This is a genomic window from Rhizobium sp. C4, from assembly GCF_021026315.1.
In the GTDB taxonomy this organism is placed as follows: Bacteria; Pseudomonadota; Alphaproteobacteria; order Rhizobiales; family Rhizobiaceae; genus Ensifer_A.
Genome location: NZ_JAJNCX010000015.1, coordinates 1 through 115343 on the forward strand (window position 1 = coordinate 1; position 115343 = coordinate 115343).

Annotated in this window: 104 protein-coding genes (1 of these 104 running past the window's edge); 34 read left to right on the forward strand and 70 right to left on the reverse strand. The window is 61.6% G+C overall.

Features of this window, described 5'->3' with window-relative positions:
- Positions 1–112: 112 nt before the first annotated feature.
- The gene (locus tag LQK84_RS20940; protein WP_230830675.1) at positions 113–715 is read left to right on the forward strand and encodes a hypothetical protein; all 603 of its coding nucleotides are present in this window, start codon (positions 113–115) and stop codon (positions 713–715) included.
- Between the two features lie 89 nt (positions 716–804).
- On the opposite strand, the gene dxr is transcribed toward LQK84_RS20940, so the two are convergent.
- The 4 genes from dxr to LQK84_RS20960 all read right to left on the reverse strand — a co-directional run bounded on the left by dxr (position 805) and on the right by LQK84_RS20960 (position 5278).
- A complete protein-coding gene (gene dxr, locus LQK84_RS20945) occupies positions 805–1974 on the reverse strand; it encodes a 1-deoxy-D-xylulose-5-phosphate reductoisomerase (protein ID WP_230830676.1) in 1170 nt (389 codons plus the stop codon).
- Positions 1975–2130: 156 nt separating this feature from the next.
- Positions 2131–2544: a Cu(I)-responsive transcriptional regulator gene (cueR, locus tag LQK84_RS20950; RefSeq protein WP_230830677.1), complete on the reverse strand. Its 414-nt coding sequence runs from the start codon at positions 2542–2544 to the stop codon at positions 2131–2133.
- Positions 2545–2557: 13 nt separating this feature from the next.
- Positions 2558–4894 carry a heavy metal translocating P-type ATPase gene (locus LQK84_RS20955; RefSeq protein WP_230830678.1) on the reverse strand — a complete coding sequence of 779 codons (2337 nt, stop codon included), beginning with the start codon at positions 4892–4894 and terminating at the stop codon, positions 2558–2560.
- Positions 4895–5014: 120 nt separating this feature from the next.
- Entirely contained in the window at positions 5015–5278 is a 264-nt protein-coding gene (locus LQK84_RS20960; protein WP_112696762.1) for a glycine zipper domain-containing protein, read from the reverse strand.
- A gap of 291 nt (positions 5279–5569) precedes the next feature.
- On the opposite strand from LQK84_RS20960, the gene LQK84_RS20965 reads away from it, so the two are divergent.
- From LQK84_RS20965 to LQK84_RS21005, 9 genes are all read left to right on the forward strand, one after another.
- Positions 5570–6058: a (2Fe-2S)-binding protein gene (locus LQK84_RS20965; protein ID WP_230830679.1), complete on the forward strand. Its 489-nt coding sequence runs from the start codon at positions 5570–5572 to the stop codon at positions 6056–6058.
- A gap of 136 nt (positions 6059–6194) precedes the next feature.
- A complete protein-coding gene (locus tag LQK84_RS20970) occupies positions 6195–8540 on the forward strand; it encodes a xanthine dehydrogenase family protein molybdopterin-binding subunit (RefSeq protein WP_230830680.1) in 2346 nt (781 codons plus the stop codon).
- 12 nt (positions 8541–8552) lie between these two features.
- Positions 8553–9350 (forward strand): FAD binding domain-containing protein, encoded by a 798-nt coding sequence (locus LQK84_RS20975; RefSeq protein WP_230830681.1) that lies wholly within the window; start codon positions 8553–8555, stop codon positions 9348–9350.
- 262 nt (positions 9351–9612) lie between these two features.
- Positions 9613–10515, forward strand: a complete 903-nt coding sequence (locus LQK84_RS20980) for a LysR family transcriptional regulator (protein ID WP_230830682.1) — start codon at positions 9613–9615, stop codon at positions 10513–10515.
- Between the two features lie 108 nt (positions 10516–10623).
- Positions 10624–11115, forward strand: coding sequence for a formate dehydrogenase subunit gamma (locus tag LQK84_RS20985; RefSeq protein WP_230830683.1), 492 nt, complete (start codon positions 10624–10626; stop codon positions 11113–11115).
- Positions 11112–12671 (forward strand): formate dehydrogenase beta subunit, encoded by a 1560-nt coding sequence (locus tag LQK84_RS20990; protein ID WP_230830684.1) that lies wholly within the window; start codon positions 11112–11114, stop codon positions 12669–12671. The genes LQK84_RS20985 and LQK84_RS20990 overlap by 4 nt, the downstream gene beginning before the upstream one ends.
- Positions 12672–12747: 76 nt before the next feature.
- Positions 12748–15630 carry a formate dehydrogenase subunit alpha gene (fdhF, locus tag LQK84_RS20995; protein ID WP_230830685.1) on the forward strand — a complete coding sequence of 961 codons (2883 nt, stop codon included), beginning with the start codon at positions 12748–12750 and terminating at the stop codon, positions 15628–15630.
- A gap of 390 nt (positions 15631–16020) precedes the next feature.
- On the forward strand, positions 16021–16848 hold the full coding sequence (fdhD, locus tag LQK84_RS21000; protein WP_230830686.1) for a formate dehydrogenase accessory sulfurtransferase FdhD: 828 nt from the start codon (positions 16021–16023) through the stop codon (positions 16846–16848).
- Positions 16838–17056, forward strand: a complete 219-nt coding sequence (locus tag LQK84_RS21005; RefSeq protein WP_230830687.1) for a formate dehydrogenase subunit delta — start codon at positions 16838–16840, stop codon at positions 17054–17056. Before fdhD ends, LQK84_RS21005 begins: the two co-directional genes overlap by 11 nt.
- A gap of 30 nt (positions 17057–17086) precedes the next feature.
- Here the strand turns inward: LQK84_RS21005 and LQK84_RS21010 are convergent, their stop codons facing one another.
- Positions 17087–17971, reverse strand: a complete 885-nt coding sequence (locus LQK84_RS21010; protein ID WP_230830688.1) for a LysR family transcriptional regulator — start codon at positions 17969–17971, stop codon at positions 17087–17089.
- 93 nt (positions 17972–18064) lie between these two features.
- Here LQK84_RS21010 and LQK84_RS21015 point away from each other — a divergent pair, with 93 nt between their 5' ends.
- Positions 18065–19102, forward strand: coding sequence for a YeiH family protein (locus tag LQK84_RS21015; RefSeq protein ID WP_230830689.1), 1038 nt, complete (start codon positions 18065–18067; stop codon positions 19100–19102).
- 61 nt (positions 19103–19163) lie between these two features.
- On the opposite strand, the gene LQK84_RS21020 is transcribed toward LQK84_RS21015, so the two are convergent.
- From LQK84_RS21020 to LQK84_RS21075, 12 genes are all read right to left on the reverse strand, one after another.
- Complete coding sequence (locus LQK84_RS21020; protein ID WP_112697001.1) at positions 19164–19643, reverse strand: chemotaxis protein CheW; 480 nt, start codon at positions 19641–19643, stop codon at positions 19164–19166.
- Between the two features lie 154 nt (positions 19644–19797).
- A complete protein-coding gene (locus LQK84_RS21025; RefSeq protein ID WP_230830690.1) occupies positions 19798–23955 on the reverse strand; it encodes a translocation/assembly module TamB domain-containing protein in 4158 nt (1385 codons plus the stop codon).
- Positions 23956–24098: 143 nt separating this feature from the next.
- Complete coding sequence (locus LQK84_RS21030; protein WP_442966998.1) at positions 24099–26000, reverse strand: autotransporter assembly complex protein TamA; 1902 nt, start codon at positions 25998–26000, stop codon at positions 24099–24101.
- Between the two features lie 262 nt (positions 26001–26262).
- The gene (locus LQK84_RS21035; protein WP_230830692.1) at positions 26263–26616 is read right to left on the reverse strand and encodes an ArsR/SmtB family transcription factor; all 354 of its coding nucleotides are present in this window, start codon (positions 26614–26616) and stop codon (positions 26263–26265) included.
- A gap of 284 nt (positions 26617–26900) precedes the next feature.
- On the reverse strand, positions 26901–27305 hold the full coding sequence (locus LQK84_RS21040) for a F0F1 ATP synthase subunit epsilon (protein WP_230830693.1): 405 nt from the start codon (positions 27303–27305) through the stop codon (positions 26901–26903).
- A 77-nt stretch (positions 27306–27382) separates the two neighbouring features.
- Entirely contained in the window at positions 27383–28807 is a 1425-nt protein-coding gene (gene atpD / locus LQK84_RS21045; protein WP_230830694.1) for a F0F1 ATP synthase subunit beta, read from the reverse strand.
- A 24-nt stretch (positions 28808–28831) separates the two neighbouring features.
- Complete coding sequence (locus LQK84_RS21050) at positions 28832–29707, reverse strand: F0F1 ATP synthase subunit gamma (protein WP_230830695.1); 876 nt, start codon at positions 29705–29707, stop codon at positions 28832–28834.
- 32 nt (positions 29708–29739) lie between these two features.
- The gene (atpA, locus tag LQK84_RS21055) at positions 29740–31269 is read right to left on the reverse strand and encodes a F0F1 ATP synthase subunit alpha (RefSeq protein ID WP_230830696.1); all 1530 of its coding nucleotides are present in this window, start codon (positions 31267–31269) and stop codon (positions 29740–29742) included.
- Positions 31269–31835, reverse strand: a complete 567-nt coding sequence (locus tag LQK84_RS21060) for a F0F1 ATP synthase subunit delta (protein ID WP_230830831.1) — start codon at positions 31833–31835, stop codon at positions 31269–31271. The genes atpA and LQK84_RS21060 overlap by 1 nt, the downstream gene beginning before the upstream one ends.
- Positions 31836–32069: 234 nt before the next feature.
- A complete protein-coding gene (locus LQK84_RS21065) occupies positions 32070–32858 on the reverse strand; it encodes a hypothetical protein (RefSeq protein ID WP_230830697.1) in 789 nt (262 codons plus the stop codon).
- Between the two features lie 175 nt (positions 32859–33033).
- On the reverse strand, positions 33034–33426 hold the full coding sequence (locus tag LQK84_RS21070) for a pentapeptide repeat-containing protein (RefSeq protein ID WP_230830698.1): 393 nt from the start codon (positions 33424–33426) through the stop codon (positions 33034–33036).
- A gap of 81 nt (positions 33427–33507) precedes the next feature.
- Complete coding sequence (locus LQK84_RS21075; protein ID WP_230830832.1) at positions 33508–35724, reverse strand: primosomal protein N'; 2217 nt, start codon at positions 35722–35724, stop codon at positions 33508–33510.
- 140 nt (positions 35725–35864) lie between these two features.
- Between LQK84_RS21075 and LQK84_RS21080 the strand changes: the two genes are divergently transcribed.
- The 3 genes from LQK84_RS21080 (at position 35865) to LQK84_RS21090 (ending at position 38883) form a co-directional block, all read left to right on the forward strand.
- Entirely contained in the window at positions 35865–36731 is an 867-nt protein-coding gene (locus LQK84_RS21080; protein WP_230830699.1) for a DMT family transporter, read from the forward strand.
- Between the two features lie 40 nt (positions 36732–36771).
- A complete protein-coding gene (locus LQK84_RS21085) occupies positions 36772–37707 on the forward strand; it encodes a tyrosine recombinase XerC (protein WP_230830700.1) in 936 nt (311 codons plus the stop codon).
- 87 nt (positions 37708–37794) lie between these two features.
- On the forward strand, positions 37795–38883 hold the full coding sequence (locus LQK84_RS21090) for a TraB/GumN family protein (protein WP_230830701.1): 1089 nt from the start codon (positions 37795–37797) through the stop codon (positions 38881–38883).
- On the opposite strand, the gene LQK84_RS21095 is transcribed toward LQK84_RS21090, so the two are convergent.
- The 18 genes from LQK84_RS21095 to sdhC all read right to left on the reverse strand — a co-directional run bounded on the left by LQK84_RS21095 (position 38876) and on the right by sdhC (position 56940).
- Positions 38876–39334 carry a DUF2867 domain-containing protein gene (locus LQK84_RS21095; RefSeq protein WP_230830702.1) on the reverse strand — a complete coding sequence of 153 codons (459 nt, stop codon included), beginning with the start codon at positions 39332–39334 and terminating at the stop codon, positions 38876–38878. The two genes, LQK84_RS21090 and LQK84_RS21095, sit on opposite strands and share 8 nt — an antisense overlap.
- Before the next feature lie 20 nt (positions 39335–39354).
- Complete coding sequence (locus LQK84_RS21100; RefSeq protein ID WP_230830703.1) at positions 39355–39855, reverse strand: cytochrome b; 501 nt, start codon at positions 39853–39855, stop codon at positions 39355–39357.
- Positions 39856–40090: 235 nt separating this feature from the next.
- A complete protein-coding gene (lpdA, locus tag LQK84_RS21105; protein ID WP_230830704.1) occupies positions 40091–41497 on the reverse strand; it encodes a dihydrolipoyl dehydrogenase in 1407 nt (468 codons plus the stop codon).
- A 29-nt stretch (positions 41498–41526) separates the two neighbouring features.
- On the reverse strand, positions 41527–42279 hold the full coding sequence (locus LQK84_RS21110) for a glucose 1-dehydrogenase (protein WP_230830711.1): 753 nt from the start codon (positions 42277–42279) through the stop codon (positions 41527–41529).
- Positions 42276–42788, reverse strand: a complete 513-nt coding sequence (locus tag LQK84_RS21115; RefSeq protein ID WP_230830713.1) for a hypothetical protein — start codon at positions 42786–42788, stop codon at positions 42276–42278. Before LQK84_RS21115 ends, LQK84_RS21110 begins: the two co-directional genes overlap by 4 nt.
- A 4-nt stretch (positions 42789–42792) precedes the next feature.
- Positions 42793–43437 (reverse strand): LysE family transporter, encoded by a 645-nt coding sequence (locus tag LQK84_RS21120; RefSeq protein WP_230830715.1) that lies wholly within the window; start codon positions 43435–43437, stop codon positions 42793–42795.
- Positions 43438–43452: 15 nt separating this feature from the next.
- Positions 43453–43839 (reverse strand): MAPEG family protein, encoded by a 387-nt coding sequence (locus LQK84_RS21125; RefSeq protein ID WP_230830720.1) that lies wholly within the window; start codon positions 43837–43839, stop codon positions 43453–43455.
- 66 nt (positions 43840–43905) lie between these two features.
- Positions 43906–45111: a 2-oxoglutarate dehydrogenase complex dihydrolipoyllysine-residue succinyltransferase gene (gene odhB / locus LQK84_RS21130; RefSeq protein ID WP_230830722.1), complete on the reverse strand. Its 1206-nt coding sequence runs from the start codon at positions 45109–45111 to the stop codon at positions 43906–43908.
- 57 nt (positions 45112–45168) lie between these two features.
- Positions 45169–48153: a 2-oxoglutarate dehydrogenase E1 component gene (locus tag LQK84_RS21135; RefSeq protein WP_230830723.1), complete on the reverse strand. Its 2985-nt coding sequence runs from the start codon at positions 48151–48153 to the stop codon at positions 45169–45171.
- A gap of 150 nt (positions 48154–48303) precedes the next feature.
- Positions 48304–49206, reverse strand: a complete 903-nt coding sequence (sucD, locus tag LQK84_RS21140; protein ID WP_230830724.1) for a succinate--CoA ligase subunit alpha — start codon at positions 49204–49206, stop codon at positions 48304–48306.
- A gap of 15 nt (positions 49207–49221) precedes the next feature.
- Positions 49222–50415: an ADP-forming succinate--CoA ligase subunit beta gene (gene sucC / locus LQK84_RS21145; protein WP_230830726.1), complete on the reverse strand. Its 1194-nt coding sequence runs from the start codon at positions 50413–50415 to the stop codon at positions 49222–49224.
- Positions 50416–50448: 33 nt separating this feature from the next.
- The gene (gene mdh, locus LQK84_RS21150) at positions 50449–51411 is read right to left on the reverse strand and encodes a malate dehydrogenase (protein ID WP_230830728.1); all 963 of its coding nucleotides are present in this window, start codon (positions 51409–51411) and stop codon (positions 50449–50451) included.
- A 187-nt stretch (positions 51412–51598) separates the two neighbouring features.
- Positions 51599–52756 (reverse strand): cell division protein ZapE, encoded by a 1158-nt coding sequence (zapE, locus tag LQK84_RS21155; protein WP_230830729.1) that lies wholly within the window; start codon positions 52754–52756, stop codon positions 51599–51601.
- A 45-nt stretch (positions 52757–52801) separates the two neighbouring features.
- Positions 52802–53356: a protease inhibitor Inh/omp19 family protein gene (locus tag LQK84_RS21160; RefSeq protein WP_230830730.1), complete on the reverse strand. Its 555-nt coding sequence runs from the start codon at positions 53354–53356 to the stop codon at positions 52802–52804.
- A 155-nt stretch (positions 53357–53511) separates the two neighbouring features.
- The gene (locus tag LQK84_RS21165; RefSeq protein ID WP_230830731.1) at positions 53512–54291 is read right to left on the reverse strand and encodes a succinate dehydrogenase iron-sulfur subunit; all 780 of its coding nucleotides are present in this window, start codon (positions 54289–54291) and stop codon (positions 53512–53514) included.
- 12 nt (positions 54292–54303) lie between these two features.
- Positions 54304–56148 carry a succinate dehydrogenase flavoprotein subunit gene (gene sdhA, locus LQK84_RS21170; protein WP_230830732.1) on the reverse strand — a complete coding sequence of 615 codons (1845 nt, stop codon included), beginning with the start codon at positions 56146–56148 and terminating at the stop codon, positions 54304–54306.
- A gap of 6 nt (positions 56149–56154) precedes the next feature.
- Positions 56155–56535, reverse strand: coding sequence for a succinate dehydrogenase, hydrophobic membrane anchor protein (gene sdhD / locus LQK84_RS21175; protein WP_230830733.1), 381 nt, complete (start codon positions 56533–56535; stop codon positions 56155–56157).
- Positions 56536–56547: 12 nt separating this feature from the next.
- Positions 56548–56940: a succinate dehydrogenase, cytochrome b556 subunit gene (sdhC, locus tag LQK84_RS21180; protein ID WP_230830736.1), complete on the reverse strand. Its 393-nt coding sequence runs from the start codon at positions 56938–56940 to the stop codon at positions 56548–56550.
- A gap of 303 nt (positions 56941–57243) precedes the next feature.
- Between sdhC and LQK84_RS21185 the strand changes: the two genes are divergently transcribed.
- Entirely contained in the window at positions 57244–57597 is a 354-nt protein-coding gene (locus LQK84_RS21185) for a hypothetical protein (protein ID WP_230830738.1), read from the forward strand.
- Between the two features lie 15 nt (positions 57598–57612).
- On the opposite strand, the gene LQK84_RS21190 is transcribed toward LQK84_RS21185, so the two are convergent.
- The 5 genes from LQK84_RS21190 to tsaD are packed head-to-tail and all read right to left on the reverse strand — an operon-like array spanning position 57613 to position 61090.
- Positions 57613–58257, reverse strand: a complete 645-nt coding sequence (locus LQK84_RS21190; RefSeq protein WP_230830742.1) for a class I SAM-dependent methyltransferase — start codon at positions 58255–58257, stop codon at positions 57613–57615.
- 4 nt (positions 58258–58261) lie between these two features.
- Positions 58262–58690 (reverse strand): EVE domain-containing protein, encoded by a 429-nt coding sequence (locus LQK84_RS21195; protein WP_230830743.1) that lies wholly within the window; start codon positions 58688–58690, stop codon positions 58262–58264.
- A gap of 5 nt (positions 58691–58695) precedes the next feature.
- Entirely contained in the window at positions 58696–58989 is a 294-nt protein-coding gene (locus tag LQK84_RS21200) for a YciI-like protein (protein WP_230830744.1), read from the reverse strand.
- 11 nt (positions 58990–59000) lie between these two features.
- Positions 59001–59984, reverse strand: a complete 984-nt coding sequence (locus LQK84_RS21205; RefSeq protein ID WP_230830745.1) for an NAD(P)H-dependent glycerol-3-phosphate dehydrogenase — start codon at positions 59982–59984, stop codon at positions 59001–59003.
- On the reverse strand, positions 59981–61090 hold the full coding sequence (tsaD, locus tag LQK84_RS21210) for a tRNA (adenosine(37)-N6)-threonylcarbamoyltransferase complex transferase subunit TsaD (RefSeq protein WP_442966999.1): 1110 nt from the start codon (positions 61088–61090) through the stop codon (positions 59981–59983). The genes LQK84_RS21205 and tsaD overlap by 4 nt, the downstream gene beginning before the upstream one ends.
- Before the next feature lie 56 nt (positions 61091–61146).
- On the opposite strand from tsaD, the gene hemC reads away from it, so the two are divergent.
- The 5 genes from hemC to LQK84_RS21235 all read left to right on the forward strand — a co-directional run bounded on the left by hemC (position 61147) and on the right by LQK84_RS21235 (position 66191).
- Positions 61147–62076, forward strand: a complete 930-nt coding sequence (gene hemC, locus LQK84_RS21215) for a hydroxymethylbilane synthase (RefSeq protein ID WP_230830746.1) — start codon at positions 61147–61149, stop codon at positions 62074–62076.
- A gap of 1 nt (position 62077) precedes the next feature.
- Entirely contained in the window at positions 62078–62779 is a 702-nt protein-coding gene (locus tag LQK84_RS21220) for a uroporphyrinogen-III synthase (protein WP_230830748.1), read from the forward strand.
- Between the two features lie 88 nt (positions 62780–62867).
- Positions 62868–64046, forward strand: a complete 1179-nt coding sequence (locus LQK84_RS21225; RefSeq protein ID WP_230830750.1) for a COG4223 family protein — start codon at positions 62868–62870, stop codon at positions 64044–64046.
- Positions 64047–64055: 9 nt separating this feature from the next.
- Positions 64056–65699, forward strand: coding sequence for a heme biosynthesis protein HemY (locus tag LQK84_RS21230; protein WP_230830752.1), 1644 nt, complete (start codon positions 64056–64058; stop codon positions 65697–65699).
- A 15-nt stretch (positions 65700–65714) separates the two neighbouring features.
- Positions 65715–66191, forward strand: a complete 477-nt coding sequence (locus LQK84_RS21235; protein WP_230830755.1) for a tellurite resistance TerB family protein — start codon at positions 65715–65717, stop codon at positions 66189–66191.
- 5 nt (positions 66192–66196) lie between these two features.
- Here LQK84_RS21235 and LQK84_RS21240 read toward each other — a convergent pair whose 3' ends face one another.
- Complete coding sequence (locus tag LQK84_RS21240) at positions 66197–67441, reverse strand: MFS transporter (RefSeq protein ID WP_230830760.1); 1245 nt, start codon at positions 67439–67441, stop codon at positions 66197–66199.
- Between the two features lie 121 nt (positions 67442–67562).
- Between LQK84_RS21240 and LQK84_RS21245 the strand changes: the two genes are divergently transcribed.
- Both LQK84_RS21245 and LQK84_RS21250 read left to right on the forward strand, forming a co-directional pair.
- Positions 67563–67859 (forward strand): YggT family protein, encoded by a 297-nt coding sequence (locus LQK84_RS21245; RefSeq protein ID WP_230830761.1) that lies wholly within the window; start codon positions 67563–67565, stop codon positions 67857–67859.
- Entirely contained in the window at positions 67859–68179 is a 321-nt protein-coding gene (locus LQK84_RS21250; protein WP_230830763.1) for a DUF167 domain-containing protein, read from the forward strand. Before LQK84_RS21245 ends, LQK84_RS21250 begins: the two co-directional genes overlap by 1 nt.
- Positions 68180–68184: 5 nt before the next feature.
- On the opposite strand, the gene ppa is transcribed toward LQK84_RS21250, so the two are convergent.
- Positions 68185–68718: an inorganic diphosphatase gene (gene ppa, locus LQK84_RS21255; protein ID WP_230830764.1), complete on the reverse strand. Its 534-nt coding sequence runs from the start codon at positions 68716–68718 to the stop codon at positions 68185–68187.
- Between the two features lie 166 nt (positions 68719–68884).
- Here ppa and LQK84_RS21260 point away from each other — a divergent pair, with 166 nt between their 5' ends.
- Positions 68885–69499, forward strand: a complete 615-nt coding sequence (locus LQK84_RS21260; RefSeq protein ID WP_230830765.1) for a hypothetical protein — start codon at positions 68885–68887, stop codon at positions 69497–69499.
- On the opposite strand, the gene LQK84_RS21265 is transcribed toward LQK84_RS21260, so the two are convergent.
- Positions 69500–70006, reverse strand: coding sequence for a GNAT family N-acetyltransferase (locus tag LQK84_RS21265; protein WP_230830770.1), 507 nt, complete (start codon positions 70004–70006; stop codon positions 69500–69502).
- A gap of 346 nt (positions 70007–70352) precedes the next feature.
- Between LQK84_RS21265 and LQK84_RS21270 the strand changes: the two genes are divergently transcribed.
- From LQK84_RS21270 to LQK84_RS21280, 3 genes are all read left to right on the forward strand, one after another.
- Complete coding sequence (locus LQK84_RS21270) at positions 70353–70682, forward strand: hypothetical protein (RefSeq protein WP_230830772.1); 330 nt, start codon at positions 70353–70355, stop codon at positions 70680–70682.
- A gap of 176 nt (positions 70683–70858) precedes the next feature.
- The gene (locus LQK84_RS21275; protein WP_230830773.1) at positions 70859–71542 is read left to right on the forward strand and encodes a winged helix-turn-helix domain-containing protein; all 684 of its coding nucleotides are present in this window, start codon (positions 70859–70861) and stop codon (positions 71540–71542) included.
- A complete protein-coding gene (locus LQK84_RS21280) occupies positions 71529–72896 on the forward strand; it encodes a sensor histidine kinase (protein ID WP_230830774.1) in 1368 nt (455 codons plus the stop codon). The genes LQK84_RS21275 and LQK84_RS21280 overlap by 14 nt, the downstream gene beginning before the upstream one ends.
- Positions 72897–72909: 13 nt before the next feature.
- On the opposite strand, the gene LQK84_RS21285 is transcribed toward LQK84_RS21280, so the two are convergent.
- From LQK84_RS21285 to LQK84_RS21310, 6 genes are all read right to left on the reverse strand, one after another.
- Positions 72910–75252: a heavy metal translocating P-type ATPase gene (locus LQK84_RS21285; protein ID WP_230830776.1), complete on the reverse strand. Its 2343-nt coding sequence runs from the start codon at positions 75250–75252 to the stop codon at positions 72910–72912.
- 417 nt (positions 75253–75669) lie between these two features.
- Positions 75670–77340, reverse strand: coding sequence for an amidohydrolase (locus LQK84_RS21290; RefSeq protein WP_230830778.1), 1671 nt, complete (start codon positions 77338–77340; stop codon positions 75670–75672).
- A gap of 90 nt (positions 77341–77430) precedes the next feature.
- Positions 77431–78453 carry an extracellular solute-binding protein gene (locus tag LQK84_RS21295; RefSeq protein ID WP_230830781.1) on the reverse strand — a complete coding sequence of 341 codons (1023 nt, stop codon included), beginning with the start codon at positions 78451–78453 and terminating at the stop codon, positions 77431–77433.
- Between the two features lie 27 nt (positions 78454–78480).
- A complete protein-coding gene (locus tag LQK84_RS21300) occupies positions 78481–79305 on the reverse strand; it encodes an ABC transporter permease (RefSeq protein WP_230830783.1) in 825 nt (274 codons plus the stop codon).
- On the reverse strand, positions 79298–80212 hold the full coding sequence (locus tag LQK84_RS21305) for an ABC transporter permease (RefSeq protein WP_442967001.1): 915 nt from the start codon (positions 80210–80212) through the stop codon (positions 79298–79300). The genes LQK84_RS21300 and LQK84_RS21305 overlap by 8 nt, the downstream gene beginning before the upstream one ends.
- On the reverse strand, positions 80208–81311 hold the full coding sequence (locus LQK84_RS21310; RefSeq protein ID WP_230830786.1) for an ABC transporter ATP-binding protein: 1104 nt from the start codon (positions 81309–81311) through the stop codon (positions 80208–80210). Before LQK84_RS21310 ends, LQK84_RS21305 begins: the two co-directional genes overlap by 5 nt.
- Positions 81312–81691: 380 nt before the next feature.
- Here LQK84_RS21310 and LQK84_RS21315 point away from each other — a divergent pair, with 380 nt between their 5' ends.
- Positions 81692–82333 (forward strand): TetR/AcrR family transcriptional regulator, encoded by a 642-nt coding sequence (locus LQK84_RS21315; protein WP_230830788.1) that lies wholly within the window; start codon positions 81692–81694, stop codon positions 82331–82333.
- 20 nt (positions 82334–82353) lie between these two features.
- Here the strand turns inward: LQK84_RS21315 and LQK84_RS21320 are convergent, their stop codons facing one another.
- Positions 82354–83790, reverse strand: a complete 1437-nt coding sequence (locus tag LQK84_RS21320; protein ID WP_230830790.1) for an aldehyde dehydrogenase family protein — start codon at positions 83788–83790, stop codon at positions 82354–82356.
- A 381-nt stretch (positions 83791–84171) separates the two neighbouring features.
- Between LQK84_RS21320 and LQK84_RS21325 the strand changes: the two genes are divergently transcribed.
- Positions 84172–84525, forward strand: a complete 354-nt coding sequence (locus LQK84_RS21325; protein ID WP_230830791.1) for a hypothetical protein — start codon at positions 84172–84174, stop codon at positions 84523–84525.
- A 275-nt stretch (positions 84526–84800) separates the two neighbouring features.
- Here the strand turns inward: LQK84_RS21325 and LQK84_RS21330 are convergent, their stop codons facing one another.
- On the reverse strand, positions 84801–85532 hold the full coding sequence (locus LQK84_RS21330; protein ID WP_230830792.1) for a TetR/AcrR family transcriptional regulator: 732 nt from the start codon (positions 85530–85532) through the stop codon (positions 84801–84803).
- A gap of 298 nt (positions 85533–85830) precedes the next feature.
- Between LQK84_RS21330 and LQK84_RS21335 the strand changes: the two genes are divergently transcribed.
- The 4 genes from LQK84_RS21335 to LQK84_RS21350 are packed head-to-tail and all read left to right on the forward strand — an operon-like array spanning position 85831 to position 91454.
- Positions 85831–87474 carry a bifunctional 3-(3-hydroxy-phenyl)propionate/3-hydroxycinnamic acid hydroxylase gene (locus LQK84_RS21335; protein ID WP_230830794.1) on the forward strand — a complete coding sequence of 548 codons (1644 nt, stop codon included), beginning with the start codon at positions 85831–85833 and terminating at the stop codon, positions 87472–87474.
- Positions 87475–87504: 30 nt separating this feature from the next.
- Positions 87505–88578 carry a VOC family protein gene (locus LQK84_RS21340; RefSeq protein WP_230830796.1) on the forward strand — a complete coding sequence of 358 codons (1074 nt, stop codon included), beginning with the start codon at positions 87505–87507 and terminating at the stop codon, positions 88576–88578.
- 36 nt (positions 88579–88614) lie between these two features.
- On the forward strand, positions 88615–89568 hold the full coding sequence (locus LQK84_RS21345; RefSeq protein ID WP_230830799.1) for a fumarylacetoacetate hydrolase family protein: 954 nt from the start codon (positions 88615–88617) through the stop codon (positions 89566–89568).
- Positions 89568–91454: an acyl-CoA synthetase gene (locus LQK84_RS21350; RefSeq protein WP_230830800.1), complete on the forward strand. Its 1887-nt coding sequence runs from the start codon at positions 89568–89570 to the stop codon at positions 91452–91454. Before LQK84_RS21345 ends, LQK84_RS21350 begins: the two co-directional genes overlap by 1 nt.
- Before the next feature lie 339 nt (positions 91455–91793).
- Here the strand turns inward: LQK84_RS21350 and LQK84_RS21355 are convergent, their stop codons facing one another.
- Genes LQK84_RS21355 through LQK84_RS21365 form a run of 3 tightly spaced genes read right to left on the reverse strand, consistent with a single transcriptional unit; the run spans position 91794 to position 95293 of the window.
- Positions 91794–92486 (reverse strand): FadR/GntR family transcriptional regulator, encoded by a 693-nt coding sequence (locus LQK84_RS21355; RefSeq protein ID WP_230830802.1) that lies wholly within the window; start codon positions 92484–92486, stop codon positions 91794–91796.
- Positions 92483–94822, reverse strand: a complete 2340-nt coding sequence (locus LQK84_RS21360; protein ID WP_230830804.1) for a molybdopterin-dependent oxidoreductase — start codon at positions 94820–94822, stop codon at positions 92483–92485. Before LQK84_RS21360 ends, LQK84_RS21355 begins: the two co-directional genes overlap by 4 nt.
- Positions 94823–94846: 24 nt before the next feature.
- Positions 94847–95293, reverse strand: a complete 447-nt coding sequence (locus LQK84_RS21365) for a cupin domain-containing protein (protein ID WP_230830805.1) — start codon at positions 95291–95293, stop codon at positions 94847–94849.
- 174 nt (positions 95294–95467) lie between these two features.
- Between LQK84_RS21365 and LQK84_RS21370 the strand changes: the two genes are divergently transcribed.
- Entirely contained in the window at positions 95468–96586 is a 1119-nt protein-coding gene (locus tag LQK84_RS21370) for a mandelate racemase/muconate lactonizing enzyme family protein (RefSeq protein WP_230830806.1), read from the forward strand.
- A 24-nt stretch (positions 96587–96610) separates the two neighbouring features.
- Entirely contained in the window at positions 96611–98320 is a 1710-nt protein-coding gene (locus LQK84_RS21375) for a GMC family oxidoreductase (protein ID WP_230830807.1), read from the forward strand.
- Positions 98321–98402: 82 nt separating this feature from the next.
- Here the strand turns inward: LQK84_RS21375 and LQK84_RS21380 are convergent, their stop codons facing one another.
- The 16 genes from LQK84_RS21380 to LQK84_RS21455 all read right to left on the reverse strand — a co-directional run.
- Positions 98403–99824 carry an aldehyde dehydrogenase family protein gene (locus LQK84_RS21380; RefSeq protein WP_230830808.1) on the reverse strand — a complete coding sequence of 474 codons (1422 nt, stop codon included), beginning with the start codon at positions 99822–99824 and terminating at the stop codon, positions 98403–98405.
- 23 nt (positions 99825–99847) lie between these two features.
- Entirely contained in the window at positions 99848–101287 is a 1440-nt protein-coding gene (locus LQK84_RS21385; RefSeq protein ID WP_230830810.1) for a flavin-containing monooxygenase, read from the reverse strand.
- A 74-nt stretch (positions 101288–101361) separates the two neighbouring features.
- Positions 101362–102120, reverse strand: a complete 759-nt coding sequence (locus tag LQK84_RS21390; RefSeq protein WP_230830812.1) for an SDR family NAD(P)-dependent oxidoreductase — start codon at positions 102118–102120, stop codon at positions 101362–101364.
- A 10-nt stretch (positions 102121–102130) separates the two neighbouring features.
- Complete coding sequence (locus LQK84_RS21395; RefSeq protein WP_230830813.1) at positions 102131–103078, reverse strand: carbohydrate kinase family protein; 948 nt, start codon at positions 103076–103078, stop codon at positions 102131–102133.
- Between the two features lie 9 nt (positions 103079–103087).
- Positions 103088–104059, reverse strand: a complete 972-nt coding sequence (locus tag LQK84_RS21400; protein ID WP_230830814.1) for an ABC transporter permease — start codon at positions 104057–104059, stop codon at positions 103088–103090.
- An 8-nt stretch (positions 104060–104067) separates the two neighbouring features.
- A complete protein-coding gene (locus LQK84_RS21405) occupies positions 104068–105069 on the reverse strand; it encodes an ABC transporter permease (protein ID WP_230830815.1) in 1002 nt (333 codons plus the stop codon).
- A complete protein-coding gene (locus LQK84_RS21410) occupies positions 105066–106580 on the reverse strand; it encodes a sugar ABC transporter ATP-binding protein (RefSeq protein ID WP_230830816.1) in 1515 nt (504 codons plus the stop codon). Before LQK84_RS21410 ends, LQK84_RS21405 begins: the two co-directional genes overlap by 4 nt.
- Positions 106581–106655: 75 nt before the next feature.
- Complete coding sequence (locus LQK84_RS21415) at positions 106656–107651, reverse strand: sugar ABC transporter substrate-binding protein (RefSeq protein WP_109855220.1); 996 nt, start codon at positions 107649–107651, stop codon at positions 106656–106658.
- A gap of 72 nt (positions 107652–107723) precedes the next feature.
- Complete coding sequence (locus tag LQK84_RS21420; protein ID WP_230830817.1) at positions 107724–108380, reverse strand: class II aldolase/adducin family protein; 657 nt, start codon at positions 108378–108380, stop codon at positions 107724–107726.
- An 11-nt stretch (positions 108381–108391) separates the two neighbouring features.
- The gene (locus LQK84_RS21425; RefSeq protein WP_230830818.1) at positions 108392–109165 is read right to left on the reverse strand and encodes an SDR family NAD(P)-dependent oxidoreductase; all 774 of its coding nucleotides are present in this window, start codon (positions 109163–109165) and stop codon (positions 108392–108394) included.
- Positions 109166–109348: 183 nt separating this feature from the next.
- Positions 109349–110188, reverse strand: a complete 840-nt coding sequence (locus LQK84_RS21430) for a GntR family transcriptional regulator (protein WP_230830819.1) — start codon at positions 110186–110188, stop codon at positions 109349–109351.
- A gap of 107 nt (positions 110189–110295) precedes the next feature.
- Entirely contained in the window at positions 110296–111519 is a 1224-nt protein-coding gene (locus tag LQK84_RS21435) for an MFS transporter (RefSeq protein ID WP_230830820.1), read from the reverse strand.
- A gap of 1 nt (position 111520) precedes the next feature.
- A complete protein-coding gene (locus LQK84_RS21440) occupies positions 111521–111970 on the reverse strand; it encodes a MaoC family dehydratase (RefSeq protein ID WP_230830821.1) in 450 nt (149 codons plus the stop codon).
- On the reverse strand, positions 111967–112404 hold the full coding sequence (locus LQK84_RS21445; protein ID WP_230830822.1) for a Zn-ribbon domain-containing OB-fold protein: 438 nt from the start codon (positions 112402–112404) through the stop codon (positions 111967–111969). Before LQK84_RS21445 ends, LQK84_RS21440 begins: the two co-directional genes overlap by 4 nt.
- Positions 112401–113507 (reverse strand): thiolase family protein, encoded by a 1107-nt coding sequence (locus tag LQK84_RS21450; protein ID WP_230830823.1) that lies wholly within the window; start codon positions 113505–113507, stop codon positions 112401–112403. Before LQK84_RS21450 ends, LQK84_RS21445 begins: the two co-directional genes overlap by 4 nt.
- 44 nt (positions 113508–113551) lie before the next feature.
- On the reverse strand, positions 113552–115343 hold the 3' portion of the coding sequence (locus LQK84_RS21455) for an acetoacetate--CoA ligase (RefSeq protein WP_230830824.1). The gene runs 152 nt beyond the window's last position; the window shows 1792 of its 1944 coding nt (coding positions 153–1944); the start codon falls outside the window, past its right edge; it ends in the stop codon at positions 113552–113554.

Genomic DNA, 115343 nt, shown 5'->3' on the forward strand with positions numbered 1-115343 from the left:
AGCTCCAACGCTGCGCAATGTGAAAGCTACGCGTTTCCGCCGGTTGCTCAAGCCGCGCCATTTGGCGTATCAAAAACCGCCGAGGCTCTAATCGCAGCCGGATGAAAGTTCAGTGGCAGGTCAAGAGCACATCACCACCAAGCGTGGCCGTGTTCAAAGATTTACCCGACAACACGCCGATGAGTTTTCGGCAAAGCTCCGTAGCTCGATTCGGCAGGCCGAAATATCCAGGGATCCTCTTTGCTACTCTGATCAAAGTGGCACGTTCAGCACGAGAACGACACTGATGCGCCATTTGGGCGGGAAAGAGCGAATACAACCAATTTCCCATGTTGAAGTGAGAGCATTCGATGCGCGAGAAGCCACACGATATCGCCCGCCGGGGAATTGGTATGCACCTCTACTTGTTCTGCGTGAAGAGGAATCGCTGGCGTTGATCAGGTTGAACAACGTGGTTCCAGCTATGAGCGATCCGCTATCTTTAGGTATATATCTGGAAAATTGGCGGAATTCCGGATTCGAATTACCTTCATATCACATTGAATTGCTGCTGACCGATTTTAAAGTGGATCAATTCATAGCATGTGTCACAGATGCCGGGTTGGACGTAGTGATTGACCCTATTTTATCTGAAAGCGACGACTTAGAGGTGGTTAGAGGTTACCCTATATACTCTCTGCCAATGCTTGAAGCGATGCGAACGACTGCCCAATGAACGTTTACGAATAGGACCAAAGTTCCTTGGTGGACGCTATAGCTCCGTGCTAGAGAAGCATTGGAGTTCTGGCGATATCTTGAGCCCCCTCAAGCCGCCCGCCTCCCCCGCACCCACTCTCCAGCCCTCAACCTCGCCTCCGCATCACACGCGAACACATCCTCAACAGTCACGGCCGCCCCCCAGCCGGTCATCTCTTCCATGACCGCCTCGGCCACGTCGGCCATCTCCAGAAATCCGATCTTCTCCTCCACAAAGGCCTCGAACGCGGTTTCTTCCGCCGCGTTCATGATGGCGCTTTGCTGGCCGCCGCGGGTCATGGCGAGGCGGGCGAGGCGGAGTGCGGGGAAGCGGGTTTCGTCGGGGGCCTCGAAATCGAGGCGGGCGAGCTTGGCGAAGTCGAGGCGTTCGACGTTGAGCTTGGGGCGCGCGGGGTGGGCGAGCGCATAGCCGATGGCCGTGCGCATGTCAGGGCAGCCGAGCTGGGCGAGCACCGAGCCATCCGTGTAGCCGACCATGGAATGGATAACGCTTTGCGGGTGGACGATGACTTCGATCTGTTCGGGCGCGACGCGGAAAAGATGCTTCGCCTCGATCATCTCCAGCGCCTTGTTGAACATCGAGGCACTGCCGACGGAAATCTTCAGGCCCATTGACCAGTTGGGATGCACGCGGGCGACGGCTGCGGTGACGCCCGCCATCTGCTCGCGCGTCCATGTGCGGAACGGCCCGCCGGATGCGGTGAGCACGATGCGCTCCAGCGCGTGGCGCTGGTTTTCCTCCAGCACCTGGAAGATGGCATTGTGTTCGCTATCGACCGGTAGCAGCTTGCCGCCGGCCTTCTCGACCGCCTCGACGAAGAGCGCGCCGGCGGAGACGAGGCATTCCTTGTTGGCGAGCGCGATATCGGCGCCGCGCCGCGCGGCGACTAGCGTGGGCGCCAGACCCGCCGTGCCGACGATGGCCGCCATGACAAGGCTCGCCTCCATCTCGGCGGCCTCGATGAGGCCCGACTTGCCGGCGGCGACCTGAATGCCGGTTCCCGCAAGTGCCGATTTCAGCTCGGAATAGAGCTCTTCACTGGCCGTGACGGCGAGCTTGGCGCCTGAGGCCATCGCCTGTTCGGCGAGCAGTGGAATGTTGCCATTGCCGGTCAGCGCCAGAACCTCGAAGGCCTCGCGCCCGCCCAACTGCCCGATCACATCCAGCGTCGAGACGCCGATCGAGCCCGTCGATCCGAGAACCGTTATCTTGCGCATGCCATACCCGCCCTGTCCTAGAGCAGGTCTGGTGAAAAACGGATCACCGGAAATGCTCTATCTCTTTGTTTTAGCGCATTTCCGGACGGAAAACCGGTTCCCACTTTTCCTGGAAATGCGCTAGAGAGCCGGCTATAGCACCGCGAAGAGGCCTCGTCACGCCTGCGCTTGGCTGCGTTTTGCGTGAAATCCGGCAAGATCATCCAGAATGGGACAATCCGGCCGCTCGTCACCGTGGCAGCAATCGACCAGCGGCTGGAGCGCTGCTTTCAGCGATTGCAGCGCCTGGATCTTGGCGTCGATTTCCGTGAGCCGCTGCTCGGCCATTGCCTTCACATCCGCACTTGCCCGGTTGCGATCCGTGTAAAGCGAGAGCAGCAGCCGGCATTCATCGATGGAAAAACCGAGATTGCGGGCGCGATGGAGAAAGCGCAGGCGATGCACATCGCTGAGGCTGTAGTCGCGATAGCCGTTCTCCGCCCGGTCGGGCGCGACGAGGTCGATGTCCTCATAATAGCGGATCGTCTTCGCCGGCAGGCCGGAGCGTTCCGAGGCTTCACCGATATTCATGATCCGCTCCCTTTCACAGTTTCAGCTGCCGCAGCCGCAGCGCATTGGAGATCACCGAGACGGATGACAGGCTCATCGCCGCCGCCGCCAGCATGGGCGAGAGCATGGAACCGGTGATCGGATAAAGCACGCCGGCGGCAATCGGCACGCCGACGACATTATAGATGAAGGCGAAGAACAGGTTCTGCTTGATATTGCGGATGGTCGCAACCGCCAGATGCCTGGCCTTGACCACGCCTTGCAGATCGCCCTTCACCAGCGCGATGCCGGCGCTTTCAATCGCCACATCCGCGCCCGTGCCCATGGCAATGCCGGTATCGGCGGCGGCCAGCGCCGGCGCATCATTGACGCCATCGCCCGCCATGGCAACCGAGCGGCCCTCGGCCTGCAACCCGTCGACCAGCGCCTTCTTGCCCTCCGGCAACAGGCCGGCGCGGACATCGTCAATACCCACGCGCGCGGCCACCACGCGGGCCGCCGCGTCCTGATCGCCGGTCGCCATGATGACCCGCAGACCCGCAGCCTTGAGCGCGGCAACCGCCTCCTTCGCGGATGCCTTCACCGGATCGGCCGCCGCAATCAGCCCGGCCGGACGGCCATCGACGGCCAGATACATCACCGTCGCGCCATCTGCGGAAAGCCGTTCCATGGCGGACGTCAGGTCGGAAACGCCGAGATCGATCTGGCCCATCATGGCCGAATTGCCGAGCGCAACGCCGCGCCCGTCAATCTCGCCCGTCACGCCCTTGCCGGAGACGGAAGCAAAATTGGCGACATCGCGAAGGGAGAGCCCCTTTTCTTCCGCCCCGTTGAGGATTGCAGAGGCCAGCGGATGGCCGGAGCCCTTTTCCAGCGAGGCGGCAAGCGCCAGAACCTCGTCTTCCGAAAAACCGTCAAACGCCGTGACGCCCGCAAGACGCGGCTTGCCCTCGGTGATTGTCCCGGTCTTGTCGATGACCAGCGTATCGGCCGCCGCCAGCCGTTCGAGTGCCGCCGCATTGCGGATCAACACGCCCGCCTGCGCGCCGCGCCCCGTTGCCGCAATCACGGAGACGGGCGTCGCCAGCCCCAGCGCACAGGGGCAGGCAATCATCAGCACGGAAACCGCCGCAACGATCGCATAGATAAAAGACTGTTCCGGCGCGAAGACGAGCCACGCGATGAAGGAGACGAGCGCCACGCCCACCACCGCCGGCACGAACCATCCGGCAACGCGATCGGCCAGGCTCTGGATCGGCGCACGCGACCGCTGGGCGCTCGCGACCATTTTCACGATCTGCGACAGCATTGTGTCGTCGCCAACCTTGGTGGCCTGCATGACGAAACTGCCATTGCCGTTGATCGTCCCGCCGGTGACAACATCGCCGGCATTCTTCTCGACCGGCATGGATTCGCCGGTGATCATGCTCTCGTCTACCGAGGAGCGCCCCTCGACCAAGGCGCCATCCACCGCCACGCTTTCGCCCGGCCGCACGCGGATGCGATCGCCGACCAGAATATTTTCCAGCGGCACGTCATATTCAGACCCATCGGCATTGAGCCGCAGCGCCTTTTTCGGCGCGAGATTGACGAGCGCCTTCAGCGCATCGCCCGTCTTCTCGCGCGCCTTGAGTTCCAGGATCTGGCCTAAGAAGACCAGCGCAATGATGACGACGGAGGCCTCGAAATAGACCGGTACGCCGCCGCCATGCCCCGTCATGTGATGCGGGAAAATGCCAGGGAAGAAGGCCGCGACCACGCTATAGCCAAAGGCCGCCGACACGCCGAGCATGATCAGCGTCCACATGTTGAGATGCCAGGTCTTCACCGACACCCAACCGCGATGGAAGAACGGCTGCGCCGCCCAGAGCACGACGGGAGCGGCAAGGATCATCTCGATAAACACCGATATCCGCTCGCCGATCCACTCCCGGATCGGCAGGCCCAACATCGGCCCCATGGAGAGAATGAGCAGCGGAACGGCAGCCGCCACACTCACCCAGAAGCGGCGGCCAAAATCGACAAGCTCCGGGTTCGGCCCATCGGCCTGTCCGTCCATCGGCTCCAGCGCCATGCCGCAGATCGGGCAGGTTCCGGGACCGTCCTGAATGATTTCCGGATCCATCGGGCAGGTGTAGCGCGCCACCTTGGGCGCAGCCTTCTTGCGCCGCTTGGAATTGCCGGAGAGATAGAAGTAGGGGTCGGCGTCGAACCGCGTCAGGCATTTCGGATTGCAGAAGTGATATTCCGTGCCCTTGTAGACAAGCTTCGGCTTGCCGGCATTCAGCTTCACCGTCATGCCGCAGACGGGATCGATCGCGGTCGGAACAGGCGCGCCGTCAACCGGCAGCGCTTCAGAATTCATGCTCATGTCGAGCCCTCCAGGATATTTTCCCGAAGGCTAATCCTTCCAGTCGCTGGAAGGTCAAGACAAAAAACACCGATGCGCCAAATGACGCACCGGTGCTCTCAAACGATCGGTCAGATCGACTTAGTAGCCGCGCGGGCAGCTGTCGATGTAGCGGCGGCCGTAGCGGTCGCGGTAGTAGCACTGGCCCGGCTGTTCGGAGACGTGGCCGAGAACGGCGCCCGTTACGCCACCGATGGCAGCGCCGACAGCTGCACCACGAACGTCACCCGTGATCGCGCCGCCGAGGATCGCGCCGCCGACGGCGCCAATGCCCGCACCCTTTTCGGTCTGCGTGCAGCTGGTGACGGCGAGCGCCACCAGAATCAATGCAATAGCTTTCTTCATGATTGTCTCCCTGTGAAACGGGCGGAGCCAGATATACCCCCCCATCCGTACTAATTACCATGGATCACGCGGTTTCCGCGAGAGCCAAATGTTTGAACTAAATACCAATCTGGCTCAAATTGTGGAAACGTACCCGCACCACCCTCGCGTCCGATCAGCCATTTGCCGGCGGATAACGTTTGGCAAGGCAAAATGTTTCAATTCTTTTACACATTCCGATGTTTCGGTTGATTGCCGCGTGAAATCAGCAAATACTCTCCCCACTGCGTCTGCTAATCTAGGGAGGAATGCATGACGAAAGTGACGTTGACCGTAAATGGTCGAAAGGTGAGCGGAGAATGCGAAGATCGCACCTTGCTCGTGAACTTCATCCGCGAAAATCTGGGCCTGACGGGAACGCATGTCGGTTGTGACACCACGCAATGCGGTGCCTGCGTCGTCCACATGGACGGCAGGTCGGTCAAAAGCTGCACGATTCTCGCAGTTCAGGCCTCCGGCTCCGAGATCACCACGATCGAAGGACTGTCCTCGGGCGATACGCTGCACCCCGTGCAGGCCGCCTTCAAGGAAAACCATGGCCTTCAGTGCGGCTTCTGCACGCCCGGCATGGTCATGACCGCCGTCGACATGATCCGCCGTCATGGTGGACAGCTCGACGAACAGACGGTGCGCCAGGAACTGGAAGGCAACATCTGTCGTTGCACCGGCTACCACAACATCGTGAAGTCGATCCTGTCTGCCGCCGATGAAATGGGCGGCGCGAAACAGGCTGCTGAATAAGGCAGGCGAGGAAGGTTCGGCGAATTCCGCCTTCGGCGCTGCAGTCCTGCAGCATCCGGATGCGGAAAGCTTTCCGAACACGATCCGCACCTGCTGAAATCACTTTTCGTTATTCGCTCTTCTGGGAGGATGAGACATGGGTGTTGAAGGTATTGGCGCACGCGTTGCGCGCAAGGAAGACAAGCGCTTCCTGACCGGCAAGGGCCGGTATGTGGACGACATGAAAGTGCCGGGGATGAAATATGCGTTCTTCGTACGCAGCCCCCATGCACATGCGAAGATCACGAACATCGACCTTTCCGCTGCCAAGGCCATGCCCGGCGTCATCGACGTGCTGGAAGGCCGCTCGATGAAGGAAGACGGCATCGGCAGCCTCATCTGCGGCTGGATGATCCACTCCAAGGACGGCTCGCCGATGAACATGGGCGACTGGCGCCCGCTGGCTTTCGACACGGTTCGCTATGTCGGCGATGCCGTGGCCATCGTCGTGGCCGACAGCCTTGGCGAGGCGCGCGATGCGGCCGAAGCCGTGGTGGTCGACTATGATGTCCTGCCCGCCGTCACCGAAGCGATCGACGCGATGAAGCCCGGCGCGCCGCAGGTTCACGCCAACGCCCCCGGCAACCAGATCTACGACTGGACCATCGGCGACGAAAGCGCTGTCGATGCGGCACTTGCCTCTGCCGCCCACGTCACCGAGATCGATATCCACAACAACCGCCTGTCGCCGAACCCGATGGAGCCGCGCGCGGCGCTTGGCATCTATGACGGCGCTGAAGATCACTACACCTGCTACACCACGAGCCAGAACCCGCATGCGGCCCGCCTCGTGATGAGCGCCTTCTATAATGTCGCGCCGGAAAACAAGCTGCGCGTGATTGCCCCCGATGTCGGCGGCGGTTTCGGTTCGAAGATCTATATCTATCCGGAAGAAATCACCTGTCTCTGGGCCTCCAAGAAGACCGGCGTTCCGGTCAAGTGGACCTCGGACCGCACCGAAGCCTTCCTCACCGACGCCCATGGTCGCGACCATGTGTCCAAGGTGAAGATGGCCTTCGACGCCAACCATCGCGTCACCGCGCTGAAGGTCGACACGGTCGCCAATTTCGGCGCCTACATGTCGCTCTTCTCGGCTGCGGTGCCGACCTATCTCTATGCGACGCTGCTCTCGGGCCAGTATAATCTGCCGGCCATCTTCGCCAATGTGCATGCGGTCTACACCAACACTGCGCCTGTCGACGCCTATCGCGGTGCCGGCCGTCCGGAAGCGACCTATCTGCTCGAACGCACGATGGAAACGGCAGCCCGCGAGCTTGGCATGTCGCCGGCAGAGCTGCGCTCGATCAACTTCGTGCGCCAGTTCCCGCACCAGACGCCGGTCATCATGAATTACGACACCGGCGACTTCCAGGCCTCGCTGGACGCCGCCATGGCGGAATCCGACTGGGCCGGATTCCCGGCCCGCAAGGCCGAAGCCGAACGGCGCGGCAAGAAGCGCGGCATCGGCATGAGCTGCTATATCGAAGCCTGCGGCATTGCGCCGTCGGCTGCGGTCGGTTCGCTCGGCGCCGGCGTCGGCCTCTGGGAATCGGCGGAAGTGCGCGTCAACGCGGTCGGCACGATCGAAGTGCTCACCGGCTCGCACAGCCACGGCCAGGGCCATGAGACGACCTTCGCACAGCTCGTCGCCTCCCGCCTCGGTCTGCCGATGGACAGCATCTCGATTGTCCATGGTGATACCGACAAGGTCCAGATGGGCATGGGCACCTACGGCTCGCGCTCCGGCGCTGTCGGCATGTCGGCCATCGTCAAGGCGCTCGACAAGGTCGAAGCCAAGGCGAAGAAGATCGCCGCTCACCTTCTGGAAGCCTCCGAAAACGACATCGTCATCGAGAACGGCGAACTCAAGGTCGCCGGCACCGACAAGACGCTGCCGTGGTTCCAGATGGCGCTCGCCGCCTACACCGCCCACAACCTGCCCGCCGGCATGGAGCCGGGCCTGAAGGAAGGCGCGTTCTACGACCCGTCAAACTTCACCTTCCCGGCCGGCTGCTACATCTGCGAAGTCGAGGTCGATCCGGATACCGGCAAGACCCAGATCATCCAGTTCGTCGCAGCCGACGACTTCGGCAACATCATCAACCCGATGATCGTCGAAGGCCAGGTTCATGGCGGCATCGCGCAAGGGATCGGCCAGGCGCTGCTCGAAGGCGTACAATATGACGCCTCGACGGGACAGTTGCTCACGGCCAGCTACATGGACTATGCCATGCCGCGCGCCGACGACCTGCCGTCCTACAAGCTGTCGCACCAGACCACGCCCTGCCCCGGCAACCCGCTTGGGCTCAAGGGCTGCGGCGAGGCCGGCGCAATCGGCTCGCCGCCGGCTGTGATCAATGCCATCACGGATGCCATCGGCAACAACAACCTGACCATGCCCGCCACGCCTGCAAAGGTCTGGGCGGCACTGCACGGCCACTGAGGAGAAGCAACCATGTATGAGACGAATTACCACCGCGCCTCTTCCGTGGACGAGGCAGCCCAGCTGATGGGCAATGCTGGCGAGGGCAAATACCTCGCCGGCGGCATGACGCTGATCGCAACGATGAAACAGCGTCTGGCGTCCCCGTCCGACCTGATCGACCTGCGCCACATCGCGTCCATGAAGGGCATCACGGTCAATGGCCGCCATGTCACCATCGGCGCCGGCACGTCGCATTATGACGTTGCAAGCTCGGAGGCACTCCGCGCCGTCTGTCCGGCGCTCTGCCATCTGGCGAGCCATATCGGCGACCCCCATGTGCGCCACATGGGCACGATCGGCGGCTCCGTCGCCAATGACGACCCGGCAGCGGACTATCCGTCCGCCGTTCTGGCGCTCAACATGACGGTCAAGACCAACAAGCGCGAGATCGCCGCAGACGACTTCTTTGTCGGCATGTTCGAAACCGCGCTGGAAGACGGCGAAATCATCGTCTCCTTCTCCTTCGAGGCACCGGACAAGGCCGCCTACCAGAAGTTCCCGAACCCGGCGTCCCGCTACGCCATGGCGGGCGTCTTCGTGGCGAAGAAGGGGTCTGACGTGCGCGTTGCCGTCACCGGCGCAGGCTCCAACGGCGTCTTCCGCCACACCGGCATGGAAGCAGCGCTCAAGGCCGCCTGGGCACCGGATGCGCTCGCCGCCGTTTCCGTCGATGCAGGCCTGATGATGGCCGACATCCACGGCAACTCGGACTATCGCGCCAACCTGGTGAAGGTCATGGCGAAACGCGCAGTCGCCGCTGCCGGCTGATGTCCAGCAGCACGCGTCGAATATGACAATGAAGTCCGCGGCTCAGCAACTGGCCGCGGATTTTTTATATGAACCAGCAAAGTTTTTTCGCTTTCCGAAATCCAGACCGGCCTGGTTTACGTTTTCAATAGGCAATGCCGATGCAAAAATCCGTTATCAGAGACAACAGCCCTGCAATCTTAACAAATCTGCCGAGAAGGCCAGACAGGGGCGATAAACGGGCAAGGCGAGGGGCGGCTTAAGGAAAGCGGAATAGCAGCGCATGATCTCAAAGCTCGAATTCTTCATCGCTCTGGCAAGGGCCCGGCATTTCGGGCGCGCGGCGGAGGAATGCGGCGTCACCCAGCCCACCCTCTCGGCCGGCATTCGCCAGCTTGAGGATCAGCTGGGCGTGCTTCTCGTCCAGCGCGGCTCGCGGTTTCAGGGCCTGACGCCGGAGGGAGAGCGTGTGCTGATATGGGCGCGCAAGATCGTCGCCGACACCCGCGCCTTGCGAGACGAGATGCGGGAAGTGCGCTCCGGCCTCTCCGGGCACCTGCGCCTTGCCGTCATCCCCACCGCGCTGGCCTTTACGCCGAAGATCACCGAAATCTTCAAGAAGCGACACCCCGAGGTGACCTTCTCGATCCGGTCTGCGACCTCGGACCAGATTCTGGACCTGATCGAAAACTTCGAAATCGACGCCGGCGTGACCTATCTCGAGGGCGAACCTGTCGGTCGCGTGCAGACTGTGCCGCTCTACCGCGAACGCTATTACATGCTCGTCGCGCGGCAACATCCGCTGGCAAGCCGCGCCCGTGTGACCTGGGCAGAAGCTGCCGCCGCCGATCTCTGCCTTCTCACCACCGACATGCAGAACCGGCGCATCATCGATCGCCATTTCGAGGACGTGGGAACGCGGCCCCGCGCGCGGATGGAATCGAACTCCATCGTCGTGCTCTTCTCCCATGTGCTCTCAGGCGAGTGGGCAACCATCCTGCCCGCCGGCATGATCGAGGCCTTCGGCTTCCAGAACAGGGTTCGTGCCATCGAGCTGGATCATCTGGAATCCGGCCATATGGTTGGCATTGTCACCGCACCCCGCGACCCCGCCACGCCGCTGGTGCGCGCCCTTCTCGCTGCCGCAAGAACGATAGCCGACCAGGAGCAATCGGCGATATCTTGATAGAAATTCTCTATCAATTGACGAATAACGAATATTGACCGACGTCCATCCGATAGCCATGGTCGCTTCATAGAATGCGGCCTGCAGATTGGACCGGGAGGTCTTCCTTTGAATATTCACAATCCCCTTGGCGGTCCTCTCGGCGGCGTAGAACTGCGCGCGCTCGAGATCGTCGGCTCCCTCAAATCGCTGGAAGGGCCTCTCCTGCCCATCCTGCATGCGCTTCAGGAAGAGTTCGGCCACATCCCGCAGACCGTCCTGCCGCTGATTGCCAGGGAACTGAACCTGTCGCGCGCCGAAGTCTATGGCGTGGTGACCTTCTATCACGATTTCCGCCAGGACCCCGCCGGCCGCCATGTGCTGAAGCTCTGTCGCGCCGAGGCCTGTCAGTCGATCGGCGGCGAGGCCTTCTGCAATTCGGTTCGCGAGGCGCTCGGCATCGACTGGCACGAAACGACACCGGATGGCCGCGTCACGCTGGAACCTGTCTACTGTCTCGGCCTCTGTTCCTGCGCGCCAGCCGCGATGCTGGACAATGAACTGATCGGCCGCGCCGACCTTGCCGCCGTCAAGGCCGCCCTTGCGGAGGCCGGACAATGAGCATCAGGATCTACGTCCCCCGCGATTCCGCCGCCGTTGCGCTTGGCGCAAACCATGTGGCAAAGGCCCTGCAATATGCCATCGCCTCCGAAGGCCATGACGCCGTCATCATCCGCAACGGCTCACGCGGCATGCATTGGCTGGAACCCCTGGTCGAAGTCGAAACGCCGGAAGGCCGCATCGCCTATGGCCCGGTGAAGCCCGCCGATGTCGAGCCGCTGATTGAAGCCGGCCTTCTCCAAGGCAAGGCCGGCCACAAGCTCTGTCTTGGGCCCACCGAAGACATTCCCTTCCTGAAAAGCCAGACCCGCCTCACCTTCGCCCGCTGCGGTGTCATCGATCCGCTGTCGCTCGCCGACTATGAGGCGCATGGCGGACTGAAGGGCCTGCGCTCAGCCCTGTCCATGCATGCCGCCGAGATCGTCAAGGAAGTCACCGATAGCGGCCTGCGCGGTCGCGGCGGCGCCGGCTTCCCGACCGGCGTCAAGTGGAACACGGTTCTTCATGCCAAGGCCGACCAGAAATACATCGTCTGCAATGCCGACGAAGGCGACAGCGCTACCTTTGCCGACCGCATGATCATGGAAGGCGACCCCTTCGTGCTGATCGAAGGCATGGCAATTGCCGGCCTCGCGACCGGCGCGACGAAGGGCTATATCTTCACCCGTTCGGAATATCCCCTGGCAATCGAGGTGTTCAACGCCGCGATCGAGATCGCCCGCGCCGCCGGCATTCTCGGGCACTCTGTCCTTGGCTCGCACCACGCCTTCGACATGGAAATGCGCGTCGGCGCCGGCGCCTATGTCTGTGGCGAGGAAACCTCGCTCTTGAACGCGCTGGAAGGCAAGCGCGGCATCGTCCGCGCCAAGCCGCCGCTTCCCGCCCTCGAAGGCCTGTTCGGCAAGCCGACCGTGGTCAACAATGTCATTTCGCTTGCCTCCGTGCCGATCATTCTGGACGAGGGTGCGGAGTACTATCGCGACTTCGGCATGGGCCGTTCGCGCGGCACGATCCCGATCCAGATCGCCGGCAATGCGAAATATACCGGCCTCTACGAGACCGCCTTCGGACTGACGCTGGGCGAGATCGTCGAGACGATTGCCGGCGGCACGGCCACCGGCCGGCCGGTCAAGGCGGCGCAGGTCGGCGGCCCGCTGGGCGCCTATTTCCCGCCCGCCCTCTTCGACACACCCTTCGACTACGAAGCCTTCGCCGCAAAAGGCGGCCTCATCGGCCATGCCGGCATCACGGTCTTCGACGACAGCGCCGAGATGCTGAAACTCGCCCGCTTCGCCTTCGAATTCTGCGCGATCGAGAGCTGCGGCAAATGCACCCCCTGTCGCATCGGCTCTACACGCGGCGTCGAGGTCATCGACAAGATCGCCGCCGGCATCGAGCCTAAGAAGAGCCTCGATCTCGTCACCGACCTCTGCAACACGATGAAATTCGGCTCGCTCTGCGCGCTGGGTGGCTTCACGCCCTATCCGGTGATGAGCGCGATCATGCATTTCCCGGAGGATTTCGTCGGTGGGACCAAGCTGGAGGCGGCGGAATGATGCCCGCGTCGGGAAGCACCCCCCTCTCCGCCCCCGCCGTTCGCGCCCTTCCCCTGTCCGCATAGGAGACAGCCCCATGTCCCTCATCCACGAAATCGACTACGGCACCCCGGCCTCGAAATCCGAAAAGACCGTCACGCTGACCATTGACGGCCGCGAGATCACCGTGCCGGAAGGCACGTCGCTGATGCGCGCCTCGATGGAAGCCGGCATTCAGGTGCCGAAGCTTTGCGCCACCGACATGGTGGATGCCTTCGGCTCCTGCCGCCTCTGTCTTGTCGAGATCGAAGGCCGCAACGGCACGCCCGCCTCCTGCACGACGCCGGTCGCGCAAGGCCTCGTCGTTCACACGCAGACGGAGCGCCTGAAATCGATCCGCAAGGGCGTGATGGAACTCTACATTTCCGACCACCCGCTCGACTGTCTCACTTGCGCGGCCAATGGCGATTGCGAGCTTCAGGACATGGCCGGCGCCGTGGGCCTGCGCGACGTGCGCTACGGCTACGAGGGCGACAACCATGTGAAAGCGCGTGACACGTCCGGCGAGGCCAATCCGCAATGGATGCCGAAGGACGAGTCGAACCCTTACTTCACCTATGACCCGGCCAAATGCATCGTCTGCTCGCGCTGTGTGCGCGCCTGCGAAGAGGTGCAGGGCACTTTCGCGCTGACCATCGAAGGCCGTGGCTTCGACAGCCGCGTATCGCCCGGCATGCACGAGGATTTCCTCTCCTCCGAATGCGTCTCCTGCGGCGCCTGCGTGCAGGCCTGCCCGACCGCGACGCTGACGGAAAAGTCGGTGATCGAGATCGGCCAGCCGGAACATTCGGCCGTCACCACCTGCGCCTATTGCGGCGTCGGCTGCTCCTTCAAGGCTGAAATGCGCGGCGAAGAGCTGGTGCGCATGGTGCCGTGGAAGGATGGCAAAGCCAATCGCGGCCATTCATGCGTCAAGGGCCGGTTTGCCTGGGGCTATGCCACGCATCGCGACCGCATCCTCAACCCGATGATCCGCGAAAGCATCGACCAGCCCTGGCGCGAAGTGTCCTGGGAAGAGGCCCTGAAACATACGGCTTCGGAATTTAGCCGGATTCAGGCGAAATACGGCCGCGATTCCGTTGGCGGCATCACCTCCTCCCGCTGCACGAATGAGGAGACCTATCTGGTCCAGAAGCTCATCCGCGCCGGCTTCGGCAACAACAATGTCGACACCTGCGCCCGCGTCTGCCATTCGCCGACAGGCTATGGCCTCGGCCAGACCTTCGGCACCTCCGCCGGTACGCAGGATTTCGACAGCGTCGAACATACCGATGTCGTGATCGTCATCGGTGCGAACCCGACGGACGGCCATCCGGTCTTCGGCTCGCGGCTGAAGAAGCGCCTGCGTCAGGGTGCGAAGCTCATCGTCATCGACCCACGCCGCATCGACCTTGTCGATGGCCCGCATGTGAAGGCGGACTATCACCTGCCGCTGCGCCCCGGCACCAATGTCGCCGTCGTCACCGCGCTTGCCCATGTCATCGTCACGGAAGGCCTCTACAACGAAGCCTTCATCCGCGAACGCTGCGACTGGTCGGAGTTCCAGGACTGGGCGGAGTTCGTTGCCGAAGCCCGTCACAGCCCGGAAGAGATCGAAAAGCTTTCGGGCGTTCCCGCCGAGCTCATTCGCGGCGCCGCCCGCCTCTACGCCACCGGCGGCAATGGCGCGATCTATTACGGCCTCGGCGTCACCGAACACAGCCAGGGCTCGACCACCGTCATGTCGATCGCCAACCTCGCCATGGCGACCGGCAATATCGGCCGCAAGGGCGTCGGCGTGAACCCGCTGCGCGGGCAGAACAATGTGCAGGGCTCCTGCGACATGGGCTCCTTCCCGCATGAACTGCCGGGCTATCGCCACATCTCCGACGATGCGACGCGCGATGTCTTTGAAAAGCTCTGGGGCGTGAAGCTCAACAACGAGCCGGGCCTGCGCATTCCCAACATGCTGGACGCCGCTGTCGAGGGCACGTTCAAGGGCATCTATATTCAGGGCGAGGACATCCTCCAGTCCGACCCGGATACGCACCACGTCTCCGCCGGCCTTGCTGCCATGGAATGCGTCGTCGTGCAGGACCTGTTCCTGAACGAAACCGCCAACTACGCCCATGTCTTCCTGCCGGGCTCGACCTTCCTTGAAAAGGACGGCACGTTCACCAATGCCGAGCGCCGCATCAACCGCGTCCGCAAGGTCATGAGCCCGAAGAACGGCTATGGCGACTGGGAAGTGACGCAGGAACTGGCGAAGGCCATGGGCCTTAACTGGCACTACAGCCACCCGTCCGAAATCATGGCCGAAATCGCCGCCACCACGCCGAGCTTCGCCAATGTGACCTATGAGCTGCTGGAGGAAAAAGGATCGGTGCAGTGGCCCTGCAACGAGAAGCATCCCGAAGGCTCGCCGATCATGCATGTTGATGGCTTCGTGCGCGGCAAGGGCAAGTTCATCCGCACGGAATATGTCGCAACGGATGAGAAGACCGGCCCGCGTTTCCCGCTCCTGCTGACGACGGGGCGCATCCTCAGCCAGTACAATGTCGGCGCGCAGACCCGCCGCACGGAAAACACCGCATGGCATGCCGAGGACCGGCTGGAAATCCACCCGCATGACGCCGAAAATCGCGGCCTCCGCGATGGTGACTGGGTGCGGCTCACCTCGCGGGCCGGCGACACATCGCTGCGCGCGCTGATCACCGATCGCGTGGCACCGGGCGTCGTCTACACGACCTTCCACCACCCGGACACGCAGGCCAACGTCATCACCACCGACTTCTCCGACTGGGCCACCAATTGCCCGGAATACAAGGTGACAGCCGTGCAGGTCTCGCCCTCCAACGGTCCGTCGGAATGGCAGGAAGACTATACCGAGCTCTCCCGCCGCTCCCGCCGCATCGCCGGCAAAATGGAAGCTGCGGAGTGATGAGTGTGTTTTGGCACTCCGGCGCTTGTCCTCTCCCCTTGTGGGAGAGGAAGGAAAATCAGCACCTTAGCCAAGGGCTAAGTGCTAGATTTTCCAGGTGAGGGGTCCGCCCATGTTCGCAGCACCCAATCACCCCTCACCAAGCTCGCCACACCAATCGGCTTCGCCTCTCGGGGCGAGCTATCCTCTCCCACAAGGGGAGAGGACAAGGCGGCACCGTTTCCGGGCTTGGCGCCCCTCCCCAACCCTCCCCACAAGGGGGAGGGAGAGTTACCGTTGTGCCTCAGCAACGGCAAGATTGAACCTCGGCGGCACCTCCATCCGTCTCCCCCCTTGGGGGGGAGATGGCGGCAGCCAGAGGGGGCCTTTGCCCCAAACTGGACGCCCCGCATGACCCCCTCCCGCCCCCTGCCCCGCCAAGCTTACGCTGCCGGCCGCCTCACGCAGTCCACCCGCGAGATCGCCGAGGAAGTCCCCGTCGCCTTCACCTATCGCGGCTCGACGCAGGCCGTGATGATGGCAAGCCCGTCGGATCTGGAAGACTTCGCCTATGGCTTCACGCTGAACGAGGGCATCGTTGCTCGCCCGCAGGACATTCTTTCCGTCACGGCGGAAGAGACAGGCGGCGGCATAGACCTGCAGATCGAGCTCGCCGGCGACCATCAGGCCGCCCTCACCGCCCGCCGCCGGGCCATAGCCGGTCCGGTCGGCTGCGGCCTCTGTGGCATCGAATCCATCGAACAGGCGCTGCTGCCCGCCCGCCATGTCGAGGCCGCGATCACGCTTTCGCCGGAAGAGATCGCAGAAGCCACCGCCGCGCTCAGCGCACATCAGCCGCTTTTCGCCGCCACCCGCGCGGTCCATGCGGCCGGCTTCTATTGCCCCGGCGACGGCTTGGCTCTTGCCCGCGAGGATGTCGGACGGCACAATGCGCTCGACAAGCTCTGCGGCGCGATGGCGCTGGGCGGCATTGACGGCGCCAGCGGCGCGATCGTGCTGACCAGCCGCGTCTCCGTCGAAATGGTGCAGAAGACGGCGATGGCGGGTGCCAGCCTGCTCATCGCCATTTCAGCACCCACAGCGCTCGCCATCCGCATGGCGGAGGCCGCCGGCATTACGCTGGTGGGGTTGGCGCGGGACAAGGATTTCGAAGTTTTCACGCATGCCGGCCGCATCGCCGGCCAGACGACGATAAAGAGAGATGCCGATGTCGCATGACAAGATCGTTCGCATGGCGAACCAGATCGCCACCTTCTTCCACTCGCAGCCGCAGGCCGAGCGCGCGGCGGGCGTGGCAAACCACATCAACAAGTTCTGGGAGCCGCGCATGCGCCGGCAATTCTTCGAACATCTGGAAAGCGGCGCGCCCTTCGACCCGCTGGTCAAGGAAGCCGCCTCGCTCGTGAAAAAGCCGGAAACGGTCTGAACCGTCAGGCGCGGCGGTTTCAGAAGCCCGTCACGCCTGAAGACAGATTGCCTCCAGCGCCTTCGCCGCCTCGCCGAAATGCCGCTCCTTGTGGCGGATCATGCGGAACTGCCGCTCCGGCCTCGGGAAATTGACCGCAACAAGCTCGCCTTGCGCCAGAAGCGGTTCAACCGCCCGGCGCGACACGGCACAGGCCGCCAGCGATGTCCGCACCGCCGACAGCATCGCCTCGTTGGAGGGCAGCGTCAGCGCGATCTTCCGCCGGTTCGGATCGAAACCCATGGCGCGCAGCATCGCCTCGAATTCCGACCGCGTGCCGGACCCCTCCTCGCGGATCACCCAGACCGTTTCGTCCACCAGCGTATCGGCGCTTGCACCCTCCGCGCGCGCCAGCGGATGACCCGGGGCAACGACAACGACCAACTCATCCTCGCCCACAACACGCGCCGCCAAAGCCGGCTCATCGAACCGGCCCTCGACAAAGCCGAGATCGGCCGTGCCCTCGATCACCGCGCGGGTCACGCCTTGCGTATTGCTCACCGACAAATCGAGCGCGATGCCCGGATAGGCGGCGCGAAACTGCATCAGCCGCTGCGGCAACCAATAGGTCGCGACCGTCTGGCTGGCATGGATGGCAAGCCGCCCGCGCCGCATGTCGCCAAGTTCGGACAGCACCAGCGCCGCCGATTGCGCCCGCGACAGCACCGCCTTCGCCTCATCGAGAAAGACGCGTCCCGTCTCCGTCAGCTCGATCCCGCGACCGACCCGATGGAAAAGCTGCACATTGTAGAAGCCTTCCAGCGTCTTGATCGCCGCACTGACTGCAGAGGGCGTCAGCCGCAAGGCCTCAGCGGCCTTGGTCAGATGCTGCCGCTCGGCGACGGCCACGAAGATGGACAGCTGCTCAAAGGTCATTCGTTCGATTTTACCGAATGGAACATGCTATATTATTCGATTTTTCTACATGAATGTCCATGTCAATCCTGTGTCATCGCGGGAGTTGGCACGATGCACGGCGCAGACACATGGCAAAACACGGCAAAGGAGGCGCTTCCCGGCATCGCCCTTTGCAGTGCTGTTGCGGCACTGGGCTATGGCGCGCAATGGGCCGAGACCGCCCTTTTCGGCCGCGCTTGGCTGGAAAGTCTCGTGCTGGCGATCCTGCTCGGCGCGCTCATCCGCACGTTTCTCGGCCTGCATCCGCACTTTGAAGCCGGCGTGCGGGTCTCGGCCAAGCTGCTGCTGGAAATCGCCATCGTGCTGCTGGGCGCGTCAATCAGCGTCTCGGCCATTACCGGCGCCGGACCTGAATTGGTGGCCGGCGTTGCGGGCTCCGTCTTCATCGCCGTGCTGTCGAGCTACACGATCGGCCGCATGCTCAAGCTGGAGCATCGTCTGGCACTGCTGGTCGCCTGCGGCAATTCCATCTGCGGCAATTCGGCCATTGTCGCCGTCGCCCCGGTCATCAAGGCACGCGCCGAGGATGTCGCTGCCTCGATTGCCTTCACGGCCGCGCTGGGCATCTTCGTTGTCCTGCTGCTGCCGCTCGGCCAGCACGCAACCGGCATGAGCGCGGAAAGCTATGGCATCCTCTCCGGCATGACGGTCTATGCCGTGCCGCAGGTCCTTGCCGCCACCGCCCCGGTCGGGCTGCTCAGCATGCAGACCGGCACGCTGGTCAAGCTGATCCGTGTCATGATGCTCGCCCCGGTCATCTTCTGCATTGGCCTTCTCGGCGATCGCAGCGCAGAGCGGACGGAAACAGCGCGGCGGATCGAATGGGCGAAGATCATACCCTGGTTCATCATCGGCTTCGTCGCCATGATGGCGCTGCGCTCCGCCGGCATGATCCCCGATCAGACCCTCGACCCGCTCGAAACACTGGCAACCGCGCTCACCATCGTCTCCATGGCGGCCCTTGGGCTTTCGGTCGACATGCGCACCATCCTCTCGTCAGGCGGCCGGGTACTGGCCGCAGGCACGCTCTCGCTCGGCCTTCTGGTCGGCATCAGCCTCATACTGCTCCATCTTCTGGGCATTCGCTGAAACAAAAAGGCCGCTCCGGCAATCCGGAGCGGCCTTTTTTCAAAGTCTGGGAGGCGACCTATCAGGCGGCGACGTCGTCCATGTCCTTTTCGCGGAACATCTTGGCGAGGTTCAGGAAGCAGATCATGCCGTTCTCGTTGGCAATAATGCCTTCCGAATAGCTGCGGTCGAAAGACGCGGTGACTTCCGGAACCGGCTGGATCTGGCTACCGGCAACCGTCAGAATGTCGGAGACGCGGTCGACCAGCATGCCGATGACCATGTTGTGGACTTCGGCAACGACGATGGCCGAACGTTCATTGGCCTGCGTGCTTTCCATGCCGAGCTTGTAGGCCAGGTCGATGATCGGGATGACCGAGCCGCGCAGGTTCATCACGCCGATGACTTCCGGCGGCGAATGCGGGATCGGGGTGGACGGCGCCCAACCGCGAATTTCGCGGATCGTCGTCGTCTTCACGCAGAATTCCTGATCGTGAAGACGGAAGGCGATGATTTCCAGGGTTTCGCCTGCATAATTGGTGGTGTTGATTGCGCTTGCCATCTTAAGAACTCTTCCCCAGGTCTCGCTCGCCCCCGCAAGCATCGTGTTGCCGCCGGACTGTTCGTTAGAAGATTGCACAATACCTGTTACCTTCCTCTTAACACTCTCCCGGCAAATCAGGGATGGCCCGCCAGTTCTCGTCAGCTGGCGGAGGTCAGTATTCCTTCTCGTAGAAAATGCCCGCTGCACTTCCGCCGCCGCTATCGGCCTCGCCGCGCAGCTTGACGCCCTTGCCGACATCGAGGTTGATGATGGCCTTGCTGGAGCCGGACCCCGCGCCCTGCTGCAGCTGCAGATAGGTGCGGCTGTTGATGTATTTGCCGGCCGTCACCTGCGCCTGCCCGGCACTGTCGGTGGAGACGTCCAGATCGTCGATGCCTGCCCCCTTGCGGAGCTTCTCGAAGATGGACGTGCTGCGCCCGCCGGCAAGCTGCAGGGCTGCATCCGCCAGCTGGGCGATCTGGAATGGTGTGAGGCTGGAAAGGGACCTGTTGAAGATCAGCTGCGCCAGCACCTCGTCCTGCGGCAGGGCCGGCGACGAGGAGAAGGCGATTTCCGGATCGTTCGCCGGACCGTTGACGCTCACAGTAATGGTCCCCGCCGAAGCGTTGGACGTCGCATTCAGAGCGAGCGTCGGAACAAGTCCGCCGCCGAAGCCGATCGTGCCCGAGGCAAAGTCGAGACGCTTTCCGAGGATTTCGAGCCGCCCGCGGATCATCTTGAAGGCGCCCGAGATGGAAGGAGCAGCCGATGTCCCGCTCACCTTCAGCGTCCCGCCGAGCTCGGCGTCAACCCCGCGCCCGCGGACGAAAATCTGGTTTTGTGCCTGAACATCGAGGGCGAGCCGGATCGCCGACGATCCGCTGGCATCATTCGGAGCCTCCGGTTCCAGTTCTTTCGTCTGCACGATGACGCGCTTCGGCGCATTCTTGTGCTTGACGTCAATCTCCGCCAGCGAGGCCGGTATTTTCTCGGGGATCGTGATGGCGGCTTCGGCGACACGAATCGTGCCGCCAAGCTCCGCTCCGCCGGTGAGCGGCCCCTTCAGGGAGAGATCACCCGTCAGCTTGGCATTGACCAGATCGCCATTCGCATAGACGGCATTGGTGAGCTTGACGGTCAGGTCGGCCGGGAAACCGGAACCGGCGGCAGTCCCGATCGTGCCCGTAACGGAAAGATTGCCGCCATTGGCGATCTTGGCGGAGAGACCGGCGATCCGCGCGGTGTTGCCATCCAGCGTGATCGTGCCGTCGATACCGGTCAGGTTGAGGTTCTGTCGCGGCAGCGCCGCACCGGCGGATGCCAGCCGGATCGTGCCGCCCAGCTTCGGAGCCGTCAGCGCGCCGCTCGCAGAAATGTCGAAATTGGCATTTCCGGAGAGCGCAATCCCCTGATCGGCGACAAATGGCTGCGCGAGCGCCAGCGGTGCCAAACCCTGCACTTTGATATTGAGGCTCTGGCTCCCCTGCAGCTGCACGCGCCCGGAGGCTTTGGCATTGAGCCCCCCGCCGGCCCCGGATGCATCGATGGTCAGGGCACCCGCTCCGTAACCGCCTTTTGCCTGTAGCGACAATGCCGGCAGGCCGGCGCTGCGCGTCGCGGCCAGCGAGGCGGAAGGCCAGGTGAGTGCGAATTGTGCAAATGGATCGGTCGCCTTGCCGGTCACGGTCGCCGTTCCGGAAATGGCCCCATCGGCGCCGAGGCCCGGAGAGAACGTGTTGGCAAGGGCAGCCGGCAGATTGGCAATCGTCACCTTGAGGTCCAGCATTGTTCCGGCACGCCCGCTGACTGCGACAGACCCGCTGCCAAGCGCCAGCTTCAGCGCGTCCAGGCGAACGCCTCCGTCAACCAGCGTGAGGTCCGTCGGGCCGGCTAGCTTCACCGCGATCTTCTCGGCCGTCGCGTTGAAGCCGCCTAAATGGACGAGCGTGCTGCCGTTGCTCGGTGCGGCATAACCGTTCACGGCAAGCGGTGCGCCCTGATAGCGGGCCACCAGCGAGAAATCCGTCTTCTCGCCCTGGCGCGAGAAGGTGAGGACCGGCTTCTCGACCATGTTCGTGCCGCTGCGGACCGCGTCTGCGGCAAGTTCGCCGGAGATGGTCGCCGCGCGGTAGTCGATGCCGGCACGAATGCCCGTAAGCGAAACGGTGTCGTAGGCAAGCGTCTTGCCCGTCAGATCCAGCCGCGCAGCCAGCTGGCCAGCGGGGGCGGATAGAACAAGATTGCCCTTCAGGCTGCCATTCAGCGGTTGCCCGGCCATCGCGCCAACCAGCGAAAGATCCGGCAGGTCGAAGGCAAGTTTGCCGTCCGGCAGGAAGGCGGCGTCAAGCGTCAGCCCGCCGGAGATCACGTTCGGGCCGATCTTGACCTGCAGGTTCGGAACCGTCGTCCGGCCCTTGTCCTGCTTCATGATCGCGTCGATATCGATGACCTGCCCGGCGATCGAGCCCGTCGCCTTCACGTTCCCGCCGATTGCGCCCTGATTGAGCGCGGCATTCACGTCGGCCGAAAAGCTGTCGAGTTGCTTGCCCGAAAGAACCGCTTTCGGCACCGAGAGCGAGATCCTGGCAGAAGGGGCATCGACCGTGCCACTCGCGGCAAGGCGGAAACTGCCGCTTCCCCTGGCACTGTCGGAAAGCCTGGCGAGGTCGGGCAACGTCCCGTCGAAGGCGGCATCAATGGTACCGCTCTTCAGGCTGGCGCTTCCCTTTGCCTCCACCAGTTCGGAGGTGAGGACCACATCCTTGGCTTCGACGGCGCCATTCACGATCCGCACATGACCGCCAAGGCCGACGGTCTTCGTCAACTTCTGAGCCAGCGCTTCCGGCAACGCGGAGGGTGCGGCAAAAAGCTGGAGATTGGTCTCCGTCGTTCCCGAAGCCATGTCATAGGAAACATCGCCCTTGCCGCCGAGGCTGGCACCCTCAAGCTGATAGCTCGCCTGGATTGCCTGCTGCGAAACGGTGACGGGCGCGGTGAGTTTCACGGGCGCCTGCACCAGCCGGTTCAGCGCATCGGACTTGAAGTCGCGGCCGCCGACGGTGAGCTGCGTATCGAGCACTCCGTTCTGTGCCTGCAGATTGAAGGCCCCAGACCGCGCGGTAAACGCGACGTCGGTGAGGTTGACGGCATTCGTCGTCAGCCTCTTCAGATCAAGTGCGGCGTCAATCTTCGCCTTGTCGGGCGAACCGCTGACCGAAACATTGAACGCCTTGAGATCGAGCCCGAGCACATCCGCACCGATAGGCAGCGAAAAGACGGCGCTGTCGCCGACCGGGGTGATCTCGGCGCGGAAATCATTGGCGCCCTTTGCCGAAAGCGTTCCTCCGAGATTGGCGGACAGCGTGCCCGTCGCGATCCTGCCGCGGCTCACCGCAAGCGTCCCGCCGGCGTCATAGGCAACCGCAAGGTCGATATCCGTCCGCCCCTTGAACAGCGGCTCGAGCACGGGCGGAAGCACGGCATCGAAGGCGCCGCCCCCCTTGAGCGTGACATCAATGGGGCCGTTTGCAGACTGGCGCACGCCGGCATCGAGATTGACGACAGGCACACCTTCCACCGAGGCCGTGGCCTTGCCCTGCCAGTTGGACAGCGCGCCGGCGCCCTTGATGGAAAAACCGAGTGCCGGCTGGTCGGGAAGGCGCAGAAGACCGGCGATGACGCCGCCCCGCGGCTCTTCAGCCCTGGCGTCGAGCGCCAGTGTCCGGGCATTCGCATCATACTCGACCGCCAGCGTAGCACTTGCCGCCGTCTTGCCAAGGTCGCGGATCGTCGCCTTGCCCGAAAGGCCGGCGCGCGTGAGCGCGGCATTCGCATCCGCCGACAGCGCCTCTTCCTTTCCGGAAAGGGCCGCGCCGAGCGAAATCTGCGGCAACGTCAGCTGCCTGAGGTCGACCTCGACGGGCAGCGAGAAGGAACTGTTGCTGGAAGAGGTTTGGGATGAGCTTTGCGGCAGGCGCTCGATGCGCACGCGCTTTGCGGTCAGCAGGTCGATCCGCGCCTTCAGCGCAAGAAGATCAAATGGCGACCAGTCGGCGGCGATCCCGTCGATTTCGGCGTAGACGCCTTTGGCATCGGCAATCGTCACGCGATCGACGCGCAGATGTCCCGTCAGAAGCGGGCCGGCACCCGAAATCACGATCTTGCTGTCAGCGCTGTTCAGGACAGGCGCGGCGAGGTTCAGGATGATGGACGTGCCGGCGCTGGTGAAGCCGAGGACGCCGAAGGCAGCGACCAGCAGGCCAACCAGGACAGCGAAGGCTATGCCCAGTCTCCGTGGCCAAAATGCCGCTCTTCTTGCCGTGCCCGCCATGCCGATCGTCTTCCCGTCATCCTGAATTAAGACGTGCCGCGCACGGCCCCGATCCGTAACGCGCAACTCTTATATAGGTTGCCTTTATTGAACCTTTAGCCTGCGATTGTCGCCGCAATCGGGCGGTGCCACGCGCCCGCCCATCAGAACGCCTGCCCGATGCCGGCATAGATGCCGAACGTGCTGCCACCCGGATAGCGCCGAAGCGGCACGGCCACGTCAAGGCGGATGGGCCCGAACGGCGTCGCGTAGCGCAGCCCGACGCCCGCACCGGCCCGGATATCCGAAAAACTCGGTGCGCTGCTTGCCGAAACCGTGCCGACATCAAGGAACGGCACGACACCGATCGTGTCGGTGACCTTGATGCGGGCCTCGACCGAAGCCGTAATATAGGACCGCCCGCCGAGCGGATTGTTGGCCGCATCACGCGGCGAAATGCCCTGATAGGCATAGCCGCGCACCGAACCGCCGCCACCGGCATAGAAACGCCGCGTCGCCGGGATATCGGCAAGGCTGCGGCCGCCGACCAGTGTGCCGACCGCAATCTTGCCCGCGAGCACCGGTCCCTCGTCGCCGACCTGCCGATAGGCAGAAATTGCCCCTTCCGCACTGACGAAGGAGCTCTTGTTGTAGACCCCGAAGCTCGGCCGCAGCGTCAGCGAGGCGCGGAAACCCGTCGTCGGATCGAACTTGTCATCCGTCGTGTCGCGGGTCCAGCCAAGCGGCACCGAGGCCGTCAGGTAACGGTTGTCGCCATAGACGTCCTTGGCCTGGGTCCAATCGAGAGCAAGACCGGCAGACAGCTTGTCCTGATCGGTCAGGTCATAGGTCACGCCAACGGAACTCGACAGCACCTTCGCATCGTAGCCCGTCGTATGGCTGAGCCCTGCGGAGAAATTGGCGGTGAAGGTCGTGGCCGGCCCGAAGGCCCCGGGCTTGGCAAAGGCAATCGCGGTCGAATAATCGAGCTTCTTGAAGTCGCGCGTCTGGCCGAGGCGGTTGATCGAGCCCGAAATCTTCAGGGATTCGGCATTGCCGAACAGGTTGCGGTGGCCCCAGTAACCCTGAAGCCCGACGCCATCGATCGTCGAATACTGGATGCCGGCGCCGAAATAGCGCTGCTTGCCTTCCGTCACATCGATCTTGATCGGGATCGTTCCGTCAGGCGCAAGCTCCTTGCCCTCCGACACGTTGACAGTCGAAAAGGTGCCAAGCTCCCGCAGCCGCTTGGCGGCGCGCTTCAGCCTGTCGGGCGCATAGGGTTCGCCGGGGCGAAGATCGGACCATTCGGACACAAATTCCGGATTGACCTCCGAGGCACCATTGACAGAAACCTGACCGAGCGGCGCAATCGGGCCGGACTGAACAGCCAGCGTCACGTCCACCCGCTTCGTCGCATGGTCGGCGATCACGGTGCGCTCGCTGACCCGCGCCAGCGGCCGGCCTTCCGCCTTCAGATCGCGCACAATCTTTGCAGAGGCGTCAAGGATCGCCTGCGAGCCGGCATTGCCGCCCGCGGTGAGCCCATAAGCCGCCGGATCCAGCTTGCCGGCGTCATCCTTCAGGACGACCTTGCCAAGCTTAAACAACGGCCCAACAGTAACAGAAATCGTAACGGGTACAGCTGTAGAGCGCGGAAAGCTGGGCAGAGACGGAAGCTTGTCCACCTCCACGCCGTTGACCTTGACGGTCACCACAGCCCCGTACCGGGCCTTTTCGTAAAGGAGGGCCACCAGCCGGTCGCGATCGTCCTTTGCCTTGACGACCAGACCGAAATCGCCATCCACGGGCTTCGACTGATCCTGCATCAACGCCGACTGATCGTTGAGAACCTTCTGGAGCTCGGGATCATCAACCGTCAGGGTGGCTGCGTAGCGCACCGGATCTGTGATCTGCGCGTCCTTCTCGGCCGTTCCGAAAAGATGAATGCCAAAAAGCTCGAATGCACCCGCCCTCTGCGGCTGGACCGCGAAGGTGAACGCTGCAACAGTTGCTGCCGCGAAGGCTCCCCATTGCCGGTACACTGAACTCATTTCCGGCTCCATCGCTTCAACGGCGAGTGAAGATACAAGTAACCGGCCGCGTTTCCGGGCCGGGACGGCAACATGCCATCCAGACCATAGGCCCCGTCCGTTACAAATCTGTTAGCCATAATCGACATGACAAAACTATATACGAAGCGGGTTCTTTGAGAACCCTTTCCGTCACGCTTGCCATCGCCTGCGCTGTTCGCGCCACAGGGGCAACCAGCCAGCCGGCGATCTCTATTCAGGAAAATGGAGGGATGTTGCAGCTCTCTTCGCGCAGTCACGCCTTCAACGCCGTTGCACCCGGCTTGCAGAACATCGAGTAGAGCGCATCGATGATGCCTCCGACATCGGGATTGGCGATGCTGTAGAAAATCTGGCGGCCCTCGCGACGCGTCTCCACCACATTTTCGTGGCGCAGGCGTGCAAGTTGCTGCGAAACAACGGCCTGCTGGAGCCCGAGAATCGTTTCGATCTCGGTCACGGACTTCTCCCCTTCCGACAGGATGCAGAGAATCATCAGGCGCGCTTCATGCGAAATCGCCTTCAGAAAATCGCTCGCCTGGGAGGCCTTTTCCGCGAATGTCAGCAGTTCATCGCTCGACGAACCGGGTTTCAACTGAAGCACTGGCATCGCATTCCCTTTCACCAATCAGCCGATCGGCTGTGCGAAACTATGATATCAGGCTATTATATAGAATATGCACTATTTATTTTTACTCAACTCAAGTGGCCGAAATTTGGTAGGCCAATAGTTAACCATTTGAAAATTAGTTCATCAACATATAGGCAACTTCCTACATGTTGACGTGCCTATACGCAGGCCAAACGCCTGAGGCGGGGTTCTGTTCCTGAAAAAAATAACGCCCCGCTCACGGAGGAGCGAGGCGTTTTGCGTCTCTGAACGAATTTCAGAAATCAGCCGGAAACTGCACCGCGCAGTTCAGTCAGCTGGAAGATGAAATCTTCGATCGCGCTGCGATGCTCATGATGCTCGGCATTGGCCAGATCACTGCGGGCAGCCTCGATACGAGCCTCAAGCGTAGCAGTGTTGAGTTCGTCCATGTGAATGGCCGATTCAGCAAGCAGCGTGCAGCCCGTCGGCAGAATGTCAGCAAATCCGCCGAAAACGACGAACTTGTCTTCAGCACCGTCAGCCTTGGACAGCTTGACGACACCGGCCTTCACCGTCGTCATCACCGGCGCATGCTGCGCCATGACGGTCATCTCGCCATCGGTGCCCGGAATGACAACCGCCGTGACATCGGCGGAAACCAGAAGCCGCTCAGGCGAAACGAGTTCGAAATTGAAGCTTTCAGCCATGGCTTTTCACTTTTCCATTACGAAAGAAAATGCGCGGCGCGTGGCTCTTCTGAACCCGCGCCGCCGCAGATGGTGGATTAAGCAGCCAGCTTCTTGGCCTTCTCGATGGCTTCTTCGATCGAGCCGACCATGTAGAAGGCAGCTTCCGGCAGGTGGTCATACTCGCCGTTGACGAGGCCCTTGAAGCCCTTGATCGTGTCTTCGAGGGAAACCAGCTTGCCCGGCGAACCGGTGAAGACTTCGGCCACGAAGAACGGCTGCGACAGGAAGCGCTCGATCTTGCGGGCGCGGGCAACCGTCATCTTGTCCTCTTCGGACAGTTCGTCCATGCCGAGGATGGCGATGATGTCCTGGAGCGACTTGTAGCGCTGCAGCGTACCCTGAACCTTACGGGCAACGTCGTAGTGCTCTTCGCCGACAACCAGCGGGTCAAGCATGCGCGACGTGGAGTCGAGCGGGTCAACGGCCGGGTAGATACCCTTTTCAGCGATCGAGCGCGACAGAACCGTCGTTGCGTCCAGGTGGGCGAACGAGGTTGCCGGTGCCGGGTCGGTCAAGTCGTCGGCGGGAACGTAGATGGCCTGAACCGAGGTGATCGAGCCCTTGGTCGTCGTGGTGATGCGTTCCTGCATCTGGCCCATGTCGGTAGCCAGCGTCGGCTGATAGCCCACGGCCGAAGGAATACGGCCGAGCAGAGCGGACACTTCCGAGCCTGCCTGCGTGAAGCGGAAGATGTTGTCGACGAAGAACAGAACGTCCTGGCCCTTGTCGCGGAAGTCTTCAGCGATCGTCAGACCGGTCAGAGCAACGCGAGCGCGGGCGCCCGGCGGCTCGTTCATCTGGCCGTATACGAGGGCTGCCTTGGAGCCTTCGCCACCGCCATGCTTGTTCACGCCGGATTCGATCATTTCGTGGTAAAGGTCGTTGCCTTCGCGAGTACGTTCACCCACGCCGGCGAAGACCGAGTAACCACCGTGCGCCTTGGCGACGTTGTTGATCAGTTCCATGATGAGAACGGTCTTGCCAACGCCAGCGCCGCCGAACAGGCCGATCTTGCCGCCCTTTGCGTAAGGAGCCAGAAGGTCGACGACCTTGATGCCCGTGACCAGGATCTGGGCTTCCGTCGACTGTTCGACATAGGCCGGAGCTTCCTGGTGGATCGAGCGCAGGTGCGTGCGGTCGAGCGGACCGGCTTCGTCAACCGGCTCACCGATAACGTTCATGATGCGGCCGAGCGTGTGCTCGCCAACCGGAACCGAGATCGGCGAACCCGTGTCTGCAACGGCCTGGCCGCGGACGAGACCTTCGGTCGAGTCCATGGCGATCGTGCGAACTTCGTTTTCACCGAGGTGCTGTGCGACTTCAAGAACCAGACGCGAGCCGTTGTTGGTGGTTTCGAGTGCGTTCAGGATCGGCGGAAGGTTGCCGCCTGCAAACGAAACGTCGACAACAGCGCCGATGACCTGCGTCACCTTGCCGGTAGAGCCCGAGGTAGCTGCCATAATGATACCCTCTTTCCTTAACCCTTAGAGCGCTTCGGCGCCCGAAATGATTTCAATCAGTTCCTTGGTGATCTGAGCCTGGCGCTGACGGTTGTACTTCAGCGTCAGCTTGTTGATCATGTCACCTGCGTTGCGCGTCGCGTTGTCCATCGCGCTCATCTTGGCGCCCATTTCGCCGGCGACATTCTCGAGCAGAGCCCGGAACACCTGAACCGAAATGTTGCGCGGGATGAGGTCCGCGAGGATCGCGCCGGCATCCGGCTCGTATTCGTAGGAAGCGTCACCAGAACCGGCTGCCGCTTCGCCAGCCGGAACCGCCGCCGGAATAAGCTGCAGCGCGGTCGGGATCTGGCTGATCACCGACTTGAACTCGGAGTAGAACAGCGTGCAAACGTCGAACTCGTCCTTGTTGAAGAGCGAGATCACCTTCTTGCCGATCTGGTCCGCGTTTTCGAAGCCGATCTTCTTCACGTCGCGCAGTTCCGTCCGCTCGATGATGAGCGAAGCGAAATCGCGGCGAAGGATGTCGTAACCCTTCTTGCCGACGCAATAGATCTTGACCGTCTTGCCTTCCGACAGAAGCTTGCGCGTATGTTCGCGGGCCAGACGGGCGATCTGCGAGTTGAAACCGCCGCAAAGGCCGCGTTCCGCCGTGCAGACGACCAGGAGATGAACCTGGTCGTTACCCGTGCCGGTCATCAGACGCGGCGCGTCATTCGTACCGGCCTGCGCGATGTTTGCAAGCACCGCGCTCATCCGCTGCGAATAGGGACGAGCAGCCTCGGCCGCCTCCTGCGCACGCCGAAGCTTCGCCGCGGCGACCATTTTCATCGCCTTGGTGATCTTCTGCGTCGCCTTGACGGTGGCGATCCGGTTTTTCAGATCCTTAAGTGAAGGCATCCGTTTTCCGTCCTAACTTCTGGAACCCCTGATCAGGCGAAAGACTTCGAGAACGAGTCGAGCGCCGACTTCAGCTTGGCCTTCGTATCGTCGCTGATCGCCTTTTCGGTGCGGATCGCGTCGAGGATCGCCTTGCCTTCAGAACGGAGGTACGACAGGAAGCCCTGTTCGAACTTGCCGACCTGTGCCAGAGCGAGCTTGTCGAGATAGCCGTTCACACCGGCGAAGATTACCGCAACCTGCTCTTCCGTCTTCAGCGGCGAGAACTGCGGCTGCTTCAGGAGTTCGGTCAGGCGAGCACCGCGGTTCAGCAGGCGCTGCGTGGCAGCGTCAAGGTCCGAACCGAACTGTGCGAAGGCGGCCATTTCGCGATACTGGGCGAGTTCACCCTTGATCGAGCCGGCAACCTGCTTCATCGCCTTGATCTGAGCGGACGAACCCACGCGGGAAACCGACAGACCGACGTTAACGGCCGGGCGGATACCCTGGAAGAACAGGTCCGTTTCAAGGAAGATCTGACCGTCGGTGATCGAGATCACGTTGGTCGGAATGAAGGCCGAAACGTCGTTACCCTGGGTTTCGATGACCGGCAGAGCCGTCAGCGAACCGGCACCACGCTCGTCGGAGAGCTTTGCGGCGCGCTCGAGGAGACGCGAGTGGAGATAGAAAACGTCGCCCGGATAGGCTTCGCGGCCCGGCGGGCGGCGCAGCAGCAGCGACATCTGGCGGTAGGAAACGGCCTGCTTGGACAGGTCGTCATAACCGATGAGCGCGTGCTGACCGTTGTCGCGGAAGTATTCGCCCATGGCGCAACCAGCGAACGGTGCCAGGAACTGCATCGGAGCCGGGTCCGAAGCGGTTGCAGCAACGATGATCGAGTACTGCAGAGCGCCACGCTCTTCGAGAACCTTCACGAACTGGGCAACCGTCGAACGCTTCTGGCCAACTGCGACGTAGACGCAGAACAGCTTGTCGCCGTCCGGACCATTGTCGTGAATGGCCTTCTGGTTGAGGATCGTGTCGAGAATGATGGCGGTCTTGCCGGTCTGGCGGTCGCCGATGACGAGCTCGCGCTGGCCGCGGCCAACCGGGATGAGGGCGTCGATGGCCTTGAGGCCGGTCGACATCGGCTCATGAACCGACTTGCGCGGAATGATGCCCGGAGCCTTCACGTCAACGCGTGCACGACGCGTTGCATTGATCGGGCCCTTGCCGTCGATCGGGTTACCGAGCGCGTCAACGACGCGGCCGAGCAGTTCCGGACCAACCGGAACGTCCACGATGGCGCCCGTACGCTTGACGGTGTCGCCTTCCTTGATGTCGCGGTCGGCACCGAAGATAACCACACCGACGTTGTCGGCTTCGAGGTTGAGCGCCATGCCGCGAATGCCGCCGGGAAACTCGACCATTTCGCCGGCCTGAACATTGTCGAGGCCGTAAACGCGGGCGATACCGTCACCGACGGAGAGAACCTGACCAACTTCGGAAACTTCAGCTTCCTTGCCGAAATTTTTGATTTGATCTTTCAGAATTGCGGAAATTTCCGCGGCGCGGATGTCCATCAGCCAACCTCTTTCAGTGCAAGCTTAAGAGTAGAAAGTTTGGTGCGAAGGGAAGTGTCGATCTGACGCGATCCGACCTTAACAATCAGTCCACCAAGGATAGAAGGATCGACGGTGACATTGATTGCCACGTCTTTGCCGGTGACGCCCTTCAGCGTCGCCTTCAATTCATTTTCCTGCGCCGAGGTCAGCGCATGCGCGCTGGTGACGTCCGCAGAGATCTCGCCGCGATTGCGTGCGACGATCTGGAAGTAAGACTTGATCATGCCAGGAATGGCAAACAGCCGGCGATTGGCCGCAGCGACCTTGATGAAGTTCGCCGTCAGGCCGGCAATGCCAGCCTTTTCGAGAACTGCAGCAACCGCGCGCAGCTGATCTTCAGCCGAGAACACCGGGCTCTCGATGAATCGCTTCAGATCGGCGCTTTCGTTGATCATGGTCTGGAAACCGGCAAGCTCGGCACCGATCTGATCGACGGAACCCGCCTCCGAGGCGAGCTCGTAAAGCGAAGAGGCGTATCTTTCCGCTACACCGGAAACAGTTTGGGATGTGTCTGCCACGGGCACAAACTTCTCTTCATTGATCCCCGAGGTCACGCCCAAGCAAATGCTTCGGCTAACCCCGTGAAACTATTGCCAATTGACTCAGATTTCGCGGGTCGTGGACCCAATTCCCCCTGAATTTCGCGGTGGCTTTAGCATAGGATGTCGGGACTCGCAACACGCGTTGGGGAGGGAAAGGACAGATAAAGACACGATTCGGCAAATTTCTGCGCCACTCGTTCAAGCAGCGCCGAAATATCAGAAATAACCGAAAACGTGACCGAGAAAGATCGCCGCCCCCGCAATCGTCACCAGAAGCGCGATGACCTGGAAAACGTACCTGCCGGTTTCGAAGATCAGCGAAAGTATACGTCCGAAGATTGAGAGCGCGAGCGCCGAACCGAGCGCCAGTTCGCACATCGGATTGGCGGCAAGAAGCGTCACGCCGCCTGCCCCGATCAGCATGCCGCCAAGCGCCCGCACCGAGGCAATGACGCGGCTGCGCCCCTCGCCGATCGAAAGCCCGGCCATCATCATCATGAGGCCCGGTCCGAACATGCAAACCGCGCCAATACCGGCAGTTACGGCAGCCGCCACGAAGACGATGAAGCCCGTGCGGTCCTCCGGCATCTGGAAACCGATATCTCCGGTCCAGACATCGAAAAGCCAGTAGAGCCCACCTGCGGCCAGCGCCGCCTGCAGCAGCAGAAAGATGAAATTGAAGAGCCCGTTGGACCGGTCGGACGCGGACATCATCGACAGGAGACGACCGAAGGCCGCCAGCGCCCAGGCAGACCCGATCATCACATAGATGACAGGCTGGTCGAAGAGGAAACCGGCAAGGCCGAGACCGGCCAGAAATGCGCCGATCGGACGCAACTCGCCGACGGCGCCTTCGCGCCCTTCGCGGGCAGCAAACCCCCACCATGCGCCAATCTGTCGCGCCAGCACCATGAGCGCGAGGCCGAGCAGAAGCGTCAGCACGGCCGAGGCCATGGCTGCCTGCGCACCCGGCGCGCTCGGAATTGGTGGGATTGTCAGTTCCATAGTCCGTCCCTCGATCATTCCGCCCGTCGGCGGAAGGCATTCGTAAAATGCGAGCGGCCCTTATGGCACAAGCTTTTCAGCGCTGAAATCACCGCAGGCGTGTTTGCGCACAGGAAATTGTGGCTCGATATCTTGCGCGGCATCGAAACTTCTGTCGTGAGCCGTCCCGTCTTGCTCATGCTTGCCCAGCGGGCTCCACGTCCTCACCGCTACCATACGTTTCCTTCCACAAGGCCAGCAGGTCCTCCACCGCGATACCATCGATGGTCAGGCCCATCATGCTCGAACCGGTAATCGAGGCGCCGGCGAGATTGACCATGTGAAGCCGTGCACCCGCCATATTGATGTCCGTGATGACGGCTCCGGAGAAATTCGCATCCGTCAGCGTCCAGCCGGACATGTTGGCGTTGGAGACCTTCCAGCCGGAGAGATTGACATCATCCAGCGCAGCGCCCGACAGGTTGATGTCGTGGAAGCGGCAGCCCGACAGGGTGCTGTGGTCGAAGACCGATCCCGACAGGACTGAATTCTGGACGTCGAGACGATGTTTCTGATCCTTGATCTGCATCCCATGCTCCTCATGGCTTGAACGGACCGCATGACCATAGGGCGCGGAAGCCCCCGGCGGCAACGCGGAAAAGTTGCAGCGTCAGAGAAAACTCTGTGGATCGATATCGACCTGAACATGGATCGAGCCCCGCTCCTTCGGCCCGGCCGCGAGCATGGCTTTGAGAAAACCCTGCATGTCCGAGGTCCGTTGCCCGTGAACGAGCAGACGGAAGCGATAGCGCCCGCGCACCAGCGCCAGCGGCGCCTCCGCCGGCCCGAGAACCGTGATGCCGGGCGCCTGTGGCGCGGCGTTGCGCAGCGCCCGCCCATGCCCTTCAGCCGAATGCCTGTCGTCAGCGGAGATGATGACCGAGGCGAGACGACCGAACGGCGGCAGGTTCGCCCGCTCGCGCTCACCGATCTCCCGGTCATAAAAGGCTTCCGCATCTCCCGAGACAATCGCCTGCATCACAGGGTGTCCCGGCTGATAGGTCTGGATGAGACCGTGGCTCTTGAGACCCGTTCGCCCGGCGCGGCCCGTCACCTGATGCAGAAGCTGGAACGTCCGCTCCGCCGCCCGCGGGTCACCATTGGCAAGCCCGAGATCCGCATCGACAATGCCGACCAGCGTCATCAGCGGGAAGTTATGCCCCTTGGCCACGAGCTGCGTGCCGATGACGATATCCGCCTCGCCCTTGGCAATCGCATCCAGTTCCAGCCTGAGCCGCTTCACGCCGCCGGCAATGTCGGAGGAGAGCACGATCGTTCGCGCGTCGGGGAAATGGCTGACCACCTCTTCAGCAATGCGCTCCACCCCCGGCCCGCAGGCGACGAGGTGATCGAGCGTGCCGCATTCGGGGCAGGCTTCCGGCGTTTTCTCCTGATAGCCGCATTGATGGCACTGGATGACGCCACGGAAGCGATGCTCCACCAGCCAGCTTGAGCATTGCGGACACTGGAAGCGATGGCCGCAGACGCGGCAGAGCGTCAGCGGCGCATAGCCGCGCCGATTGAGGAAGAGCAGCGACTGCTGGCCCTTCTTCAGCGTGGCATCAATGCCGCGCAACATGAGGGGCGAGAGAAACCCGCCTTTCGCCGGCGCATGCCTGCGCATGTCCACAAGACGCAGATCCGGCATGGCTGCATCGCCAAAGCGCGTCGGCAGATGGATCGCCTGATAGCGCCCCTGCATCGCATTGACCTGGCTTTCGACAGACGGCGTCGCGGACACCAGCACCGCCGGGAAATCGCCGATCCGCGCCCGCACCACTGCCATGTCGCGGGCATTGTAAAAGACGCGATCCTCCTGCTTGTAGGCCGGATCATGCTCTTCATCGACAATGATCAGGCCAAGCTCGGCAAAGGGCAGGAAGAGCGCCGAACGCGCACCGGCCACGACGCGGACCTCGCCCGTGACCACCTGTCGCCACACCTTTTCGCGGGTGCGCGGCGCAAGCTCGGAATGCCACTCGGCCGGCTTGGATCCGAACCGATCCTGAAATCGTTCGAGAAAACTGGCCGTCAGCGCGATTTCCGGCAGCAGGATCAGCACCTGCTTGCCGCGCCGCAGCGCCTCGGCCACGGCCTCGAAATAGACCTCTGTCTTGCCAGAGCCGGTGACGCCATCAATGAGCGAGACGGAGAAATTGCCCTTGTCGACGCTTTTGACCAGAACGCGGGCGGCATCCTTCTGAACGCCCTCCAGCCGGTCGGCGACATAATCCGGGTCGGGCGGGGCGACGACCGGCGGCGGCGGCAGGAAGACGGTCTCGAACGCTCCTTGAGCGATCATCCCGTCCACGACGCTCGCCGAGACGCCTGCCGCATGAACAAGCCCCATCCGCGTCCAGGCAAAGCCATCGGAGGCAAGCTCGATGACGCGGGCGCGGGCCGGCGTCATCCGCTCCAGCTCGCTGCGCTGAAGCCGCAAGCCCTCCACCATCGGTTCCGGATCGAACGCCGTGGGTGCCCGCAGCGCCATGCGCGCCACCAGCCCCGGCGGCGCAATCGTATAGGTCGCCACCCAGTCGAGAAAGGCGCGCATATAGTCAGAAAGCGGCGGGCAATCAAAGACATGATCGATGGGGCGAAGCTTCTTCGGATCGACCGAACCGCCCTCGCCGCGCTCGTCCCAGACGACGCCGATCACCTTGCGCGGGCCGAGCGGCACAACAACGATGGAGCCCGGCACGACATGCGCATCGGCCGGCACGGTGTAGGAATAGGGCCCCGGCGCCGGCATCGGCACGAGCACCGGCACGGCGCGCGGACGGGCGGGCTCCGGCAGATCGAACAATGCGGGCGAATCCTTCTTCATGGCGCGGAACATGCATCAAGCTCTGCCCAAAGAAAACCGGAAAGACACAGGAGGAGAGTGACTGCACGTCGTGATTCTCAGCGCACGGCCATTGCCGCGCCGTCTCATCCGCGATAGGCGGACGGGCAGAGGGAGACAGCATGTCGAGTCAGATCAAGGGTATCATGTTGATGGCGTCGGCATCGGCCATCATTCCGATTGCCGATGGCATTGCCAAGGTTCTCTCCGAAAACCACTCGGCCCTGCTGGTGAGCTCCGGGCGCTATTTCGCCGCATCCTTCCTGCTGCTGCCGCTTGCCTTCATGAAGCACGGGAGAAATGCCCTGCCGCCACGCCATCGGCTGAAGCCGCATATCGTCCGCACCCTGCTGATGGTCACGGCGATGACGCTCTTCTACGTCTCCATCGTCACCATCGATCTCGCCACCGCCGTGAGCGCCTTCTTCATCGGGCCGGTCGTCGGCAGCGTGGCCGCGGTGTTCCTGCTGGGCGAAAAGCTGACCAAAACCAAGGTCGCAGCCCTCGCCCTCGGCTTTGCGGGCGCCATCATCATTGCGCGGCCCGGAGCCAGCATCTCGCCCGGCGTTCTTCTGGCGCTGACATCCGGCGTCTGCTACGGCTTCTATCTCGTCTCCACCCGCCTTGCCTCCGGCGAAACCACGCCGCTGCAGGCACTGGTGTTTCAAAACGTCTTCGGCACGCTCCTTCTCTTGCCACAAGCGGTCCTGACATGGACGACGCCCTCGGGCTTCGAAATCCTGCTGCTGCTCGGCATGGGCCTGATCTCGCTCCTCTGCCACACGCTGACCATCAACGCCTTCCGCCATGCGGATGCGACCACACTCGCCCCCTTGTCCTATGTCGAGCTGGTGACGGCCGCCACGGTCGGCTATGTTTGGTTCAAACAGGCACCCGAACCCAATGTCTGGATCGGCGCGGCCTTCGTGGCCACGGCCGGGCTGGTGCTGATCTTCGCGCGAAAAGCCGCTCCGTTAGCGGAAAGCTAACCATGCAGGCCGACAATGCGCGGCGGAAAGGTCCGCCCGCATGAACGAACTTCTCATCATCTCCGACGACAAATTGACCCGGCTGAGGCAGGATTGGCTTGCCTCCATTGCCGGCGAGCGGCGACTGTCGCCCAAGACCGTCGAGGCCTATGAGCGCGATACGCGCCAGTTCCTCACCTTCCTGACCGGCCATGCCGGGGGACCGGCCAAGCTTTCCGATGTCGCAAGCCTCCGCCCTGCTGACCTGCGCGGTTTTCTCGCCTCCCGCCGCAATGACGGCGCGGGCGCAAGGACACTCGGGCGCGGCCTTGCCGGCATCCGCTCCTTCCTGCGCTATCTGGAAAAGCAGGGGCTGGCCAACGCCACCGGCGCACGCGCCGTGCGCTCGCCCAAACAGCCGAAATCGCTGCCGAAGCCGCTCGCTGCCAGCCAGGCGCTCAACGTCATTGGGGCGGATGCGCAGCTTGCCGAAGAACCGTGGATCGCCGCCCGCAATGCCGCCGTGCTGACATTGCTTTACGGATCGGGCCTCCGCATTTCCGAAGGCCTGTCGCTGACGCCGAACGATCTTCTGCCCGGCACGAAAACGCTGCGCATCACCGGCAAGGGCGGCAAGACGCGCATGGTGCCGCTTCTGCCCGCCGCCATGCAGGCCGTCGACCTCTATCGCAAGCTCTGCCCCTATCACGTCAAACCCGACGAGCCGATCTTTCGCGGCGCCAAGGGCGGGCCGCTGCAACAGGCGATCATCCAGCGCGAGATGGTGAAGATGCGCTCGGCACTCGGCCTGCCGGAAACGGCGACGCCGCATGCACTGCGCCACTCCTTCGCCACGCATTTGCTCGCCGGCGGCGGCGACCTCCGCTCGATCCAGGAACTGCTCGGCCATTCCAGCCTGTCGACCACACAGGTCTACACCGCCGTCGACACCAACCGCCTGCTCGACATCTACGACCGCGCCCATCCGCGCGCCTGAGCCGCATCGCATTAACCAATCGCGTTAAGGGTTCCTGAGCGGTCGCTCCGCTAAGGTGCCGGGATATTCGTTTCAGGACCAGTTCGCATGAAAAACCGCCCCCGCCTCTCGCAAGCCCGGACATTCTCGCTCGGCAATGCCGGCCTCTGGCTGATTGCCGGCCTGCATACTCTGGCGGCACTTTCGCTGGTCTTCGTTCTCGGCTGGATTTCGCCGGCAAAGGCCGCTGAAGACCTGAGCTGCGGCGGCAAGAACATCCTCGCGGATCTCCGCAAGGAGGATCCGAAGGGTTTCGCGGAAATCGAGAAGGACACGGCGAACCTGAAGAACGGCGAGTCGATCTTCTGGAAGATCGAGAAGCCCGGCACCGCCCCGTCCTATCTCCTGGGCACGATCCACCTATCCGACCCGCGCGTCATCAACCTGCCGGAAGAAGCCGCAAAGGATTTCAAGGCGGCCAATGCCGTGATCGTCGAGTCCGACGAGATCGCCGACAAGAACGCCGCCAGCATGAAGCTTCTGGCGCGGCCGGATCTGTCGATGTTCACCGACAACCACACGATCAACGATTTCCTCAATGCCGACCAGAAGGCCATGCTGGAGAAGCAGCTTGCCGAACGTGGCATTCCGCTCGCCGCCGTCATCAAGATGAAGCCCTGGGTGCTGTCTACCTTCGTGGCGCTGCCAACCTGCGAACTCACGCGCAAGAGCGCCGGCGCGGATTTCCTCGACGAAAAGCTGACCAAGGATGCGATTGCCGCCGGCAAGAAGGTCGTGGGGCTGGAAACGCTGATCGAACAGCTTGAGATCATGGCCTCCGTCTCCTTGAAGACGCATGTCTCCGGCCTCATCGGCGTGCTGAAGGACCCGCAGCGCACCAAGGACCTGATGGAAACCATGATCGAGCTCTACGCCTCGGGCAAGCCAGCGATGATCGGCCCGTTGAGCGAATATGTCGGCAAGCTCGACGCCGACAGCGCCGACATGGCGGAGTTTGAAAAGAAGATGATCACCGTGCGCAACCACCACATGGCCGACCGCGCCGAGGCAACGCTCGACAAGGGCAATGCCTTCATGGCCGTCGGCGCGCTGCACCTGCCGGGTGACGAGGGCCTAGTCGCCCTGCTGCGTCAGAAGGGTTTCACCGTGACGCCGGTCAACGTGACAATCAACTGACCGGCGTTCCAAGCCGCTTCATCGACTGCTTCACGATCAGCATGTGAAACGGCGTGATCAGGAAGATATAGGCCTTGCCGAACCAGTGCTTGCGTTTGACCAGCGTCGACACGGAAACCTCCGTGCCCGCAGGCTGCGGTGTCGCCTCGACGACGATACGGAAATCCAGATGCCAGTCATCAAAGCCGAGAACGACCTTCCGAGGCGTCTCGCTGACGATGGGAAACCCGCCGATGCTGTGCGACGGGTCGAGCCCGACACCCGGTCCGGCCCCTTTTAGCCCGACAAAACCGACGATGAAATTCCGCAACCGCATCAGGGACGAAACCCATCCGGGCATTTCGGCGCCCAGCATCGAACGCGCCGCGTCGGGCGCCGCCACATCACGCCCTGAAACCAGAACGTGATGGCGATCCACCCAGTCCGCACCCGGAAGCTCGATGGGCGGCACCAAGGCCGCTCCAACGCTCTTCAAGCCTTGACGCCCTTGGTCATGCGATCGAGCACATCGGTCTTGAAGTAGAACTTCTGCACCAGCGCGCCGGCAACATGCAGTACGATCAGCGCCCAGAGGATGACCTTCAGCACATCGGCATGCAGATCGCCCGCAAAGCCCTGGCCGAAATAGTATTTGCCCATGCCGGTCAGCGGCATGGCGATCATCAGCAGATAGAGCAGGCCATGCGTTGCGGTGGCAACCAGCTTGAGCACCGGCGGCTCCTCGGACGGCAAGTCCGGCACGCCTTGGATGAAGCGAAGAGCCAGGCGGATGACGACGAGCACGAGGATCGCAATGCCGACATAGGCATGGATATTGGCGGAAGAGATCATCTCCGGCGTGATCGCCTCACCCTTGCGTACCGCGCGGTTCCAGATTTCCATTCCATCGGTGAAAATCAGGTTGAAGAAGATGAGAAGGGCCATGCCCCAATGCAGCGCACGCTGCGGGATGGAATAGTTCAAGGGTTTCATTGTCCTGCCTTTTCCTGGGTTAATTCAGGCCTCCCGAAAAGACAGAAACAGAAAGCGCCCTGCTTCGCAAGGCGCTCTTTGGAATGATTATAAAATGTTACCGGCGGGATTTGACGAAGGGCAAGTCCGGTCAAAATATTCAGTGTTCATAGGAAACACTGAATATTCTGTCTTTGCTAATCGGCAATTCCGGACACGAAAGCGGGCTGCGCTTTCGCTGGAATTGCTGTGCCAATCACATATGGATCGGCTTGAAGAAGGTCGCGAGTGCGGCTTCCTTCACCGCTTCCGACATGGTCGGATGCGCGTGGCAGGTGCGGCCGAGATCTTCCGACGAGCCGCCGAATTCCATCAGCACGGCGGCCTCGTGGATCATCTCGCCGGCTCCGAGGCCGATGATGTGAACGCCGAGAACGCGGTCGGTCTCCTTGTCCGCCAGAACCTTGACGAAACCATCCGTCGCCAGCATCGCGCGGGCGCGGCCATTGGCGGTGAAGGGGAACTTGCCGACCTTGTAGGCAACGCCCGCGGCCTTCAGTTCTTCTTCGGTCTTGCCGACCGAGGCGACTTCCGGCTGCGTATAGACGACGCCCGGAATGACGTCATAGTTCACGTGACCGGCCTGACCTGCGAGGATTTCGGCCAGCGCCACGCCTTCGTCTTCTGCCTTGTGGGCGAGCATCGGGCCCTTGACCACGTCGCCGATCGCATAGATGCCGGCGACATTGGTGCGGTAGTGATGGTCGATTTCAACGCGGCCGCGATTGTCGAGAACAACGCCGGCTTCCGTGAGGCCCAAGCCTTCCGTGTAGGGCTTGCGGCCCGTGGCAACCAGCACGACATCGGCATCGAGAACGGTCTTGTCGCCGCCCTTGACGGGCTCGAACGTCACCTTCGCGCCCTTGTCGGCCTTCTCCACGCCCGTCACCTTCGCGCCGAGATGGAATTCCATGCCCTGCTTGGCGAGCATCCGCTGGAACTGCTTGGACACTTCGCCGTCCATGCCGCCGAGGATGTTGTCGAGATATTCAACGACCGTGACCTTGGCGCCGAGACGCGACCAGACCGAGCCGAGTTCGAGGCCGATCACGCCGCCGCCGACCACGACCATCTTTTCCGGAACCTTGGTCAGCGCAATGCCGCCGGTCGAAGATACGATGACCGTCTCGTCGATATCGACCTTGACGCCCGGAATGCCGGCAACGTCCGAACCCGTGGCAATAACGATGTTCTTCGTCTCGAGCGTGGTCACTTCACCCTTGTCGTTGGTGACGGATACCTTGCCCGCGCCCTCAACCTTGCCGGTGCCGTGGAACGTGTCGATCTTGTTCTTCTTGAACAGGAACTGCACGCCATCCACGTTGGACTTCACGGTGGCGTCCTTGTGGGCCATCATCTTTTCAAGGTTCAGCTTGGGAGCAGACACCTCGACGCCGAGCTCGGCAATGCCATGCGCCGTATGTGCAAAGACTTCCGATGCATGCAGCAGCGCCTTGGACGGAATGCAGCCGATGTTCAGGCAGGTGCCGCCATAGGTGGCGCGCTTTTCGATGACAGCGGTCTTGAGGCCAAGCTGGGCGGCCTTGATTGCGCAGACATAGCCGCCGGGGCCGGTGCCGATCACGATCACATCATAGGACATTTCGATTTCCTTCCTTCCGTCCGACGGACTTACCTGCCGCCGGAGACATTGAGTATCGCCCCCGTCACGTAGGACGCTTCGGGAGACAGGAGATAGAGAATGGCATCCGCCACTTCGTCGGGCTCGCCCGCGCGCTTCATCGGCAGAGAGCTTGCAATGTCGCGCACGCGATCCGGCGTGCCGCCGGATGCGTGAATATCGGTGTCGATGATGCCCGGCCGCACGGCATTGACACGAATGCCCTCGCCGGCAACCTCACGTGAGAGACCGAGGGTGAGCGTGTCGATCGCGCCCTTGGAGGCAGCGTAGTCGACATATTGATTGGGCGATCCAAGCACGGCCGCCATCGAGGAAATATTGACGATCGCTCCGCCGTGCCCGCCATGAAGGGTCGACATGCGCCTGACAGCCTCGCCGGCAACCCGAAGAGCGCCGATCACATTGACGTTGAACATCCGTTCCAGTCGCTCGCGGCTCATCTCGTCGAGCCGCGCCACCACGTCGACAATGCCGGCATTGTTGACGAGACCGTCAAGCCGGCCGAATGTCGTGTCGATGACCGAAAAGATCGCCGCAATATCCTCTTCGCGCGACACATCGCCCTGAACGGGGAGCGCCGAACCGCCGGTCTCGTTGATGACACCGGCAATGGCTTCTGCCGCATCGCGGTCGCGCGCATAGTTGATGACGACGGCCCAGCCTTTTTCAGCGGCCTTCAGCGCAACGCTTGCGCCTATGCCGCGGCTGCCGCCAGTGACCAGAAGAACAGGCTGCTCCGTCATTTCGCGCACTCCTTGAAGTCCAGGACATCCCAGGGCGCAAGCTTCGGCTTGTCCTTGCCGAGGCCTTCGAATTGATCGATCGCGAGGCCGAGACCGGCGATCAGGATCTTGTCGGCAGCGTCCTTGTCTTGCTGGGGCAGGATATCGATGCGACCAGCAGACTGACCATAAAGGAAGCCCTGCCAGACCGTGCACTTCATGATATCGCTGTCAGTGACGTCGCCATCGGGGCAATTGAAGAAGATGATGCCGTTGGAACGATCGACCGGCGTCGATCCGGTGACATAGCCTTCCATCGAAACCTTTGAACCCAGCGCGGTCAGCTTGAAGCGATGCGTGTTGGATTCGGTATCGAGATTGACCGGCGTGAAGGCGAGTTCATAGGCATTGTCGCGGTCGCGATAGATCGCCTTTTCCTGGGCGCAGGCCGCGGCATAAGCGGAAACGGGCGCCAAAGCAGGCGAAAGCGCCGTCACGATCCCCAATGCTGCAAGACCCAGGCGCCGCATGGCATCAGCCCGCCTTTTCGGTCGCAAGCTTGAGCCCGAAGGCGATGAAGACCGCGCCGCTGGCACGGTTGATCCACTTGGACGCCTTCTCGAAAGCCGACCGCATGGCCGGCGTCGTCAGGAAGAAGGAGACCGCCACGAACCAGGCAATCAGGCAGCTTGCCATGACGAGGCCATAGCCGAACTTCACCGCAGCCGGCGTGTCATGCGAGACGACGGTGGAGAAGATCGACAGGAAGAAGAAGACCGGCTTGGGGTTCAGCGCATTGGCCATGAAGCCGAGCGCGAAGCCCTTGAAGGCCGACTGCGGCGTGCCCTTCTCTGCAGCAGACGCCGTGCCCGTGTCGAGATCGGCGGAACCGGCGCGCAGCGACTGGATGCCGATGTAGATCAGATAGGCGACGCCCGCCCACTTGATCACGTTGAAGAGCATGATCGACTTGGAAATGACGAGGCCAAGGCCGAGGATCGTGTAGGTGACGTGGAACATCAGCGACGTGCCGATGCCGAAGCTCGTCAGGATCGCAGCCTTGCGCCCATGCACGATCGCCTGCCGCATCACCATGGCGGTATCAGCACCCGGGACGACAATGGCGAAGGAAAAGATCGCCATCAGAGAGGCAAGTTCGATGAGATATTGGTGCGTCATGGCCTCAGGCGCCTTTCAGAGAAGAATGCCGATAAACATCAGGACGAGGCCGAGAAGCGCCACGCTCCAGACCGCCGAGCGAATGATGCCGCCACCGACGAGATAGAGCGGCAGATAGACGACGCGGACGACCAGATAAAGAATAGCGCCCCAATGCGTCAGCGCGCCATGGCGGTTGGCGATTTCGGCAACCACGACAAGCGCGATGAAGAGCGGATAGGTCTCGAGGAAATTCCGGAGTGCGCGGCCGGCACGCTGTGCGCGGAGGCCGAATTGCGGCTCGCGATCGCGGTTCGGCTCGATGCCACCGACATTGTCGGTATTGGCAAGCGCTGCCTGCGTCATCAGGTAGACGAAGCCGAGGGCGGCACTCCAAAGCAGGCAGGTGAGTTCGATGCTCATGCGACGCTCCTCAGAAGATAAGTTGGCCGCCGGACGAGCCGGCGGCCATGGCTTGATCAGACTTGATCAGAGATCGAGAACCAGACGCTCCGGATCCTCAAGGCTTTCCTTGACGCGGACGAGGAAGGTCACGGCTTCCTTGCCGTCAACGATCCGGTGGTCATAAGAGAGCGCCAGATACATCATCGGACGGATGACGACCTGACCGCCGATGGCGACCGGGCGCTCCTGGATCTTGTGCATACCGAGAATGCCCGACTGCGGCGCATTGAGGATCGGCGAGGACATCAGCGAGCCGTAGACGCCACCGTTGGAGATGGTGAACGTGCCGCCCTGCATGTCAGCCATGGAAAGCTGGCCATCGCGGGCAGCCTTGCCGAGGCGGCCGATTTCCTTTTCGATTTCGGCAATCGACATCTCGTCGGCATCGCGAACGATCGGAACGACGAGACCCTTGTCGGTGCCGACGGCAACGCCAATATGCGCGTAGTTCTTGTAGATGATGTCCGTGCCGTCGATCTCGGCATTGACGGCCGGGATTTCCTTGAGCGCATGCGTGACGGCCTTGGTGAAGAAGCCCATGAAGCCGAGCTTCACGCCATGCTTCTTTTCAAAGATGTCCTTGTACTTGTTGCGCAGGTCCATGACCGCCTTCATGTCGACCTCGTTATAGGTCGTCAGCATGGCAGCCGTGTTCTGTGCGTCCTTCAGGCGGCGGGCGATCGTCTGGCGCAGGCGCGTCATCTTCACGCGCTCTTCACGCACACCGTCAGCCTCGTTGGAAGCCGGACGGGCAGCAACCGGGGCAGCAGCAGCTGCCGGAGCGGAAACGCCCTTGGCGATGGCGGCGAGAACGTCACCCTTGAGAACCTGACCACGCTTGCCGGAACCATCGACCTGCTCGGCAGACACGTTGTTTTCAGCCATCAGCTTGGCAGCAGCCGGAGCGGCCGGCATGGGCGCAGCAGGTGCTGCAACCGGGGCAGCAGCAGCGGCCGGAGCGGCAGCGGGCTTGGCAGCGGCAGCACCAGCGGCACCTTCCGCGATCTGGCCGAGCAGACCGCCCGGCTCGACCGTGTCGCCAGCCTTGGCCACGATTTCGGAAAGCACGCCGGCAGCCGGCGAAGGAACTTCCACCGTCACCTTGTCGGTTTCAAGCTCACAGAGGATTTCGTCGGCGGCGACCGTGTCACCGGCCTTCTTGAACCAGGTGCCGACGGTGGCTTCGGCAACGGATTCGCCGAGAGTGGGAACGCGGATTTCAGTGGCCATTGTTTTAAGTTCCGTTTGTCTTCAATCGTGTTCGATGAGGGCGATGTATTGGGCGGATCAACCGCCCAACGCGTCTTCCAGGAAAGCTTCGAGCTGGGCGAGGTGCTTCGACATCAGGCCCGTTGCCGGCGATGCAGCGGCCGGACGACCGGTGTAACGCACGCGCTGGTACTTGGCGTCGATATGAGCGAGCACCCATTCCAGATACGGGTCTATGAACGACCACGAACCCATGTTCTTCGGCTCTTCCTGGCACCAGACCATTTCGGCGTTGCGGAAGCGCGAAAGCTCGTTGATCAGCGCCTTGGCCGGGAACGGATAGAGCTGTTCCAGACGCAGCAGATAGATGTCGTCGATGCCGCGCTTTTCGCGCTCTTCGAGCAGATCGTAATAGACCTTGCCCGAGCACATGACGACACGACGGATCTTGGCATCCTTCTGGAGCTTGATCGGACCGTCCTTGATGACTTCCGCATCGTCCCACAGCAGACGGTGGAACGAGCTGTCGCCCGCCATTTCCGAAAGCTGGGAAATCGCGCGCTTGTGGCGCAGCAGCGACTTCGGCGTCATCAGGATCAGCGGCTTGCGGAAGTCACGCTTCATCTGGCGGCGCAGGATGTGGAAATAGTTTGCCGGCGTCGTGCAGTTGGCAACCTGCATGTTGTCTTCGGCGCACATCTGCAGCCAACGCTCCAGACGGGCAGACGAGTGTTCCGGACCCTGACCTTCAAAGCCATGCGGCAGAAGGCAGACGAGACCCGACATGCGCAGCCATTTGCGTTCGCCCGACGAGATGAACTGGTCGAACACGACCTGCGCACCGTTGGCGAAGTCGCCGAACTGGGCTTCCCAGAGCGTCAACGCATTAGGACGGGCCAGCGAATAGCCATATTCGAAACCAAGTACGGCCTCTTCGGAGAGCATCGAGTTGATGACCTCGTAGCGGGCCTGCGTCGGCGACAGGTTGGCGAGCGGAACGTAACGCTCTTCGGTCTCCTGATCGTAGAGAACCGAATGACGCTGCGAGAAGGTGCCGCGTTCGCAATCCTGACCGGACAGGCGGATCTTGTGACCGTCGATGCAGAGCGAGCCGAAGGCCAGCGCTTCCGCCATCGCCCAGTCGATCCCCTCGCCCGTGTCGATCATCTTGGCGCGGTTTTCCATGAAGCGCTGGATGGTCTTGTGGGCGTTGAAGCCAGCCGGGATTTCGGAAATCTTCTTGCCGATGTCCTTCAGCTGCTTCATCGGAACGCCGGTCTTGCCGCGACGCTGTTCGTCGGCATTGTCGGCAGCGCGCAGGCCGGACCATACGCCGTCCAGCCAGTCGGCCTTGTTCGGCTTATAAGCCTGGCCGGCCTCGAATTCCTGCTCGAGATGAGCGCGCCAGTCGGCCTTCATCTTCTCGAGGTCGCCCTCGGTGATGAGGCCTTCGGCGATCAGGCGGTCGGCATAGACCTGCACGACCGTCTTGTGCGCACGGATTTCCTTGTACATCTTCGGCTGCGTGAAGCTCGGCTCATCGCCTTCGTTATGGCCGAAGCGGCGATAGCAGAACATGTCGATGACGACCGGCTTGTGGAACTTCATCCGGAATTCGGTCGCGATCTTGGCAGCGTAGACGACCGCTTCCGGATCGTCGCCGTTGACGTGGAAGATCGGCGCTTCGATCATCTTGGCGACGTCGGACGGATAGGGCGACGAGCGCGAATAGGCCGGGTTCGTGGTGAAGCCGATCTGGTTGTTGATGATGAAATGCATCGTGCCGGCAACGCGATGGCCGCGAAGACCGGAAAGCCCGAGAATTTCAGCCGTAACACCCTGGCCCGCAAAGGCAGCATCGCCGTGCAGCAGCAGCGGCAGAACCTTGGCGCGCTCGGTCAGCGGGATGATATCGCCATCCCAGACCTGAGCGATCTGGTCCTGCTTGGCGCGTGCCTTGCCCATGACAACCGGGTTGACGATTTCCAGATGCGACGGGTTGGCCGTCAGCGACAGGTGAACCTTGTTGTTGTCGAATTCACGGTCGGAAGAGGCACCGAGGTGGTACTTCACGTCGCCCGAACCTTCGACATCGTCAGGCGCATAGGAACCGCCCTTGAACTCATGGAACACGGCGCGATGCGGCTTGCCCATGACGTTGGTCAGAACGTTCAGACGGCCACGGTGGGCCATGCCGAGCACGACTTCCTTGAGGCCGAGATTGCCGCCGCGCTTGATGATCTGCTCAAGCGCCGGGATAAGGCTTTCGCCGCCGTCAAGGCCGAAGCGCTTCGTGCCCTTGAAGCGCACGTCGAGGAACTGCTCGTAGCCTTCGGCTTCGATCAGCTTGGACAGGATCGCCTTCTTGCCGTTCGGCGTGAACTCGACGCCCTTGTCCGGACCTTCGATTCGTTCCTGGATCCAGGCCTTGGCTTCCGGCTCGGAGATATGCATGAACTCGACGCCGAGCGTCGAGCAATAGGTGCGCTGGAGAATGTCCAGCATTTCGCGGATCGTCGCGTATTCAAGGCCGAGAACGTTGTCGATGAAGATCTTGCGATCGTAATCGGCAGCCGTGAAGCCATAGTTCTCCGGCGAAAGTTCGTTGAAATCATCGACTGGAGCGGCAATGCCGAGCGGGTCGAGCTTGGCATGCAGATGGCCGCGCATGCGATAGGCGCGGATCATCATGATGGCGCGAACGCTGTCGCGGGTCGATTGCAGCACGTCGGCGGGCGCGGCCGGCTTGCCTTCGGCAGCAGCCTTCGCCTCGATCTTCTTCGAGACGGCCTTTTCGACCACGGCCCAGTCGCCATCAAGCGCATTGACGATCTCGCCATTGGCGGCGATCGGCCAGTTCTTCTTCTTCCAGGAGGCGCCTGCGGCAGCCTTCTTCACATCGGCCGGGCTCTCGCCAAGGGCGGCAAAGAACTCGCGCCACTCAGCCGGAACAGAAGCCGGGTCCGTCTCGTACTTCGCATAAAGCTGTTCGATATACGCAGCATTCTGACCGTCGAGGAACGAGGTCAACTGAAACTGCTCGTTGGCGTCTTGCCTTGCCATGGTGTCATGCGGACTTAAGTCCGCCTCCCGACTTGATAAAGTTCAAATGTCCGTTTTGGTCGTCCGGACTGACGCCCGTCCCCGGCGCTGGAAAACCAGGCCGGGGACGGATATTGACCAGTGATGCGCCGCTTTTGCGGCGCAAGAAACTCAGCCCTTCAGGACTTCGACAAGCGTCTTGCCGAGACGTGCCGGCGACGGCGAAACGCGGATGCCCGCAGCTTCCATCGCTGCAATCTTCGACTCTGCGTCGCCCTTGCCGCCGGAAACGACAGCGCCGGCGTGACCCATGGTGCGACCCTTCGGAGCCGTACGACCGGCGATGAAGCCAGCCATCGGCTTCCTGCGACCCTTCTTGGCTTCGTCGATGAGGAACTGTGCCGCATCTTCTTCAGCCGAACCGCCGATTTCGCCGATCATGATGATCGAAGTGGTGGCCGGATCGGCCAGGAACATCTCGAGCACGTCGATGAACTCGGTGCCCTTGACCGGGTCGCCGCCGATGCCGACAGCCGTCGTCTGGCCGAGGCCTTCGTTCGACGTCTGGAATACAGCTTCATATGTAAGCGTGCCGGAGCGCGAAACAATGCCGACCGAACCCTTGCGGAAGATGGAGCCCGGCATGATGCCGATCTTGCATTCTTCCGGCGTCAGGATGCCCGGGCAGTTGGGGCCGAGAAGGCGCGACTTGGACTTTTCCAGCTTCGCCTTGACGCGCACCATGTCCATGACCGGGATACCCTCGGTGATGCAGGTGATGAACGGGATCTCGGCTTCGATCGCCTCGATGATCGCGTCCGCGGCGCCTGCCGGCGGAACGTAGATCACGGATGCGTCGGCGCCGGTCTTTTCCTTGGCTTCAGCAACCGAAGCAAAGATCGGCAGCGTTTCGCCCTTGGAACCGGTCCAGTTGGTGCCACCCTTGGAGGGGTGGATACCGCCGACCATCTTGGTGCCGTAATAGGCGAGCGCCTGCTCGGTGTGGAAGGAGCCGGTCTTGCCGGTCAGGCCCTGAACGAGGACCTTGGTGTCTTTGTTGACAATAATCGACATGAGTTCAGGTCCTTCTTAGCCCTTGATCGCCGCAACGATCTTCTTGGCGGCGTCATCGAGATCGTCAGCAGCCGTGATCGCCAGACCCGACTCGTTGAGGATCTTCTTACCGAGCTCGACATTGGTGCCTTCGAGACGGACAACGAGCGGAACCTTGAGACCAACTTCCTGAACCGCAGCGACAACGCCTTCGGCGATGACGTCGCACTTCATGATGCCGCCGAAGATGTTGACGAGGATGCCCTCGACCTTCGGGTCAGCCGTGATGATCTTGAAGGCAGCAGCCACCTTCTCCTTGCCAGCGCCACCGCCGACGTCGCAGAAGTTTGCCGGCTCCTTGCCGTAAAGCTTGATGATGTCCATCGTTGCCATGGCAAGACCGGCACCGTTGACCATGCAGCCGATGTTGCCATCGAGCGCCACATAGGCGAGGTCCCACTTGGAGGCTTCGATTTCCTTGGCGTCTTCTTCCGTCTCGTCGCGCAGCGCCTTGACGTCATCGTGACGGAAGAGCGCGTTGCCGTCGAAGGAAACCTTGGCGTCGAGGACGCGCAGGTGGCCGTTCTTCATGACGATGAGCGGGTTGATTTCGAGAAGAGCCATGTCCTTCTCGGAAAACGCCTTGTAGAGGATCGGGAAGAGCGACTTGGCATCTTCCGCAGCAGCGCCCGAAAGCTCAAGCGCCTTGGAGATATTGGCAACGTCGTCCGCCGTCACGCCCGTTGCCGGGTCGATGGCGATCGTGTGGATCTTCTCAGGCGTGTCGTGCGCAACGGCTTCGATGTCCATGCCGCCTTCGGTCGAAACGACGAAGGCAACGCGGCCAACCGAGCGGTCGACGAGCAGCGAGCAGTAAAGCTCGCGGTCGATGTCGGCGCCGTCTTCGATATAGAGGCGGTTGACCTGCTTGCCGGCCGGACCCGTCTGGGCCGTGACCAGTGTGTTGCCGAGCATTTCCTTGGCAAACGCGACAGCCTCGTCGATGGACTTGGCAAGACGAACGCCGCCCTTGGCGTCGGGGCCGAGTTCCTTGAACTTGCCCTTGCCGCGGCCGCCAGCATGGATCTGGCTCTTGACCACGTAAAGCGGGCCCGGAAGCGACTTGGCAGCCGCTTCGACCTCTTCGATTTTCAGAACCGGGACGCCCTGGGCAACCGGCGCACCAAAGCCCTTGAGAAGGGCCTTGGCCTGATATTCATGAATGTTCATGGGAATATCCTGTATTGTTTAAAAGCGAACGGCTTACTTGAGAGCCGGAGCGATGTTGATGCAGGCCTCGCAGAGACCGGCAACTGCGCCAACCGACTTGTCGAAGGCAGCCTTTTCATCGCCGTTCAGTTCGATTTCGATGATGCGCTCAACGCCGCCTTCGCCGATGACGACCGGCACGCCGACATACATGTCCTTCACGCCATACTGGCCCGAAAGGTAAGCGGCGCAAGGCAGAACGCGCTTCTTGTCCTTGAGGTAGGATTCAGCCATCTCGATGGCCGAGGCAGCCGGCGCATAGAAGGCAGAGCCGGTCTTGAGCAGGCCGACGATTTCGGCGCCGCCGTCGCGGGTGCGCTGGATGATTTCTTCAAGGCGCTCCTTCGTGACCCAACCCATCTTGACGAGGTCGGTCAGCGGGATGCCGGCGATCGTGGAGTAACGGGCGAGCGGAACCATCGTGTCGCCATGGCCACCGAGAACGAATGCGGTGACGTCCTGGACCGAGACGTTGAATTCCATGGCAAGGAACGTGCGGAAACGCGAGCTGTCCAGCACGCCGGCCATGCCGACGACCTTGTTCTTCGGAAGGCCCGAGAACTTCTGCAGAGCCCAGACCATCGCGTCGAGCGGGTTGGTGATGCAGATGACGAAAGCGTTCGGGGCATACTTCTTGATGCCGGCGCCAACCTGTTCCATGACCTTGAGGTTGATGCCGAGAAGATCGTCGCGGCTCATGCCCGGCTTGCGGGCAACACCGGCGGTGACGATGCAGACGTCTGCACCTTCGATGGCAGCATAATCGGATGCGCCGGAGAGCGAGGCGTTGAAGCCTTCAACCGGACCGGACTGCGCGATATCGAGACCCTTGCCCTGCGGAATGCCATCGGCAATGTCGAACAGGACGATGTCGCCGAGTTCCTTGAGGCTGGCGAGGTGCGCGAGCGTACCGCCGATCATGCCCGAACCGATAAGTGCAATCTTCTTGCGTGCCATGAATAAGCTTCCTTCGAGAGAACAGATCCTTCAAGGCAGGCGCAGCAAACGACCACCTTTTCGGGTGTCTCGATTAACGCTAACGGCACAAATTGGCAAATGAAAAATTTGTGTATAGGTTTTTCAATCGTTTAGATACAAAAATTCTTACGTAAACGTAATATATTCTAAATCGATATGATCGGATTCAACCTGCTTTGCGCAAGCTGTGGTCGATATAGTCCTGGCTCTGCATCTCGAATAGCCGCGAGGCCGTCCGGTCAAACTCGAAGCCCTCGGTACCACGCTTTTCTGTCAGAAGTTTCTCAGGCTCGGCAGCGGCGGAGGCAAAAAGCCGGACGCCGTGGTCGTAAAGCGCGTCGATGAGGATGATGAAGCGCTTCGTCTCGTTACGGTTCTGCGGCCCCATGAACGGAATGTGCTCGACAAAGATCGTATCGTAGCGCTCGGCGATTGCCAGGAAGTCGGAGGCGCCCAGGGGCTTTTCGCAGAGATCCGAGAACGTGAAACGGGCAGCCCCTGCGGCTGCGGCCGGAACATGGATCGAGCGCCCCTTCATCGGGATTTCCTCGACCTTCGCCGGCTGTCCCTCTGTGACAACCGACCATGCCTCTTCGATCGCCGCATCGGCCTGCGCATTCAGCGGCTGGCAGAAGACCGGCAGGCGGCGGGTCTTTTCAAGACGATAATCCGTCCGGGCATCAAGCGACATGACCCCAACATTTTGCTTCAGGAGCCCGATGAACGGGATGAAGAGACCGCGGTTCAGGCCATCCGGATAGAGATTGTCGGGCTCGACATTCGAGGTCGCGACCAGCACACAGCCTAGACTGAACAGCTCGGTGAAGAGCCGCGACAGGATCATCGCATCGGCAATATCGGTCACGGTGAATTCGTCGAAGCAGAGCAGCATCGCCTCGTCGCGCAACGCCTGCGCCACCGGCGGCACCGGGTCCGCCTGCTTCGTCTCCCCATTCTTCAGCTTCTGCCGATGCTTGAAGATGCGGTCATGCACATCGGCCATGAATTCATGGAAATGGGCGCGCCGCTTCTTCTGGATCGGCGCGAGCTCGAAGAACATGTCCATGAGCATGGTCTTGCCACGGCCGACCTGGCCGTAGACGTATAGTCCCTTGACCTTGTTTTCAGGCTTCCGCTTCTTGGCAAACAGCCAGCCGAGTGCGCTCGACTTGTTGGAAACGTGCACGGTGCGCAGATCGACAAGGATGGCATCAAGCGCATCGGCCACGGCCATCTGCGCATTGTCCGCCTGCAGCTTGCCGGCCTCCACCATCAGGTTGAGCCGTTCGCCGACGCTATGCGCATAATCCGGAATCTGTTCCATGCCGTCCCTAGACTGCCGTAAGGCAATTCCGTTCGCGGAAAAGCCTTACCGGGTGATGCTGATCTGCGTTCCGCTGTTGGTCGAGCCGGAATACTGGTTCTCAGAGGTCTTGAAAAGCTTGCCGACCGTGTTGCCGGTGGAATCCATCAGCGTCACCTGCTTGCCGGAAACGTCCCAGGCGCGCATGGTCGTCAGCTCGCCGACGCACTTGCTGGTGCCGCCGCGCGAGGCGTTGCCGAACTTGGTCAGCGTCAGGAACATGTTGCAGCTGGCGCCGGCCGCCGAAACCTTCCAGCCACCGACCATCTGGTCCTTCTTGATGTCCATGGCATTGGCCGGCGGCGTGCCGGCTGCACCTGCGGAGGCGACCTGCGTCTGCGCGGGCGACTGCGGTGCGGCCGGGAACTGGCCGGGCGTCATCGGCTGCTGGCCGGTCGGATCGGAAAGACCGCTCGACTGGACGCCGCCGATCGGCTGCGGATTTACAGGAGATGGCGCAATCGCTGCAGAGGGCGGTAGCTGACCGGAATCCGAGGTGCGGTCGCACCCTGCAAGGGCGGCCAGAAGAGCAATACCGGTAACGGCGTGAACGACGCGCATGACGAACTCCTTGTGCCTCAAACACCATCAGGCATGATAGCCCGAGAGCATGATAGAAATCGCGTTACCGTAAGAGATTATGGTTAATCAAGAATAAATCATGACAATAGGCGAAGAAGAGAGAAAACCTTCTCCGCCTATTGCATAAATATCGATCAGGTCCGGCGCTCGACCATCATCTTCTTGATTTCGGCAATGGCCTTTGCCGGGTTCAGACCCTTCGGACAGGTCTGTGCGCAGTTCATGATCGTGTGGCAGCGATAGAGCCGGAAGGGATCTTCCAGATTGTCCAGACGCTCGCCGGTGGCTTCGTCGCGGCTGTCGATGAGCCAGCGATAAGCCTGCAGCAGAACAGCCGGGCCGAGATAACGGTCGCCGTTCCACCAGTAGCTCGGGCAGGATGTCGAGCAGCAGGCACAGAGAATGCACTCGTACAGACCGTCGAGCTTCAGGCGGTCGTCATGGCTCTGCAGCCATTCCTTCGCCGGCTCCGGCGAAACCGTCTTCAGCCAGGGCTCGATCGAGCGGTGCTGGGCGTAGAAGTTGTTGAGGTCGGGGATCAGGTCCTTCACCACCGGCATGTGCGGCAGCGGATAGATCTTGATCGTGCCGTCCACGTCTTCCATGCCCTTGGTGCAGGCCAGCGTGTTGGTGCCGTCGATGTTCATCGCGCAGGAACCGCAGATGCCTTCGCGGCAGGAGCGGCGGAAGGTCAGCGTCGGGTCGATCTTGTTCTTGATGTAGATCAGACCGTCGAGCACCATCGGGCCGCAATCGTCGGCGTCGATGTAATAGGTGTCGATCGAGGGGTTCTTCCCCTCGTCCGGCGACCAGCGATAGATGCGATATTCGCGCAGGTTCTTAGCACCCGCCGGCTTAGGCCAGGTCTTGCCTTCCTGCACGACGGAATTCTTGGGGAGAGCGAGTTCAACCATTGTCTTTTCTCCTCAATACACGCGCGCCTTGGGCTCGATCTTGTGCGGATCGATGCCGTCTGCAATCAGGTCGGTGTGAACCGGGCGATAGTCGAGCTTGACGTCTCCTGCTTCGCTCACCCAGGCCAGCGTATGCTTGCGCCAGTTGACGTCGTCGCGACCGGCGAACGGGCCGGACGTGTAGTCCTCGCGGGCATGCGAGCCGCGGCTTTCCTTGCGGGCTTCCGCGCCGTAAACGGTCGTGATCGCGTTGGCCATCAGGTTCTGCAATTCCAGCGTCTCGACGAGATCGGAGTTCCAGATCAGCGAGCGGTCGGTGACCTTGATGTCCTGAAGTTCGCCCTTCCAGATCGCCGAGATGCGGCGGCAGCCGGATTCCAGCGCTTCCTGGGTGCGGAACACGGCGGCGTCTTCCTGCATGGCGCGCTGCATCTTGTCGCGCGCGACCGCCGTCGGCGTCGAGCCGGCGGAGTAGCGGATGCGGTCGAAGCGTTCCATGATCTTGTCGCAAGCAGCCGTGTTCAGCGCCGGGATCGGCTCGCTCTTGTTGATGACCTGACCGGCGCGGATGGCGGCGGCGCGGCCGAAGACCACGAGGTCGATCAGCGAGTTGGAACCGAGACGGTTGGCGCCGTGCACCGAAGCGCAACCGGCTTCGCCGACAGCCATCAGGCCGGGTGCGATCCGTTCCGGGTTGGAGGCGTCGGCATTGAGCACTTCGCCCCAGTAGTTCGTCGGAATACCGCCCATGTTGTAGTGAACGGTCGGCAGAACCGGGATCGGCTCGCGCGTCACGTCAACGCCGGCGAAGATCTTGGCGCTCTCGGAGATACCCGGCAGGCGCTCATGCAGAACGGCCGGATCGAGATGGTCGAGATGCAGGAAGATGTGGTCCTTGTTCTTGCCGACGCCGCGGCCTTCACGGATTTCCATTGTCATGCAGCGCGAGACGACGTCACGCGAGGCAAGGTCCTTGGCCGACGGTGCATAGCGCTCCATGAAGCGCTCGCCTTCGGAGTTGACGAGATAACCGCCCTCACCGCGTGCGCCTTCGGTAATCAGACAGCCGGCGCCGTAGATGCCGGTCGGATGGAACTGCACGAATTCCATGTCCTGCAGCGGCAGGCCGGCGCGGGCAATCATGCCGCCGCCGTCGCCGGTGCAGGTATGCGCAGACGTTGCCGAGAAATAGGCGCGTCCGTAACCGCCCGTCGCCAGAACCACCATCTTGGCGGCAAAGCGATGGATCGTGCCGTCATCAAGGTTCCAGGCGACAACGCCGGTGCAGCGGCCGTCGGCTTCCATGATGAGGTCGAGCGCAAAATATTCGATGAAGAACTGCGCGTTGTTCTTGAGCGACTGGCCATAAAGCGTGTGCAGGATGGCGTGGCCGGTACGGTCGGCAGCAGCGCAGGTGCGCTGTACCGGCGGACCTTCGCCGTAGTTCTGCATGTGACCGCCGAACGGGCGCTGGTAGATCTTGCCTTCCTCGTTACGCGAGAAGGGCACGCCATAGTGTTCAAGCTCATAGACCGCCTTCGGCGCTTCCATGGCGAGATACTGCATGGCGTCCACGTCGCCGAGCCAGTCGGAACCCTTGACGGTGTCGTAAAGGTGCCACTGCCAGCAGTCGGGCGTCATGTTGGTGAGCGAGGCGGCAATGCCGCCCTGGGCAGCAACCGTGTGCGAGCGGGTCGGGAAGACCTTGGTGATGCAGGCGGTCTTGAGACCCTGCTCTGCCATGCCGAGCGTGGCGCGAAGGCCGGCGCCGCCAGCACCGACGACGATCACGTCGAAGGAGTGGTCGACATAGGTATAGGCTTTGCCGTTAACGGCGGAAGATGCATTCGTTGCCATGATTTCTTACCCTGCAAACCCGATCTTCAGCACGGCGAAAAGACAGAGCGCGCCGAGAAGGAACGAGAAAAACGTGTTCAGCATCAGAAGCGAGACTTTCTGCCACTCGGAGTGGATATAGTCCTCGATGATCATCTGCATGCCGAGTTTCATATGGACGATGCCGGAAATGACCATCAGACCCATGATGGTCGCCACGATCGGATTGTGCAGAGCGCCGACCACTTCCGGGAAGGGCTTGCCGTTATACTTGATCAGGAAACCGATGAAGAAGAGAAACAGCGGAACGTTGGCAGCGGCGGTGACGCGCTGGCGCCAGAAATGCTCCGTGCCTTCGCGAGCGGCGCCGAGGCCGCGAACTTTCTTGAGGGGAGTACGCATGTTCATTCGACGATCTCCTCAGCGAACCAGATAGCCGACGATCCAGACAAGGATCGTGAGCACGATGGAAGCGGCAACCTGCGCCTTGGCAAGTTGCGTCGACAGAGCCTTCTCAAGACCGTAGCCGAAATCCATCATGAAGTGGCGAAGACCGCCCAGCATGTGATGAATGAGCGCCCAGGTGTAGCCAAGAAGAACGAGGCGACCGATCCAGGACCCGAAGATGCCGTTGACGAACTCGTAATAGCCCGGTCCCGAGGCTGCGGCGATAAGCCACCAGGCCACAAGGATCGTTCCGAAATAAAGTGCTCCGCCGGTGATACGATGCAGGATCGACATCGCCATCGTGGGGATCATCTTGTAGATCTGCAGATGCGGCGACAGAGGCCGGTTGTTTGTCACGTTCGCCATCGGTGTCCTCTTTGGCGTTGAGAGTCAGGAAGCCGCGGAAACCCAGACGGTCCGCTCCTCCTTGTGCATTGCGTCATAGGCGACCTTTAATCCCCGGATTGCGCCCCCGCAAGCCCTGCGCTTTGATAAGTCGTACTTTTAATCGATTAGCGAAAAGGCCGCCCAAGCCTCTGTATTAACCATATATTTCAATTACGAGGCCGGAAACGGTCAGGATCACTCCAAAGCGCTTTTCTCGAACCACAAAAAGGTGCTTAATGGTTAACAGACCGTTAAACGAACTGCCGAGGAAGCAGATCAGCCATGATGAAGCGCAAAAACATCTCGATCGCCCTGCTGGCCCTGCTCGTTTCCGGGCTTGCATCTGCCGAGGCAGGCGAATTTCGTCACCGCTTCCACCATTATGGCCAGGGCTGGCAGGAAGGTGCCGCAGGCGTCAACGGCCTGCCCGTGCACATCCGTGGCATCGGAACCTTCGCGGGCGGCATAACCGCAACCCGCATCCACGGCAACGGCGTCTATATCGCGATTGCCCCAGGCCTCACCGGTGAGCCGGCAGCCCCCGCCCAGCGCGTCAAGATCATCAATGTCAGCGAAAATCCGGAGAAGGATAACTGCTCGATGGAGCATGGCGTCTGCGTGATCCGGGCGAGGTAACGGTTGCGGCGATCTCTATTTGAAACGCCACACCGTCGTCTTCTTCACCTCGCTATCCTCCAGCGCCCGCGTCACCGGCACCTGATAGACCGCCAGCGCCTCCAGCCGATCCTTCGGTAGATAGGCGCGCCCGGGATCGCCGACGAGAACGGCAATCCCGTTTGACGCCAGCCGCTCGAACCATGGGATGAGCGCTTCAGCAAAACCCTGATCATAGAAGACGTCGCCGGCCAGAACGACATCGGCGTCGATATCCGCGCCAACCAGATCGTCGCGCGTATAATCCACCGCAACGCCATTCAGCCCCGCGTTCAAGCCAATCGCCGTCCCCGTCCAGGGGTCGATATCGGCGGCCAGAACATGCGCCGCGCCGGCCTGCATGGCCGCAATCGCCACCAGCCCCGAGCCTGAGGCGAAATCCACGATCCGTTTGCCGGCAACGCTTGCCGGATGGTCGAGCACATAGCGCGCCAGCCCCTGCCCGCCCGCCCAGGCAAAAGCCCAGAAGGGTGGCGGCAGGCCGATCTCTTCCAGCTCCTCCTCCGTCTTCAGCCAGAGGTCATGCGCCTCGTCAGCCAGATGAAGCTTCACCTCCGGCACATGCGGTGGCGCCATGATGCCGGTGTTTTCGAGGGTGAACTGGCGCGGATCGGTCTTCACGATATCAGCGCGGCGGGTTTTCGAGCCCGCCCATGCGGCAGACTTCCAGCCATTCGTCCTCCGTCACCGGCTGCACGGACAGGCGCATGGAGGTGACGAGCGACATCTTTTCCAGCGCCGGATTGGCCTTGACGTCCTTCAGGCTCACCGGCTTCGGCATGTCGACGACGGCGCGGATATCGACGCATTCCCAGCGCGGATCGTCGGTGGTGGAATCGTGATGCGCCAGCGCGCAGACCTCCGCGATACCGACGACCTCAAGCCCTTCGTTGGAATGATAGAAGAAGCCCTTGTCGCCCAGCTGCATCGCCCGCATGTTGTTGCGGGCGAGATAGTTGCGCACGCCATCCCACTCGGAACCTTCGGCGCCCTTGGCCTTCAGCATTTCCCAGGAAAACTTGAACGGCTCCGACTTGAACAGCCAAAATGCCATGGGCCTCACGCCTCCGGATTGTTGAAGACCCAGTTGAAGGGGCGAACCTCGACCGTCTCGAACAGGCCTGCCTTTGCATAGGGGTCCTGAGCCGCAAGCGCTTCGGCGGATGCCTGATCATCGGCAACGATGACAACGAGGCTGCCCATCGGCTTGCCTTCGCCGTTCAATGTCGGGCCGGCCATCTTCAGCTTGCCCTCGGCATTGATCGCGTTCAGCCATTCGACATGGGTCGGGCGCGTATCCATGCGGACCTGCAGATGATCCTTCTTGTCGGTGCACCAGAGCGCAAAAAGCATGGGTCTCTCCTCTATTCGTTGCGGATAGGACGGGTCATGAGCTGTTCCATGGCCGTCCGCGTATCCAGTTTTCCATCGATAATAGCGGCAACCGCCTCGGTAATCGGCATTTCAATCCCGTGCTGAAGCGCGAGCCGCGCCGCAACGGAGGCCGCAAAAGCGCCTTCCACCAATTGCCCGCCCTGCGCCGCATCACCGCGTCCCAGCGCAATGCCGAAACGCAGATTGCGCGACTGATGGCTCGTGGCCGTCAGCACCAGATCGCCAAGGCCTGAAAGCCCGCTGACCGTCTCGGCAGACCCGCCGAGCGCGGTCACCAGCCGCGACATTTCCGCAAGCCCGCGCGAGATCAGCGCGGCGCGGGCCGAATCCCCCAGCGCCGAGCCTTCGACAATGCCGCAGGCAATGGCGAGCACATTCTTCAAAGCGCCGCCGAGCTGCACGCCCGTACGATCGTCGGACGCATAGAGCCGGAACGTCCGGCCGGAGAGTGTTTCCGCCAGCATCGCCGCCGTCTCAAGATCCGCCGCCGCAATCGTCATTGCTGTGGGCAGGCCCGACGCGATATCAGCCGCAAAACCGGGGCCAGAAAGAACCGCGACCTGATGGTCCGGCAATTCTTCCTCCAGCACGGTCGTCAGCAATTCGCCGGTCTCCCGCTCGATCCCCTTGGCGCAGGTGACGACAATGGCATCGCGCGCCAGCGACGGCCCATAATGCCGCGCCGCCTCGCGATGCGCCTGCGAAGGCATGGCAAAGAGCACGATCTCGGCCGTCTTCAGGACCTCCGGATCAGCGGTGAAGGTGATCTTCTCAGAAAGCGCGATCCCCGGCAGCGCCGTCTCATGCCGCAGCGTCTCGGCCAGACGCGCAGCCATCGGTTCGTTGCGCGCGATCAGCGTCACATCCGCCTTGCCGGCCTCGGCGATCACGGTCGCCAGCGCCGTCCCGAAGGCCCCTGCCCCGATGATGACGACCTTCGATTGACCGCTCATGCCTTGGCGCCTCGTTTGCCGGAGCCGAGCATCACGGCAGCGTTTTCATCCAGCGGCCAGCGCGAGCGCGGCGCGACATCGAGCCCATCGGCCTCGAAACCCGCTGCCATCCGCTCCAGCCCCGCCCAGGCAATCATCGCCGCATTGTCGGTGCAAAGCCGATGCGGCGGCGCGATGAAACGGAAACGGTTGTCGGCACACAGCGAGGTCAACATCTCGCGCAGCACCGTATTGGCCGCCACCCCACCGGCAACGACCAGCGCCGGCTCGGCCACATCCGGAAATTCCTCGCGAAACCGCTTCAGCCCGCGCCCGATCCGCTCCTTCAGCGTGCGCGCTACCGCATGCTGGAAGGAGGCGCAGATATCGGCAATGTCCTGCTCGCTGACCGGCGCGATCTCTTCCGCCGCCATGCGCACAGCCGTCTTCAGCCCGGAGAAGGAAAAATCAAGCCGCGCTTCGCCGACCAGCGGTCGCGGAAAGGCAAAGCGTTTCGGATCACCCGTCTTCGCCGCCTTCTCGACAGCCGGCCCGCCGGGATAAGGCAGGCCGAGAAGCTTCGCCGTCTTGTCGAAAGCCTCGCCCAGCGCATCGTCAATCGTCGTGCCCCAGCGCTCATAGGAGCCGACACCCTTGACCAGCACGAGCTGCGTATGTCCGCCCGAGACGAGCAACATCAGGTAAGGAAATTCGACGCCATCCGTCAGCCGCGCCGTGAGCGCATGGCCTTCCAGATGGTTGACCGCGTAAAGCGGCTTGCCCGAGGCATAGGCAATCGCCTTGCCGGTCATCAGACCGACGATCAGCCCGCCGATCAGCCCCGGCCCGGACGTCGCGGCAATCGCGTCCATGTCCTTGAGGCTCTTGCCCGAGCGGGTCAGCGCCTCCTCGATCAGCGTATCGAGTGCTTCCACATGGGCGCGCGCCGCGATTTCCGGCACGACGCCGCCATAGGCGGAATGCTCGTCCAGCTGGCTCAGCACCACATCGGCGATAATCTCGCCACGTCCGTCCGCATGGCGCAGCACGACGGATGCGGCGGTTTCGTCGCAGCTCGTTTCAAGGCCGAGGATGGTGAGCGGTCGTGACAATTTGACTTGGTTCATTGCAGCTGTCGTCAAACCTGTTTAGGTAGCATCCCGGTAACAACGGACAATTCGGAATGCAAACGAAACCTTTCAGGATCGGCACGCGCGGCAGCCCGCTGGCGCTGGCACAGGCTTATGAGACCCGCAGACGGCTGATGGAGGCTCACAGCCTGCCGGAAGAGATGTTCGAAATCGTCATCCTTTCGACGCAGGGCGACCGGATTCAGGACCGCGCGCTGGCAGCCATCGGCGGCAAGGGCCTCTTCACCGCCGAACTGGAAGAGCAATTGGCCGATGGCCGGCTCGATCTCGCCGTGCATTCCTCCAAGGACATGCCGACGCTTCTGCCGACGGAGCTCTATATCTCCGCCTTCCTGCCGCGCGAGGATGTCCGCGACGCCTTTGTCGGCAAGACGGCTGAAAAACTCATGGAGCTCCCCGCCGGCGCGGTGGTCGGCTCGGCATCACTCCGCCGCCAGGCGCTGATCAAGCGTCTGCGCCCCGATCTCCATGTCACGATCTTCCGCGGCCAGGTCGATACCCGCCTGCGCAAGCTGGCCGATGGCGAGGCCGATGCCACATTGCTGGCGCTCGCCGGCCTCAATCGCCTCGGCAAGGCGCATGTCGCGACCGAAATCCTCGACCCCGAACATTTCCTGCCCGCCCCGGCTCAAGGCGCGATCTGCATCGAAAGCCGCCTGGGCGACAAGCGCACCGACGACCTGATCGCCGCGATCAACGATCCGACCACCTGGACCGCCGTCGGCTGCGAACGCGGCTTCCTTGCGACGCTCGATGGCTCCTGCCGCACCCCGATCGCGGGACTGGCACGCGTCGAGGGTGATCATATCATCTTCCACGGCATGATCCTCACACCGGACGGCTCCCGCTTCCATGAAATCCGTGCCGAAGGCAAGGTGAGCGAGGCCGCCGCCATCGGCCGCCGTGCTGGCGAGGAGATCCGCGACAAGGCTGGCCCCGGCTTCTTCTCCGACTGGAGCTGACATGCGCATCCTCGTGACACGGCCAGAGAAAAGCGCCGTGCCCACGGGGGAGCGGCTTCGCGCACTCGGACATGAGCCGATCTTCCTGCCGCTCTTTGCCGCCGAGCACGATCCCGAGGGCGTGGCGCTGGCCCGCGCCTGTCACGACGCAGCCGCCGTCCTGGTGACGAGTGCCGAAGCAGTTCGCGCCATTGGCACAGCCGGCGACCTCGCGGACAAGCCGGTCTTTGCCGTGGGGACAAGCACCGGCAAGGCAGCACGCGAAGCCGGCTTCAAGCAGGTCGAGACCGCCAATGGCGACGGCGCCGCGCTGGCGGCCCTTCTTCGCGACAGGTTTCCGGATGCCGACAAGCCTCAGCTTCTCTATCTCGCCGGCGAACCGCGTTCGCCGCGACTGGAACAGGAACTGGCGGCTGCGCGTTTTCGGATGAACGTCATCGTCTGCTACAGGATGACACCGGTTGATCTGACGAGGGAAATCTTGCAGGCCGCATTTCAACGACAGCCCGAAGCCGTGCTTCTCTATTCTGCGGAGACTGCGCGCCGGTTTTTCGAGCTTGCTGAATCATTCCTTAAGGAGAAACAGGATATCCAATTCCTGTGTCTCAGCAGCGCCATAGTCGAAGCGGTCCCGGCAGGGATGAAAAGCCGCACAAAATCCGCGGTACGCCCCGATGAACGGAGCTTGTTTGAACTTTTGTAACAGTCTCGCCATCAAATACCCGCGAAGGGGTTTTCTGAACTAGAAAGCCTGTTTAACTTTGCCAAAGAAGCCAATCGAAGAGGTCGCCATGTCCAACGGAAACCCGCCGCGCCGCTCCCGCAAATCGGACGAACCGCAGACGATCGACCTCGAGGCCGAACGGATCACCCCGCCCGCAGATGAACCCGCCACGGCGGACGCATCGGCCGAACCCGCAACGACAACGGAACCGTCCGCGGAGACTGTGGCCACGACCGAACCGTCTACTGAGCCCGCAGCCGAACCTGCCCCACAGGCAAAGGCGGCCGCCGAGGCAGCACCAGTGGCCGCCAAACGCGGCGGCGGTGGCGGCTCTGGCGCACTCGCTGCAGGCATCGTGGGCGGTCTCATCGTGCTGGTCGGCGCCGGCGCGGCGCAATATGCCGGCTTTATCCCCAATCTCGGGCCTGTCCAGAAAATCCAGTTGCCGGATTATGCCGGCCAGATCGCGAGCCTCCAGCAGAAGCTCGCGGACGTCGAGAAGAAGGCGGCCAATCCTCCCGTCACCAATCTCGCCCCCGTCGAGGATAGGCTGAAGAATATCGAAACGGCCATGTCGAAACTCCCCGTCGGCGACCTGACCGACGTGCTCGCCATCAAGGGCAAGCTCGATGAGACGGCCGGCAAGATGGACAAGGTCGAAGCGCAGATGGCCTCCGTGGCCAACCGACTTCAGCAGACCGAAACCAAGGTCAACGCGCCGCGCGACGACGTCGATGTCGCCCGCGCCATCGCGTCGGCTGGTCTCAAGGCAGCAATCGATCGCGGCGGTCCTTTCCAGGCCGAGCTGCAGACGCTGGCAAGCGTCGCGCCGAACGACCAATCCGTTGCCGCGCTGCAGGCCTTTGCCGCCAAGGGCGTGCCCTCGCGAGCGGATCTCATCAAGCGCTATCCGGACGCCGCCGACCAGATGCTGGCGCTGCTGAACAAGCCTGTTGCCGGCCAGAGCCTCAGCGACCGGCTGTTCAAGAGCGCGTTTTCGGTCATCAAGGTTCGCCCGGTGGGCAATGTCGAGGGCTCGAGCCCCGAAGCCATCATCGCCCGGATCGGCGACAAGCTGCAGGGCAGCGATCTCGCCGGCGCGCTGAAAGAATGGGACACCCTGCCGGACAATCTCAAGGCGGCAGGACAGGACTATCACGCCGCACTTGAGGCGCGGGTGAAGGTCGAGGCGCTGGTTGCCCAGACGCTCGAACATGCAGTCAAGACGACCGGCAAGCAGGGATAAGCGACGAAGATGATCAAGTTACTCGGTTTTGTACTCGTCGTCCTCGCCCTCGCCTGGGGCTTCGCCTGGCTGGCGGACCGTCCCGGCGACATCACCATCGTCTGGCAGGGCCAGCAGATTGAAATGAGCGTCATGGTCGCCGTGACCCTGATCGTCGCGCTGATTGCGGTGATCATGTTCATCTGGTGGGTCATCCGGACGGTCTGGACCTCGCCGCGCTCCATCAACCGCTATTTCCGCGCCCGCAAGCGCGACCGCGGCTATCAGGCGCTCTCCACCGGCCTCATTGCGGCAAGCGCCGGTGATGCCGCAACCGCGCGAAAGATGAATGCCCGCGCCAAGGGCCTCTTGAGCGCCGATCAGGAGCCGCTGATCCACCTCCTCGAAGCGCAGGCCAATCTCATCGAAGGCCGCAATGACGAGGCGCGGCGCAAGTTCGAGCAGATGGCTGAAGATCCGGAGACCCGCGAACTCGGGCTGCGTGGCCTCTATCTCGAAGCCAAGCGCCTTGGCGCAGATGAAGCTGCCAACCAATATGCAGAGCGCGCGGTCGAAAAGGCCCCGCACCTGCCCTGGGCTGCGGAAGCGACGCTTGAGGCAAAGATGCGCCTCGGCCTCTTCGACGATTCCCTGAAGCTGCTGGAGCAGTATCGCCTGTCGGGCGCGATCGGAAAGGACGAGGCAAACCGCAAGAAGGCCGTTCTGATGACGGCCAAGGCGGCAGCCGCGCTTGACGGCAATCCGAAGGTGGCGGGCGACGACGCCCAGCACGCGCTTCGCCTCGAACCCTCGCTGATCCCGGCTGGCATCGTTGCGGCGAAGGCGCTCTATCGGGAGGGCAACCTCCGCAAGGCGTCGGCCGTTCTCGAACGCCTCTGGAAGGCGGCACCGCATCCGGATATCGCGGCCAGCTACATTCACGCACAGGGCAACCTGACCTCCGACGAACGTCTTCGCCGGGCAATCAAGCTGGAAACCGCGCAACCGGAAGCCTATGAGGCGCTCTACGCAAGTGCCGCCGCCGCCTTCGACATGCGCGACTTCCGCACCGCCCGCGAAAAGGCGGAAGCGGCCGCCAAACTCGACATGCGCGAAAGCGTCTTCCTGCTTCTGGCCGATATCGAAGAGGAAGAGACCGGCGATCAGGCCCGTATTCGCCACTGGATGTCGATGGCTCGCCGCGCCCCGCAGGACCCGGCCTGGCTTGCCGACGGCTTCGTCTCGCAGGTCTGGCTGCCGCTTTCGCCCGTCACCGGCCGCATTGATGCCTTCGAATGGAGGAAGCTGGAGCGGCAGGCAGGCACGGCGATCGAACATGAGCCGCTGACGGCCGAAACCGCCTTCCTCTCCCTTCCGCCGGTCAATGCGCCGCGTCCTGCCACGCCCTCCCCGGACGTCCGGATTGTGGAAGAGCAGGCCTCGGTACCCGCCAAGGCGGAGCCGGCACCGGCAGCGAAACCCGCCGCGAAGGAAGCATCTAATCCGCCCGCCTCCAGACCCGCATCACGGTCGGCGAGACCGGTGCAGGACGAGGATGAAAGCAAATCCTGGGCCGCCGTCGAGCCGTTCTTCGGCCGCCCACCGGATGACCCCGGCGTCAAGGCGCCTGCCGCACCGGCAGACGACAGCAAGACACGACTTAAGCTTTTCTGAGGAGAGCGACCCTAAGTGTTCGAAACGATCGTCTCATTTCTTCAGGACATCGTGGGCGGGGCTGACCGCGCCGACGGTGACGTCACCGAAGTACGCGTTGCCGCTGTCGCGCTGTGCAATCAGGTCATGGCCGCGGACGGCCAGGTCACGCCGGAAGAGCGCGCCGTGGTGGCGGATCTCTTCAAGTCACGCTTCGGGCTGGAAGGCGCACGCCTCAACGCGCTTCTGGAAGCCGGCGACCGCGCCGAAAAGGACGCGGTCGACTTCTTCCAGTTCACAACCGTCCTGAAGCGGGAGTTGTCGATCGAACGTCGCAACGCCTTCGTCGGCCTGCTCTGGGACATCGTCTATGCGGACGGGGAGAAGACGGAGGTCGAGGATCACGTCATCTGGCGCATCGCCGACCTTCTCGGCGTCGAGGGCCGCGAACGTGTCGAACAGCGCATCGCGGCCGAAAAGCGCGCCCGCGAAAGGCGTACGCTCAACAGCTGATCCGCTCAATGCTCCTCGACCGGCGCATCCAGACTGTCGATATTCCTGAGCTTGGGGAATGACAGCGCCCATATGACGGCAACGGCCAGCGTGCCGAAACCGCCGATCACCACGGCCGGCACCGCCCCGACGAGCGAGGCCATCGTGCCGGCGCGGAATTCGCCCAGCTCGTTCGACGCGCCGACAAACACCATGTTGACCGCATTGACCCGCCCGCGCACCTCGTCGGGCGTCCAGAGCGCAATCAGCGTCTCGCGCACATAGACCGAGATCATGTCGGCCGCGCCCATGACGGCGAGTGCCGCGACCGAAACCCAGACAGACGTGGAAAAGCCAAAGACCACGGTCCCCGCGCCAAAGATGGCAACGCCGACAAACATCAGCATGCCGGCCCGATGCCGGATGGGAAAGCTTGCGAGCAGGATCGCCGTCAGGATCGCCCCGACGCCCGGCGCCGAGCGCAGAAGTCCGAGCCCCCACGGCCCGACCGTCAGAACATCGCGCGCAAAGATCGGCATCAGCGCCGTCGCACCACCGAGCAGAACGGCAAAGAGATCGAGCGAGATCGCGCCGAGCACGATCTTCTCCGACTTGATGAAGCTGAAACCGGCCAGAAGCGAGGTCCATGTCGGCTTCTCGCGGGACATGCGCTGCGCCGGCTTCGGGATCATGATGACCAGAACCGAGCTCAGAAGCAGCAACGCCAGCGCGACCGCATAGGCAATGTCAGCTGAGAGCCCATAAAGCAGGCCACCGGCAACGGGACCGATGATGGTGGCGGCCTGCCAGGATGAGGAATTCCACGCCACTGCGTTGGAAAGATCCTCCGGCGGAATGAGGTTCGGCGCAAGCGACTGCACGGCGGGCGCCATGAAGGCGCGTTCCAGCCCGAAAAGCAGCATCACCGCAAAGACCGGCATGGGCGAGAAGGTGCCCGTCAAGGTCATGGTAAGCAGCAGGCCTGTCGAAATGGACGCAACGAACATGCAGACCGACACGATGGCCCGGCGGTTGTATCGATCGGCAACCGAGCCGGTGACCAGCACCAGCGCCAGCGACGGCAGGAACTGGAAGAGACCGATCAGGCCGAGATAGAACGGGTTCTTCGTCGCGTCATACATCTGCCAGCCGACGGATACGCTGACGATCTGCGTCGCAAAGGCGGTCAGGAACCGTGAGAAGAAGAAGAGCGAATAGGAACGGTGACGAAATGCGGCGAACCGGTTCACGGGGCTGACGGCTTGTGACATGGGGATGGACCTCGCGGCAGGACGCCGCCATTAAGCATGTTGACCGGGAGGAAAAAACCCGCCCTTGCCCGTTAACTCGCCAAAGACTACATAACTGTCAATCGAAAGATTGGAGCGGAAAATGCTGGCGGTTATCGCAACCCTCAATTTCATCATCAATATCATCTGGTTTCTGGTCATTGCATCGGCGATTTTTTCCTGGCTCTATGCTTTCAACGTGATCAACACCCGCAACGAAGCCATCAACATGATCGGCCGTTCGCTCTATCAGGTGACGGAGCCGATCTATCGGCCGATCCGCAAGATCCTGCCGAACATGGGCGGCCTTGATCTGTCGCCGCTCGTCGTGCTGGTGATCCTGTTCTTCCTGCAGCAACTGCTGAACACGACGATTGCCAGCGCGCTTCTCGGCGGCTGATGGCGCAAGCCCTGCCCTTTCAGGTCAATGCGGATTACGTCCGGCTTTCGGTGAAACTGACGCCGAATGCCGGACGCGACGGCATTGATGGCCCGGAAACGGGCGCAGACGGCGAAACCATGCTCAAGGCCCGCGTCACGGCCGTGCCCGAGAAGGGCAAGGCCAACAAGGCGCTGATCGAGCTGCTGGCCAAGTCCCTCAAGCTGCCGAAATCCTCGATTTCCGTCATCTCGGGCGACACGGCGCGCAAAAAAATCCTCCGCATCGATGGCGATACGGAGGATATTGAAAGAAAGCTCGTAAGCCTTCTGAAGTCGTAGGACGCTTACTTGGACTTCTTGTAGCGTTCGATCGCTTCAACGATCAGGCGCTTGGCAACGTCAACATCCTGCCAGCCGCCGATCTTCACCCACTTGCCGGGTTCCAGATCCTTGTAGTGCTCGAAGAAGTGCTCGATCTGCTTCAGCGTGATTTCCGGCAGGTCGGTATAGTTCATGACCTTGTCGTAACGCTGCGTCAGCTTCGGCACCGGAACGGCGAGGATCTTCTCGTCCTTGCCGCCGTCGTCTTCCATGATCATGACGCCGATCGGGCGGACATTGATCACGCAGCCGGGAATCAGCGGGCGGGTATTGCAGATGAGAACGTCGACCGGGTCGCCGTCTTCGGAGAGCGTGTGCGGCACGAAGCCGTAGTTGCCCGGATAGGTCATCGGCGTGTAGAGGAAGCGGTCGACGATCAGCGCGCCGGCTTCCTTGTCCATTTCATACTTGATCGGGTGACCGCCAACCGGCACTTCCACAATCACGTTGACGTCGTCCGGCGGGTTCTTGCCGATAGAAATTGCATCAATACGCATTCATCCATCCCTTTTGGCGGTGATTTCTTCGGCTGTGTCGATAAAGGCAAATGCATTGCAACGCAACATGGCCGTTGGGCTATGTTTAATGGTCATCGCCACCATGAGACTGGCGCAAGCCCATTCGCTTCGATAATCTTGCCCCGGGACAAACGGGGACGGTGACATGCGTGCGGGTTATGCGCTCTTCATTCTGGCGACACTGGCGGCCGGGCCTGCTTCGGCCAATTCGAGCACCTATACAAAACTCGATCTCGATCACTGCAAGAAACTGTCGAGTAGCGAAGCCGGTGCGCTGCTGAAATGTGCCGGCTATAGATCCTATCCGGTCTATTTTGCCGAAGACGACCTGCGCGAGAGCTTGCGCTATGGGCCGGCAGCCAAGGATCTGATCGAAAAGAGCTTCGAATCCTTCGCCCAGTTCAACAACATCAACATGACGATCGAGTGGCGGCTGGACGACGTGGGCAAACCCATTGCCGCAATCCAGCGCTGGTTCACCGACAATCCCGACCCCAGCACAGGCGCGGCGTCACCGAAGAATGCCGGGCAGGTTCTCGTCGTCTCCCGCGTTGCGCAGGAAAATGACGGCCTTTCCTGTGTTGTCGGCTATGTCGATGCGCTCGCAAATCCCACTGCCAACGATCTCGCCCGCAAGCTGGCGGACGACAATGCGGCCGACTTTGCCTGCGGCTATACCGAGCCGATGTGGGTGGGAACGAAGGGGCCAAAGGCCGGCACGCCCAGCAACAACCTGCCGGACCGCCTCAAGGCCGAATGATCAGTTCCAGAGGAAGCCGAGCTTCTTGAGTTCGGCACCGCCGAAATCTTCCGTACCCTCGACGGCATCAAGGCCGCCATGGTTGCGGAAGAAACGGATAGTCATTTCGCAATCCTCCAGGCACCAGGCGACCAGGCCACGGTAACCCAGAGACGCCAGCAGCGAACGACCCTCGGCGAAGAGGCGCGATCCGAGACCAATCCCCTGATATTCGGGCTTGAGATAAAGCTCGTAAATCTCGCCCTCCTGGGCAAGACCGCGCGCCCGGTTCTGGCCGACCGTCGCGTAGCCGGCAATTTCCCCGGCCACGTCGGCAACCAGAAGCGTTGCGGGGCCGCGCGAGGCGATCCGCCACCATCTTTCGCCACGCCGTTCGATCATCTTGACCAGCGGCTTGTGCGGTATGAGGCCGGCATAGGTGTGCTGCCAAGACTGGCGGTGCGCCTCGGAAATTGCGGGCGCATCCTGGGGGTCGGCCCGCCTGATATCGATCGTCAACGTCTTCATAACGCCACTCGTCCTACGCAAAACTTTACAGGTGTGAGGGCATCTTAACGACCCCCTCCCCGCGAGCGCCATGGCCATCATGGCCATCGCGGACCTTACCCACAAAAGATGCGGAAACTGCCTCTCAAGGGATCAGGACTGGCAGGAAGTTAACGCTATTTTAACCACGCCCGCAAGCGTCGGTGTGGATGAGTCTCGGCTAAAAAACAGGCGTGCGACGCGTCAGCCCAAACCTCACGAATTTGTATAGTTCCGGAAAGGCGTCCGTGAAGTGCGGCAGGCAATCTCCTCCTCGTCAGCAACACAGCTCACGACAAGCTGGCTCGAATGAAAAAGGAGATACACCATGAACCGCGCTCAAAAGATCTTTCTCGCCGCCGTCTTCGCACTCGGCCTGACCGGCACGGCCGCGTCTGCCGCCCCGATGGACCACTACTTCCCGGTCGTCGCCACCGCATCGGATGTTCAGGTCACCACGCTCGACATCAACGCCAGGAGCAACAAGGGATACAATTACATGCTGGCCCAGCCGGAAATCTACGCGGCTGAAGCCAAGGCCATGATCGGCAAGAACCCTGCCCTTGCAGCCCGCCTGCGCAGCATGAACGTCCAGCTGAACAATATCGTCGGCATCCTCAACGCAGACGATGGCAGCTTCACCGTATTCCTGCGCTGAACGCCCCTCGACTGATCCGATCCGCCAAACCGCCCGACCATGAAGGTTGGGCGGTTGACGTGTTGATGACAGCGTTAAGCCCCTGTTTTCTTACCGAACTGTATGCTTTCGGGAAACTTGGCGACAGAAATCGATGGCATATTGCCGTCAGGAACAGAAGCCGGAGACGGATGAACATGCGCATACTGGTCATCGAGGATGATGAGAAAATGTCTGCCTTCGTCGCCAAGGGGCTGACGGAAGCGGGCCATGTCTGCGACACGTTTCGCGACGGGCGCGACGGGCTTTTCCAGGCCACGCAGGACCGCGACCACTACGATGTCATGATCGTCGACCGCATGCTTCCGGGTCTTGATGGTCTCTCGGTCGTCAGGGCCGCGCGTGCCGCACAGGTGAGGACACCGGTTCTGTTCCTGACCGCCATGGGCGGCGTCGATGACCGCGTCGAGGGACTGGAGGCCGGCGCCGACGATTATCTGGTCAAGCCCTTCGCCTTTTCCGAACTGCTGGCAAGACTGAACGCGCTCGCCCGCCGGCCGCCTGTGCAGGAGCAGCGCACCGTCCTCAAGGTCGCCGACCTCGAACTCGATCTCGTGCGCCGCAAGGTGCAGCGCGCCGGCCAGAACATCGATCTGCAGCCACGCGAATTCGTCCTGCTGGAGGCGCTGATGCGCGCCGAAGGGCGGGTGCTGACGCGGACCATGCTGCTTGAGAAGGTGTGGGACATCCATTTCGACCCGCAGACCAGCGTGGTCGAAACCCATATCAGCAGGCTGCGGACCAAGATCGACAAACCCTTCGAGGTGCCGCTTCTGCACACCGTTCGCAACACCGGATACAGCCTCCATGCACCCAGCTAAATTCTGGCGCAGCACGCCATTCCGGCTGGCCGTAGCCTATGCGCTTCTCTTCGTGACATCGTCCTTCCTGGTCTACGCGGTGACCTACGAGATCCTGCGCCGCGAGCTCTATTCGGCGCTCGATGCCTCCGTCGCCGAAACCTATTCGGTCATGCAATCGACCTATTCGCCAGGTCGCGCGGACAATCTGGTCAGAGCCATGGAGACCTTCAGCAGCCTCGAAAAGGGCTATCTCAGCGTCTTCTATCTGGGGACGCCTGACGGAAAGCGCCTGGCGGGCAATGTCGAGACGTTCCGGAACGTTGCGGGCGTGCAGACTGTCACCGGAGAAGAACTCGGGATATCGACCGACGACAGCTTCCGCATCGTCACGGGGACGATCGATGGCAAGCCCCTGCTCGTCGGCCAGAGCGTGGAGGCGACCGAAGCACTGGCCGAGATCATCTTCGCCAGTTTTGCCTGGATGGCGCTGGCGACATCGCTTCTGGCGGTCGCGGTCGGGATCTTCCTGGCCCGGCGTGCGCAGGCGCGCATCCGGAACATCGCCCGCACCATGAACGACATTTCCGACGGCCATTTCGCCAAGCGTGTCGAGATCACCGGCCGCGGCGACGACATCGATGTCATCTCCGGCCAGATCAACGGCGCACTCGATCGCCTGTCGGACCTGATGGCGGGCATGAAACAGGTCAGCGCCGACATCGCGCATGACCTCAAGACGCCGCTCAACCGGCTGAAGGTCATTCTTGAAGATGCAGCCATCCGCGAGGAAAAAGGCCAGCCTGTCGGTGACCAGCTGCAGGAAGCGCTTGCCGAAAGCGATCACATCAACGGCACCTTCCAGGCGCTCCTGCGCATCTCGCAGATCGAGGCGGGCGCCCGCAAGTCACGCTTCGTCCATCTGGACATGAAGCACGTCTTCGAAAACGTCGCGGAGATCTTCTCGGGCGTGGCCGAAGACAGCGGACAGACGATCACCTTCCAGACGAGGGGCGGGGCGGCCTTTCCGATCGAGGGCGACAAGGAACTGCTGACCCAGCTGGCGGTGAACCTCGTCGAGAACGCCATCAACCATTGCCCGGCCGGCACGGAGATCGTCGTCGCACTGGAGCGCCGCGGTCAGGACTATGCCGCCATCGTCGCCGACAATGGCCCCGGCATTGAGGCGGCGGAACGCGAGAAGGTCTTTCGCCGTCTTTACAGACTGGACAAGAGCCGAAACTCGCCGGGCCACGGCCTCGGGCTGAGCATGGTCAAGGCGATCGCCGATCTTCACGGGCTGACCGTGATGATCGAGGACAATCAGCCGGGCGCACGCTTTGTCCTGACATGGCCCGGCCAGAAAGGCGCCTGATCCCCGGGAAGCGCTATTTCACCTCGCCATCCAGATTCGGCGCCAGCAGCCGCAAGGCGTTCAGGGTGACAAGAACGGTCGCGCCCGTATCGGCAAGGATCGCCGGCCAGAGCCCGGTGATGCCGGCAACCGTCGTCACCAGAAAGACGGCCTTGAGGCCGAGCGCAATGGTGATGTTCTGGCGGATATTGGCCATCGTGATCCGGGAGAGCTGCACCATGCGGGCAATGTCAGTCACTCGGCCGTGAAGAACGGCCGCATCGGCCGTTTCCAGCGCCACATCCGTGCCGCCGCCCATGGCAATCCCGATATCGGCGGCGGCAAGTGCCGGGGCGTCATTGATGCCATCACCGACCTTGCCGACAATCAGGCCTTGCGCCTTCAATTCGCCGACGATGCGCTGCTTGTCCTGCGGCAGAAGTTCGGCACGGACATCGTCCATGCCGAGCTGCGCACCGATCGATTTCGCGGTCCGGCTGTTGTCACCCGTCAGCATGACGGTCTTGATGCCGAGGCTCTTCAGCGCCTGCAGACCGTCGCGCGCGTCGGCGCGGGGCTCGTCGCGCATGGCAATCGCACCAGCGATCTCAGCGCCCGCAACGAGAACCGACACGGTTTTTCCTTCCTCATGGAGTGCCAGAATGCGCTGCCGAAGCTCCTGAGACAGGACCACTTTCTCTTCGGCGGCCTGCGGCGACCCCAGAAAGATCTCGCGCCCGTTGACGATTGCAGTCACACCCTTTCCGCCGATGGCCCTCGCCCGCGAGACAACCGGGACAGAAACGGCATCCGTTTCGGCTCGGGCAAGGATCGCCAGCGCGAGCGGATGGCTGGAGCCCGCTTCAAGCGCGGCTGCAAGGCCTAGAACGTCGCTTTCCGCGCTCGCCCCGGCGATCACATCCGTCACCTTAGGCTTACCTTCTGTCAAAGTCCCGGTCTTGTCCAGCGCAACCGCCGTCAGCCTGCCAAGCCCTTCGAGAACCGCGCCACCCTTCATCAGCAGGCCGCGCCGCGCGCCGGCGGAGAGGGCTGCGGCAATCGCTGCCGGTGTCGAGATCACCAGCGCGCAGGGGCAACCGATCAGAAGCACGGCAAGCCCCTTGTAGATCCACTCGCTCCACGGTGCGCCGAAGACCAGCGGCGGGACCAGCGCGATCAGCGCGCCCACCAGCAGGACGCCGGGGGTGTAGTACCGGGAGAAGCGGTCGATGAAGCGCTCGGTCGGGCTCTTCGCTTCCTGCGCCTCCTCCACCAGCCTGACGACGCGCGCGATCGTATTGTCGGCTGCCGCGGCGGTCACCCGAACCTTCAGCACCGCCTCGCCATTGATCGTGCCCGCAAAGACAGCCGCATCCTTTTCCTTGCGGACCGGCACGCTCTCGCCTGTGACCGGCGCCTCGTTGATCGCACTCGCGCCATCGACAATGACGCCGTCAGCGGCAATGCGATCGCCCGGGCGGACAACGATGACCGAGCCGATGGCCAGCGCATCGGCCTGAACCTCGCGGGTGCGGCCGCTCTCCTCAAGTAGCGCCGTCTTCGGAACAAGCGCCGTCAGCGACTGAATGCTCGCCCGCGCGCGGCCGGCTGCGACCCCCTCCAGCAATTCCCCGACGAGGAACAGAAACACCACCGCCGCGGCTTCTTCACTTGCGTGGATGAGAACCGCTCCCACGGCTGCAATGGTCATGAGTGTTTCAATGGTGAACGGAATGCCTGCAAGTGCCGCCGCAAGAGCGCGCCGCGCGATCGGCACGAGACCAACCAGCATGGCCACCGCAAATGCATAAGGCGCAATTGCCGGGACAGCAAACCCGACCAGATAGGCGACCAGAAGCGCGACGCCGCTTGCCATCGTTAGCGTTGCCTTACGCGAACGCCACCACGGACCATCGCTTGGACCATGGTCGTGCCCGTGCAGCTCCAAACCGGAGGAAACTACGTCATCATCATGCGAAGCGCCGTGCGCATGATGATGGCCTTGATGGTCATGGCCTGAGTGGTCATGGCCAGAGTGGTCATGCGCCTCATGATCGCAGCAACCGCAGGCGGCCTCAGCGTGCCCATGATCATGACCGGCATGCTCCGGATTCTGATGTTCGTCCGAAGTCGGCTTTTTTTGGGACTCGGCAGCGCCCTTCGCTGCCACGCCGTAGCCGAGCTTGCGGACCGTTTTCTCCACGGCAGGAAGCGTTTCTTCGCCGGCGAAATTCACGGTCATCGTGCCGGCCGTCGCGGAGACGGAGACATCCACAATCCCCGGCAGCCTGCGCACCGCCGTATCGATCTTGGCAGCGCAGCTGGCGCAGTCCATCCCCTCAACCCGATAGCGCATCTTACCCGACGTGACCGTCATTCTGGCCTCCATTGATCTCTTTCCCCATGCCTACACCCTCTAGTGACTGGAGGATCAAGCAGGAATTTCGAGATTATTTTGACGCAGGAATCAGGGAGTGTCCGGGAGCCAGATCAAGAGTGCCGGCGGATGACGCTGATATTTTGATGCGCTTGCATCTGAGTCCGGAGAAAGCTCACGGGGCGGGCTACTTGGTAATTATGCACTTACAAAAAATGCAGTTTTCTGCCGCACACCGGAGAGCTGACGTGGTCGATCCCAGGTCGAGCAAGCGCGAACCATGCGAGAAGGAAGGCCTCTCAACCTTCCGCAACCTCCACCCGGCAAATCGGGCTTTGCGCAAAAACAATCGCCCGCCGAATGGCGGGCGATCTTGTTCCGATATGCAGAATACCGGCAAAGTCTATCAGAACCGCATCAGGACAGGGTGTGCGTGATGCGTCCGTCGCAGATGGTCACGGCAACCTTGAGATCCGCAACGGCCTCGGGCGCGGTCGCCTCGATATCGCCGGTCAACACGACGACATCGGCGAGATAGCCGGGCTTCAGGATGCCCTTGCGGTCTTCCATGAATTCCACCCAGGCGCAGTTCTTCGTATAGCCCTCGAGAAGTTCGATCAGCGACAGGCGCTCGTCCTTCAGGTCATCGCGCCAGGTCTTGCGGATCAGCGCGCCATGAATGCAGGCAATCGGGTCGAGCGGCGTCACCGGCCAGTCGGTGCCGTGCACAAGCGTGACGCCCGTGTCCTTGATCGTGCGCCAGGCGAAGGCGAGCGGCCAGCGCTTCTCGCCGATACGGCCGAGATAGGGCTGCAGCGGCAGGTCGCCGGTACCCGGCGGATGGGTCGGCTGCATGGAGCCGACAACACCGAGCTCGGCCAGACGCGGCACGTCTTCCCGCTCGATCGTTTCGATATGCTCGATGCGGTGACGGCTGTCACGCGCGCCATTGACCTTGCGCGCATGTTCATAGGCATCCAGCACCTCGCGCACAGCACCGCTGCCGATGGCGTGAACGGCCAGCTGGAAGCCGAGACGATCGGCTTCGGCGGCAACCGCGTTGAACTGCTCGGCGGGGAAGAGCGGATCGCCATTCTCCTGCGGCCGGTCGCCATAGCCACCGACCATGACGGCGGTGCCGGATTCGACCACGCCATCGGCGAACATCTTGACGAAATCGCAGCGCAGGCGATCCGTGTTGTAGCGTTCGCGCCAGACGGCGGCCTTTTCTTCAAGCACGCTCAGCGGCATGAAATTCTTCATGTGATAGGGCATGCGCACGCGGGCCGGCAGGCCTTCCGTCTTCTCGATCTCGTCGAGGAGTTCCAGCTGGTAGAGGCTGCCGTCCATGTTCTGGAACGAGGTGATACCGAGCGAGGCACAATAGGCGAGCCCCTTCTTGAAGAGCGCGACGTCATTGGCGCGCTGTTCGGCGTTGACAGAGTCGGGATCTCCACCCGTCGCAATCCCGAAGCGTTCACGTCCGCCATTGGCGCCAAGTTCCAGCACCGGGCCCATCGCCTCGTTCTCGCGCAGTTCGCCCGAGGCAAGGCCATCGGCCGCCATGACGATCTCGTTGCCGACGCCGAGCGACTTGCCGTTCAGAATGCCGGCAGCCTTGAGAGCAGCCGTGTTCGCCCAGCCGGTGTGATGGTCGGGCGCGATCAGCAGAAGCGGGCGGTCCGGCGAGATCGCATCGAGCCTGTGGCGATCGGCGGCGGCATCGCCGAAAATGACGTAATCGGCACTGTTGCAGACCAGAAGCGGCAGATCCGGATTTTCGGCGGCGTAAGCGGTGATCGCCTTGCGCAGCGCCTCTTCGCCGCGGATCCCGATCAGCGACAATTGCGTCAGCCCGAGCGAGCCGCCGAAGATATGCATGTGGGATTCGTTGAAGCCGGGCAGGATCGTGCCGCCGGCAGCGTCGATGACGCGTGTCGAGGGGCCGGCCAGTTCCATGGCTTCGGCATCCGAGCCGACCTTGATGATCCGGTTTCCGGCAATGGCGACGGCCTGACCGCGTGGCAACGCGTCGTCCATCGTGATGACATTGCCGTTTCTGATGACGATATCGGCAGGTTGGCCCATGGTGTTCTTCCCTTTGGCAAATGCGTTCCATGGCGCGCCGGCGGAACCGGCGCGCTATTCAGTCTGTCGAGGAGTTGATCCCGGCTGCGCTTACTTGCGCAGGTTCGTCCAGATCTTGTTGTAGAGCTCGATCACCTCGGCGCTGCAAGGCGGCGAGAACTGGACCTTGAAATCGGCCGGACGCTTGAGTTCCGCAGACGCACCCAGATCCTTGTCGAGGAACTTCTCAGAACCGGTGATCCCGTTGCTGTAGGTTGCGAAGTTCGAGATCATCGCAGCGTTTTCGGGATCCATGATGAAGTTCTGGAAGAGCTTGGCGTTCTCCATGTTCTTCGCGCCCTTGAGCACTGCCACGTTGTCGACGAAGCCTTCGACGCCTTCCTTCGGGAAGCCGAACTTCAGCGTGGCGCGATTGGCGCGCGCGCGGTAGGCCGCACCGTCCCAGATGATGGAGGCATCGACGTCCTTGGACTGGAGCAGCGTGATCCCGTCATAGCTGAAGGTGCGCCAGGCGGGCTTGGCGGCCAGGAGCAGTTCGTTGATCTGCTTCAGCTCGGCCTTGTCGGAGGTGCAGAGCTTGAAGCCCTTGTAGTGCTCGGCTGCATGGATGACCGAGACCATGTCGTCGAGCACGTTGATGCGGCCCTTGAGTTCCGCCGGCGGGTTGAAGATGACAGCCCAGGTATCGATGTCGCCCTTGTAGACGCCGGTATCAACCGAAAGGCTGGTGATGCCGATCTGCCACGGAACGGTGTAGTGGCGGCCCTCGTCGTAATAGAGGTTCACCATCTCGGGCTTCATGTTCTTGAAGTTTTCCATCTTGTTCGGCTCGGTGGCCTCAAGAAGACCGTCCTTCTTCATGATGTCGACGGCGTAGTCGGACGGAACGACGATGTCATAGCCGGAGCCGCCGGCCTTGACCTTCGCCATCATGGATTCGTTGCTGTCATAGGTGTCGAGCGTAACCTTGACGTCGTACTGCTTCTCGAACTTCTTGATGAGGTCCGGGCTGGTGTAGTTGCCCCAGTTGTAGATATGCAGTTCGCCGGCTGCAAAGGAGGTGCTGGCCGAAAGCAGAAGCCCGGCGATGGCGAGAGAGGTCAGTTTCTTCATTTCTATTGTTCCCTTCTTGTTAGGAAATTAGTCCTGCTTCTTTTTTGTCAGGACGAAAGACAGAATGATGAATGCGATGGAAACGAGGAGCAGCACCGTGCACATGGCATTGAGTTCAGGCGTGACGATGTTGCGGATGCGCGACCAGATGAAGAGCGGCAGCGTGGTTTCGCCGGGACCCGCAATCAGCTGGGTGATGGTGAAGTCGTCAAACGAGACGATGAAGGCGAGCGCCGCCCCGGAGGAGATGCCGGGCAGGAGCAGCGGCAGCGTCACATAGCGAAACGTCTTCCAGCGATCCGCGTAGAGATCCGCCGCCGCATTTTCCAGCGTCACGTCCATGCCCTCGAGCCGAGCCTTGATCGGCAGATAGGCGAAGGGAATGCAGAAGGACGTATGCGCCAGCACGATCTTCAGGATGCCAAAGCTGATGCCGAAGGCCTGCGCGATGAAGGAAAAGAAGGCGAGCAGCGACACCGCGCTGACGATTTCCGGCACGATCAGCGGCGAGGTGATGATCAGCATCGTCGCCCCCTGCCCGCGCCAGCGCTTGACCCTTGTGGTGGCAAGCGCTGCCATCGTGCCGAGGATTGTCGACATGACCGTCGCCGCAACGGCAACGACGATCGACAGGATGGCGGAGTCGAAGAAGCCCTGGTTCTTCATCAGCGTCACATACCAGCGCAGGGAGAAGCCCTGCCAGGATGCGCCAATGCTCATCGCATTATTGAACGAGAAAACGAGCACGACGAGGATCGGCAGGTAGAGCGCCACGAGGCAGGCGACCGCGATGAAGCCGAAGCCGGTCTGGCGCTTGATGTCGATCTTTCCGGTGGATGCAAAACTAGCCATGTTTCACCTGTCCCGAACGGCGGAGCTGGAAGAGAAGTGCGAGCATGACGATGACCATGAGCACGATCGAAAAGGCGGAACCGAGCGGCCAGTTGCGCGACGAGCCAAACTGCAGCGCGATCAGGTCGCCGATCATCAGATGGCTGCCGCCACCGAGCAGAAGCGGCGTCACATAGGCCCCGAAGGCCGGCACGAAGACGAGGATGCTGCCCGTGACGATGCCGGGCTTGGCAAGCGGAATGATGATCTGCGTCAGCACCTGGAAACGGTTCGCATAGAGATCGAAGCCGGCCTCGGCGAGGCGGAAATCGAACTTCTCCAGCGAGGCATAGATCGGCAGCACCATGAAGGGCAGGAAGCTGTAGACGAGGCCAAGCAGGATGGCGAAGTTCGTGTAGAGCAGCGTGATCGGGTGATCGATGACACCGAGATCCAGGAGGATCGTGTTGATCAGCCCCTCGTCGCGGATGATGAACATGACCGCAATGGTGCGCACCAGAAGGTTCGACCAGAACGGGATGGTCAGCAGCAGCACCCAGATGTTGCGCTTGTCCGCCGGCCGGGTTGCCATGAAATAGGCAGTCGGAAAACCGACCAGAACGCAGAGTACCGTGGTCACGACACCGAAAATGGCAGTGCGGAGGTAGATTTCCAGATAGGCAGGCGAGAAGGTCAGCGTATCGTCGAACATGTCGCGCTGGAAGATGAGCGAGACATAGGCCTCAAGCGAGAATTTCGGCACGACGCCGCCATATTCGCCCGGAGCCATCAAGGAATAGACGACCACGATCATCAACGGGATCAGGCCGAGGGCGATCATGATCAGAATGGCGGGCAAGGCGAGGAGCCGGTGACGCCGGGTATCCTCTTTGTCCTGAAGGGTGGCGAGTTCCGACATGGCCTCAATCCTTCAGGATCTGGGCGACGCGCGGGGGAATGGCGACGCCGATCTTCTGGCCCTCGGCCAGACCTTCGCGCATGCCGGGGCGGTTCTGCTGACGAATCGTCAGCGCAGTGCCATCGCCAAGGCGTGCATGCACATGCCTGTCCGTGCCGAAATAGACGATCTGCTCGACCGTGGCATCGACCGACTGGGGAGACCCGGGATCCACCATTTCAAGCTGTTCCGGGCGCACGACGATGGTAACCGAACCCGAACTTGCGACCGACTTTGCCGTCAGCGCCTCGACGGTCACGCCGCAGCGCAGGTTCACCGTGCCGGCACCGCCGGCACTTGCCGTCAGCTCGCCCTCAAGGAAATTCGTCTCGCCGATGAAGCCGGCAACGAAGCGGTCGGCCGGATGTTCGTAGATGTCATGCGCGGAACCGATCTGCAGCACCTTGCCGCCATTCATGACCGCGATGCGGTCCGACATGGTCAGCGCTTCTTCCTGGTCATGCGTGACGAAGATGAAGGTGATCTCGGTTTCCTGCTGCAGGCGCTTCAGTTCGATCTGCATCGACTTGCGCAGCTTCAGGTCAAGGGCGGACAGCGGCTCGTCGAGAAGCAGAAGCTTCGGCTTGGGAGCGAGCGCACGCGCCAGCGCGATGCGCTGCTGCTGGCCGCCGGAAAGCTGGGTGACGGAGCGGTTGCCGGCATCTTCGAGCCTGACGAGGCGAAGCATCTCCTTGACCGTCGCGGAAATCTCCGCTGCACTCTTGCCCAGCATCTTCAGGCCGAAGCCGATATTCTCGGCGACCGTCATATGCGGGAAGAGCGCGTAGTTCTGGAACACCGTGTTGATCGGCCGCCTGTTGGGCGGCAGCATCGAGATATCCGAACCATCCAGCAGGATCTTGCCGTCGGTCGGCGCTTCGAAGCCTGCCAGCATGCGCAACAGGGTTGTCTTGCCGCAACCGGAGGGGCCAAGCAGCGTGAAGAATTCGTTGGGCCGGATTTCGATGGAGACGTCGTTGACGGCGCGGAAATTGCCGAAATCCTTCAGAACACTCAGGATGGAGACAGAGCCGCCCTTGGCGGTCTGCGAGGACGCAATATTGCTCATGAGTTAAAGAGCCACCCAGTTTGAGCTTCGCCGAAAATGCATCGGTTTCAGACTCCCAGTTTCAAGCTTCGACGTCACAGTCCCCTGCAGTCGGACGCAAGAAACCGTTGTTGCAAAGACTATCTTTGCAACTGACATCTGTTCGGATCGAATACGCAGGCCCTTTTCAAGACAACCAGACGGGACGTTAGATTGTCCGCCGCTCTCCGCTTGTCTTTTCGGAGCCGATTTCATGTCCTTCAACGGCTTCAACCAGCCGGTGAAATTTTGGTTGTTCCCGCTCTTGTCTTTGTTATTGGCGGATGTCAGTTACTGTACAATGCGAACCATTTGTGTCAATAAAATCTTTTACGGCGTAAAGGATCTATTGAGGAGGTCATTTGACTTTGTCTCAGAGTGCGACGGCAGGCCTGCGCGAGCGGCAGAAACAACAGCGACGCGACGCGATCATGGACAGTGCGCGCGCTCTTTTCGAGCGACTTGGCATCGAAGACAGCACCATGGCCATGATTGCCGCGGAAGCGGGCGTTTCCACACCCACCGTCTTCAACTATTTCGGCAGCCGTGACGAACTGCTGCTGGCGATCATCTTTCAGGGCCACCAGGAGGCGATCGACCATTATCGCAGACACATCCAGCGCCAGACCGACAGCCTCGCGGACGATCTGTGCGAACTTCTGAGCGACCTGACCGAGCGCTCGCTGGAAATTTTCAGCAAACCCGTCTGGCGCTATGCGGAATCGACCGCGATCCGCTACCCGCAATCCGAATTCGTCAAACGCTACAGCCAGATCGACGATGCGCTGATCAGGACGATCAGCGACATGCTGGTCGCTCATGACTGCAGGACGCGGCGGGGCGGCACCTTTGACGCCGACGCCCTTGCCACCATCATCTACAACCACTGGCTCGTTCACTACCTTGCCTGCCTGAAGGACGAAACGATGACGCTGGAGACGCATCTGGCGCGGGTTCTTCCGGAGATCAGGCATCTGCTGGACCTGATCTTCGAAGACGCCTGAGTGGATGCGTCTCGCCATCATCATTCGGCGTAACCGATGATGCCCTTGATCTCGAGGAAGTCGTCGAGACCGAACTCGCCATATTCGCGCCCGTTGCCGGACTGCTTCATGCCACCGAAGGGCGCATAGGTGTCCCAGTCCGGATAGTTGATGTGCACGTTGCCGGCACGCAGACGACGCGCGACGCGGCGCGCACGATCGAGGTCCGACGACGAGACATAGGCGGCCAGACCATAGATCGTGTCATTGGCGATGCGGATGGCGTCTTCCTCGTCCTGGTAACCGACGATCGAGAGAACCGGTCCGAAAATCTCTTCGCGCTCGATGCGCATGCCGGGCTTCACATCAGCAAACACGGTCGGGCGAACGAAATAGCCGCGGTTGAGACCTTCCGGACGACCAAGCCCGCCGGCGGCGAGCGTCGCGCCTTCGGCAATGCCGGATGCGATCAGGTCCTGGATCTTGTCATACTGCATCTGGCTGACGACCGGGCCGAGGCGAACGCCATCGCGGTCGGCCGGGCCGACGGTCACAGACCCTGCGGCTTCCGCCGCCACGGTTGCGGCAAGTGACATCCGCTCCTGCGGCACCAGCATGCGCGTCGCCGCATTGCAGGACTGCCCGGTATTGTCGAAGCATTCGAGCGTACCCTGCCGTACGGCAGCCGCGAAGTCGGCTTCGGCGTCCTGGAGGATGATGTTGGCGGACTTGCCGCCGAGTTCCTGATGCACGCGCTTGACGGTTGCGGCAGCGGCCTTGGCGACCGCAACGCCGGCGCGGTTCGAGCCGGTGATCGAGATCATGTGGACGTCGGGATGCGACGCCATGGCTTCGCCGACCGTCGGGCCGTCGCCGTTGACGAGGTTGAAGACGCCAGCCGGAACACCGGCCTCATGCATGATTTCGGCAAAGACCAGACCACTGATCGGTGCGACTTCGGAGGGCTTGAGGATCATGGTGCAGCCGGCGGCAAGCGCGGGCGCCACCTTGCAGGTGATCTGGTTGAGCGGCCAGTTCCACGGCGTGATCATGGCAACGACGCCGATCGCTTCCTTGGCGACCATCGTCTTGCCGACCATGCGCTCGAAGCGATAGTCCTTCATGACGTCGATCATGGTGCGGATATGCGCTTCGCCGCTGCCGACCTGGTTGTTCAGCGCCATTTTCTTCGGCGCACCCATTTCATGCGAGATCGCCCAGGCGAGGTCTTCGGCGCGCTTCTTGTAGACGGAGAGAACCGACTTCAGCAGCTCCAGCCGTTCGGCAGGCGTCGTGAGGTAGAAGCTGTCGAAGGCCCTGGAGGCTGCCGCAACAGCCCGGTCCACATCGCCACGGCCACCCAGCGCAATCGTCGCAAAGGCTTCCTCGATTGACGGATCGATGACCTCCAGCACGCCCTGCGCGTCGATCGGATCGACCCAGGCACCATTGATGTAGAACTGACCGTACTGCTTCATCGGGAACTCCTGCAACGACATGAAACCATCATTGCCTTTGACGATAGGCAAGATTTGATCATAATTCAATACGATTTGATCAAATTATCACAAAGAGTTTTCGCAGCGCACAAACCGGTCGCTCGCCGAGACCGTTTCAAGGCGCTGAGGCGCCACTCCCTGCCCCGCGTCACGGCATCGATTTTATATTCCGGACTGAGCTGTCGTCGCGTCTCTCATAATAGCCGGCTTCGCGCGGAACTTCATGCCGGAGCATCCAGAAAACCAGCACCCGACCATATTGCTCAGGCCTGCGAGGCTAGAGTGGCATGACATGCGTGAGAAAAGCCCGCCAGATGTCTCCTGGCGGCCCCTGGGTGTGTTTGATTGGGTTACGGAGGCGTGAACGCACCAGGTTTCCGGGCGGCTCCAACGTCCAATAAGGCAGTTAGGTCCAGCGATGCCGAAGTCAGCGACATCAACATCACGATCAACGGGGCTTACGAGGCAGACGGAGGTCAGTCGGGCGCACCGTCGCAGGTCCTGCTCTCATGCGCTGCCGCAAGCGGGGCCGGGCTGAATATCATTGGCGATGACGGGAACGACGGCTTCGGCAATGGCGTGTCTGCGACAGGCGAGGTCGATGGCAATCATCTCGCCGCCATTGCCGCGTGCAGCGACGGGTTCGATCTCGGTGACCAAGACTATCGGGGAACTTGGAACGACGACACGGGGGCTCACAGCGCGATGTTCTGATCAATCGGCTCGAATACAATGTTGAATGACCTCTGCTGCCACCGGTTTTGACCGTTATTCGACGGACGGCGGCCCCAGACCTCGGAGGCCTCGTTGGCGGATAGAATCAAGAGAGCCCAGAAGACGCGTGAATGCTTCTGGGCCCTGATCAAAAGCGGCGCGAGGGCGGCTGGCTCAAAAGCTCCATCGTCCTGATACGCAGCATACCGGATACCTGACAGGTCTCGTTACATTCTGTTCAGCTAGAACGTCGCCGGACGCGCCCGCTCCCGCTGTCAGTAATCCCCAATTTCAGCCGTCTGGAAATCGATAGCAGCCAGAGGAGCCGTTGCGATTTTCGTCGCTTCAGATGCGTCTATGCCCAGAATGGTCAGGACCAGGGTTGCCGTGCGCTCGGGCAGGTTTTCCATGAGCTTTGCATCGAGGTCGTCGCCCGAGGCATCCAGTTCGGCCACGATGGCGCCGAGCACTGTGGCACCAACCGAGATGAATGTCACAAAGCTGTCGCTCGCCTTGAAGCGGCCGGTCTTCAGCCCGCGTGCAATGTCCCGGTTCAGGCGGCCCGCCAGACCACTGCCGCCGCGCATGCTGCGCGCCGACATGCCTTCGCGCACCAGAAAACGCCCCCAGAGTGGATCGTCCTTGGCACGGTTCATGGTGTGGCGAACGCTGGTCGCGATAATCTCCGCACTGTCGGAGACGTCATCGAGGCTCCGTTCGAGCGCATCCGCGAAGGCCTCGAAAACCCAGTTCACGATGCAGGTGTAGATCTCTTCCTTCGATGCAAAGTGATTGTAGAAGGTTCCGAACCCGACATCGGCTGCTTCCGTGATCTCGTTGATGGCGACAGCTTCGAGACCTCTCTCGGCCATCAGGCTCATCGCGGCTCTGAGCAGCTTGGTCCGCGTCTCGCGCTTGCGCCTTTCACCGCGCGGCGCGCGTTCGCTCTGCTCGCTTGGCGAGACTTTCGCAGCTTTGCTGGCTTTGTCGGGCGCTTGCTTCATCATGGCTGAATAGGACTTCGGGTTGACAGTTCTACCGTTTGATTCTGACATTCACATCCCGCCTGCCGAGCCCTCAGAAGTCAATCGCCAAATTGCCAATTCTTGCACAACGCAATGATTCCGTTGGAATTTCTAACCGTGATGGCCATGGCGAGTTTGACGCAAAGTGCCTCTCCAAAACCAAATTTCACGCATCCAATCGCACACCCGTTGACAAAGGTCCATTTTAAACTGATGATATTATCAGTTTCGATGAGATGATCTTTTTGTCGATGACGAGCTCGTGGGAGGAGCTTTCCAGATGAATATTCAAGTCGCGCCGACTGTGTCGGCGGATGCGCTGCCGCGCGTCCCGTCGCAGGTCGATGTTCTGATTGTCGGGCTCGGGCCAGTGGGAGCGGTCATGGCCAATCTGCTCGGACGCCATGGCGTGAAAACGCTTGTCATCGACAAGGCTGCCGAGATTTTCAAAGCACCCCGCGCCATCGCGCTGGACAATGAGGCCTTGCGCATTCTGCAGCTTGCCGGCCTTGCGGAAGACGCGTTCGACACGATCGCAATCCCTTTCGTGCGCATGCGCTGCCCGATTGTGGGCGACTTCGCTCGCATCAATACGCTGGGCACAATCGACGGCTTCCCCAAACAGGTCACATTCTATCAGCCGCAGCTGGAAACCGTGCTGCGCGGCATGCTGACGGGCATGCCCGCCGTCACCGTTTCGCTTGAAACGGAACTGTCCGGCTTCACCGAAACGGACAACGGCGTGATCGCGCATCTGCGCAGCGGCACCCGGACCTTCGATATTCGCACCCGCTATCTCGTCGGTGCCGATGGCGCTGGCTCGATCGTCCGCCAGCTGATTGGCGAGCAATTCAACGGCAAGACCTATGCGGAAGACTGGCTGGTCGTCGATGCCCAGCGCGATCCGCCGGGCATCGATCACATCGAATTCCTCTGCGACCACAAGCGGCCCGTCCCACACATGATCGCACCCGGAAATCGCGAACGCTGGGAATTCATGCTGCGCAAGGGCGAACGCCGCGAGGAGGTCGAAAGGGAAGAAAATGTTCGCAAGCTGCTCGGCCAGTGGGACGCCTCCGGCCAGATGAGTCTGGAGCGCAAGGCCGTCTATCGCTTCCACGCGCGGGTTGCGCGGCAGTTTTCAAAGGGCTCGGTTTTCCTCATTGGCGATGCCGCGCATATCACGCCGCCCTTTGTCGGCCAGGGTCTGGTCGCAGGCTTGCGCGATGCGGCAAACCTCAGCTGGAAACTCGCCTGGGCGGTTCAGGGTCACGCCGGCGCCTCGATCCTCAAGACCTATGACCAGGAGCGCCGGCCGCATGCCATCGCCATGATCAATCTCGCCAAGTTCATGGGCAAGCTGATCATGCCGCGCAATGCTTTCTCGGCCTTCCTCAATCACGGCCTGATGCGCATGGTTCGCCACCTCCCCTTCATCGGCGATTTTTTTGAGGAACTGGAGATCAAGCCGCAGAACCGCTTCAAGTCCGGCCTGTTCCGAAAGTCGGGCGCCAAGACCAAGCTCGAGGCCGGCGCACTCATTCCGCAAGGCTGGGTGCGGGCACGGGACGGGCGGATTGCCTTGAGCGACGAGGCTCTCGGCTCCGGCTTTGCCCTTGTCGGCTTCGGCTGCGATCCGGTCGCAAAGCTCGACCCCGAAACGGCGCGGCGATTGGCAGGCCTCAACGTCCGGTCGATCCAGATTGCCTATCGCGGCCAGCGGCTCGGGCTCACCGCAAACGACACTTACGAGGATCTGGAGGGCCGGTTCCTGCCGGGCATCGCCAAGGCTGGCATGGTCGCCGTTATCCGCCCCGACCGGATCATCATGCATTCAGGCCCCGCTGACGACGTCACCCGCATCGTCACCGAATGCCTTGACCTTCTGCAGATGCCCGTTCGCGCAAACGCCGAACTCGCCTGATCGAAACCCTTTACGCCCTGGAGACGCAAGATGAAGCTCTCGACACCGCAGCCTTCCCGCCACCCCACGCCCACCACAAAAGCCAGTGAACTCGCGTACCTGATTTTCGAACGCCCGGACATCGCCAAGGCCGAAGCCTTTCTGATGGATTTCGGGCTGCTGCCCGCCAAGCGCGAAGACAATATCTCCTTCCTGCGCGGCACCGGCACGGCCGCCTGCTGCTATGTCATTCGCAAGTCCGACACGGCGCGGTTTGCCGGCTTCGGCCTGACCGTTGATACGGAAGACGAGTTGAAGGCGCTGGCCGCCCTGCCGGAAGCGGTGGGGCCGATCGTGCAATCCACCTATCCCGGCGGCGGCAAGATGGTGCGGCTCACCTGCCCATCGGGCTTCGAAGTGCATGCCGTCTATGGCAGAACGCCGGTCGAGCCGCTGCCGCACCGCATGGCCTTGCAGCATAACTCGGTCGACGCCATCACCCGCATCAACGAAACCCAGAGGCTGACGGTGTCCGCGCCCGAGATCATCAAGCTCGGCCATGTCGTGCTGGAGGTTCCGGACTACCAGCGGACGGCGGCCTGGTACACGCGGCATTTCGGCTTCATCCCGACCGACATCCAGATCTTCAAGGATGGCTCGCCGGCTGTCGCCTTCATGCGCGTCGATCGTGGCGACGTGCCGGTCGATCATCACACGCTGGTGCTGGTTCAGGGCGTTGTGACGAAATACAGCCACAGCGCCTTCGAACTGATCGACACGGATGCCGTGGCCATGGGCCAGCGGGTCTTGCGCGAACGCAATTGGCATCATGCCTGGGGCATGGGCCGGCATCTGCTCGGCAGCCAAATCTTCGACTACTGGAGCGACCCCTGGGGTTGCCACCACGAGCACTATTGCGACGGCGATCTCTTCACCGCCGACAACCCGACCGGCATTCACCCCGTCTCCCGGCAGGCCATGTCGCAATGGGGCCCGGAATTGCCCCGCAGCTTCACCAAGCCGCACGTCACCATCGCCTTCCTGCGCAGCGTCATTCACAGCCTGCGCACGAGCCCGGATCTCACCTTCGGCAAGCTCAGAACGCTGATGAAGCTGTTCGGCTGACCCCACCCCCTTCAAACACAGACTGGACTTGTTTCTATGGCTCTCAATGTAATCCGCTTCCAATATCAGGGCGTCCCGCAATGGGGCGTTATCCGAAACGGCCAGATCACGCCCGTGCCGGACGACTTTCCAACGACCGGCGCGTTCCTCGCCGCGCACAGCATTGAAACACTCGCATCGCTTCAGGGCGACACGATTGCCGAAGGCGCCGTCGAACTGCTCTCGCCCGTCACCGAGAACCAGCAATTCCTCTGCCAGGGTGCGAATTATCGCCAGCACATGATCGAGTCCGGGATGAACCCGGACGAGAAGCATTTCAACATGATCTTCACCAAGGCCGCGTCCTGTATTTCGCCGGCAAATTGCGACGTCATTCGCCCCGGCCGCGTCAAGTTTCTCGACTACGAAATCGAGCTCGGTCTGGTCCTGAAGAAGACGATCACCGGCCCCTGCACGGTTCGCGACGACAACCTGCATGATTATGTGGCGGGCCTCGTCATCGTGAACGACTATTCCGCCCGCGATATCCAGATCCCGGAAATGCAATTCTACAAGGGCAAGAGTTTCCGCACCTTCGGGCCTGTCGGCCCCTATCTCTGCCTGCTCGACCGACAGGAGATCGGCAAGCTCTACGACCTGAACCTGATCCTGACCGTCAACAGGGAAGTGCGCCAGCGCGACACCACGCGCAATCTGGTGAACCGTCCGCCGGAGACGATCACCGAGCTTTCAGGCGTGCAGGACATGTTCATCGGCGACCTGATCGCCACCGGCACGCCAAGCGGCTGCGCGCTTAGCGTGCCATCGCCCACAAAGCAGAAGATCGCGGCGCTACTCCCGCAGGCGAAAAAGTGGAAGATGTTCCTGGACGTTCAGGCCCGGCGTCCGCAATATCTTAAGCCCGGCGACAAGGTGGAGGCCCGCATCGTCAGCGCCGACGGCTCGATTGACCTCGGCGTCCAGCGCAATACCATTGTGGGAGGTGCATGATGTCCGGTGCAAAAGGACTTGAAGATATCGTCAGGGCAGAGACGGGCGGACTGCTCGATCAGGCACCCGAAAGCACCTACGAACTGATCCGCCGGAGCGCGCAACAGCATGCCGATCAGCCGGCGCTCAGCTTCTTCCTCAGCGTGGACACCCATCGCACCCCGGAGCGATGGACCTATGCGGAACTGCTGCGCGACATCACCCGGACTGCCAACATGTTCGCGCGCATGGGCGCGGGCAAGGATACGGTGATTGCCTATATCCTGCCGAACCTGCCGGAAACCCATTTCGTCATCTGGGGCGGCGAGGCTTCCGGTATCGTTCTGGCGATCAACCCCTTGCTGGAAGGGCCGTCAATCGCAGAGCTGCTGAAAGTCGCAGGTGCCGAGATCCTGGTCACGCTCGCCCCCTTTCCCGGCACCGATCTCTGGCAGAAGGTCCAGCCGATCCTTGCGGATGTGCCGAGCCTGCGCCACCTCGTTCTCGTCAATCTGGCCGACCATATCCCCGGCATGAAGGGGAGCGACGCCGGACCCGTTCCGCCGCATATCGCGCTTCATGATTTCAAGGCTGCGATGCTGGCGGAAGACGGCGACACATTGAACGTCGCATACGCAAAGAGCAGCGCCGACAAGTCTTCCTTCTTCTGCACCGGGGGAACAACCGGTGCGCCGAAGATCGCCATGCGCCGGCATGGCAACGAGGTCGCCAACGCCTTGATGAACGCGTATGTGCTCGGGCAATCCATGGCGCCGGGCAAGGTCATTTTCTGCGGACTGCCGCTTTTCCATGTCAACGGCGCCATGGTCACCGGCCTCGTGCCGTTTTCGCAAGGGGCTCATGTGATCCTCGGCACGCCGCAAGGCTATCGCGGCAAGGACGTTGTCAGGCGTTTCTGGGAGATGGTGAGCGTCCATCGCATCAATTTCTTCAGCGGTGTGCCCACGCTTTACTCCTCGCTTCTCGATGTTCCGATCGGTGAGAATGATATCAGCTCGCTCGAATTCGGCCTTTGCGGTGCGGCCCCCATGCCGGTCGAAGTGTTCCGGAGTTTTCAGGAGCGCACGGGCCTGCGGATTCTGGAAGGCTACGGCCTGACGGAGGGAACCTGCGTCAGCAGCGTCAATCCGCCCGCCGGCGACAGGCGGCTGGGTTCGATCGGCATCCGCTTGCCGGGACAGAAAATGAAGGCCGTCGTCCTGGATGATGCAGGGCGCTATATGCGCGATTGCGCGCCGGACGAAGCCGGGCTGATCGTCATTTCAGGACCGAATGTGTTCGACGGCTATCTCCAGCCGGAACACAACACGGGGCTCTGGGTCGATCTCGGCGACGGCGAAACGTGGCTGAACACCGGCGACATCGGACGCGCCGATGCCGATGGCTATTTCTGGCTGACCGGCCGCAAGAAGGATATCATCATCCGCGGCGGCCATAATATCGATCCATCCGTGATCGAGGAGGCCCTGCACGGTCATCCCGATGTCCATCTCGCCGCCGCCATCGGACGTCCCGACGTCTATGCAGGCGAAGTTCCTGTTGCCTATGTCCAGTTGAAGGACGGAAGTGTCCGTGACGAGGCGAGCCTGCTGGCCTTCGCGCAAACGGCAATCAGCGAGAGGGCCGCCATCCCGAAGCATATCGCCATCATAGACGCGATGCCGCTGACCGGCGTGGGCAAGATCTTCAAGCCCGAGCTCCGGCGGCTGGAAATCGGTTCTGCCATTCGCGACGAACTTAGCCTCGCAGACATCAAGGCCTCCATCGAGGTCGACGACAGCCCGGCGCGCGGCACGGAAATCGTCATTCACCTGAAAGATCCGTCAAGACGCGCCGATACCGAGTCGTTGGTCGGACGTTTCCCATTTCCCTTCGCTATCAGGTGATTGCCATCCGGAAAGATCGTTGCCAGATGGCGAGGCCTCTATGGCAAAACCTCTCCGGCCGGGACGATAAACGCGAACAGCCCGCTGGTTTTCACCTGGCGGGTTTTTTCGTTGTCTTGCGTATTGATTGTTTGGCTGCGGGGGCCTGATCGCACAGAGACTTGTCAATTCCGCCATTCTACTTTAGCAACCGTGTGCGTGCATCAGAAAAATGTAGATGCATAAATTAAAACTTTTGAAGCGCGGTGGCTACGCGACAGGTGCAGCAGGATTTGCAAGCATCAAGATTCTCCGGTTGAACCGAAGCGGACTGTCGATGTTCGGAGCAGAGGGGCGTCGCTAGAAATTCCTTGCGAAGGCTACGGCGTCCTGCAGATGCTCCTTCATCGCCTTGGCGGCGCCCTCTTCGTCTCCAGCGGCCACAGCCGCCAGAACGCGCTCATGCCCGATGAGTGCGCGTTCCACCCCTTGTCGGCTGTTCAGCGTCACGAGCCTTTCAGAGCCTGTCGCGGTCATAACGAAGCGAACTAGGCTTTCCACAAGCGGATTACCGGTGCTTTCACCCAGGACTTTATGAAAATCCGAGTCCGCCTGAATGGCCGCCTCCGGATTTTCAACATGGTCGCGCATGCGCTCGACCGTCTCCCGTAAGCGTTCAAGATTTTCGGAGGAAATGCTGCGCGCCGCCAACCCCGCAAGGTTGGGTTCGAAGAGCATCCTAAGCTCGAACACTTTTTCGGCGCTCTCGCGGCTGAAGCCGATCAGAGTTTCCAGTACATGGCGTTCACGGTCGAAATGGGCACGGACAAAGGCGCCACGACCAGCCTGGACCTCGATAAAACCTTCGCGCTCCAGTGCACGGAGCGCCTCGCGCAGGCTGATGCGGCTCACGCCGAACTGCTGGCACATGTCCCGCTCGCTCGGCAGCTTCTGGCCAGGACCGATTGTGCCATCCTCGATCATCTTGCGGACCTGACTGGCGACATCCTGCCAGATGGACCTTCGTTCTATGGCCGCGAACAGTTCGGTCATTCGGATTCCAGATAACGCTGACGTCCCCTCGACGTAGACGAATGAATACTGCTTTGCACTTCCTCTGGCAATGTTGCGCGGTCCAGAGCAGGACTTGCATCGGCGTATTTCTCGATCCGGACGAGCACAGAATGCTGGGCGGGCGCCTGAGATAGGGAGCTTGACGGACGATTTCCGGTGAGCACGTTCGGGTTTCCGTTCAGGTCGACAGACTGTTGCTTGTCATCCAATCCAGACACAAACCACGCACCCGTGGCGAGCGCAACGACCTGCGGCATGACGGCTTCCGACAGCCGCGCTCCCGCTAGACATTGCCCACGGTCATTCCAAACCTGCACGAGGTCTCCATCGACAATGCCCCTCGCCTCGGCATCCTGGGGATGGATAAAGATGGGCTCGCGGCCATTCATCTTGCTTTCCAGGCTGACGCCGACACCATCAAGCTGCGAATGGAGCCGCGTCGCCGGCTGCGGCGAAATCAAATGCAGTTCGGTTTTTTGCGCGCTTCCCAGCCACTCGACGGGCGGCGACCAGAACGGGTGCGGCGCGATATCCTTGTGACGAGAGGCCGCGATGAAGCGTGACCAGATTTCGATCTTGCCGGACGGCGTCTTCAGCGGATACGCCACCGGATCGCGATGAAAGTCCTCAAACAATGTGTAAGCTTCATTCGGCGGCGGCAACTCGGCATAACCCACCTTCCAAAAGGCATCAAAGTCTGGCAATTCAGCTCCGACATCAGCTGCGCGGCCCCGGAACTCTTCATAAATGCGTCTGAGCCAGCCCATCTCGTCCAGACCCTCGGCATAAGCTGAAAGCGTCCCGAAACGTTCGGCCAGTGCTGAGAAGATATCAAATTCGCTGCGCGCCAAACCCAAAGGTTCGATCTGCTTTCGCATCGCGGCAGTAAACCGATCCGTCGGCGATCCGGACAGGTCGTTTCGTTCCAAAGCAGACGTGGCAGGCAAGACGATATCGGCGTGACGGGCTGTCGCCGTCCACCAGATCTCGTTGACGATCACCGTTCTAGGCTGCTGGAACGCGGCAACGAGCCTGTTCAGGTCCTGATGGTGATGAAAGGGATTGCCGCCCGCCCACCAGACCATGTCGATCTTCGGATAGACGATTTCGTGTCCGTCGAAGGGAATGGTCTCCCCTGGCCCAAGCAACATGTCAGCAACACGGGCGACCGGAATGAAACGGCCCAGCGGGTTGCGGCCGGCAGAAAATCCCGGTGAGGAAACGATCGGCCGCGGATCGCCTCGATTGCCGATGGAACCGTAGCCGAAGGAAACCCCTCTACCCGGCTTCCCGAATTCGCCGAGCATGGCGGAAAGCACGATCAGCATCCATAGCGGCTGCTCGCCGTTTTCCTGTCGCTGCAAGGCCCAGGCCGCGGTCAAAAAGCTCGGCAAGTCGGTGAGCTTCCTGGCAAGCTCCAGGATCGCATCTTCCGGGATACCAGTCAGTTCGGCGGCCCAGGCCGCATTCTTCGGACGCCCGTCGCCCTCGCCCAGCAGGTAGGGTTCGAACCGGTCGTAACCCTTCGTGTGCGAGGCTAGAAACCCACGATCGATCCGGCGCGTGCGGACCACTTCGTAAGCCAGCGCCAACATGAGCGCAGTATCGCTCCCCGGTCGGATCGGCACCCAGCGATGAGGCGGCAGCCGTGGATCGTCATCGCGCCGAGGGCTGACGCAGACGATCTCGATACCCCGCTCCGCAGCCTTGTTCAGCCAGCCCAGGGTCGCATGGTTTCCCAGACCGCCGGCGGCGATTTGCGCGTTTGAAATATTGATGCCGCCGAAGAAAACAATGATCCGGGCGTTGTCGAGAATGGCCGGCCATGTCGTCGTCTCGCCTCCGAAAAGAATTCGGTTATCGCCGACGACATGGGGGCAGATGATCTGCCCCGCGGCAAAGGAATATGTCTGCTTCTGATCAACGAAGCCGCCAATGGTGTTCAGAAACCGCTTCAGATGGGTGGCGGCGTGATGGAAGCGGCCGGCCGAACCCCAGCCGTAGGATCCTGCGAAGATGCCCTCGTTGCCAGTATCTTCGAGCGTCAGACGCAGCGTGCGTTCAATGTGATCGTAAGCCGTCTGCCAGTCGACCTCGATAAAACGATCGCGCCCTCGGCGCTTTCGATCTCCTGCCAGCCAGCCTTCGCGAATGGCTGGAGAGAGAACACGCGTCGATGCGTGAATGGCGTCGGGCAGGCCCTTGAGCAAGGGTGACGGGCTTTCGTCACGATGAAAAGGCTCGGCGCGGACTATCTTGCCCGCGCGAACCTCCACGTCCGCAAACCCCCAATGGGTTGCCGACAGTCCCGACATGAAAGCCTCCCGCGTTTCAGGGCTTCAAGCAGCCGCGTTTTTCGTCGAACCTTCGAAGACCTCGTAAGGCGTTTCGGTCGGCCATTTGGGCCATAGCGGGACGAGCATGATGCCGGCAATCACCAGAAGCCGAAGGGTTTCCCGGCCGGTATTGTGAACCCGGTGAATGTCATTGGGACGCTGCAGCGAGCAGCCGCCAGCGACCAGCGGATACCGCTTGCCTTCCAGCTCCAGCTCACCCTGGCCCTGAAGCACGTAATAGACTTCCTCGCAATTGTGGCGATGCATCGGGGAGCTGTGACCGGGGTCGATCTCGACCAGCCCCATGCAGAGCGTGCGGGCATCGAGCCCGGTTTCAGGGTAGACGAGCTTGAGGTCGCGCACACCTCCATGCTCCTGCTGCATCGGCGCGCCATCCAGAATTTCCTGCGGCCCGATCGTGACGGTCTTCGCGCTCGACATGTCGTTCATTGATGATCTCCTCCTGATTGACGCTTTCATTCCCGGCATCCGCAGTAAAGCGCCTTTCAAAAATCGCGCTGCACCATCTGGACAACTGGTATGACCATAAGATAGGTATACATCTGTTCACTTGTCAATACGGCCTCGCAGCCGAACATTCGCTAGGTGATGGGAGGAAATTCGTTGAAGATTACGCAAATCCGCTTCGTTCTTTGCGGCTACGCGCTGCCGACTCCTATTCCGCTGTCCTGCGGAAGCCTGACGCATCGCAATTTCGGCTTGGTTTTCATTGAGACGGATTCGGGGTTCACCGGGGTCGGCGAAACCTCCGTCAACTTCCCGCCATGGTGCGTTCATGAGCGGCGCGCGACGATAGAAGATGGACTGGCCACGCTGCTGATCGGCGAAAATCCGCTCGATGTCGGCCGCCTTCACGACAAGATGGTCAACGCGACGCGCGCCTTTACCCGCATGTGGGCCGAGGGCGCCATCGCCCAGGCGATTTCCGGCATCGACATTGCGCTCTGGGATATCGCGGGCAAGTTTTACGGCGTGCCGATCTGGCAACTGCTCGGCGGGCGCTACCGCGAAGAGATTGACTGCTATGCGGTGGGCTTCAATGCTACCGATCCGGCCGCGGGCGCGCTGGAAATGAAAGCGAGGGGGTACACGCATGCCAAGATGCGGATTGGCTTCGACGATGCAGTAGATATTCGTAAGGCTCATGCGATGCGGGAAGCCGTTGGAGCCGATTTCGGCATGATGATCGATGCCAACCAGGCCTTCGACCGGTCACGCGCACGACGCGTCCTGAAGCAGCTGGAGGCGCTGGAACTCTTCTGGCTTGAGGAACCGCTTTTGTCGGACGATCTGGAGGGTTACGTCGCGCTCCGCTGGGAATTTCCAACGATCCCGCTTGCCTGGGGGGAAAATGCCTTTCGCCTGTCCGATTACCGGGAGTTTACGGCAGAGGATGCCATCCAATTCGTCATGCCCGACCCCTGCCGGTCCGGCGGCATAACTGCTGCCGCGCGCATGTGCGAGGCAGTAACAGAACGCGGCGTGCCCTTCTCGCCCCATCATTACGGATCGGATATCGGCTTCGCCGCAGCGCTCCATCTGGCAGCGAGCAAGCGGAATTTTTCCATCATGCTGAGAGACGAAGCGCCCGTGCCTCTTCGCGGCGATGTCCTAAAGGTCCCCTTCGAGGTGAAGAACGGTGTCGTGCGCGTGCCAGACCGACCGGGACTGGGAATTGAACTGAACATGTCCGCCATTCAGTCGGCAACGATCAGGCTATAGGATACGCAGGGAGGAGCAAGAATCATGGATGAGTTCGATTATGTCATCGTCGGGGGCGGGGTCGCGGGCTGCGTCGTGGTGAACCGGCTGACGGAAGACCCGAATGTGAAGGTTGCCCTGCTGGAATTCGGCACGGCCGGCAACAACAAGCGGCAGATCGTCCGCATGCCGCTTGGCATGGTCACCTTCATGATGCCGAACCTCGCCTTCCTCGGCGGCACGAAGATGATGTACCTCTTCGAAGCCGAACCGTCGCGCGGGCTCGGAAACACCAGGATGATCCTTCCGCGCGGCAAGGCGCTGGGCGGAAGTTCCATGGTCAACGGCATGATCTACATCCGCGGCCAGAAGCAGGACTATGACGACTGGCGCGATCTCGGCAATCCTGGCTGGGGCTATGACGATCTGCTGCCGTATTTCAAGAAATCCGAGAATTTCGTCCTGGCTGAAAACCCTGACGCCACGCGCAACTTTACACTCGGCGGCAAGCCCGTTCGCGACCAGATCGACATGCGCTATCACGGGCGCGGCGGTCCGGTCAGCGTCTCGCCGCCCCGCTCGCCGAACAGCATGTGCCAGACCTATTTCGATGCCGCCGTGCAGGCCGGCTACAAGCTCAACGCCGATTTCAACGGCGAGGATCAGGAAGGTATCGGTTACCATTGGCTCACGCAGAAGGACGGCGAGCGCTGGGGTGCGGAAAGCAGCTATGCGGGCCCCGCCAAATCGCGGCCCAATCTCAAGATCATCACCGAGGCACGTGCACTCGGCATCGTCATGGAAGGGAAACGCGCCGTGGGCGTGTCCTATGACGTCTATGGAGAGACGAAGCAGATCCGCGCGCGCCGCGAGGTGGTGCTGGCAACCGGCGCATTCATTTCGCCGCAGCTTCTCATGCTCTCCGGGATAGGATCGCCGCGCGAACTGAAGGCACAGGGCATCGAGGTCAGGCATGAACTCGTCGGCGTCGGTCGCAACCTTCAGGATCACATCGACACGTGGACGAAACAGCGCGCGCTGACCAACAAGACCTATGGCATTTCATGGGGCACGATGCATACGAACGCGATGCATGTGCTGAAATGGTTTTCCTCGCGCCGCGGCATGTTCACCTCGAATACAGGCGAGGCCGGGGGCTTCGTCAAATCCGGCCCGGATGTCGACCGGCCGGATCTGCAACTCTTCTTCTGCACGACCATGGCTTCGGCGCAGGCGTCAGACAGTTTCTGGGGCCATGGCTGGGCGATGCATGCCTGCCTGCTAAGGCCGAAGAGCATCGGCCATGTCGGATTGAAAAGCGCCAGCGCCTATGACGCGCCGCTGATCGCGCCAAACTTCTTCGACAATCCTTATGACATGGAAATCCTCGTGCGCGGCATGAAGATCATGCGCAAGATCGCCGACCAGAAGGCATTCGACGGGCATCGCGGTGAGGAGGTTGCGCCCGGCCGGCACGTCCAGAGCGACGACGATATCGCCGCCTATGTCCGGCAGAACTGCATGACGATGTATCACCCGACCAGCACCTGCAAGATGGGGACAGACCCTATGGCCGTCGTTTCCCCGGCAACGCTTCTCGTGCATGGGCTCGAGAATCTGGCGATCGTCGACGCGTCCGTGATGCCGGCGGTGATCTCCGGCAACACGTTTGCCCCGACGGTCGCTGTCGCCGAAAAGGCCGCTGATCTCATCAAGGCCCGCGCCAAAGCCGGCAGTCCGTCTCTAGCCGCCTGAATCGAACCGCAAGAGACAAAAAAGAAACCCGCCATGCTGACCATGGCGGGTTCTTTCATGTGAGCGCTGCGTTCGCCGGGACTCAAGCCCACCCAGCCGTCGATTTGACTTCCAGATAATCGTGCAGACCCCATTCGCCATGTTCACGGCCGTTGCCGGACTGCTTGTAGCCGCCGAACGGCATGCGGGCATCCCAATCGGCGCCGTTGATCCAGATCGAACCGACGCGCAGGCGACGTGCAATCTTGCGGGCCTTTTCGATATCGGCGGTCTGGATGTAGCCCGAGAGCCCGTAAACCGTGTCATTGGCGATTGCGACGGCCTCGTCTTCGGTCTCATAACCGATCAGCGCGATCACGGGCCCGAAGATTTCCTCGCGCTCGATGGTCATCCCCGGCTTCACATCGGCAAACACGGTCGGCTTGATATAATAGCCATGAGACAGCCCGTCGGGACGTCCCACACCGCCAGTCACGAGTGTCGCCCCTTCGTCGATGCCCGCTTGAATGAGCATCTGGATTCGCTCGAACTGCGCCTTGTTGACCACAGGCCCGAGCGAAAAATTACCCATCGGATTGCCGACGCTGTGTGTCTCTGCCGCTTCACGGGCGTAAGCCTTGGCCTCTTCCATCCGCTCGGCCGGCACCAGCATGCGGGCGGGAGCCCGGCAAGCCTGTCCGCAATTGACATAGCAGGCCTCGACGCCTGCCTTGACCGACTTTTCTAGATCGGCATCGCGCAGGATGATATTGGCGGATTTGCCGCCGAGTTCCTGTGTGACGCGCTTGACCGTATCGGCAGCGGCGCGCGCGACGGCGATTCCGGCGCGGGTCGAACCGGTGATCGACACCATGTCGACATCCGGATGGCGGGCCAGCAATTCCCCCGCCTCCGGACCGAAGCCGGTGAGGTGATTATAGACGCCGGCCGGGAAGCCGGCCTCCTCGATAAGTTCGGCAAAGAGAATGGACGAGAGCGGCGAGAACTCGGAAGGCTTGGCAATCACGGTGCAGCCGGCCGCCAGCGCGGGAGCAGCCTTGACGACCAGCTGGTTCATCGGCCAGTTCCACGGCGTGATGAGAGCACAGACCCCGATGGGTTCTAGCGAAATCAGCGTGTTGCCGCGCAGCTCTTCCGTTTCCAGCTTGTCCAGCGCATCGATGGCCGCTTCGAGATGCGCCGTTCCGACCCAGGCCTGGGCGGAGCGGGAGAAGTGAAGCGGCGTGCCCATCTCGCGCGTCATCAGTTCCGCGACTTCTTCGTAATGTGCATTGTAGAGTTCCAGCAGGCGGCGCAAAAGAGCCAGACGCTCGGCCTTCGGTGTCATCTGCCAGTCATCGAAGGCCGCGCGCGCGGCCGCGACAGCAGCATCGACATCCGCGGCGTTTGCCATCGCGATATGGCCGATAACCTCCTCGGTCGCGGGATCGACAACGGGGTGGCGCCCCTCTCCATTAGCCTTGACCCAGCGGCCGTCGATAAAGAATTGATCGAGCTTTTGCATTCGAACCTCCCGGTTTCGATTGTTCAGGTGAGAATTTTGCGTCCATAGCGGGCGGCGCCCGCCCGCACCTGCGCTTCCGCACCGGCAAGGGCGTCAGGTCCGACGAGCCTGAACGAGAGGGCGGTGACGGCGTTGCGCGACAGAAGATCGGCAAGCTCGGGATCGATACGCCCCTCGGGATCACACTGCGCCAACCGTGCGAAGCGGATGGATTGGACATGCTGATAAAGATCGCCGCCTCGGTTACGGCGTGATGCCTCGCAAGCCGCATAGGCCTCGCCCTCGCTCATGGAAGCGATTGCACCACCCCAAGAATAGGCCAGAAAGCGAGCCTGTTGTTCCAGTACCGGAAGATATGGGCCGATCTGCGCGTAAAGGCCCATGAAGGCCAGGCCCGGCGTGTCGGGGTGGAAAGTCTGCTCAGCCAGAGTCAGCCCCTTTTCTCCCACTTCCAGCGTCTCGCGAAGGTCAGACGACAGAAACGGCAGATTCAGCCGATATCCGGTTCCGAAGATGATCCCGTCGAAATCCTCGGCACGGCCGTCCGTGAACACGACGCGTCGCCCCTCTATGCGGTCGATCCAGGGGAAGCACGAAATCCGGTCCTCGGCGACGAGGTTGAGGAAGTTCTGGCTGCCCGTCGTCCCGGCAACCCGCACATCCTCGTGCGGTTCCGGCGCGCCGAACCAGGCGGGATTGCCGCCATATTGAAGCACGAAGTTACGCGTTTCCCGCGCCAGAACCTCGGGATCCTCCCGCTCCTGCCGCAAGGCCGCAGCGCGGGTAAAGCCATAGCTCTCAACCGGCGTGCCGGCGATCAGCTTTGGCATCACATAGCGCTGGCGGCGCATCGCGGTGGCGACTCGGTCGGCACCGAGCATCGCAAGATCGGAGGCGATTTCCAGCGCCGAGATATTGCCACCGGCAATCAAGACCCGCTTGCCCCGGTAAAGCTCGGGGTCCTTGTAGCTGAAAGCATGGATCACACCGGCGGAGCCTGCAAATTCCTCGAGACCCTGCACAACCGGAATGTCGGGTCGATTATAGGCGCCCGTCGCGATGACGACCCGGTTGAAATGCGTCTCTCTGCGACCTTCCTCAGTCTCAAGAACAAGTTTCCATGCATCGTCCGAGCGCTCCAGCCCCACAAGCCTTGTCGAGAAATGAATGCCATCTAGGAGACCGAATGCCTCGGCATAGGTCCTCAGATACGCTGCAATCTCGGTGTTGCGCGGGAAAAGCGACACGTGCTCTGGGTGGTCCAGATCAGAGAAGCGCGTGACCATGCGCGCGGTGTTGGTACGCATCTGCGGCCACACGCCCGACATCGGGTTGGTATGGTCCCATTGACCGCCGACATTCGAATGGGCCTCGAATAGGACCGGCGAAAAGCCCTGCGATTTCAGAAATCGGGCCGCAACGAGACCGCCCGGTCCCGCGCCTATGATGGCAACCTGGTTCATGATCTATCTCGACAATGGAAGTTGGCCTCAACGGCACATGCGAGCGCCGTTGAAAGGCTTCACGTCATTTGAACTTAGTGAAAGTAAATTCCGCCACAGACATTCAATGCCTGCCCGGTGACAAAGGCGGACAGGTCGGAGGCAAAGAAGACAGCCGGGCCGACGATATCATCGGGATAGCCGAGCCGTTTCAACGCGGCGACATCCTGCCAGTGACGGATCGCCTCGTCAGAGCCGAGATTGTTCTTGCCCATCTCGGTGAGAATAATGCCGGGGCAGATCGCGTTGACGGTAATCCCGTCCATGCCGACTTCCTGCGCATAGACCCGCGTCAGCGTGATGGCGGTCGCCTTGGTTGCGGCATAATGGCCTTGGGTGGCGACGCCCTGCCGCCCCGCGATGGAGGCGATGTTGATGATGCGCCCATTCTTACGCGCACGCATCTGCGGCAGCACGGCATTGGTCATGAGGTAGACGCCCTTGGCATTCACGTTGAAATGCGCGTCCCAGTCGGCTTCCGGCAGTTCTTCCAAAAGCGACGGCTTCAGGATACCGGCATTGTTGACGAGTATGTCGATGCCTCCTGTCTCCGCGGTGATGTCGGCGACCGCGCTTTCCACCTCAGCTATGTTCGACACATCGACATGATGGGCAAAGCAGCGGCGACCTTCGGCCTCCACCTGCCTCTTCACGTCCGCCAATGCTTCGGCCTGGCGGGCGAGATCGCAAATCGCAATATCGGCGCCGTGTTTTGCAAGCCCCACCGCAAGTGCAGCGCCAATGCCGCGGCTGGCGCCCGTTATCAGAGCGACCTTGTTGTCGAGTTGTCCCATCGTGATCTCCTCAGCCCTTGAGCGGCAGCGTGTTCATAGCCGCGTATGTGTCGTCGAAAGATTGAAGCTTGCCGTCCGAGCCGAGGCCCATGGCGACCTTGGCGGCGACGGCCGTGGCGAAGCGTGCGCTGGTGCGCAAATCCCAGCCCTTGGAAAGGCCGACAATGATGCCGGCAGTAAAACTGTCGCCGCAGCCCGTCGTGTCGACCACCTGAATGTCATGCGCCGGCAGCGTGAAGGCATCGCCCTGCTCCGGCGACACATAAACGCCGGCGCCGCCGAGCGTCAGCACGGCATTCTTGACGCCGCGTTCCTTGAAGAAGCGCGCCACATCAGCCGGCTTTTCGGTGCCCGCCATTTCCGCCGCTTCTTCGATGGAGGGCACGAAATAGTCGATATAGGGCAGAAGTGGCTTCACCAACTCGACCGTATGCGGATTCGCCTGGATGAGGTCGAATGTGGTCGTCCGGCCCATCTCCTTGGCCTTACGCATGAAGGCGATCGACGGGTCGCCGTCGAAGGATTTCAGTAGTCCGGTCCCGCCGACATGGACGATCGGAGCGTCGAGCGCCCCCTCCAGATCCTCGTCATGCACCTTGAAGGTCGTGGCCGACCCCGGCACATGCAGCGCCGGACGCTCGCCGTTGGGGCGGACCGGCAGAATGGTGGACGAGGTCTGCACGGTCTTGTCACGCCGGACGAGATCGGTGTTCATGCCATAGCGTTGCATCTTGGCGATCAGGAAGTCGCCCATGTCGTCATCACCGACGGTCGTGACCATGCGGGTTTTCAGGCCGAGGATCGCGCAGTCCATCGCTGTAGCAGCGGCTGTGCCGGCGACCGTCATGCGGATTTCCTCGATGAAATCCGCACGTCCACCCTCGGGGATCCGCGTCACCGGGCGGCCCAGGATATCCAGAACCGCAAAGCCGACCGCGCTTACGTCAAATCGTGTCATGTTCATTTCCTATTCAAAACGCTTGCGAAGGCCGAAGGAAAGTCCGAGCACCAGGAAGACCAGCACGCCGATGCCCACCTGCTGCCAGAAAAAGTTCCAGCCGATCAGCAGCAACCCGTTGCGCATGACGGCGAGCAACAGGACGCCGAGCAGAGTGCCCAGAACCGACGGCCTGCGTTCCGAGCTCACGGCCGTGCCGATAAAGGTCGCGCCAATCGCATCGAGCAAGAAGGCATCGCCCGAGAACGGAACATAGGAGCGCACAGTCGAGGAAAGCAGGATACCGGTGACCGCCGAAAGGACCGAGCAGGCGATAAAAGCCGCCGAAAGATAGAGCGGCACGCGCACGCCGGAATACCACGCCACACCTGGCTGAGCGCCAAGCGCTGCAATGTAACGTCCGAACACAGAGCGATGCACGGCGAGATAGACGACGATTGCGCAAGCAACGAGAACGATCATTGGCGTCGGAATGCCGAAGAGACCGGTGCGCGTGATGGCATCGAACGGCGCGGCAAACTCCGCCCGTGTCAGATAAATCGGGTTGCCACCCTGCGTGGCCAGCTGCTGTACGGATTTGCCGATGAAGAGCACCCCGAGCGTGGCCAGAAACGCGTCGATCTTCAGCTTGTTGATAAGGAAGGCGTTGAGCAGTCCGACGCAGAAGGCCGCAGCGAGCCCGCCGCAGACAGCCCACAGCCCCATGTAGCCGGCCGCGATCATCATGATGAAAACCATCGATGACAGGTCGATGGCAACACCGACCGAAAGGTCGATGCCCCCGGCAGCGATCACAATCGTCATGCCGAGCGCCACTATGGCCAACAGCACGACACGGTTGGAGATCAGGTTGAACAGATTGTCCGCCGACAGGAAGCCGTCCGCGAAAATCGAAAAAAAGACGATCACTGCAACGAAGGCCACGATCACGGCATAATTGGAAAAGGCTTCGACGGAGAAGGTTGCGTTTCTGCTTGTCATGACAGGCCTCAGGACTTTTTCGCGAAGGACGTGACTGCGACCACCAGCAGGATCAGGACACCCTGAACGCCGCTGACCCAGTAGGAAGAGACACCCAGGAGCTGGAAACCGTTGGCCAGGAAGCCGATGAAAAGGGCCGCCAGCAATGTGCCTCCGATGGTCGGGATGAAGCGACGCGAGAAAACTGTGCCGAGCAATGCGGCAGCCAGGGCCGGCAGAAGCATCAATCCGGTACCCGGCGTCGAGGAGGACAGGCGCGTCACGATCAAGATCGCCGCGAGGCTGCCCATCAGGCCGGAGAAGATATAGCTTCCATAGATGTAGCGACCCGTTGCGATGCCCGCCGCGCGCGCTGCCTCGATATGCCCGCCCACAGCATAGAGGCGCAGGCCCAAGGCGCTGAAATGGACGATCCAGATCAAAAGCACGGACGCGATGAGAAGGCACCAGACGAGCGAACTCACGCCGAGAAAGCGTCCGGAACTGAGGATATCGAGCAGTGGCGAGGTCGAAGAAATCACCGTATTCTGCGTAATCGTCAGCTCAAGGCCGCCTGCGATGTTCATGACGGCAAGCGTGCCCAGCAGCGGCATGATCCTGAGCGACACAATAGCGACGCCATTGAGGAAGCCAACTGCGAGGCCGGTGCCGATCGCCGCAAGAAGCGCCAGCACATCACCATAGCCATGGTTGAGCAGGACCACGTAGATCGCGGCAGAAAGCCCTGCATTGGCCGCAACCGAAAGATCGATCCCGCCGCGCTGCACATCCGTGCCCGTACCGATGAATACGATCGTCATGGCATAGGCCAGAAAGCAAAGGATAGCAGACTGCTCGATCACATTCAGAATGTTGAATGGGCCAGTAAAGCCGCGCGCGGTCATGGCGAAATAGACCATGATGCCGCCAAAGGCCAGAAACGCTCCGAGACGGATCAGAAGCTTGATCAGGAAGCGGGAATTCATGCGGCTCTCGGCCACAACAGGAGCTTGTTCGGCAACCATGGTCATTGCGCTTTCCTCATTTCGTTCTGCGAGGCGCCCGATGCAGCAGCGAGCAACCGATCGGCATCGACCTCCCCGCGCTGGTACTCATCGATGATGCGGCCGCGATAGATGACAAGGACGCGGTCACACATCTCGGCAATCTCTTCGAGATCGGACGAGACGAAGATCAGCGCCTTCCCCTCCGAGGCCAGCCGGTTGATAAGCCCGTAGATTTCAATCTTGGCCCCGACGTCAACCGCGACCGTGGGTTCATCGAGGAGATAGACGCGGCTGTTGCAGGACAGCCATTTCGCCACGACCACCTTCTGCTGGTTGCCGCCCGAAAGGTTGCGGACAAGCGTGTGCCTGTTCGGCGTCTTGATGCCGAGCTCCCGGATCAGGCTGTCGATGGCATTTGCTTCCTTACTCTTGCTGATAAAACCCTTGTTCGACACATCGCCGAGAGAAGCGAGCGAGATGTTCTCCCCGACCGAAAGTCCGACCGCGACCCCATGTGCACGTCGGTCCTCGGGGATCATCGCGATGCCCTTACCGACCGCATCGACCGGTGCACGGAACTTGACCTCGCGGCCGTCGACCTTGATAGAGCCCGAATTCGGCTGCTTCTGGCCGAAGAGGCATTGCAGCAATTCCTTGTCACCCGAGCCGAGAAGGCCCGTCAGCCCGACGACTTCGCCGGCGCGAACCGCAAAGCTGACGTTCTGGAAGTGGCCATTCAGCGTCAGACCGTTGACCTCCAGGACAGGTCCGCCGATGTCGACGCTGCGCCTCGGATACATTTCCGAGGTATCGCGGTTCGTCATCATGTCCACGATGGTCTGGATGCCAACGGCGCGAGGATCAACGACACCGACGTCGGTGCCGTTGCGAAGCACCGTGACGGTGTCGCAGATTTCCTCGATCTCCGACATGTAATGCGAGATGAAAACAATGGCCAAGCCCTCGGCCTTCAGCCTGCGCAGCACGGCAAAGAGGCTGTCGACCTCCTTTTTCACAAGCGCTGCCGTCGGCTCGTCCAGCACCAGCACCTTCGCATTGTTGGCGAGCGCCCGCGTGATCTGCACGATCTTCTGCTGGGCGGTCGAAAGCTCGGAAATCAGCGTCTTGGGATCAATGGTCAGCGAAAAGTAGCGCTTGAGCAATTCCGCAGCGCGGCGGTTCATCGCACCATAATTGATGAAGGGTCCGAAGCGCGGCTCGTTGCGCAGGAAGATCGCTTCGGCAATCGTCGCGGTCGACACAAGCAGCCGGTCCTGGTGAATGAAGTGTACGCCCTCTGCCTCGATGCTGGCAGGCGTTATGCCGTTCAGCGGCTTGCCGAAAACGGAAACAGAACCGGTGTCGCGGCCGTAGATGCCGGCAAGAACCTTGATGATCGTCGATTTGCCGGCGCCGTTCTGGCCTACAAGACCATGTATCGTTCCTGACGCAACCTTCAGGTTCGCGCTGTCCAGGGCTTTAACGGGACCGAAAGCCTTGTTGATCGCTTGCATGTCGATGGCGATCTCACTCATGCCAAACTCCACTTTCCGCATGTCAAAAGGTTGCGCACCGCCTCCCGCAAGAGGAGGCGGTGCGCATGTTGCGGCTTACTTCTTCGGGAGGAAGTCCTTGCCAACGGTGGCGGCGTTTTCCTTGTTGATCAGGACCGACGAAACGAAGGTGAACGGCGGTACCGTCTTGCCGTTCAGATAGGCGGCCACGTTGCGGGCAGCCTGGACACCGATCTTGTAAGGCTGCTGTGCCGCAACCGCGCCTGCCGGCGACTTCGGATCGGCAACCATTTCGACATAATCCGGGCTGCCATCGACGCCATAGGTCTTCACGTCGGTGCGGCCGGCAGCCTGGATCGCCTGGGTTGCGCCGACCATCGGCACGTCCCAGCAAGCCCAGATAGCCTTCAGCCCACTATCCTTGCCGTTCTTGGTCAACACGTCGGTCGTGTCCGAATAGGCCTGTTGCACCGTGTTCGGGATAACGTCGCGCAGTTCCGGCTTGATGACTTCAATGTCCGGGAAGGACTTCAGCACATACATCAACTGATCGTAACGGATCTTGCAGACCGGCACCGAATAGAAGCCGTTGAAGACCGCGATCTTGCCCTTGCCACCCATGTCCTGAACAATCTGAAGCGCCAGTTCCGCGCCGATATTGTAGTTGTTGGACGTGGTGTTGTTGATGGCATACGGTGTGGCGGTATCGACCGTGAACAACGGAATGCCGGCTTCTTTGATTTTCTTCAGCCACGGATTGAGGACATCGAGATTGCCCAGCTGCTCGAGAATGGCATCGGGCTTCTGCGAAATCAGCGTCTGGAGCTGACTGACCTGGGTCTGGTCGTTGCGGCCGGCGTCCAGAGCAATGACTTCCGCGCCGAGGCGCTTCAGTTCGTCGATCTGACCCTGATAGGCCTTGAGGTCCCAGTTATGGTCGGTGCCGACGGCCGAAATGCCGATTGTCTTGCCCTTCAGAGACATGCCTTCGTCGCCATCCGCGTGCGCCGCCATCGGCACAACGGCAAGAGCGGCGGCAAGGGCTGCCATTTTCACCGTCGTGCGACGGCTCATGTTCATGGAATGACGCATTTTGAACTCCTCCTGTTTGCATCAATTCAATGGCATCGAACTCCCTTTCGACGCCAATTGGTTCAATCGTCGTCAGCCCGCGTGACCGTATCCGTTCATGCGGCTGATGACATTCTCAATTTCTTCAACACTGAGCAGCGGCGGCTCTCCAAAGGGCAGACACGCGAGATACTGCTTGGCCAAAGTTTCGATCTCTACGGCCATCCACATGGCACGGTCGAGCGTCTTTCCCGTCGCGATCATCCCGTGATGGCCGAGCAGACAGGCGGCGCGGTCGGCAAGGGCAGCCAACGCGTTGCGCGACAGTTCTTCCGTGCCGAACGTCGCATAGGGCGCGCAGCGCACGTCGTGCCCGCCGGCAATGGCAACCATGTAATGCAGCGGTGGAATGCCCTTGCCCATGATCGACAATGTCGTGCAGGCATGGGGATGGGCGTGAACGATTGCTCCGACATCGCTCTTGGTTCGCATGATATCGAGATGGAAACGCCATTCGGAAGACGGCGTCCGATTTCCGGCGACTGAACCGTCAAAGCCCATCCAGACAATGTCTTCGACCTTCATCTGCTTGTAAGGCATGGATGTCGGCGTGATCAGCATGCCGTCGTTCCAGCGCACCGAAATATTGCCGGACGTGCCCTGATTGATGCCTACGCGATTCATTTCGAGGCAGGCTTCGATGATCCCCTCGCGGATATCCCGCTCCGAATCGGTTGAAAAGTTGCTCATGCATGCCTCACTCATATGCTTGTGTAGCCGCCATCGACGGCGACGATCGAACCGGTCATGTAAGACGATGCCGCGGAGGCCAGAAAAACCACCAGCGACGCGATCTCCTGAGGCTCGGCGAGCCGCCCCATGGGCGTCATGTCGAGCCAGGTATTGAAAAGCTCCGGCCTTGCCCGCATCGCCAGCGTCATTTCTGTCGCGACATAGCCCGGCGCCAGCGCATTGACCCGTACGCCGGATTGCGCCCACTCCACCGCCAGCGCCTTGGTCAGCTGGTGGATTGCACCCTTGGAGGCCATGTAGCTGGAGGCAAATTGCGGGCGGTTGACAATCGTCCCGGACATGGAGCCCATGTTGACGACGGAACCGCCGCCAACCTCGATCATGCGTGCGCCAAAGGCCCGGCAGCACCAGAACGTGCCGTTGACATTCACGTCCATGACCCGCCGCCAGTCCTCGTCGCTGATCTCGATGGCCGAATGCAGCTTCGCGATGCCGGCCGAATTGAGCAGCGTATCAACACGACCTGCCCGTGCAAAAATCTGCTCGGCTGCGGCATTCACCTGCTTCGGATCCGTCACGTCGACCACGCTGGTCGCAACCTTGACGCCATCCTTCCCGAGCGTTTCGGCAGCAGTGGCCAGTGTCACGGCATTGAAATCGACAAGCTCGATTGCGGCGCCGCACTGACCGAGTGCACGCGCGGATTCGAGCCCGATGCCGCTTGCGCCGCCCGTTACGACGGCGACCTGACCGGACAGGTCGAAAGCAGTTGAATAGCGCAAAACGTCCTCCTCTTCGGACAGTGACCCATCGGCCGCCCGAAGCTCGAAATTCTCTCTTATGATGTGTGTGGGAGCTGTTTCCTCCCTCCCTGATCATACGATGCCGTGGCATCCGATCATTGTCAATCTGGTTATTACCATAAATTGGAAATTTTTTGGGTATTACCAGAATAAGAGGTGGGGTCAGTTCTTGAAGGTGCCGGTGGAGACGTGGATGCGCGCGACAGCGGAGTTGTAAAAGGCGCGATAAAACTCTAGAGGGGCGCCGTTCGTATCGTAAGCAATGGACTCGATCGAGATCACGGGCTGGCCGGGCGCAATCTCCAGGCGCCGGGCAACATCATCGTCCGGCAGCGCCGCCGTGAACCAACGTTCGGCTCGCTGGGAAACGAGACCGTAGCGGTCCTTCAGGATCTGGAAGATGGACTGGTCGGAAATATCGATATTCTCCATTTCTGGCACCTTGTGGCCGGGCAGCGAGATCAGCGTATGGGTGATTGGACGCCCGTCCGAGCGATAGATGCGGCCAACGCGGATAACCGTTCCATTTGGCGGCAGGTCAAAGACCCGCTTCTCTTCCTCGTCAGGCTGAGCACGGCGGAACTCGAAGGTCTGCGAAGTCACCTTGTGTCCCCGCGCCTCAAGGTCCGAATGAACGGAGACGTTGGAGGTCAGGAAGTTCGTCTCCATCCGCGGCCGCGAAACGAAAATGCCGCGGCGCGGAACCTTGGTGACCAGTCCCTCGTCTGAGAGGCCCGCGAGAGCGGCGCGAACGACCGGACGCGAAACATTGAAAATTTCGCACATCGTCTGCTCGGAGGGCAAAGGATCGTCTAGCAAGAAGAGCTTGCGGCCGATCCTGTCCGCGAGCGCATTTTTTAGCTGGACCCAAAGCGGCGTGGAACTCGTACGGTCGATCAGACCTGCAGCACTGATTTCGGCCAGAAGCTCCGCATTACGACTGTCTTCCTCGACGTTACGCGGCCTGCCCCGGCCACGCTTTTCAAGAATTTCTGTCGCCATGTGGTCTCCCCGCGAATGCACCTGGATCGAAGCACTGGAACGATACAGGTCAAGAGGAATGAATTAAAGCGAACCCACAAAGACTTCAAGCTGCGGTGAAACACATGTTAGCGTGCACCGTGCGCCAGCCTGGCGGCGTCAGGCAAGCGTCGAAGGACCAGCATCGCTGCGATGCCAATGAGCGGTCCGGGAACCAGCAACAGAAAAGCCCATTGCCAACCGCCAATAGCGCCGGCAAAGAGCGGCGTCAGCCAGATGGCTACAACTGTCAGCGCAAAACCGATCGCCATTTGCATCGCAAGCGCCGTGCCGACAAGGCGCTGGTCGGAGAGTTCGGTTACGGCAGCGGAAAATTGCGCGCTATCGCCGATAATCGTCATGCCCCACACGATCGCGACCAACGTGAGAAGCCACACAGGGCCGCTAAAGAAGAAGCCGATCGAAACGGCACAGAGCCCCGATACGGTCATCATGCCCGCCGTGGTCAGGCAACGCCCGATCCGATCCGACAATATGCCTCCAAAGACGCAGCCGACGAAGCCGGACGCGACGATGACGAAGCTGAACATGGACGCTGAGCCAAAGGGGGTATGCACCAGTCCCTTGGACGCTGCGTTCAGAAACGCAAGAATCCAGGCCCACATGGCGTAGAGCTCCCACATGTGGCCGAAATAGCCCAGATTGGCGAGAAAGACCGGCTTCGAACTCAGAACCTTGAGAATCTGCGCCGGGTTGAATGTGGCCTTTCCGAACGGAAACGGGCCTTCGGAAATGGCCAGACCAAACAGGAGTGCAGACAGTATGCAGGTGCCCGAGGACAGAAGAACCACAGTGCGCCAGTCCGCCCCGCCCATCAGCGCCCGAAACAGATGAGGCATGGAGGAACCGAGCGTCAGCGCGCCGATCAGAAAGCCCAGCGCCAGCCCCCTGCCCTTCACGAACCACGTCGCCATCAGCTTCAACGCCGGCGGATAAACGCCGGCGAGCGCAAGTCCCGTGGTGAACCGCGCGAGAATCGCCAACAGCGGCGGCGGGTCGATGAGGAGGCATGCATTGGCAAGCGCAGCGAGAACGCCGGACATCGCAATCAGCCGGTTCATGCGCACGAGATCGGGCAGGTTGACGAGCGACGTCAGCAGCGCTCCCACCACGAAGCCGACCTGCACCGCATTGGTAAACCATGCCGCCTCTGTGGATGTCAGCCCATTTTGCCGGATCAGATCCGGCAGGATGGCCGTTGCCGAAAACCAAGTCGTCAATGCGCCGACAACGCCGAGGCAGATCAGGGACAGCGCCTGCCAGCGCTGTCCGTCATGCGCATCTCCCGTCATGTCACAGTCCTAGCAGCGGCATCGTGTAGGTGACGGCCGTTCCTTCGACGCAGACATCGCCGGCGCCATCATAGACCGAGACCTTCAGCTGGCAGATCGGCTTATCCGGCCGCACCGACACGACCTCCACGCGACCGGTAATGGTCTCACCGACGCCCACTGCCTTCTTGAAATTGAGATTGGTGTTGAGGAACACCGTGCCGGGACCGGGGAGATCCTCCGCGACGCAGGCATTGAGAATGCCCGTGGTGACGCCGCCCTGCACGATCAGCTTTCCGAACGAAGTCTTCTTCGCCAGCGCCTCGTCATAGTGGACCGGGTTGCGGTCGCCGGTCATGTCGGTGAAGGCGGCAATGTCTTCCATCCGCGTCACGCGGCTGCGCTCGGCAACCGCGCCTTCGGCTGGCATGCCCTTGATGACGCCGTCCCAGCCGCTTTTGGTCTCGCTCATGACTGATCTCCCTTTTTACTGTCGTTAACGATTTTGAACGCCGGCAGCACCCGGCCGCCGATATCGGTGGGCTGCATGACGAGCGCCTTGCCGACACGTGGCGCTTCAGTGCCCTGTAAAATGAAAGAGAGCATGGTCGGCCCCTCCTCCAGTTCGACCAGCCCGACGGTGTAAGGTGCCGCCGGCTGCCAGCCCGGATGTCCGGGCTTGTGGATGGTCGAGAAGGACTTCAATCGTCCCCGCCCGGATGCGTCCGCCCAGACAAGTCTGGCACTCCAACAATGCGGGCAAATCTCGCGCGGATAGAAGACGGTGCGGCCGCAGTCGTCGCAGCGCTGGATGAGAAGCCGGCCCTCGGCCGCCGCCGCCCAGAAGGGCTTCGTCAGCTCCGTCTCCGTCGGACCGGGCACTTTCAGTTCTGCAAGATCGATCATGCGTCTGCTCCCAGAACGAGCGCAACCGCCTCGCTCATCGTGGCGCCATTGCCGGTCACGAGGGCAAAGCGCGGATCCCTGATCTGGCGGCCCTGCGCCGCGCCGCGCAACTGGCGCACGGCCTCAGTGACATGCGTCATGCCGCCCGCGAGATCCGGCTGACCGTAGCCGAGCTGTCCGCCATGGGTATTGAGCGGCCAGTCGCCCTCTGGCCCGAAATCATGCGCCCGCATGAAGGCCCCAAAGCCGCCGGGCGGGCAGATGCCGGAATCCTCAAGCGTAGTCGCCACCATGATCGTGTAGCAGTCGTAGAGCGACAGCAAGCTCATGTCCCGCACCGTCAGACCCGACTGCGCAAACGCCCGCGCCATGGAAGGCTTGAGCGGTCCCGAGGTCAGATCCGGAGCTTGGCTGACGGCGCGATGAGTGATCTTTTCGCCAGCACCCAGAAGATGGACGGCCCGCCCGCCCAGCGACCGGGCCCGCGCCACCGAGGTGACGATGACCGCCTCAGCGCCCGCTACCGGCATGACGATCTCGAACAGACGAAGCGGCGAGGCGATGAGCGGAGAAGCCAGCACATCCTCGACGCTCGCCGGCTGGCCATGGAAAATGGCGTTCGGGTTGCGCTGCGCATTGGCGCGTGCCCAATGCGCGATCAGCGCGAAATCTTCATCCGTCGAGCCGTAGCGCGCCATATGCGCCTGCTTCAGCAGAGCATAGGAAATGTTGGCACCGGAAGCGCCGAAGGGTACGTCGAATTCGCGGATAGGATTGCGGTTAGGGCTGCGCGGCGATTCCGGATTGCGGTGATTGCCGATGACACACAGCACCGTCTCGCACATACCGGCATCGATGGCCGCCGCCGCGCGCCAGATCATGCCGGGGCCCGAAGCTCCACCAAGATCGACCACATTGGACATGTTTGGCTGCAGACCCAGATACTCCGACACAGTCGCCGGAACATGCTGCGGCGTCTCGCCGACCTGCGGACCGACCAGAAGTCCGTCAATGGCGTCCTTCTCCAAGCCTGCATCGGAAAGCGCCAGGGCTGAAGCCCGCGCCAGCATGCCCAGCGTCGTTTCGCCTTCCGTCCGGCGCACGGGCTTCAATGATCCCACACCAATCAATACTGCCTTGGACCGTATCACAGCGCCGCCTCCGGTCGCAGTGCGGCAAAAGCGGACAGGCTTGCCGGATTCGCGAGCGAGTCCTTGTTCTTAACCTCAAGTCCTGAGACGACGGCCTTTGCCGCCCCTTCAACGCGCTTGCCGTTCAGTGTATAGGGAATGTCAGCCACCGTGTAGATCGCGGCCGGCACATGGCGGGGCGAGCATTCGGCGCGCAACCTGCTCCGGATCGACCTGGCCAGTTCGGCGTCCGCGCTGCGCCCTTCTGCCATTTTCAGGCACAGAACAATTTCCTCGTCATTGTCGATCGGCCGGCCGAAGACAATGCAGTCTTCAATCTCCGCAAACCGCTCACACACATTGTAGATATCGGCCGTACCGATGCGAACGCCGCCAGGATTGAGCGTGAAATCCGACCGGCCATGGATGACCGCGCTGCCATCGGCATTCATCGTCGCGCGGTCGCCATGGGTCCAGATTTCGGCCCGGTCGGCGAAGTAAGTCTTGCGATAGCGCTCGTCGCCATCCGGCCCCCAGAAGGTGAGCGGCATGGAGGGGAAAGGCTCGGTACAGACGAGTTCGCCCGCGCGCCCGACAACCGGCGCGCTGCGCTCGTCGAGAACATTCACCGCCATGCCCAGCGCCTTGACCGTCAGCATGCCGCGCCGGACAGGGTGCAGCGGCGAACCGAGGAGAAAACAACCCATGATTTCGGTGCCGCCCGAGATAGAGGCAAAGCCAACGTCCTTCTTGATCGCGCTGTAGATCCAGTCGAACTGATGCGGCGCGACCGGACTTCCGGCCGACATGAGCCAGCGCAGGGAGCCGAGATCGAAGGCCTTGTCCGGCTCGAAGCCGCTATCTGCCAGAGTCGCCAGATATTTCGGCGAGATGCCGAGATGCGTCAGCTTCTCGCCTTCCACGATCCGCCAGAGCGGTGTGCAATCGAGACCGGTCTCGGTCTTGAGGATCGGCGCACCGTCGTAAAGCACGAGAACGGCATCGCAGGCGAGCGCCGAAACGATCCAGTGATACATCATCCAGGCGGTGTTCGAGTACCAAAGCACCCGATCGCCCGACCGCACGTCGCCATGCAGCAGATGTTCCTTCACCTGCTGGAGCAGCACGCCGCCGGTGCGATGCACGATCGCCTTGGGCTTGCCGGTCGTGCCAGACGTATAGAGAATATAGACGGGCTCGTTGAAGCCGATGCGCGCGAAGTCAAGCGCAGCCTCCGCAGTGCCGAATTCGGCGTAATCCGCGAGCGGCGCGGCGCAGGAGAAGCCGGCCGGGCCGACGTGAACGACCTCTGCCAGCCCTTCGAGACCCGCGATGATGCTCTCCAGCCGCTGGGCAATATCATACGCCTTGCCGCCGTAACGGAACTGCGCCTGCACAAAGACCACTTTGGGTCGCACCTGGCCAATGCGGTCGAGAATGGCCGCCGCGCCGAAATCCGGCGAGCAGGAGGTCCAGACCGCACCAATCGAGGCAGTGGCCAGCAGCGTGACGAGGTTCTCGATCCGGTTTGGCAGAATGGTCGCAACCCGGTCGCCCTGACCGACGCCGGCCTGTTTCAGACCCGCAGCGACGCGGGCGACTTCCGCGCGCAACCAATCTCGCCTGACCTCACGGCGACCTCCTGCCTCGTCAGTCTCCACAACGCAGACGGCCTCGCCGGCCCCGCGGAGCAGGTTTTCCGCCAGATTGAGCTTCGCATCGGGAAAGAAGGCCGCACCCGTCATCCAGGCCTTCGACGAAGGCACGAAATCGCGATCCCCCGGCTCGCCGACAAGACCGGCAAAGTCC

Excerpts from the sequence above, each read along its gene's own strand:
- LQK84_RS21030 (WP_442966998.1), bottom strand. The coding sequence starts at position 26,000 with ATGGAGCCGGAAATGAGTTCAGTGTACCGGCAATGGGGAGCCTTCGCG.
- LQK84_RS21200 (WP_230830744.1), bottom strand. The coding sequence starts at position 58,989 with ATGCTTTTTGCGCTCTGGTGCACCGACAAGAAGGATCATCTGCAGGTC.
- LQK84_RS21070 (WP_230830698.1), bottom strand. The coding sequence starts at position 33,426 with ATGCAGATCAAGGATCAGAAACATCGTCTCGACGTCCAGAATTCAGTC.
- LQK84_RS21430 (WP_230830819.1), bottom strand. The coding sequence starts at position 110,188 with ATGGCGACAGAAATTCTTGAAAAGCGTGGCCGGGGCAGGCCGCGTAAC.
- odhB (WP_230830722.1), bottom strand. The coding sequence starts at position 45,111 with ATGGCCACTGAAATCCGCGTTCCCACTCTCGGCGAATCCGTTGCCGAA.
- LQK84_RS21330 (WP_230830792.1), bottom strand. The coding sequence starts at position 85,532 with ATGATGAAGCAAGCGCCCGACAAAGCCAGCAAAGCTGCGAAAGTCTCG.
- LQK84_RS21230 (WP_230830752.1), top strand. The coding sequence starts at position 64,056 with ATGATCAAGTTACTCGGTTTTGTACTCGTCGTCCTCGCCCTCGCCTGG.
- LQK84_RS21020 (WP_112697001.1), bottom strand. The coding sequence starts at position 19,643 with ATGGCAAGCGCAATCAACACCACCAATTATGCAGGCGAAACCCTGGAA.
- LQK84_RS21120 (WP_230830715.1), bottom strand. The coding sequence starts at position 43,437 with ATGACGCACCAATATCTCATCGAACTTGCCTCTCTGATGGCGATCTTT.
- LQK84_RS21010 (WP_230830688.1), bottom strand. The coding sequence starts at position 17,971 with ATGACCTTTGAGCAGCTGTCCATCTTCGTGGCCGTCGCCGAGCGGCAG.
- LQK84_RS21395 (WP_230830813.1), bottom strand. The coding sequence starts at position 103,078 with ATGACACGATTTGACGTAAGCGCGGTCGGCTTTGCGGTTCTGGATATC.
- LQK84_RS20965 (WP_230830679.1), top strand. The coding sequence starts at position 5,570 with ATGACGAAAGTGACGTTGACCGTAAATGGTCGAAAGGTGAGCGGAGAA.
- LQK84_RS21005 (WP_230830687.1), top strand. The coding sequence starts at position 16,838 with ATGTCGCATGACAAGATCGTTCGCATGGCGAACCAGATCGCCACCTTC.
- LQK84_RS21270 (WP_230830772.1), top strand. The coding sequence starts at position 70,353 with ATGAACCGCGCTCAAAAGATCTTTCTCGCCGCCGTCTTCGCACTCGGC.
- LQK84_RS21360 (WP_230830804.1), bottom strand. The coding sequence starts at position 94,822 with ATGTCGGGACTGTCGGCAACCCATTGGGGGTTTGCGGACGTGGAGGTT.
- fdhF (WP_230830685.1), top strand. The coding sequence starts at position 12,748 with ATGTCCCTCATCCACGAAATCGACTACGGCACCCCGGCCTCGAAATCC.
- LQK84_RS21115 (WP_230830713.1), bottom strand. The coding sequence starts at position 42,788 with ATGCGGCGCCTGGGTCTTGCAGCATTGGGGATCGTGACGGCGCTTTCG.
- LQK84_RS21125 (WP_230830720.1), bottom strand. The coding sequence starts at position 43,839 with ATGAGCATCGAACTCACCTGCCTGCTTTGGAGTGCCGCCCTCGGCTTC.
- hemC (WP_230830746.1), top strand. The coding sequence starts at position 61,147 with ATGCAAACGAAACCTTTCAGGATCGGCACGCGCGGCAGCCCGCTGGCG.
- mdh (WP_230830728.1), bottom strand. The coding sequence starts at position 51,411 with ATGGCACGCAAGAAGATTGCACTTATCGGTTCGGGCATGATCGGCGGT.
- LQK84_RS21110 (WP_230830711.1), bottom strand. The coding sequence starts at position 42,279 with ATGACGGAGCAGCCTGTTCTTCTGGTCACTGGCGGCAGCCGCGGCATA.
- LQK84_RS21165 (WP_230830731.1), bottom strand. The coding sequence starts at position 54,291 with ATGGTTGAACTCGCTCTCCCCAAGAATTCCGTCGTGCAGGAAGGCAAG.
- LQK84_RS20970 (WP_230830680.1), top strand. The coding sequence starts at position 6,195 with ATGGGTGTTGAAGGTATTGGCGCACGCGTTGCGCGCAAGGAAGACAAG.
- LQK84_RS21205 (WP_230830745.1), bottom strand. The coding sequence starts at position 59,984 with ATGAGCGGTCAATCGAAGGTCGTCATCATCGGGGCAGGGGCCTTCGGG.
- LQK84_RS21135 (WP_230830723.1), bottom strand. The coding sequence starts at position 48,153 with ATGGCAAGGCAAGACGCCAACGAGCAGTTTCAGTTGACCTCGTTCCTC.
- LQK84_RS21035 (WP_230830692.1), bottom strand. The coding sequence starts at position 26,616 with ATGCCAGTGCTTCAGTTGAAACCCGGTTCGTCGAGCGATGAACTGCTG.
- LQK84_RS21435 (WP_230830820.1), bottom strand. The coding sequence starts at position 111,519 with ATGACGGGAGATGCGCATGACGGACAGCGCTGGCAGGCGCTGTCCCTG.
- sucC (WP_230830726.1), bottom strand. The coding sequence starts at position 50,415 with ATGAACATTCATGAATATCAGGCCAAGGCCCTTCTCAAGGGCTTTGGT.
- LQK84_RS21405 (WP_230830815.1), bottom strand. The coding sequence starts at position 105,069 with ATGACCATGGTTGCCGAACAAGCTCCTGTTGTGGCCGAGAGCCGCATG.
- ppa (WP_230830764.1), bottom strand. The coding sequence starts at position 68,718 with ATGCGTATTGATGCAATTTCTATCGGCAAGAACCCGCCGGACGACGTC.
- fdhD (WP_230830686.1), top strand. The coding sequence starts at position 16,021 with ATGACCCCCTCCCGCCCCCTGCCCCGCCAAGCTTACGCTGCCGGCCGC.
- LQK84_RS21375 (WP_230830807.1), top strand. The coding sequence starts at position 96,611 with ATGGATGAGTTCGATTATGTCATCGTCGGGGGCGGGGTCGCGGGCTGC.
- LQK84_RS21075 (WP_230830832.1), bottom strand. The coding sequence starts at position 35,724 with ATGAAGAAGGATTCGCCCGCATTGTTCGATCTGCCGGAGCCCGCCCGT.
- LQK84_RS21245 (WP_230830761.1), top strand. The coding sequence starts at position 67,563 with ATGCTGGCGGTTATCGCAACCCTCAATTTCATCATCAATATCATCTGG.
- LQK84_RS21335 (WP_230830794.1), top strand. The coding sequence starts at position 85,831 with ATGAATATTCAAGTCGCGCCGACTGTGTCGGCGGATGCGCTGCCGCGC.
- LQK84_RS21015 (WP_230830689.1), top strand. The coding sequence starts at position 18,065 with ATGCACGGCGCAGACACATGGCAAAACACGGCAAAGGAGGCGCTTCCC.
- LQK84_RS21390 (WP_230830812.1), bottom strand. The coding sequence starts at position 102,120 with ATGGGACAACTCGACAACAAGGTCGCTCTGATAACGGGCGCCAGCCGC.
- LQK84_RS21090 (WP_230830701.1), top strand. The coding sequence starts at position 37,795 with ATGAAAAACCGCCCCCGCCTCTCGCAAGCCCGGACATTCTCGCTCGGC.
- zapE (WP_230830729.1), bottom strand. The coding sequence starts at position 52,756 with ATGGAACAGATTCCGGATTATGCGCATAGCGTCGGCGAACGGCTCAAC.
- LQK84_RS21195 (WP_230830743.1), bottom strand. The coding sequence starts at position 58,690 with ATGGCATTTTGGCTGTTCAAGTCGGAGCCGTTCAAGTTTTCCTGGGAA.
- LQK84_RS21260 (WP_230830765.1), top strand. The coding sequence starts at position 68,885 with ATGCGTGCGGGTTATGCGCTCTTCATTCTGGCGACACTGGCGGCCGGG.
- tsaD (WP_442966999.1), bottom strand. The coding sequence starts at position 61,090 with ATGAACCAAGTCAAATTGTCACGACCGCTCACCATCCTCGGCCTTGAA.
- LQK84_RS21290 (WP_230830778.1), bottom strand. The coding sequence starts at position 77,340 with ATGGGCCAACCTGCCGATATCGTCATCAGAAACGGCAATGTCATCACG.
- LQK84_RS21080 (WP_230830699.1), top strand. The coding sequence starts at position 35,865 with ATGTCGAGTCAGATCAAGGGTATCATGTTGATGGCGTCGGCATCGGCC.
- LQK84_RS20975 (WP_230830681.1), top strand. The coding sequence starts at position 8,553 with ATGTATGAGACGAATTACCACCGCGCCTCTTCCGTGGACGAGGCAGCC.
- sdhD (WP_230830733.1), bottom strand. The coding sequence starts at position 56,535 with ATGAACATGCGTACTCCCCTCAAGAAAGTTCGCGGCCTCGGCGCCGCT.
- LQK84_RS21420 (WP_230830817.1), bottom strand. The coding sequence starts at position 108,380 with ATGAGCAACTTTTCAACCGATTCGGAGCGGGATATCCGCGAGGGGATC.
- sdhC (WP_230830736.1), bottom strand. The coding sequence starts at position 56,940 with ATGGCGAACGTGACAAACAACCGGCCTCTGTCGCCGCATCTGCAGATC.
- LQK84_RS20990 (WP_230830684.1), top strand. The coding sequence starts at position 11,112 with ATGAGCATCAGGATCTACGTCCCCCGCGATTCCGCCGCCGTTGCGCTT.
- LQK84_RS21340 (WP_230830796.1), top strand. The coding sequence starts at position 87,505 with ATGAAGCTCTCGACACCGCAGCCTTCCCGCCACCCCACGCCCACCACA.
- LQK84_RS21065 (WP_230830697.1), bottom strand. The coding sequence starts at position 32,858 with ATGGAACTGACAATCCCACCAATTCCGAGCGCGCCGGGTGCGCAGGCA.
- LQK84_RS21220 (WP_230830748.1), top strand. The coding sequence starts at position 62,078 with ATGCGCATCCTCGTGACACGGCCAGAGAAAAGCGCCGTGCCCACGGGG.
- lpdA (WP_230830704.1), bottom strand. The coding sequence starts at position 41,497 with ATGTCCTATGATGTGATCGTGATCGGCACCGGCCCCGGCGGCTATGTC.
- cueR (WP_230830677.1), bottom strand. The coding sequence starts at position 2,544 with ATGAATATCGGTGAAGCCTCGGAACGCTCCGGCCTGCCGGCGAAGACG.
- LQK84_RS21310 (WP_230830786.1), bottom strand. The coding sequence starts at position 81,311 with ATGAGCAATATTGCGTCCTCGCAGACCGCCAAGGGCGGCTCTGTCTCC.
- LQK84_RS21085 (WP_230830700.1), top strand. The coding sequence starts at position 36,772 with ATGAACGAACTTCTCATCATCTCCGACGACAAATTGACCCGGCTGAGG.
- LQK84_RS21275 (WP_230830773.1), top strand. The coding sequence starts at position 70,859 with ATGCGCATACTGGTCATCGAGGATGATGAGAAAATGTCTGCCTTCGTC.
- LQK84_RS21355 (WP_230830802.1), bottom strand. The coding sequence starts at position 92,486 with ATGACCGAACTGTTCGCGGCCATAGAACGAAGGTCCATCTGGCAGGAT.
- dxr (WP_230830676.1), bottom strand. The coding sequence starts at position 1,974 with ATGCGCAAGATAACGGTTCTCGGATCGACGGGCTCGATCGGCGTCTCG.
- LQK84_RS21100 (WP_230830703.1), bottom strand. The coding sequence starts at position 39,855 with ATGAAACCCTTGAACTATTCCATCCCGCAGCGTGCGCTGCATTGGGGC.
- LQK84_RS21410 (WP_230830816.1), bottom strand. The coding sequence starts at position 106,580 with ATGAGTGAGATCGCCATCGACATGCAAGCGATCAACAAGGCTTTCGGT.
- LQK84_RS21445 (WP_230830822.1), bottom strand. The coding sequence starts at position 112,404 with ATGATCGATCTTGCAGAACTGAAAGTGCCCGGTCCGACGGAGACGGAG.
- LQK84_RS21160 (WP_230830730.1), bottom strand. The coding sequence starts at position 53,356 with ATGCGCGTCGTTCACGCCGTTACCGGTATTGCTCTTCTGGCCGCCCTT.
- LQK84_RS21250 (WP_230830763.1), top strand. The coding sequence starts at position 67,859 with ATGGCGCAAGCCCTGCCCTTTCAGGTCAATGCGGATTACGTCCGGCTT.
- LQK84_RS21320 (WP_230830790.1), bottom strand. The coding sequence starts at position 83,790 with ATGAAGCAGTACGGTCAGTTCTACATCAATGGTGCCTGGGTCGATCCG.
- LQK84_RS21280 (WP_230830774.1), top strand. The coding sequence starts at position 71,529 with ATGCACCCAGCTAAATTCTGGCGCAGCACGCCATTCCGGCTGGCCGTA.
- sdhA (WP_230830732.1), bottom strand. The coding sequence starts at position 56,148 with ATGGCAACGAATGCATCTTCCGCCGTTAACGGCAAAGCCTATACCTAT.
- sucD (WP_230830724.1), bottom strand. The coding sequence starts at position 49,206 with ATGTCGATTATTGTCAACAAAGACACCAAGGTCCTCGTTCAGGGCCTG.
- LQK84_RS21385 (WP_230830810.1), bottom strand. The coding sequence starts at position 101,287 with ATGAACCAGGTTGCCATCATAGGCGCGGGACCGGGCGGTCTCGTTGCG.
- LQK84_RS21040 (WP_230830693.1), bottom strand. The coding sequence starts at position 27,305 with ATGGCTGAAAGCTTCAATTTCGAACTCGTTTCGCCTGAGCGGCTTCTG.
- LQK84_RS21415 (WP_109855220.1), bottom strand. The coding sequence starts at position 107,651 with ATGCGTCATTCCATGAACATGAGCCGTCGCACGACGGTGAAAATGGCA.
- atpA (WP_230830696.1), bottom strand. The coding sequence starts at position 31,269 with ATGGACATCCGCGCCGCGGAAATTTCCGCAATTCTGAAAGATCAAATC.
- LQK84_RS21265 (WP_230830770.1), bottom strand. The coding sequence starts at position 70,006 with ATGAAGACGTTGACGATCGATATCAGGCGGGCCGACCCCCAGGATGCG.
- LQK84_RS21050 (WP_230830695.1), bottom strand. The coding sequence starts at position 29,707 with ATGCCTTCACTTAAGGATCTGAAAAACCGGATCGCCACCGTCAAGGCG.
- LQK84_RS21025 (WP_230830690.1), bottom strand. The coding sequence starts at position 23,955 with ATGGCGGGCACGGCAAGAAGAGCGGCATTTTGGCCACGGAGACTGGGC.
- LQK84_RS21440 (WP_230830821.1), bottom strand. The coding sequence starts at position 111,970 with ATGAGCGAGACCAAAAGCGGCTGGGACGGCGTCATCAAGGGCATGCCA.
- LQK84_RS20960 (WP_112696762.1), bottom strand. The coding sequence starts at position 5,278 with ATGAAGAAAGCTATTGCATTGATTCTGGTGGCGCTCGCCGTCACCAGC.
- LQK84_RS20955 (WP_230830678.1), bottom strand. The coding sequence starts at position 4,894 with ATGAGCATGAATTCTGAAGCGCTGCCGGTTGACGGCGCGCCTGTTCCG.
- LQK84_RS21225 (WP_230830750.1), top strand. The coding sequence starts at position 62,868 with ATGTCCAACGGAAACCCGCCGCGCCGCTCCCGCAAATCGGACGAACCG.
- LQK84_RS21295 (WP_230830781.1), bottom strand. The coding sequence starts at position 78,453 with ATGAAGAAACTGACCTCTCTCGCCATCGCCGGGCTTCTGCTTTCGGCC.
- atpD (WP_230830694.1), bottom strand. The coding sequence starts at position 28,807 with ATGGCAGCTACCTCGGGCTCTACCGGCAAGGTGACGCAGGTCATCGGC.
- LQK84_RS21240 (WP_230830760.1), bottom strand. The coding sequence starts at position 67,441 with ATGTCACAAGCCGTCAGCCCCGTGAACCGGTTCGCCGCATTTCGTCAC.
- LQK84_RS21400 (WP_230830814.1), bottom strand. The coding sequence starts at position 104,059 with ATGACAAGCAGAAACGCAACCTTCTCCGTCGAAGCCTTTTCCAATTAT.
- LQK84_RS20980 (WP_230830682.1), top strand. The coding sequence starts at position 9,613 with ATGATCTCAAAGCTCGAATTCTTCATCGCTCTGGCAAGGGCCCGGCAT.
- LQK84_RS21285 (WP_230830776.1), bottom strand. The coding sequence starts at position 75,252 with ATGACGGTCACGTCGGGTAAGATGCGCTATCGGGTTGAGGGGATGGAC.
- LQK84_RS21350 (WP_230830800.1), top strand. The coding sequence starts at position 89,568 with ATGTCCGGTGCAAAAGGACTTGAAGATATCGTCAGGGCAGAGACGGGC.
- LQK84_RS21380 (WP_230830808.1), bottom strand. The coding sequence starts at position 99,824 with ATGCAAAAGCTCGATCAATTCTTTATCGACGGCCGCTGGGTCAAGGCT.
- LQK84_RS21185 (WP_230830738.1), top strand. The coding sequence starts at position 57,244 with ATGATGAAGCGCAAAAACATCTCGATCGCCCTGCTGGCCCTGCTCGTT.
- LQK84_RS21365 (WP_230830805.1), bottom strand. The coding sequence starts at position 95,293 with ATGAACGACATGTCGAGCGCGAAGACCGTCACGATCGGGCCGCAGGAA.
- LQK84_RS21300 (WP_230830783.1), bottom strand. The coding sequence starts at position 79,305 with ATGGCTAGTTTTGCATCCACCGGAAAGATCGACATCAAGCGCCAGACC.
- LQK84_RS21345 (WP_230830799.1), top strand. The coding sequence starts at position 88,615 with ATGGCTCTCAATGTAATCCGCTTCCAATATCAGGGCGTCCCGCAATGG.